Raw genomic sequence first — 88,130 nt, 5'->3', positions numbered from 1 at the left:
TGGTTGTTATCCATTATCGGCATCATATTTGGCATTTGGTTGTTATCCATTATCGGCATCATATTTGGTGGTTGGTTGTTATCCATTATTGGCATTATGTTTGGTGGTTGGTTGTTATCCATTATTGGCATTATGTTTGGTGGTTGGTTATTATCCATTATTGGCATTATGTTCGGCACTTGTATATTTGGCGGTATTACTTGCGGGATAGTAACATTTTCTTTTGATACGTTTGGCGAGACTATATTCCCTACATTTTCTTTCTTCACTTGCGGTGAGACTATATTCCCTACATTTTCTTTCTTCACTTGCGGTGAGACTATATTCCCTATATTTTCTTTTTTCACTTGCGGTGAGACTATATTCCCTACATTTTCTTTTTTCACTTGCGGTGAGACTATATTTCCTACATTTTCTTTCTTCACTTGCGGTGAGACTATATTCCCTACATTTTCTTTCTTCACTTGCGGTGAGACTATGTTCCCTACATTTTCTTTTTTCACTTGCGGTGAAATTATGTTTCCTACGTTTTCTTTTTTCACTTGTGGTGATACATTTCCTATATTGTCTTTTTTCGTTTGCGGAGAAATGACGTTGTTAGGTTTCATTTTACTAATTTGAGGAGCAATTAACTCGCTTCCCTTTTTTATTACATCTGAAATTTTATATTCTTTTTTCGCTTTAATTGGTGGTTGCGGTGGCTGCGGTAATACATTAATGGAAAATTTAGTATTATCCTTCGTAGTTGGCTTTTGCTTTTCTACTTTCTCTATAACAGGTGGTTTTTGAATAATAGACGGCTTTTCAACTGGTTTTTCTTTTTGAATCGGCTTTTCTTGTTGCACTTCTTTTTGCGGCTTCACCTGTATTTCTTTTTGCGGCTTCACCTGTATTTCTTTTTGTGGTTTCACTTGCATTTCTTTTTGCGGTTTTACCTGCATTTCTTTTTGTGGTTTTACCTGCATTTCTTTTTGCGGTTTTACCTGCATTTCTTTTTGCGTTTGTTGCATAGCTGGCTCTTGTGTAATCGGTGCTGATTGATACGTAATTTCCTCTTCATCTTCTATTCCAAGTGGAGTTGGTGTTGATACAAACTCTTTTTGTTGCACCTCTTTTACATATTGTTTTGGCGGCGTAGAACCCGCTCCAGGCTGTTGTTTCACATGAACGCCGTTTGATGGTACTTTAATTTTCATACCTGGCATGATTAAATCTGGATTACTAAGCTGTGTATTTGTTTTTTTCAGCGTGTCAAAATCCACTCCGTACTTTTTCGCAATTTTCCAAAGGGTATCCCCTTTTTGCACGATATGAATTTTCAAATTTTCCCCCTCCTGTATAACTTATCTATAAGTAACAAATCTCATGAAGTAACCCTTTCTAAATAACATTAACTTCTTTTCACTTTTATCACTTCTTCTATTTTCAATATAGTTCGAAGTGGAATAAGCATAAAAAACCACAATGATTTCTTCAAAACAATGTATGCCCATTTCGCTCTCGTTATGATTATATGTATGAAAAAAAGCAACGGAAATCCCGTTGCTTTAAACGCGTTCTAACATACGATTTAATGCAAGAACCGCTTCTTCTGTTACTTGATTTTCTACACGAATAACGTTAATTTCTTCTCCTCTTTCTATATTCTCAAGTGCCCATAGTAAGTGAGGTAAATCAATTCGGTTCATTGTTAAGCACGGACACATAAATGGATTTAGCGACATAATTTCTTTATCTGGATGTTGCTGAATGATTCGGTTCACTAAATTCATCTCTGTACCAATTGCCCACTTGCTTCCCGCTGGAGCAGCTTCAATCATATCAATAATATATTTCGTTGATCCTGCATAATCAGAAGCGGCAACAACTTCATAACAACATTCAGGGTGAACAATAATATTCATATCCGGATGATTTTTTCGCACGCTTTCAATATTTTTCACAGTAAAATTTTGATGAACAGAACAATGACCTTTCCATAAAATCACTTGAATTTCTTCTATATCTCCATCGTACTCTAATGAATCTGTATGCGGGTTCCATACTGCCATTTTATCTAACGGGATGCCTAAGTCATACGCTGTATTTCTTCCTAAATGTTGGTCTGGTAAAAAGACGAGACGTTCTTTTTGTGTAAACGCCCAAGACACCATTTGTTTTGCATTAGAAGAGGTTACTGTTGCCCCTCCATTACGACCGCAAAATGCTTTAATTGCAGCTGTTGAATTTACATACGTTAGCGGAATCATCGTATCCCCAAATAATTTTGCGAGCTCTTTCCACGCTCTTTCTGTTTGCTCAATATCTGCCATATCTGCCATTGAACACCCTGCACGCATATCTGGTAAGATGACAACTTGATCCTCTGTCGTTAACATATCTGCTGTTTCCGCCATAAAGTGTACACCACAAAACACAATATATTTCGCCTCTTTATTACTCGCTGCAACTTGCGCAAGTTGCAACGAATCCCCTGCTGCATCTGAAAATTGTACCACTTCATCTTTTTGATAATGATGCCCTGGAATAAATAGCAATTCACCCATTTTTTCTTTAATTTCGCGAACACGCTCTTCCATTTCTAATGTAGACATCGTTTGATAACGCTCTGGTAACATTACTTCGATTGGCTGAACTTTCTCTAAAATACCCATTTATGATTCTCCCCCTCTAAACCACTCTCATCACGCCTCAATATTAAAACTAATATCAAGTGCTCTCACTGAATGTGTTAACGCCCCAAGTGAAATATAATCCACTCCTGTTTTTCCGTATTTCGATAAATCTTCAATTGTAATACCACCTGAAGCCTCCGTAACGATGGCACTCGGTACAATTTTTGAAAACTCGCGAATCTCATCTGGCGTGCGATTATCGAACATAATAACATCTGCGCCGGCCTCTACCGCTTCTCTCACTTGCGCCTCCGTCTCTGTTTCGACTTCTACTTTCACCATATGTCCCAATCTTTCTTTCACCGATGTAACAGCTTTTGTAATTGATCCAGCAAACGTAATATGATTATCTTTAATCATGACACCATCATACAAACCGAATCTGTGATTAAATCCGCCTCCGCACACTACCGCGTATTTATCAAACATACGTAGTCCCGGCATCGTTTTTCTCGTATCACAAATACGCGTATGATTGCTATCTAACGTAAGTACTGCTTTACGAGTCATCGTTGCTATCCCGCTCATACGCTGAATAATATTTAATATAACGCGCTCCGCTGTTAATAAAGATGCAATAGGCCCTTTAGCTGTTGCTATAATTTCACCTTTTCCTACTAAGTCCCCATCTTTTTTATGGAGTGTAACTTCAATTTTTTCATCAATTAGTTTAAAACCCTCTTCTATTACTAAACTTCCCGCAAAGACCCCTGTATCCTTTACAAGAAAAGTTCCTTTTGCAATTGCATTATCGGGAAAGATAAGCTGCGATGTTACATCTCTTTCTCCTATATCTTCTAGAAAAAATCTATTTAGTGCTTCCTTAATTTTTAATGTGTTCATAAAACCCCTCTTCCCCTTATTAAACAAGTTGTAGTTTTCTTCTCACTCGAATAATCTCTTTCCTTACTCTATTTCTTTCTGGATAATCACTGCGATAATGACCACCAATACTTTCTTTTCTTTGCAATGCTGATACTGTTATAAGCTCACAAACTGTTAACATATTAATAAGCGTAATCTCTTCATTTGTAAGAGCATCATATTGTAATATCATATTTCTCACACCGTACCTACTAAACCATCTCGTAGCATATGATAAATTTTTCTCTGTTCGCACAATCCCAACATACTTCATCATGTATTCTTGTATTTCTTCTTTCAACGGTAAATCATTAAGAGCTATAAAACTTTTTTCTCTCTCTTCTGATATACTTTTTCTTTCTTGTGCTGGTCTAGCTAAAATGTGTTTTCCTATCCGCCTTCCGAACACAAGACCTTCCAATAATGAATTACTCGCCAATCTGTTCGCACCATGAACTCCATTACACGCCACTTCACCGACCGCATATAAGTTTGAAATGGATGTCTCTCCGTCACAATTTGTCTTCACGCCGCCCATATGAAAATGTGCACCCGGTACGACCGGAATAAGGTTCCCTTTTAAATCAACGCCATTCTTTTTACATAATGATGAAACGGTCGGAAAGCGCTGTTCAAAGTTTTGAATAGTTTCGATGTTTAAGTACACTTTTTCACCCGCAAGAAGTTGTTCATGAATAGCTCTTGCCACTACATCACGCGGTGCGAGATCTTTCCCGGGATGTATATCCATCATAAAACGCTGTCCCTTTTCATTTATAAGGACAGCTCCTTCCCCGCGAACTGCTTCAGAAACGAGACCACAACATCGCCCGCCCACGTATAACATTGTCGGATGAAATTGTACAAATTCTAGATCAACTAGTTCACCACCAGCTCGATATATCATCGCAAGTCCATCACCCGTAATTGTCTCGTCATTCGACGTAAAGGCATACAAACCACCGATTCCGCCTGATGCTAACACCGTATAATCAGCATAATAACGCTTCAGCTCTCCTTCACTATTTCGTGTTAAAGCCCCTACGCATTTATTATTTTCTATCATAAAATCGAGCACCATCTCTTGCTCTACAACAGTAACGTACGGAATTACTTCTTGAATTAAATGTTCTAATAAATTTTTACCGGTTGCATCTCCTCCCGCATGTAAAATACGACGTTTTCGATGAGCTCCTTCTTTACCAAGATGGAGCTCTTTTTCATCCCCATCAAACTTCATTCCATTTGTAATAAGCTTATTTATTTCTTTCGGCCCCTCTTCAACTAAATACCGAACTGCCTCTTCATTGTTATAATGACAACCTGCCACTAATGTATCTTCAAAATGCCCACTCGGATCGTCATATGCAGCAACAGCCGCTGCAATTCCCCCTTGGGCTAAATGCGTATTGTTATTACGTCCTGTTTTTTTTGTGATAATTATCACATTCTTTTCGTGACAAATCTCTTTTGCAACACGAAGTGCCGCAACGCCACTTCCAATAATCAAGACATCTGCACTTGGCATAATTGTTGCCTCCTACTTTACACTTTTCAACTGTCTTGACACCTATATTTACATAGTTTTAAAATAATGACAAGAGTTTTTTTACAATTCGTATTTTCACTATCATTCTCAAAACGAAAATAAACATCACTCTTACTGAAGAGAGGAATTCACATGATGATATATCTTGATTACGCAGCAACTACACCTATGAGCGAAGAAGCTTTAGAAACATATATACAAGCGACAAAAACATATTTCGGAAATGAACAAAGTTTACACGATATCGGCGGAAGTGCATCTTCTTTATTAAAAGTTTGTAGAGAAACATTTGCAGAAATGATCGGGGGGAAGGAACAAGGTGTATTCTTCACAAGCGGTGGTTCAGAGTCTAACTATCTTGCGATTCAATCACTTCTAAATGCTAGAAATGAGAAACATATTATTACGACACCTATGGAACACGCATCGATTCGAAGTTATTTTCAATCCTTACAATCGCAAGGCTATACAATTACTGAAATTCCTGTTGATAAAAACGGGCTAATTCATGTAGCGGATTTAGAAGCAGCTATTACAGAGAATACTGTTCTAGCAAGTATACAGCATGGAAATTCTGAAATCGGAACCGTTCAAAACATCGCAGAAATCGGGGCACTTTTAAAAAAATATAATGTTTTATTTCATTCGGACTGTGTTCAAACATTTGGTAAACTTCCAATAAACGTTACAGCAATGAAGATTGATAGTCTCTCAGTTTCAGCCCATAAAATATACGGGCCAAAAGGTGTCGGTGCTTGCTATATAAATCCGCAAACACGCTGGGAACAAATATTCCCTGGAACTTCTCATGAAAAAGGCTTTCGCCCTGGTACAGTAAACGTTCCTGGAATCGCTGCTTTTTTAACAGCCGCAGAGCATATATTAAAGAATCAAAAGGAAGAGAGCTTTCGTTTTAAACAATTACGATCTTATTTTTTAAAGCAATTACAAACACTTCCTCTAGAAATTGAAGTGAAAGGACATTCTACTTCTTGTTTACCACATATTATTGGGGTTACAATAAAAGGAATAGAAGGTCAATATACAATGCTAGAATGTAATCGCCATGGTATTGCTATTTCCACCGGAAGTGCTTGCCAAGTCGGTAAACAAGAACCTTCGAAAACAATGCTTGCAATTGGAAAAACGTATGAAGAGGCAAAACAATATGTCCGTTTTTCTTTCGGACAACAAACAACGAAAGAACAAATTGATACTACTATTCATGCACTACACGCAATTGGAAATCAATTTTATAGAGGTGTTAAATCATAATGAAGCAAAATGATCAAAAAAAGATTTTAGGTGAAGAAAGACGACAACTCATCCTTCAGTGGCTTCTCGCTGCAAATGAGCCGTTATCAGGGAGTGAACTATCTAAAAAGACGAATGTAAGTAGACAAGTTATCGTACAAGATATTTCCTTGCTCAAAGCACGCAATGAACCCATTATCGCGACTGCACAAGGATATTTATATTTAAAACCACAAGCGAAGCAACAAACTTTTGAACGCGTAATCGTATGCCAACATAAACCAGCCGAAGTACGTCAAGAACTTACCATGTTAGTTGACCACGGCGTTACAATTAAAGACGTAAAAGTTGAGCATCCTGTATACGGCGACTTAACAGCATCCATCATGGTAAGTAATCGCTTTGATGTAGAGCAATATTTACAAAAAATCGAAAACACAAACGCTTCCTACCTTTCGCAACTAACAGATGGTATTCACTTACATACAATCGAAGCAGATTCTAAAGAGAAATTAGATGCCGCTTGTGAGGCACTAGATAAAGCAGGATTTCTCGTTTATTAATGTAAAGCACAGAGTTTTTTATCATACTCTGTGCTTTTATTTTGTAGATGTTATAATATTGTAAACAATTATAAAGGAGATCAAATATGGGAATTGAACTCGTTCACTTTAGCACCGGTAAACCGAAACAAATGAAATATGGCGAAGATAAAGAAATGATAACAGGTATATGTAAAGATCCTACAGAAGAGGCCTTTCTCTCAAAAGACGGATTCCGTGGTGATGATGTAGCAGATTTAAAACATCACGGTGGACCTGATCGCGCAGTTTGTGTGTACCCACACGAGCATTACGCACTATGGGAAGAGGAATTTCAAACTACGCTTCCAGCTTCCACATTTGGCGAAAACATTACCGTAACAAATATGTTAGAGCGTGATGTTTGCATCGGAGATACATATCAATTAGGTGAAGCAATCATTCAAGTGACACAAGCTCGCGTCCCTTGTAGCACAATTTCAAAACGTCTTGGCATCCCTGGCATACTGCCGCGCATTGTAGCAACTGGATTTACTGGCTACTTATGCCGTGTCCTTCAAGAAGGTACTGTACGTAAAGATTCTAAAATTACATTGCTAGAACGTCCATCAAACAATGTATCTGTTTTGTTCTCTAACGAAATTTATTTTCATAATAGAAAAGATAAAGATGGCATTGAAAAAATTCTTGCTGTACCAGAACTAGCTGATATTTGGCGTGGTCAGTTAGAGGATCGTCTTGCGAAGTTGAAATAAAGAATCCCACCTATAAGAGGTGGGATTCTTTATTTCTATCACACGGTATACTAGCGACCGAAATTATATCGACTTAACTACAAAATACGACAAACACTCCCCTTACAACCAATAAGAAGAATAACTCCCTAGCACAGTAACAGAAAAACCGAGTGCTTCAAGCTCCATCGTTACACCTGGCAATAATACGTCATCGTATGCTTTGTCGACATCGATTAAGAAAAAGTAATTTCCAAGACCCGTTTTCATCGGGCGAGATTCGATTTTTGATAAGTTTAATTTTCTCCATGCGAAAGCTGATAACACTTGATATAGCGCTCCTGCATAATCTGCAGGTAACGTTATCATAAGCGTCGTTTTCTCCCCGCGATTTTCTCCGTTGCTTGGGAGTACTGCTCTCTTTTTCTTATGGAGCACTAGGAAGCGCGTATGATTATTTTTATGCGTATGAATGCTACGTCTTACGATCGTTAATCCGTATTTTTCTGCAGCTGCTTCATTTGCAATGGCAGCGATTTTTTCTTCAGGATGTTCTTTCACATATTGCGCAGCAGCGCTTGTTGATGTCATATCGCGAACGGTTACCCCTTTTAATTCCTCATTTAAAAATTTATGGCACTGTGCAATAGCATGTGGATGAGAATGTACAGCATATACTTCTTCCCACACTTCTGCATACTGCGGATGTACAAGTAAGTGTTGCTGAATCGGTACTGTAATTTCTCCTACAATAGAAAGTGGTTGCTCATGTACAAGGTAATCGACAGTTATATTTACTGAACCCTCAATCGCATTTTCTAACGGTACAACTGCGAAGTCCACATTTTCATTTGCAGCTGCATCTATACAATCTGGAATCGTTCGATACGGTACATGCTCTGCTTCCGGAAAAAAACGACTCACCGCCATATTTGTAAAAGTTGCTTCTGGTCCTAAATATCCTACTCGAATCATCGTCTTTTCCCCTCTTTTTCGTTTTCTTACTGTTATACCATACTTTTTTATATTCTTCTATGTAAATTTCGAATATTTAAAAAAGACTAGCATTCGCTAGTCTAAATGTTTCCTATATTCTCTTTGAGCGAGGAAGAAATACATAATGCATGCAGCGATATAAAACAGAATAAACAAACCTACTTTTCTTAAGGAACCGTCCATAAAGACAGTATTATGAAACGTATATAATGCAACTGCACTATGCATACTTCCTACTATAATTGGCGCAAAAAATAGCATACACAATTGCCAACGAGAAATCTTCCACACTTCTTCCTTCGTCATTCCAAGTTTAGAGAGCGCCCCGTACTGTTTACGATCCGATGCAATATTATGAAACCATTTAAAATATACGATACTACATGAAGTCAGAAAGAATAATATACTAATGAATGAGCCTACAAATAGAGTAATATTACCGAACTCTTTCATATTCACATATAACTCCATATTACTTCGAAATGCATCATTTGTATCTTGTTTCATATGTTTCCGTAAATCCGCGTTTAATTCCTTCGTATTTTCGATATTTGGTAATGTGTAACCTCTATATATCATTTTTTCAGAATCCGGAATTGTATTTGATATAATATCAAAGTCTTCATCATTCATGACGAAAAACAGACCATTAATGTATGAAGGGTGATAGTTAAATTGTACCCCTTCTTTTTGACCGTTAAATGCGAATTGATGCGTTTGATTCATTACGTGCAATTGAATCTCTTTTTGATTATATACATTCGGATAATTGCGTTTATTATAATAAACAAGTGTAACTGTTCCTTTTTTAGGATGATACGTTTTCTGTTTTTGTTTTCTCGCCTCTTGATTGTATTCACTTTCCTTTATAAGCGGCGCTATTGTTGTTTCTCCTTTATTGGACTGAAAGGATGCATACATTCCAACAAAACTCATAGTTTGAAAATCATCATATCCATATTGATGCAGTAATTTTTCAACCGTACCTTCCTCAAAGACTTCATGAGAAGAAGTACCCTTTTCTATGTACGAAAAAGAGTGTGCTCCTCCGCCACGCCACATATCTTGCATGCTAGAAAAATATAAAAATACCGTACCTGTTGCCGTAACTACAAACGTCGTTGCCATAGCCATCAGAAAGAAAAAGCGACCATTTTCCTTCATTCGATGTGACAATTGGTTTACTATAAATAAATAAGGATATGTATACATAATCTTTTTATTTCGTTTTATCATTTCTAACAATTGGCTAACACCATGTGTAAAAGAAAAATACGTTCCGAAAAAGACAAGTATAGACACAGGGAAAAAGTATAATCCTATCGTTGCCACCGTCACTTGTAGTGCTAACGCATATCCCGTTCCTAAACAAGCAAAGCCAAATAAACAAAGCCACTTTGATGTTTTCCTCTCTCGTTTATCTCTTCGAAACTCTTTTAATAACCGGATGATTTTGATATTCCATATACGTAAAGCACTGATAAAAGATAATAGAATAAAAACGACCATATATGTAATAAACGTTACCCCAATTGCTCTCACGTCAAATATGACAGGGAGTTCTTTCGGAAGCCCCAGTAACATACTAAACACCATGAAGAAGAGCTTTAAAAAGATCATGCCAAGCCCAATACCGAAAATATTAGCAAAAATCCCGATCAATATTTGCTCGGTCATAATCACTCCGATTACGTTGGACTTCGTCGCTCCCATTAACATATATAATCCCAATTCTTTCTTACGTGCTTCTATGAAAATAGAAGTAGAATACAAAATAAATACGACGAAAAAAGAAATAATTATAATGTTACATATGATAAGTCCCCAGCGTACATTTTGATACCACATCGTCTCTTGCATGTATGGATGTACAATGACAGACATATATGCAAAAGACGCAAATATTGCAAAACAACTACTTAAGAAAAACACTTTATAATTACGCCAATTCCCCTTTATATTTTGCAGCACCAGTTGCCGAATGTTCATCTATCGTCCTCCTGTACCTTACTACATAGGCAAAAAGCTAGAGGTTTCCCTAGCTTTTTACGTGTTTTAAATATCCTCTTTGCGCAATCATAAAGTAAATCGCAGAAGCTAAAATATAAGCCCCTATTACAATTGCACCTGATTTCCATAAATCGATATAAAGCATTTTCCCTAACGTATGAAGAGCAAATGCACTATGAATTGTACCGATTAAAATTGGGATAAAAAAGATAACACCCATTTGTCGAATTGCAATTTTACGAATTTCTTTATCTGTCATACCGATTCTCTTTAATGATTTAAATTGAATACGATCTTGTTCTTTATCATTAAACCATTTAAAGTATGTCATGCTACAAGCGAAGAAGAAGAACAGTACTGCTACGAAGAAACCGATGAACATTGTAATTGCTCCGGATTCTCTTATATCTTTATAAGCAAACACTGAATTTTTCAGTTCTCCTTGCCTTTCCTGCGCAATTTCCTTTTTCAAATCTAGCACAAGATTCTCGGTACTTTTCCAATCTTCAATATAATACCCATAATATTTCGTCTTTTCTTCATCTGGTACGAGCTTAGCATATTTCTCAAAATCTTGATCATTCACAATAAGATATTCGTCATCATTAAAAACAGAATATGAAGTTGGTTCATTTAACTGAACAGACTGTTTTTGCCCATTAATTGTAATTTCATATGGCTTCGTACGATCTATCTTCACTAGATCATTTGTCATATCACTCATGATCATCGTCGCACTACCTGGTGCATTATGAACTTCTCTAACTTCTTCCCTTTTTTGTTTACGTACTTCCGCATTATATTCTTTCTCTGCAATAATCGCTGTTGGCACTTCATGTTCACTGTTAAAAAACGTCATTTTCTGTGTTGCCGGTAGTTTTACGTAGGTTATTTTTCGCGCATCTTCAAATCCGTTCTTTTTTAATAATCCCTGTACTTTTTCCTCGTCAATAATGATATGCGTATTTATACCCTTTTCCTCATATGAAATAGCATGTGGCGTAAGATCTATCGTTTTCGCACTCATATTTTCAAAATATACATAAAGCGTACCGACTGCTGAAGAAACAACAGCTGTAATGATAGAAATGACAAATAGAAAACGAGCATTATCTTTCATTTTATAAATAAGATTGCTAAGTACAAACATATTTGGATACGTATAAAAAGATTGTTTTCTTTTTTGCAATGCTTTTAATACGACTGTACTACCTTGCGTAAATAGTAAATACGTTCCGCCAATCGTCAGTCCTACAATTGGTAAGAAATACATAATAAAATTCATAATTGTTACTTGGAAACAAAGTATATACGCCGCAATAATGCAGCCTATACCAACTACACCTAACCATGTAAATGCAAACGGCTCTACTTTTTGTTTTCTTGCTTCTCTTAATAAATCAATAATTTGCAAGCGCCCTACTGTCCAAACACTAAACAACGATAGAATTAAAAACAGGATAAAGTATACACCAGCTGTAATAAGAACTACTTTTCCATTCCACACAAGCGGCAATGTTTTATCAACTTTTAGTAAGACACTGAGTGCTTGGAAAAATAGTTTTGAGCAAAGCATTCCAATCCCGATACCTACTACAATTGCAATACTACCTAACATAAGTTGTTCTAATATAATCATTCGGCCGAGCTGAGATTTCGTTCCGCCTATTAATGTTAATAAACCGAATTCTTTTTTTCTTGCTCGTAAAAATGTTGAATTTGCATATAAAATAAAGAGTGCTGAGAAGATGACTACAATATAATTCATCGATTCTAGCCCTTTTGAGATCATATCCCTCATACTAATATTACCGCTTACGACATCTGGATGATAAATGAAGGAAGCATACATGAAAAATACGACAATCGATAAACAGCTACTAATAAGGAAAGCTTTATAATTACGCCAATTTCCTTTTACGTTATTAAGCGCGAGCTGGCGAAAGTTCATGATATTCTCCTCCTAGCATCGCAAGTACGTCCAGAATTTCTTGGAAAAAGGCTTGTTTCGTTCTTCCTTTATGTATTTCTGAGAAAATTTCTCCATCGCGAATGAAAAGAATACGTTCGCAATAACTAGCCGCTACTGGATCATGCGTTACCATTGCAATTGTCACTTTCTTTTGCTCATGTAAGTCTTGCAACGCACCCATTAATGATTTTGCTGACTTCGAATCTAAATTACCAGTCGGCTCATCTGCTAAAATTAGCGTAGGTTCATGAATGATTGCTCTCGCTGCTGCTGCACGTTGTTGTTGTCCGCCTGACACTTCATATACTTTTTTATTTAAAATTTCTTCGATGTTTAAAAACTTCGCAATTTCAAGTACTTTCGCATCAATTTCTTTTACAGACTTCTTCGCCATTACAAGCGGTAAAATGATATTTTCTTTAATCGATAACGTATCAAGTAAGTTAAAATCCTGGAAGATGAATCCTAAATGTGTACGACGAAACTCCGCTAATTTTGCAGCACGCATTTGATTAATTTCTTCACCATTTACAAGCACATGACCTGAAGTTTGCTTATCAATTGTTGCTAATAAATTTAAAAGCGTTGTTTTTCCGCTTCCTGAAGGACCCATAATTCCTACAAATTCGCCTTCTTCAATTTTAAAATTTATATCATGTAAAGCAGTCGTCGCTACTGAGCCTTTTGATTGGTACACCTTTGTTAATCCCTTTACTTCAAGAACACTCATTTCTAATCCCCCTATGTGTTTTCTTCTTACATTTACTATAAGAAAAATAAGAAAAAGAAACGAGTGATTTCCCTTACAAAACGTTTTGTTATCTTACAGTTTTGTCATTTTTCTCATTAATGTATGATATTCTTCATCTTTTGCAAATTGGAACGTGAATGTCGTTCCTTCCCCTTCAGCCGATTGCACATAAATACCGTGATGTAAATTATCGCAAATTTCTTTCGTAATATATAAACCCATCCCAGTTGCTTCTCTCGTTTTACGGCCATTTATTCCCGTAAAGAATGGATCAAATATACGCTTTACATCTTGCTCTGGAATACCAATTCCATTGTCCTTAATATGTAATAACACTTTTTGGTCTTTCTCTTCAATTTGAAATTGAATTTCTTTTTTCTCTGCTTCTGAAATTTTCGTATACTTAATTGCATTTACGACAATTTGTCCTATAGCAATACTCAGCCATTTTCTATCAGATGCAACCATACAAGTATCTTCATCAAACATTACTTTCGGAAATACAGACGATTGAATGAAGGATTTTCGATTTTCATTAATAATACCTCGAATGATATCTACTACATTTACTACTTCTACTTTATAATCTTTCGCAAATTGCTCTAACCTTGCCATATGTAACGCTAAATCTAAACCATTTAGTATACGATTATTTTCTTCGCGAATACTTTCAACTGTTGCTCTTGCTTCACGATGCTCCTTACCAAACTTCTGTAATAGCAATTCTATAACCGATACTGGTGTTTTCATTTGATGAATCCATTGGTTCATAAATATCATTTGCTGTTGTTCTTTCGCATGTTGTTTATGAACTTCATTCATATATTGCTGTCTCAATAGAGTAAACGATTCAACAATCATCTCTTGCTCTGACGTATAAGAAGTATCAATAAGTAGTGAGTCATGTAATGTATTTCCGCCAGTAACATACTTTTCGATCCTCTTTAAAAACACACTCCGTTTTCGGTAATCGTAAATGAGGTATACAGTAAATACAACTGTCCCTAATAAGAGTCCATATAACCACGTACTCCAGTCAATTGATTTTTTGTCCAAAAGATTTTGCAACTGCAAAACGAGCCCAAATAAACAAAGACTAACAATATAAGAAAGAATTAAAGAAAAGCGGTCCATGAGGTAATTTTTAACCTTCATGCCCTTCTCCCCACTCTGTAAGAAGCGCATAACCATATCCGCGTTTCGTTACAATTGCATTTTTAATGCCTAGCTCCTCTAGTTTCTTCCTTACGCGTTTTACATTTACGGTTAATGTATTATCATCAACAAAAGCTACCTCATCCCACAGGGCTTCTAACAGTTCTTCGCGCGTGACATATTGATTTGCTTGTTTCATTAAACACTCTAATAAGTAAAATTCATTTTTTGTCAGCTCCGTTTGTTGCCCCTGCCACTCAACAATGTGTTGGGACGGAAATAACAACAGTCCATTTACACCTAAACAATCACTCTCAGCAACAGAGGCATACTCACCATAGCCACGGCGAAGTGCACTTTTCACCTTTGCCATTACGATATCTAAATGGAACGGCTTCGTAATGTAATCATCCCCGCCATTCTCGATCGCCATTACTTGATCCATTTCCCCTGTTCTTGCAGAAACAAAAATAATTGGTGCATTCGATACACTGCGGATTTGACGACACCAATAAAAACCATCAAAATATGGCAAATTAATATCCAGTAATACGAGATGAGGATTTACTTTCACGAACTCATCTTTTATATGACGTAAATCACTTGCTCTAAATGATTGATAGCCATACCTTTCTAAATGCTCCTCTAGTATTCCCGCGATTTTTTCATCGTCTTCTACAATTAATATTTTATACATGTTCATTTTCTCCCCATAAAAAATTCTTCCAAAACCACTCCTTGTTCTATTATAAATTGAAAATTTAATTAGTGGGTATTTTTTCCTATATGAATCAGACATTTACGATGTAAAGTGAAACTTTAACCAGCCCTCTCCAATCTGGCGTTTACGGGCAGTAAGGCTCCCACCTAACTTCTTTGCTCCAGCTGAATTTTGAAATGGGAGTTTTACTGCCCACAAATAGCGGGATAAAAAAAAGACCGCCATATTTCGGCAGTCTTAATCGATAAATTCAAATTGATATTCAAGAATTTTTACAATATCTCCGTCTACTGCACCACGTGCACGAAGGGCTTCATCAATACCCATTCCACGCATTTGACGAGCAAATCGGCGTACAGATTCATCACGTGAGAAGTCTGTCATTTTGAATGTTTTCTCAATATCATAACCAGAAATAACAAATGTGCCATCACTTTCGCGTGTAATTTCAAAATTAGATTCAGATTCAAATTTGTACATTACACTTGCTTCAGATTCTTCTACATCATCGTACATTGGGAATTCTGGTGTTGTTTCTAATAAGTTCGCTACTTCAAATAGTAAGTCACGAACACCTTGTTTCGTTACAGCTGAGACTGGGAAAATTTTCACTTCGTCTCCCAATTTTTCTTTAAATGCTTGTAAGTTTTCTTCTGCACCTGGCATATCCATTTTGTTTGCAACAACAACTTGTGGACGCTCAGTTAAACGCATATTGTATTCTTTTAGTTCACTATTGATTGTTACATAATCTTCATATGGCTCACGGCCTTCTAAACCAGACATATCGATAACGTGCACGATTACACGTGTACGCTCAATATGACGTAAGAATTGGTGTCCAAGTCCGACGCCGGCATGTGCGCCTTCAATTAGTCCAGGAAGGTCAGCCATAACGAAGCTGCGGTTATCACCAGTTTCAACAACACCAAGATTTGGAACGATTGTTGTAAAGTGATACTCTGCAATTTTCGGACGCGCTGATGATACAACAGATAATAATGTAGATTTACCTACACTCGGGAATCCAACAAGTCCAACATCTGCTAGTACTTTAAGTTCTAGCGTGACATCACGTTCTTGACCTGGTTCCCCGTTCTCAGCGATTTCTGGCGCTGGGTTCGTCGGTGTTGCGAAACGTGAGTTACCACGGCCACCGCGGCCACCTTTTGCGATTACAGCTGTTTGTTCATGCGTTACTAAATCGGCAAGAATTTCACCTGTTTTTTCATCTTTTACTATTGTTCCCGGTGGAACCTTTACGATTAAATCTTCAGATTTACGACCGTGCTGACCTTTACTCATTCCGTGCTGACCACGATCAGCTTTGAAATGACGTTGGTAGCGGAAGTCCATTAATGTACGTAAGCCTTCCTCAACAACAAAAACAACATCTGCACCTTTACCACCGTCGCCACCTGCTGGGCCACCTTTAGGTACATACTTCTCACGACGATACGCAACCATTCCGTTACCACCGTCGCCGCCTTTTACATATATCTTGACCTGATCTACAAACATTATTTCACCACACTTTTTTCGATTGGTTGTAATATAACTGAGACTTCTTCGTCTCGTACTGTATAAGAAATGGAATACCATTTATTGTTTTGGTTCGCAAGCCAATTCTGTAGTTCTTCTACACTCGTTAGCTTACCACGAAAATCAAAAAAGAAACGAGCATTCTCCGCGTCACATTCAATTGTGATACAAACATAATTTTCAACATATACGTCTAAACTATGCTGAAGCATTGAGAAAAATTGATTCGTCCATGTACATACAATCTCATCTAAGTGAGATAAGTTATGTAATTTCCCTAATACTTCGTACTCCAATAAGCACGGCTGCTGTTTCCAATTATATGTTAAAATCCACTCTGAAAATAAAGGCATTGATAGCCCTATCAGATTGGATTCTTGTCTCGCTTCTTGGACAAAACGATCGATGAGACTATGAATCTCTTCCACTTTTCCAAGGGAAAGGTTTCCTTTCACCATCTGCATACGATTGAGCCAATCATGTCTTGAATGACGCAACGCATCTATAATTGTCCATTTTTCATTCATTTAGATACCCCTTAATATAGAAAAACTCTAACCTGCACTCAGGTTAGAGTTTTCCGTGAGTTCTTATGCTTCTTGAGCAACAGGATATACGCTCACTTGTTTGCGGTCACGGCCAAGACGCTCAAAGCGTACTACGCCGTCAACTTTCGCGTATAAAGTGTCATCGCCACCACGACCAACGTTAACACCTGGATAAATTTTTGTACCGCGTTGACGGTAAAGAATTGAACCACCTGAAACCGTTTGACCATCTGCGCGTTTAGCACCAAGACGTTTTGACTGAGAGTCACGACCGTTCTTTGTACTACCTACACCTTTCTTAGATGCGAAAAACTGAAGATCTAATCTTAACATACGTTACACCTCCTGCACTTTTTCTATTAAACGGATATACTTTCCGTAATCAAGTTCGATCGTCTTAAGCGAAACAACCAATCCTTCTAAAAGCGTTTGTGCTTTTTCTGCTGCATAAACGTCTAAATCATTAGGCAATTCATACGTTAAGAATCCGCCATCACTTCCGAGTTCAATAGTTGCTTGCACATTACAAAGCTCTTCCACTGCATTTATAGAACCAAACACAACCGCTGTAGTTCCAGCACAGACAAGGTCTTGTCCATGTGGCGCATAATCGGCATGTCCAGTCATTTTAAATGATTGGATACTTCCTAATTTCGTGCGACTTATCGTAATTTTAATCATGTTAACCTGAATTAAGCGTTGATAGCTTCAACAACTAGCTTAGTGTAAGGTTGACGATGACCTTGTTTCTTACGATTGTTCTTTTTCGCTTTGTATTTGAAAACGATGATTTTCTTAGCGCGACCTTGTTTTTCAACTTTAGCAGTCACTGTTGCGCCTTCTACAACTGGGCTACCAACTTTAACGTTTTCGCCACCAACGAAAAGAACTTTGTCAAAAGTAACAGTTTCACCAGCTTCAACATCTAATTTTTCAATGTAGATTGCTTGACCAGCTTCAACTTTAATTTGTTTTCCACCTGTTTCGATAATTGCGTACATACTTGCACCTCCTCTTAATTACTAAGACTCGCCAAAAACGAGGTAGACATACATGTCTTTAGGGAACCTGTTTTGTGCGGTTGTAGCATATAGCCGTTTAGGTGCTATAAACTATAACATAAAGATGTTACCATAATTCATTGACTATTGTCAATGAAAGTTCTACTAACTATTTTTTCCGTTCTACAATTTCTTTCTTACTTCCAAATCGGATAATAGCGTACTTTTCGATAATATCATCTTTGAAATAAATTTCAAATGGAAGATTTTTTTGTAATTCTTTTTGTAGGAAATGCTTTTGCAAAATTTTCGGTGCAGCGATCAATACTGCTTCATCTTCTATATTGCCATATGTAATTAGTTCTCTCTCTAACTCATACGCAATTGTTTCATAAGACATGACATATCCCGTCGCTTTACAAGGTACACATTCTTCTAATACTACGTCACGTAAAGAATGTTTCTTACGTTTACGCGTCATCTCTAAAATTCCTAATTCCGTAAATCCGAGTACTCTCGTATATGTACGATCATCTTGTAAAGCTAACATTAAACTCTCTCTTACCTTCTCTTTATCTTCTCGTCTTTTCATATTAATAAAATCAATTAATATCATACCGCCAATATCACGCAGTCTTAATTGACGAGCAATCTCTTCAGCAGCCGCTTCATTTGTGCGAAGTACAGTATCTTGTAAATTTTGTTTTCCAGTAAATTTACCTGTATTCACATCAATTACAGTCATCGTCTCCATTTGTTCTACAATTAGATACGCACCATTTGGTAGCCACACAATTTTTTGAAGTGCTTTCTCGATTTCACGCTCTATTCCAAAATGGTTAAACATCGAAGATTTTTCATTGTAAAAGGATACTCTTTCTTCCCCTACTTTTTCTTCTAATTCTTTTACTACACTTCTCGTATCTACAACTACTTTTTCAATCGTTTCAATTGGGTTCTCCTGAAATACACGATCTAAAAACGTCGCTGGTCGATGAAGTAGTAACGGCGCCTTTCCTTGCTCTTCTTTTCTTTTTAATTCTTCATATAACTGCTGCAACCCTTGCATTTCAGCTTGTATCTCATCAATTGTTCCTTTTTCAGAAGCAGAACGGAAAATGTATCCACCCGTACCTTTCACTTCAATTTCGAGTAACTGTTGTCTTCTTTTGTTATTTTTTATTTTCCGAGAAACAGCGCGCATTTCATCATACGGCATGTAAACAACATATTTTCCGGTAAATTCTATATTCGCCGTTAATTTTGGCCCTTTCGTATCAATTGCTTCTTTCACAACTTGTACAAGTATCGCCTGTCCTTCATGTATGCGATATGAAGATGGTACATCATCGTATGAAAGATATGCATGTTTTTCTAATCCGATATTTACAAAGGCTGCGTTCATTCCAGCAATTGTTCTTACGATACGCCCAACATAAATATGCCCGACAATCTCTTGCTCTTCATTCCTTTTCCATAAAAGCTCGACAATTTTTTGTTTCTCTTCTATCGCAACACGCTTTTCCGAACCAGTGTAGTTTATATATAACGTCTTCAAAATGCTTTCCTCACTTTTCATTTCTTTTCCTTACAATATAAAGTGAAACTTTAATCAGTGGGGGTTTTGTTCATCCCCCACTGATTATTAGTTGAACCAATCGGGCGTTTACGGGGTAAAAGGTTAGTGTCGTCGTCAACACTAACCAATTAATTCTTCAACAGATGAGGTTGTTCGTTTTTCAGCAAAATACGCATAGAGCAATTCATTTTCGTCCAATGTGTAATGCTCTTTATATTTTCCATGGACGATAATAGAGTGTTTATATCCTCTACGAAATTTTGTGAAAATCGTATACAAGCGATCTTCTGTTTGCACCTCAATAGGTGCGATCTTTTCAATATCTCTTTTATTCCCATAATAACGTTCTAATAAAAAACGCATAAATGCGTACCTTCTTTGTTTCCATTCTTGATACAAAGAAATCGCTAGAAAAACGAGTAATACCCACATCATAATGTTATTACTATTCCAAAGTAACTGCCATCCTAATATTACACTAAAAAAAACACATGACAATTTCATCATCTTTTCATGTGCTTGTAAATATGGAAAACGATATGATAATACATTAAATAATACTTTTCCGCCATCAAGTGGCCAAATAGGCAATAAATTAAATCCTAAGATAATGACATTATTCCATACAAAGAAATGGTACAAATCATCAGTTACCCAGCCCGCTTGATGCAAAATATAGGCGACCGCAATCATCCATATATGCTGAATCGGTCCTGCCATAACGACAATCAATTCTTCTTTTAATGATTTATTCCCATGTTCCTCCATCTCAGCTACGCCACCAAACGGCAAAAGCTGAATTTGTTTAATACGCCAATTATAATATGCAGCTGCAAAAGCATGCCCCAGTTCATGAACTAAAACGATACAAAATAGTAATAGTAACTCTTTAAAACGTGCTGTAAAAATACCAATAACGATAATAACCCAAAACAATGGATGCACTGTAATTTTCGTTAAAACATCTCTATATTTAATCAAATGAAATCACCTGAATAGGATCAATAAATTTTTCATTCTTTTTCATCGCGAAATAAAATTTACCGTTTTTATTATTTTCGTCACTATTCACCGTTCCGATTTTTTGTTCTTTCGAAACGTAATCATACAACTTCACTGACATATCGTTTAAATTTCCATACCAAGACTCCGTGCCATCAGCGTGTTGAATTTGAACTGTATTTCCAAGTTCCTCTTTCTTGCCCGCAAAAACAACTACACCTTCATTTACTGACTCAACCGTTGCATTTGTAGCCGTTTGTACAAATACACCTTGGCCATTTTTTTGAAACCCTTGCATCACTTTTCCAGAGGCAGGAATCGCATAATCCTTTTGCTGAATAGCCTTTTCTTTTTTCTCATTTGGAGAAAAGAAAACGAGAGGTTTTCCAAACTGCTTTTCATACCATTTTGATATAGTAGCAAATTGAAATTCTTCTTGCATAACTTTTTCTGTGACAGCTCTAGTACCATCAAAAGAAGAAGGTGCATTCTTAAATAAAATAGCAACTGAGAGAACTAATATTACTGATAACAAAACTTTGAAGAGAAAAACTTCTTTTCGAAATAGAGGGTGAATTTCCTTCTCTCCTTCTTCAATAAATACCGTGTCACTATCAAAGTCCCCTCCAGCAAAATACTGATCTTCCTCCATCCTTTCTTGCTCTTCTTTCCTTTTCGCAATCCGCTTTTTAATTTCTTCCACACGTCTATTCTTCATACTGTCTCCTTTCTTTAGTGAGCCTTATTCAAATAGAAACAGTTATATACAGTTTGTACATATGTATGAGTTATAGAAGAAAGATATTCATGCGAAGAAAAAAGAAAGCACTCCGCATTTATGCGAAGTGCTTTTAACGAATTCCAAAGAAATTTTTCATCTTTGTAAATACCGATACTTTTTCTTGTTCAAATGCTTGTAATGGCACATTCTCACCTAACAAACGTCTTGCAATGTTGCGATAAGCTATTGCTGCTTTTCCGCTCGGTTGCAACGCTACAGGTTCGCCTGTATTCGTAGCACGAATAACTTCATCATCATCTTCGACAACACCGAGAAGCTCGATTGACAATGTACGTACGATTTCATCAACATCTAACATATCCTGTTCATGAAGCATATGACTACGCACACGGTTAATGACAAGTTTCGGTGGTTCAATATCCTCTTTCTCTAAAAGCCCGATAATACGATCTGCATCACGCATTGAGGATACCTCTGGTGTTGTTACAACGATTGCTTTATCCGCACCTGCTACAGCATTTTTAAATCCCTGCTCAATCCCCGCAGGACAATCAATTAATATGTAATCATAATCTTGACGTAATACTTGTATTAATTCATCCATTTGTTCAGGTGTTACCGCTGATTTATCGCTCGTTTGTGCTGCAGGTAATAAATAAAGATCATCAAAACGCTTATCTTTAATAAGAGCCTGAGGTAAACGACAACGCCCTTCAACGACATCAACAAGATCAAATACAATACGATTTTCCAGCCCCATTACTACGTCTAAATTGCGTAAACCGATATCTGTATCAATTAAGCACACTTTCTTTCCAGATAACGCAAGGGCTGTACCAATGTTCGCAGACGTTGTAGTTTTACCTACGCCGCCTTTTCCAGATGTAATTACTATTGCCTCTCCCACAGCTATACAATTCCCCTTTCTAACTTTGTTAAATTAGGTCTAAGATGAGTGAGAAGTTGCAGGCGATCGACAACAATGTGATTGTTCTCATTAATATACGCACATTCGGCCGCCTCCGCTCCGTCCTCTTTCTCTTCCGGAGCCCGCATTGTCACATCACTAATTCGGAGTTGCATAGGGTTCATAATAGATGCAGCAATCACAGCTTCTGAATCTCCATCATACCCCGCATGTGCAATCCCTCTTAATGATCCCACGACAAAAATATTCCCCCCAGCGATAACCGTTCCGCCTGGATTAACATCTCCAATTAATAATAAATTTCCTTTTACATGTAACACTTGTCCAGAGCGAACAATTTTGGAAATAGGGACAATTTCTGTTTCTTCTTTCCAAGCTATTGCTTCTGCTTTTGTTATAACATCACTATCAATTGATTCCACAACAAGGTTCTTCTTATTGCGAATTAACGTACGAATCTCTTCTTGTTGTACTTCTGTTAAATAACGATTTCCTACTTTAACACGCACTTCAATCAAAGAACGTCCGTCACCATCATAGTAATGTGTAGAAAGCTTTTCATCCAATTCTTTTAATAGTTCAGAGAATGAACAGCAATCATCTAAATGAAGTGTTATTCCATCTTTTGTCCCTTTTATCGTTACATTTTGTTGCTTTTTTTCTTCCACTAAAGTTCACCCCACCGATTCAATTCGACATAAAATTAGAAAATCCTTTTTTCTTTTTCTTCCATCGCTTTTGAAAGACGCACTAAATATCGTCTCAGTGGGAAACAAACTATCAATAAGAAAATTCCATTTAGCAATAAAGTAGCAAGGAGACGATCGGTGAAAAAGACATACGCCGACATGTGAGTACGCCCTAACAAAGTTAAAAATCCATACACATAATACTCTAATGCTGCAATGCTAGCTAATACGATAGAAACAACAATAAATAAATTCAATTGCAATACCTTCATCGCACTATAAACTAAATATGTCAAAATTGGATAAGCAAATATATATATACCAACAAGTTCTGTGTATACGGTATCAAATAAGAAACCAAATAATAGTCCGTAGTAAATTCCTTGAACCAGACCATAGTACACTGTAATAAAACATAACACAATTATAAAGAAATGCGGTGCTGCTATACTGTCTTTCCAAAAGACGTCTGTTGGAACAACAGTAGAGAACATATTTTCAAATAAAAAAACAAAAAGGAGCAAAAGAGGAAGAGCTGCTCTTTTTAAAACCTTCATCATCTCTTCTTCCCCTCCTATTCTAACGGCGCCGAAGGCGTGTCACGTTTGACAACCGTAATATGCTCTACGTCATTTAAATCAGCAGCAGGTTTTACATAAGCTGTTTTTGTTAAACCGTATGGATCAGGCTGAACATCAACGATTTTTCCGATTACAAGACCTTTCGGGAAAATATCACCAAGTCCAGATGTTACAACTAATTGATCTTTTGCTACTGGCGCATCAGAGCCAATCTTTGTGAAAAGAAGTAAGTGCTTTTCTTTGTCGTAACCTTCAATCAATCCAAAGATTTTCTCATCACCTTGTACGATAGCAGAAACACGATTTGTTCGGCTCATAGAGCTTAGTAACTCTACTGATGATGTAAACTGAGATACACTTTTCACTCGTCCAACTAAACCTTGTGAAGTTATTACAGCCATATCTTTTTTAATTCCTTGCTGTGCCCCTTTATCAATTCCAACTAGATCGTACCATTTGTCGGGATTACGAGAAACAACAGTAGCTGGAATTTCAGTATAACCGCTATTTAACGCTGCTTTACCAGTTAACTCTTGTAGTTTCTTTTTATCATCTTCTAATTGTTTTACTTTTCCTGATAGTTCTGCATAATTATCTAATTTTGCTTTTAATTCTTTATTCTCTTCATACGTGCGCTTTACATCTTCCACATTTTCAAAGAATCCAGCTACGTATTTCGCTGGCTTTTGGAATACACGCTCTACAACACCGACAGTATCTTTAACAAACTGCTCTGGCCATGTCAAACTATTCCGTTCTTTCAATGAGATTCCAATCAATGCCACGAGAAGAATAATACTAACTAACAAAACAATTAATCTTTTGTTTAAGAAAAACTGTGGCACGTTCACACCCTCTTAATTTTACTGATTTTTATTTTGCAATATTATCGAGCAGCGGTTTTGAAAAGATCGATATTGTCTAATGCTTTACCCGTTCCAATTGCTACGCAATCTAATGGGTCTTCTGCAACAAGAACTGGCATATTTGTTTCTTCACTAATAACTTTATCTAAGTTACGTAGTAATGCCCCGCCACCTGTTAATACGATACCACGGTCCATGATGTCTGCCGCTAATTCAGGTGGAGTTTTCTCTAACGTATTTTTAACAGATTCTACAATTGCATCTACTGTATCTTTTAATGCATCTGCAATTTCTTCTGGTTGAATTAGTACTGTTTTTGGTAAACCACTTACTAAATCACGACCGCGAATTTCCATAGGCTCGATACCTTCTGGCTCGCCTGCAGAACCGATTTCTAATTTTAATGCTTCAGCTGTTCTTTCACCAATCATTAAGTTATAGCTTTTCTTAATGTACTGAATGATTGAATCGTCCATATCATCACCAGCAACACGAACTGATTGACTTGTTACAATACCACCTAAAGAAATGATTGCAACTTCTGTTGTACCGCCACCGATATCAACAACCATACTACCAGTTGGTTCCCAAACAGGTAAGTTCGCACCAATTGCTGCTGCAAATGGTTCTTCAATTGGATAAGCGTCACGAGCACCCGCTTGACGAGTCGCATCGATTACTGCACGTCTTTCTACAGCTGTAATACCAGACGGTACACATACCATTACGTAAGGCTTACGTGAGAAGAATCCATTTGATTTTTGAGCTTGTTGAATGTAATATTTCATCATTGTTGCTGTCGTTTCGTAATCAGCAATTACACCGTCTTTCATCGGGCGAAGTGCCACAACGTTTCCTGGTGTACGACCAATCATTTGTTTTGCATCGCTACCTACAGCAACGATTTGTTTCGTATCAGTTTGTAACGCTACTACTGAAGGTTCACGTAAAACTACACCTTTTCCTTTTACATATACAAGCGTGTTCGCAGTTCCTAAATCTATTCCAAGATCGCGAGTAAAGCCACCAAATCCAAACATATTATTTATCTTCCTTTCTTGTTTTCACGGACTCATTTTTTCTTACTTTATATGATAAAAACAGTACGTTTTTTTATATCTGTATCCTTTTTGTAGATAAATTTCTACAAAAAACTCATAAATCACATTATAAAACAAAATAAGTAAAAAGCATAGTCTTAAATATGACCTTTTTCCTTTAAACTCACGAATTTATGGTCGCCTATTATAATATGATCGAGCACTTCAATTCCGATAATCTGGCCGCATTCTACTAAACGTTTTGTTACTTCAATATCTTCTCGGCTCGGCGCCGGATCTCCTGAGGGATGGTTATGAAGACATATTATAGAGGCTGCTGCACGACGAAATGCTTCTTTAAAAACTTCCCTCGGATGCACAATCGACGTATTTAAACTTCCAATAAAAATTGTTTGCCTATGTATAACTTGATTTTTCGTATTCAAATATAAACACACAAAATGCTCCTGCTGTAAAAAACGCATCTCTTCCATCATATAACTCGCACAATCTTCCGGGCTTCGAATGCTATATCTATTTCGATATTCTAAACGAACCATTCTTCTCCCTAATTCAAAAGCAGCCATAAGTTGCGATGCTTTTGCAATCCCAACACCATGAATGCTTATCAGCTCTTCTAATGTTGCGTCTTTCAACATTCGTAAACCATCAAAATGGTGTAAAATTTTATCTGATAACGTTAAAACTGTATCTTCTTTAGAACCTGTTCTGAGTAACACTGCAAGAAGCTCTCGATTCGATAAACTTCCAGTTCCCTCCAACAATAAACGCTCCCGTGGCTGTTCCTCTTTCACAACATCACGAATCCCGTTCATTTCTTCACCTCTTTTTTATTAGCTCTCTCAAAGAAAACCCCATGCAATTTTTACGCATGGGTTACATCGCTACCAAACTGTTTTAATTCACGAACAAGACGTGCAATTGGCAAGCCTACTACACTATAATAATCCCCTTGAATGTGCTGAACAAAAATAGATCCTTTCCCTTGGATCCCATAACTTCCTGCTTTATCAAGTGGTTCCTTCGATGCAACGTATGCGTCAATTTCATCTTCTGTTAATTCCCAAAACGTCACTTCTGTACGCTCATAAAAAGTTACCGTTTTCTCTTTTGATATAATCGCAACACCAGTATATACTTCATGTGTTTTCCCTGATAATAATTGTAACATTTCTTTCGCCTCAGCCTCATTAGACGGCTTTCCAAGAATACGTGACTCATATGTAACAATTGTATCTGCACCTAACACAATATCATCACTATAATTTTCTGCTACGGCAGATGCTTTTTGTAAAGCAAGCGACATAACAATATCAGAAGGTGATGAATATGCACCAATCGTCTCATCTACTTCACTAACAACAACTTCAAATGGCACATCAGCTAATTCAAGCAGTTCCTTCCTCCGAGGTGATCCTGAAGCTAAAATAATTTTTTTCATGTTTTCTCCTTCCTTTCTCATATGAAGCAGAACAATTCCTATCAATCGTATCAAAAGAATAGTTTCCCCACAAATTAGAGAAATATCATTTTCTCTAAACAAAACAACATTTTTTTAATACGATTATACTCCGCCCACAAAGAAAGCACTTTGCTCTAGATTCAAAAGAAAAGAAAGAAGTATAAATACTTCTTTCTCCTTCATCTTATTATCATTTCACTTTTTGTGAAACTATTTTTTCATATGAAAGTAAACCGTCAATAATAACTTGATTTAATTTAGCTACAGATTCCTTATCACTCTTCCCTTCCTTAATTGTTTGCACAGCTACTGACGTGTACGTATAAAGCTTCTTCGCATCTTCACGCTTCATACTTTGCCCTTCTTTTTCAAGCGCTTTCCACTCTTTTGTGATTGCTTCTATATCTTTTGGGTTACTCTTTCCACTAGTTTGCACACCGAAAACGTATTTTTCAAAATGAGTATACAATGGCTGTACCTTCGCTAAAAACCCACCCACTTCTTTATCATTTTTGAGTAATGCCTTATCTGTAATATCCCAATTTTTTTTCAAAACTGAAACACCATCTTGCTTATACTGGCCTATTAATTGATTCACAGCTTGTTCATCACTTGCAACACCAACAACTAACGCATACTTATCACCACTCGGTTTCAAAGCAGCGACGCCCCCATTACTTTTCCACTCTTCAATAGCTGCCTGTCCCTTTTCTTCAGAGGAATATAGCCCTCCTTGAACGAAAAATAGTTTCATCGGTTCTAATGCAGCTCCTACCTGTGCTTTTTGTTTTTCCTCCTTTGGTGGTACTGTTTGTTCTACCGTTCCGTTCACCTTTTGTTCCTCATTGCCTGTCTGCTTCGAAGCCGTTACCGTACCTTCCCCTGTTGTCCCTTGTCCAGTTAATAAATGAATTATCCCCATCCCAAATACAGTACCGATAATAATTGCAGTTGCAACGATTGCGATTATTGTAGTACTCCATTTCTTTCGGTATTGTGCCATAGACGATGTCTTTTCTTTTTTAAAAGGTACAACGTTTTGCGGTCTTTCACTTTCGACTACCATCCATTCAAACTCATCTTTCTTCTTTTCTTCATACTTCGCTTCTGTTCCATTTACTTTCACCGAGATCGTTCGTGATTGCTTGTCCATACACTCACACCTCACCTCTTATCGTTGTCCGCATCATATCATATTCATTTCACAAAAAAACGAGATATTTGTCAGAGGAATTCGCCAAATTATCCTATATAATTATCTTATATGTATGCATTTGACTGCATTTGTAGAACAAAAAACTAGATAGCAAATACTATCTAGTTTTTTTCGCAAATATATTTTCGAACTTCGGAAATGAAATATAGAGAACCTGTTATGATGAAAACATCATTTTCTCCTATCATTTCAATCTTCGTATCAATTGCCTCTTTCCAATCTTCAAAAATTAATTTTGATTCTTTTTGTGAATACGATGCAAGTTTGTCAGCAGAAATAGCACGATCAAAGGCGAATGTTGTAAAAATAATTTCATCGGCAATGGCTTCTAATTGCCCTACCATGTTATGTAACTGTTTGTCACCAAGAGCAGTAAATAAAACTACTACATTTTTATCTTTGTAATGTGCCTCTACTGTTTTCACAAGACTTTCAATACCCTCTGGATTATGAGCGCCGTCTATTATAATATCTGGATTACTTTGTAACTTTTCAAATCGACCAATCCAGTATGCTTCTTGTAATCCAACTTTCATTTCCTCTTCATTAATTAAAAATGATAAATATGTTTTTAAATACATTACAGCCATAAGCGCTACTGTAGCATTGCCTACTTGATGAATACCTTTCATCGAAATCCGAACATCTTCAAATGAGGCGAATGGACAAGCAAAATCAAAATGTTCCCCATCTTCATTAGAATGTTTATGTAGTGATGTAAACTGTTTACCAAGTTCATATACGTTTGCATGATTTTCCTTCGCAACCTTTTGAATGACTTGCAATGCTTCCTCATCTTGTACACCAGTAATTACTGGAACACCTGATTTAATAATCCCTGCCTTTTCATATGCAATTTCTCCTAGTGTATTCCCTAAAATATGCATATGATCGTGACCGATATTCGTAATAATCGTGAGAACAGGATGAATAACATTTGTAGAATCAAACCTTCCCCCAAGCCCTGTTTCAAATAAAACAACATCACAGAAATTAACTTTACCGAAATAACAAATTGCCATAACAGTAATAATTTCAAACTCAGTCGCTTCTCCTAAATCCGTCTCGTCTAGTTTTTCAACGACTGGCTTTACCATCTTTACAAGTTCAATAATCTCTTCATCTGCAATTGGTGTTCCATTCACACTAATACGTTCATTAAATGTTTCAATATACGGAGAAGTAAACGTTCCTACTTTATATTTCGCGCCTTCTAACATGTTGCGCATATATGTTAAAGTTGAACCTTTTCCATTTGTACCAGCAAGATGAACACATTTTATATGGCGCTCTGGATTTCCGAGCTCTTCTAACATCCATTGCATTCTTTCTAGTCCTGGCTTTATCCCGAATTTCAATCGGCTATGAATCCATCCTATCGCTTCTTCGTATGTATGTATCACGTATGTTATTCCCCTTTCAAAAGACAACCTTCATACTTCTATTATACGCAAAGAAAAGAGACTCACCAATATAGTGAGTCTCTGAAAAAATATTTTATTTCTCAAGATCTGCTAGACGTTGACGAACTGCTTCACGTTTTTCTAGGTAGTCTTGCTCTTTCGCACGCTCTCCGTCAATAACTGCTGCAGGAGCTTTCGCTACGAAACCTTGGTTTGAAAGTTTCTTCTGTACACGTTCTACTTCTTTGTCGAACTTCTCAAATTCTTTCTCAAGACGCGCTCTCTCTTCATCAAGATTGATAAGATCAGCTAACGGTAAGAATAACTCTGCACCTGATACGATTGTAGTCATTGCTTTTTCTGGCGCTTGTAAATCCGTTTGAATTATTAATTCGCTTGGGTTACAGAAACGCTCAATGTAAGAGCTGTTTTTTGTAAGTTGAGCAAGTACAGCCTCATCTTTTGCTTTAATTTGCATTTGAACTTTTTTGCTCATTGGCGTATTAACTTCTGCACGGATGTTACGAACAGAGCGAATGATATCAACTAGAAGGTGCATTTCTGCCGCAGCTTCTGTATCTTGTAAATCTTCGCGAACTGTTGGCCATGCTGCTACTGTAATAGATTCGCCTTCATGCGGTAAATGTTGCCAAATCTTCTCTGTTACGAATGGCATGAATGGGTGTAATAGACGCATTGTTTGGTCTAATACGTAAGCTAAAATAGAACGAGTTGTTTTCTTAGCTGCTTCATCTTCACCATATAGTGGAAGTTTCGCCATTTCAATGTACCAGTCACAGAAATCGTCCCAAATGAAGTTGTATAATGAACGACCAGCTTCACCAAACTCATATTTATCCATGTTACGCGTTACGCTTTCGATTGTTTCGTTTAAGCGAGTTAAAATCCACTTATCCGCAACTGATTTTTCACCAGTTAAATCGATTTCTTCATACTTCATATCATCCATGTTCATTAATACGAAACGTGATGCGTTCCAAATTTTATTAATGAAGTTCCAAGTAGATTCTACTTTCTCCATGCTGAAGCGTAAATCTTGGCCTGGTGCACTTCCTGTTGATAAGAAATAACGCATTGCATCTGCACCGTACTTCTCGATAACATCCATAGGATCAATACCGTTGCCAAGAGATTTACTCATTTTACGTCCTTGCTCATCACGAACTAAACCGTGAATCAATACATCTTTAAATGGACGCTCTCCTGTAAACTCTAAACCTTGGAAAATCATACGAGATACCCAGAAGAAGATAATATCGTAACCAGTTACTAGTGCATCTGTTGAATAGTAACGTTTAAAGTCTGCTGAATCTTCATCCGGCCAGCCAAGTGTTGAGAACGGCCATAACGCTGAACTGAACCATGTATCAAGTACATCGTTATCTTGATTCCAGTTTTCAATATCTGCTGGTGCATCTGTACCTACGTATACTTCACCAGTTTCTTTATGATACCAAGCTGGAATACGGTGTCCCCACCATAATTGACGAGAAATACACCAGTCGTGAATGTTTTCCATCCAGCGTAAGTATGTGTTTTCAAAACGTTCTGGTACGAACGTTACTTTTTCTTCTTCTTTCTGTTGAAGCTCTACTGCTTTTTCAGCAAGTGGAGCCATTTTTACGAACCATTGTGTTGATAAGTAAGGCTCAACAACTGCACCACTACGCTCGCTATGACCTACTGAGTGCATATGAGGCTCGATTTCTACTAATACGCCAGCTTCTTGTAAGTCTTTCACTAATGCTTTACGGCATTCGAAACGATCCATGCCGTTATACTTACCAGCTTTTTCGTTCATCGATCCATCTTCGTTCATTACTAAGATACGTGGTAAGTCATGACGGTTACCTACTTCGAAGTCATTCGGGTCATGAGCTGGTGTAATTTTTACAACGCCTGTTCCGAAATCTTTTTCTACGTACTCATCAGCGATAATCGGAATCTCACGGCCTACGATTGGAAGTGTAACTGTTTTACCGATTAAGTGTTTGTAACGATCATCTTCTGGATGAACTGCTACTGCTGTATCACCAAGCATCGTTTCTGGACGAGTAGTTGCAAGACGAATATGCCCTGAACCGTCTGTTAACGGATAGTTCATATGGTAGAATGCACCTTGAACTTCTTTATGAATTACTTCAATATCAGAAAGAGCCGTGCGTGTTGCTGGATCCCAGTTGATAATATATTCACCGCGGTAAATTAAGCCTTTTTCGTATAATTGAACGAATACTTTATTAACCGCATCAGATAAACCTTCATCTAATGTGAAACGTTCACGAGAATAGTCTAGTCCTAAACCAACTTTCCCCCATTGTTGACGAATGTGAGAAGCGTACTCTTCTTTCCATTCCCAAGCTTTTTCAAGGAATTTCTCACGGCCAAGATCGTAACGTGAAATACCTTCTTCACGAAGTTTCCCTTCTACTTTCGCTTGTGTTGCGATACCAGCATGGTCCATTCCTGGAAGCCACAGTACATCGTAACCTTGCATACGCTTCGTACGAGTTAAAATATCTTGAAGAGTTGTATCCCAAGCATGACCTAAGTGTAACTTACCAGTTACGTTCGGAGGTGGAATTACAATTGTATACGGTTGTTTCTTCTCGTCTCCTGTTGCTTCGAAATATTTGCCTTCAAGCCACCATTGGTAAAGGCCTTCTTCAACGGACATATGATCATATTTAGTTGGTAAATTCTTTTCCGTGTTTGACATTATTTTCCCTCCTTAAAATAAAAAATGCCCCTCATCCAAAAAAGGACGAGGGACATCGCGGTACCACCTTTATTTACAAACAAATTCAGAATTTGCTTATACTCTTAATTTGATAACGGACAAATCCGTCTTTTCCTAATGAGAACTATTCCGTTCAGAAAAGATGCTCCAGGGCTACCTTCTAACATAACTATCTAGAGAATCTCCCAGCTAATGATTCTCCTCTCTGAAGACGTTTCATGTCATACTCTTCCCCTTCAATGCATTTATATGATTGTTAATTATTATATACAATAGTGTAAAAAACGAAACCTTATTCGTCAAGATAAATTTGAAACTACGGCTTTTATCTCTTTATGAAACTAATAAAAAAAAGATAAGCAGGGTTCTCCCTACTTATCTTCTTCATCCGTTCCCTTGCTGGGCAACTTGTAATTGCGAAAGGAAATATTCCGTATTGCTAACGAGCCAATGCGATTGCTGCAAACTTTTCACCCCGTGGAGCTCATTTTCTTCATTACGACTCTCTCTTCTTTTCGTATACGACTGAATTTGCCGAATAAAATGCGACGGATACGTCATATATGCAAACATAAGAAGCTGCTCCTCTTTCGTAAACGGGAAATTTTTTTGATACATTTGATACCATTCAAAGCGGTCACTCCGTGCAATTGGATATGTGTTTAAAGACCGAGAATAAAAACCTACTATATCTTGCACAGGCGTTGCAAACTGCGATTTTTCTAAACTAATAAAATAGCCGTTTCGCTCATAATCAAATAAAAAATGATTAAGCGATACATTCCCATGAACGAAAGTAGTACGTGTTGTTTCCTTTTCTTTCATCGCATCATGCCATTCATTTAATTGCTTTGTTGCGAACTCGCGAGCTCTCATAACATGGTGATAATACGTACAATATTGTAATTCAAACGGAGACATATACCACTTCGCTTCAGATTCTACAAGAAACTCTTCTAACATCTCACCATCATTTTCCCAACGGTCAGATATATTTGTATAATGTTTCTCTAACTCTTCTTCTGTATACGTCTCCTCTTTCACCGTTTTTTGATGTAACGTTCCGAGCGTCTGAAACATTTTGTGATATTGATCGTTATCCTCACCGTTTCCTTCCGCACGCTCTAACCAAGGCATTAAATAATAACTATATGTCCCATCACTTAAGACATAATTTCCGTCCGTCGCATGATAAATAGGTACATAATTCGAAAAACCTTTCTCTTTCAAGTATTGAATGTGATGCAAAAAATTATTCCGCTCTAATTTTCTATCTTGTATTTTCTTTAACGCATACGGACCTTGATTCGTATAAATTTTCATTACACTTCCATGCTCTTCCATATGCTGCGTATCCAATCTATATTGCCTGACAATGGGTTCATAGCGATTTCGTAATTCCATATCCATACGAATGACCCTTTCTTGTTCAAAACATAGCTTCTAGGAAAAGAAAAGAGGTGAGTGAAAAAACTCACTCACTTATTTTGCCTTTGCTTTTGAAACAGGAATATATATAATTTGCCCTGTAGTCAAATATATATCTTCTGATTGATTTACACGGTATAAGTTTTGTACAGACGTTTCATAACGATCTGCAACAGATTCAATCGTATCCCCTTCTTGCACGAAATACATTCTTAACTTTGTAAATTCTTCTTCCGGTTCTTTCGTAAATAATTTCGTTAAATAAAGCGCATTTTCATCTCGCTGTGAGTACGCTTCTTCTTCTTGCTCTTCTTGTTTTTTTGCTTTTTCTTTCTTGAAATCTTTTCGTCCGAACAATTCAAATTGTGGCGTTGTTTCTTTCTCCTCTTCACGCTCCACAAATTCATGTTCTTCTATTTCCTCTTCCTCTACTTCCTGCTCTTTTCTTTCCTCTAGTTGAAACGGTTCAAATGCGTAATCTTCCCACTCATCTGATTCCTTATAAGATGGTTCTTCTACATATGGTACGGGTCTATTTTCATCCTCTTGTTCTGAATCATCTTCTAACTCAGCATATGTCGTGTCGTCCTCTTCTTCCTCTTCCTTAATTCTTTCCTCGTCACATAAACCGGTAATAGATATATCCGCTAACAATTGTAAGCAACCATTTTCCTTTAATTCATAATCAAATTCCTCAATTGATACATATAATTCTTCAATGACTTTCACTCGATTTCTTGGAATTGATATTTCAAGCGGAAAGGAATGGACAAGCTCATTAACCCCGTCTGCCCTTGTTTCTACATAATCAATTGCCTTTGCTGGTGATAGCTCTCTTAATGAATAAGCTGAATCATCTTGCCTTGCGACATACTCTCCCGTTAAATCTAACTGCCCTCTCACGATAACTTCATGATCAAGCTCTTCTATCTCAACGTCTGGATCTAACGAAATTGACAAAAGTTCTTCGACTTCCTGTCCTTTTTGGAACCAAACAGATTCTTTTAATGAAAATCGTAATGAATGATCTGTTGCCACTTCTTTTCCCCCTCCCAAACTATATGTCATTACAGATTTATGTATGGAAAGCCTACTTTATGAATAAAAAAAATCGCTCCCCTTATGGAGAGCGATTTTCTTTCATAAATTAAGCTTTTAATTTTGACATTGCAATTTCAGCCGCTGCAATTGTCGCTTCAATATCTGCATCACTATGTGCTGTCGATAAGAATAAACCTTCGAATTGAGATGGTGGTAAGAATACACCTTGTTCTACCATTTCACGATAGTAAGCCGCAAAGAATTCTAAGTTTGAAGATTTTGCTGCATCGTAATTAATAACCTGCTCATCTGTGAAGAAAATACCAATCATAGAACCAGCACGGTTAATACAATGCGGAATGCCATGTTTTTCAGCCGCTTTACGTAAGCCAGCTTCTAACATTTCAGCTTTACGCTCAAATTCTACATATGATTCTGGCGTTAATTGTACTAACGTTTCATAACCTGCTGCCATCGCAAGCGGGTTACCTGATAAAGTACCAGCTTGGTAAATCGGTCCGCTTGGCGCAACTTGGCGCATAATTTCTGCTTTACCACCGTATGCTCCTACTGGTAAGCCACCACCGATTACTTTACCTAAACAAGTTAAATCAGGTGTTACGCCGTAATAACCTTGTCCACAATTATAAGCAACTCGGAATCCTGTCATTACTTCATCAAAAATAAGCAATGAACCGTTTTGCTCTGTTACTTCACGAAGGCCTTCTAAAAATCCAGGTTGCGGAGGAACAACACCCATATTGCCCGCTACTGGCTCTACAATTACACAAGCAATATCATCACCGAATTGTTCAAAAGCGTATTTCACACTTTCTAAATCGTTATAAGCTACTGTAATCGTATTTTTCGCTACACCTTCTGGTACACCAGGGCTATCTGGTAAACCTAGCGTCGCCACACCAGAGCCTGCTTTAATTAATAACGAATCGCCATGACCATGGTAACAACCAATGAATTTCAAAATTTTGTTACGGCCTGTATAACCACGAGCTAAACGTAGTGCACTCATTGTCGCTTCTGTTCCAGAGTTAACCATACGTACAATCTCAATTGATGGTACGCGCTCAATAACAAGTTTTGCTAATTTATTTTCAATTTCTGTTGGTGCACCGAAGCTTGTACCTCTTTCAGCAACAGCTTTTAGAGCTTCCACAACACGATCATTTGCATGACCATGAATTAAAGGACCCCACGATAATACGTAATCGATGTATTCATTTCCATCGATATCATATACTTTAGAACCTTTTCCACGCTCCATAAACAACGGATTCATACCGACAGATTTAAAGGCACGAACAGGGCTATTTACGCCACCAGGCATTAAGTCTTGTGCCTCTTCAAACGCCGCAATCGACTTATCAAACTTTTTCATTATTTAGCGCCTCCTTCTTGTAACCATCTTGCTGCATCTTTTGCATGATACGTAATAATTAAATCTGCTCCTGCACGTTTCATGCTAATTAATTTTTCAAGCACAACTTCTTTTTCATTAATCCAACCATTTTGCGCTGCCGCTTTAATCATTGAATATTCACCACTTACGTTGTAAGCAACGATTGGTAAATTAAAGTTATTTTTCACATCACGAATGATATCTAAGTAAGAAAGAGCTGGCTTTACAATTAAGAAATCTGCCCCTTCCATTACATCTGATTCTGCTTCACGGAACGCTTCCATACGGTTCGCTGGATCCATCTGATATGTTTTGCGATCACCAAATTGTGGTGCACCGTGAGCCGCATCACGGAATGGTCCGTAAAATGCTGATGAATATTTCACAGCGTACGACATAACTGGCACATGACCAAAACCATTTTCATCTAATGCATGGCGAATTGCTGTTACGAATCCGTCCATCATGTTTGATGGTGCAATAATGTCCGCCCCTGCTTTCGCTTGGCTTACAGCTGTTTTCGCAAGAACTGCAAGAGACTCGTCATTTAAAATAATACCATCTTCAATCACACCGCAATGACCATGGCTTGTGAATTGACATAAACATGTATCCGCAACTACTACTAGCTCAGGGAAATCACCTTTAATTTGCTTAATTGCACGTTGTACAATTCCATGATCACAATATGCTGATGACCCAACTTCATCCTTTTCAGCAGGTAAACCAAATACAATAACAGAACGAATACCCAAGTCAACAACCTCTTGCATTTCAGCTTGCAATAAATCTAAAGACATTTGATATACGCCTGGCATAGAAGGAACTTCATTACGAACATTTTCACCTTCTAATACAAAAATAGGGTAAATAAAATCTTCCGTATGTAAAAACGTTTCACGCACAAGCGCACGCATGCCCCCGCTTTGTCTTAAGCGACGATGACGATTAAATTGTAAAGAATTCATAGATTTCTATCCCCATTCTTTTATTTTATCCCGCTATTTGCGGGCAGTAAGACCCCACTAATTAAAGTTTCACTTTATAGATTCACAAATGCATTGCAGCAATGCTTCTACGGTGTACTCTTTTGGCACAATAACATGCGAAAAATAAAGGCTCGCCTCTTTTTCCGTAATAGGCCCTATACAGGCAATTGTACATTTTTTTGTCCATTCTCTCCAGTTTGTACCCTCAAGTAAACGAACAAAACTAGTGACAGTTGAAGGGCTCGTAAATGTAATAATGTCTACTTTCCCTAACTTCAACGCTGCTATAAGCTCTTGCTTTTTCTCTACATTTACTTTCGTACCGTATACGATTAGCTCCTCTAGAGAAACACCTCTTTCCCGAAGTGTAACTGGAATTACATCTCTTGCTAAATTCCCTTTCGGAAATAAAATACATTCGTTTCCACTTAGTTTTTTTACAAACTCTTCTGCAAATACTTCTGCAACAAATGCAGTGGGAACAAAATCTACTTGATAGCCTCGCTTTTCTAGCTCTAACTTTGTTTTCACGCCTACTGCAGCAATTTTAATCGTTCCGGGGAGCTTCTTTCTCAAACTATCTAGAAAAAAAGCTACCCCATTTTTACTCGTAAAAATAACCCAGTCATACGAATGTAGCTGCCCTGCTATATGTTGAATTTGCCGATGAGACATACCTTCCATACGCAAAAGCGGAATTTCCAATGGAATTCCGCTCCTTTCTTTCACTGCTACACTCATTTGTTTCGCTTGGTGCTGGGCACGTGTAATCAATACTGTTTTGCCAGCGAGAGCGTTCATATTTATTGTTGCTCCTTATTTGCAGCAAGGATGAGCTCTTTTGCTCCTTGTTTAATTAAACGGTCCGCAGCCTCTAATCCAACTTGCTTCGGATCAGTGCCTACTACTGTCTCTTTCAACAAAACAGAACCGTCCATAGAACCGACAAGCGCTGTTAATTCGATTGCATCGTCTTCTTTAAGAGTTGCATATCCAGCGATTGGAACTTGGCATCCACCTTCAAGTTTATGAAGAAATACTCGTTCAGCAGCCACTGTTCTTTCTGTTACTGCATCATTCATATGTGCTAACAACTGAAGTAAATCCTTATCGTCCTCACGACATTCAATCGCTAATGCACCTTGTCCTACAGCTGGTACACATAACGTTTCATCTAAATGTTCTGTAATAACTTCATCGTCCCAGCCCATTCTTTGTAATCCAGCCGTCGCTAAAATAATTGCATCGTAATCTTCATCTTTTAACTTACGTAAGCGTGTATCAATATTTCCGCGAATCCATTTCACTTGTAAATCTGGTCTCGCAGCTAATAATTGTGCACTACGTCTTAAACTACTCGTTCCTAAAATCGCACCTTCCGCTAAATCTTTAAACGATTCTCCGCTTTTAGAAATAAAAGCATCACGAGGGTCAACACGCTTTGGTGTACAACCAATCATTAATCCTTCTGGAAGTACGGCTGGCATATCTTTCATACTATGTACAGCCATATCGATTTCTTTCGTAAGTAACGCATGTTCAATTTCTTTAACGAACAAACCTTTTCCGCCTACTTTTGAAAGAGTAACATCTAAAATCACATCACCTTTAGTGACAATTTCTTTCACTTCAAATTCATATGGTAAACCAAGTGCTTTTAACTGATCAATAAACCAGTTTGTTTGTGTTAATGCTAGTTTACTCTTTCGTGAACCTACAATAATTTTGCGCATAATTCTCTCTCCTCATTATAAATACCAAAAGTGGAAATTAGATAAACTACTTAATAGAAAAATGTTAACTAGCATTACGAGAAATGCCCCTACATTCCACAGTACAATTTTCTTCCCTTGCAGCACATCTGCCGCTCGTAAATACAAGCCCGCACAATATACAAATAGAACAACAAACGAACCAATTACTTTCGTATCATACCAATGGAAATTGTCCAATTTTGTATATCCCCATATACATCCTAATAAAATTGCTAGTAAGAAGAATGGAACAGAAAATAAATTTAATCCGAAAGACGTAGATTCAAGCTTCGGCAAATTCCCTAACCTTCTTAATCTCGCATTCCACTTTTTCTTTTTTAATAGGCGATATTGCAGTAAATACATAATAGAAAAAATAAACGATACAGTAAACGTTGCATAAGAAATAATCGCCATTCCGACATGCACGTATACAAGTTCTGAAACCAATTGCTCTGCAAGTACTGGCGACATCTTTCCGAGCGGTGTAAAAATCGAAAAAGCGCTTACGCCAAATGCAACAACATTTGTAAAAAAGACTAAAAAGTCAACGCGCATAAATCGATTTATTACTAACGACATCGTAATCAATAACCAAACATAAAAATAAATCCCTGATAATAAAGTTAAAATGGGATTCGTTTCTGAATCTGTCGCCCTAAGCAACATAAAAATAGACTGCAATACCCATACAATCGAAAGTAACCAAAAAGCAAATCGGTTCGCCTTTCGGTTACTTTGGAAATAATCTATAAAATATAAACTAATGCTACAAGCATATAAAATAATTGCAATATGATAAATAATACTGTTATTTAAAAAACTCATCCGATCATCCTTCCAAATTATAAAGATGGAACGGATGGTGTCCACACTCTTTTATGTTCTACTTCTTCCGCACGACTCTCTACTTCTTCCACTTCTAAATCAAAAATCTTCGCAAATAAAGCTAGTTTTTCCGGCGCTCCCTCTTCTGCAGCTATTTCTTTTGCTACTAAAATTGGGTCTTTTAATAATTGGTTAATAATACTTTTCGTATGCTTACTAATTACCTTTTTCTCACGATCACTTAGGTTTGGTATTTTTCGCTCAAGGCTTTCCATCGTATCACTTTGAATTGCTAGCGCTTTATCACGAAGAGCCGATATTAACGGCACAACACCAAGCGTACTTAACCACGTTTTAAATAAAACCATTTCCTCTTCAATCATAAATTGAATTTTCTCTGCTTCTTTTAAACGTTCAGCACGGTTTGCTTCAACTACACCTTGCAGATCGTCGATATCATATAAGAAAGAGCCTTCTAATTCGTCAATCGCAGGATCAATATCACGTGGCACTGCAATATCAACCATAAATAACGGACGACCAGAGCGCATTCTCTCTACTTTCGTCATCATTTCTTTCGTAATGACATATTCTGATGCACCCGTTGAACTAATTAAAATATCTGCTTCTAATAATGCACATTGCAATTCACTTAAAGGCTTTGCATGTCCCATATATTTCTCAGCCATTACTTCCGCTTTCGTAAGCGTCCTATTCATAACTGTTACTTTACGAGCACCGCTTCCGTATAAGTTTTGCAGTGCAAGTTCACCCATCTTACCAGCACCAAGAATAAGTACATGGCAATCTGTTAAATCGCCAAATATTTTCTTTCCGAGCTCAACAGCAGCATAACTAACAGACATCGCACTTCCACCAATCGTTGTTTCTGAGTGCGCACGTTTTGCTAACGTAACCACTTGCTTAAACAACTCATTAAAAATTGTACCTGTCGCTTTTACTTGTTGTGCTTCTAAAAAGCTATCTTTTATTTGACCTAAAATTTGCGTCTCTCCAACAACCATAGAATCTAAACCGCACGTTACGCGGAATAAATGATCTATTGCGCCATCTTGTTCAAAAATAGACAAGTATGGTGCGACTTCTTCTATTTCAAGCTGAAACCAATCAGCTAAAAACTTCTTAATGTAATACCGTCCCGTGTGTAATTGATCGACAACAGCGTAAATTTCAGTGCGATTACAAGTTGATACAATGACATTTTCTAACACGCTCTTTTGGTTTTGTAATGTAGTCATTGCTTGCTCTAGCTCTGCTGCCTGAAATGTGAGTTTCTCACGAAATTCTACAGGGGCTGTTCGATAATTTACACTAACAACAAGAATATGCACGCAGCATGTCCCCCTTCACCCGTTTTATCACTTTATCTACTATCATAATACAACTTTCCTCTTATGAATCTGACAATCGTGTGAACAACTGATTATTTTTTATTTATTCTCCATATGTAATAAAGGAGCTTCAGTAAAATTAATAAAGAACTCTCTACTTTATAATGATTATAAAATAACAACTCTATTTGTACGTTACCAAAAAAAGTCCTCATAATCAAGTGATGGAAACTATTCCATATTAATTATAACATCATCTTTTCTATCTTCTTTCATCATGAAGGAAAATATGTATGATTGTTCCAAAATATAGTTCTCACTTTCTCAATGCAATGCATTTGACATTGTATTTCTTTTTAGTTATATTGATTTTACAAAATTAAATTGTGCACAACTTAATTAGGAGGGAGTTATGTATGACAGAAAATTCTTTACATCTAGATAACCAACTTTGTTTTTCTATTTACGCCTGTTCTAAAGAAGTTACCCGCTTTTATCGACCATATTTAGAAGAGATGGGTATTACGTATCCCCAGTACATTACTTTACTCGTACTATGGGAGCAAGATGGACTAACAGTGAAAGAAATTGGAGAACGTCTATTTTTAGATTCCGGTACGTTAACACCTATGTTAAAACGAATGGAATCATTAAAACTTGTAAAACGTGTTCGCTCAAAAGAAGACGAGCGAAAAGTTTGTATTGAATTAACAGAACAAGGTAAAGATTTAAAAGAAAAGGCTTGTTCATTACCGACAACGATGGCTACAAATTTAGGAATTACAGAGCAAGAATATCGTTCTTTATTAATCCAATTAAATAAATTAATTGAAACAATGAAAACACTAAATGATAGAAAAGGGGAATAAACATGGATAAATTATATACTGCTTCAGTAACAGCAACAGGTGGAAGAAACGGTAAGGTAGTTTCAAATGATGGCATATTAAATCTTGATGTAAAAATGCCGAAAGCACTAGGTGGCGCAGGCGGAGAGGCAACAAATCCAGAACAACTATTTGCTGCTGGTTATGCAGCTTGCTTTGATAGTGCATTACAACTTGTCATTCGTACAAAACGTGTGAAGGTGGAAAGTACAGAAGTAACTGCTCACGTTTCTATCGGAAAAGATACAGATGGTGGTTTCGGTCTATCTGCTGTACTTGATGTACATGTCGCTGGCGTTTCTCATGCAGAAGCACAAGAACTTGTAGAAGCTGCTCACGGGGTGTGTCCGTACTCTAAAGCAACACGAGGGAATATTGAAGTAACATTAAACGTACGCTAAAAATTTAGTAAATAAAAAAAACGCGCGACATTCGTCACGCGTTTTTTGTTTTTGTCATTTTATGAATTGCTTTCCATGCCTCTTCTTTTCCAAGTCCTGTTTCAGAAGAGAATAGAACGATTTCATCGCCAATTTCAACAGCAAGCGTTTCTTTTACAACTTTTAAATGCTTTTGCCATTTCCCTTTCGGAATTTTATCAGCTTTCGTTGCAATAATAATTGTTGGGATTTCATAATGCTTTAAGAAATCATACATCATCACGTCATCTTTTGTTGGTTGGTGACGTAAATCAACTACTAATACAGCTGCGTCTAATTGCTCACGTGTTGTAAAGTACGTTTCAATCATCTTGCCCCATGCCGCGCGCTCCGTTTTAGATACTTTCGCATATCCATAACCTGGAACGTCAACAAAATGCATCATTTCATTGATTAAGAAAAAGTTCAGCGTTTGCGTTTTTCCTGGTTTAGAAGAAATACGTACTAACTTTTTACGATTTAAAATTTTATTAATGAAGGAAGACTTCCCGACATTCGAACGACCTGCTAATGCAATTTCTGGTAAATCACTGTCTGGATATTGTTCTGGTTTAACCGCACTAATTACAATATCTGCTTTTGTTACTTTCATTGTTTCACTCCTACTAATGCGTGCTCCAATACTTCGTCTAAATGAGATGCAAGCACAAACGTAAGGTTTTCTTTTACGCTCTCTGGAATATCATCTAAATCTTTCTCGTTTTCTGCTGGCAAAATAATTTTTGTTAAGCCTGCGCGGTGAGCACTTAATGTTTTTTCTTTTAAACCACCAATTGGTAATACACGACCACGAAGTGTAATTTCACCTGTCATACCTACTTCTTTACTTACAGGAATACCTGTTAGTGCCGAAATAAGTGCCGTTGCCATCGTAATACCTGCTGACGGTCCATCTTTTGGAACTGCTCCTTCTGGAACATGAATATGAATATCATTTTTCTCATGGAAATTCGGATCGATCTGCAGCTCTTCTGCACGAGAACGAATATAGCTAAACGCTGCTTGTGCTGATTCTTTCATAACATCCCCAAGTTTCCCTGTTAAAATTAATTTCCCTTTACCTGGCGCTACAGACACTTCAATAGCAAGTGTATCACCACCAGCTGCTGTGTAAGCTAAACCAGTCGCCATACCAACTTGGTCTGTCTTCTCAGCTTGTCCGTAACGGAATATGTGCTTACCAAGTAAATCAACAACATTTTTCTCCGTTACAACAATGCGCTTGCGTTCTGCTGTAACAATGATTTTTGCTGCTTTACGACAAACTTTTGCAATTTGACGCTCTAGTGTACGAACACCAGCCTCACGTGTATAATAACGAATAATTTCAAGAAGCGCTTCATCACGTACTTGTAAATTACCTTTTCGTAAGCCATGCTCTTTTAATTGTTTCGGCAGTAAATGTTCACGAGCAATGTGCACCTTTTCAAGTTCTGTATAGCCAGCAATCGAAATAATTTCCATACGGTCAAGCAACGGACCTGGAATACTTGAAAGTGTATTAGCAGTTGCTACAAACATAACTTTCGATAGATCATATGGCTCTTCAATGTAATGATCACTAAAGTTATGGTTTTGTTCTGGATCTAACACTTCAAGTAATGCTGCTGATGGATCTCCACGGAAATCGTTAGACATTTTATCAATCTCATCTAATAAGAAGACTGGATTAACTGTTTTCGCCTTTTTCATACCTTGAATAATGCGTCCTGGCATTGCTCCAACATACGTACGGCGGTGACCACGAATTTCAGACTCATCACGTACACCGCCAAGGGATACACGGACAAAGTTACGATTCAATGATGTTGCGATAGAACGAGCTAACGAAGTTTTTCCGACCCCAGGAGGTCCTACTAAACAAAGAATAGGGCCTTTTAATGAGTTAGTCAATTTTTGTACAGCTAAATATTCAAGCACTCGCTCTTTTACTTTTTCAAGGCCGTAATGATCTTTATTTAAAATCTCTTCAGAATGAACAAGATCAATCATATCCTCTGTCGCTTCTGTCCACGGAAGGGCTAATAACCAGTCAATATAATTGCGAATAACACCGCTCTCCGCAGAACTTGCTGGTAACTTTTCATAACGATCTAATTCTTTCAGCGCAGCCTTCATTGTTTCTTCAGGCATTCCTGACTGTTCAATTTTCTCACGAAGTTCTTCAACTTCCCCGCCCTTACCTTCTTTATCACCAAGTTCTGTTTGAATCGCCTTCATTTGCTCACGTAAGAAATATTCTTTTTGTGTGCGCTCCATTGAACGTTTCACTTTTTGTCCAATTTTCTTTTCTAGGCTAAGCAACTCTTGTTCATCTTGAATAATTGAAATAAGTGTATGTAGTCGTTCTTTTACAGACACAATCTCTAAAATCTCTTGTTTCTGCTTCGTTTTAATCGGCAAGTGAGAAGCAATTAAATCAGCTAGTCTTCCCGGTTCTTCTACATCAGCTACCGTTGCAAATGTTTCATTTGAAACTTTTTTCGAAACTTTAATATATTGTTCGAAATGCTCCAGTAACGTACGCATAAGAGCTTTCTCTTCTAAATCATCTTCTACTTCATCAGTTACCGTTTTAATAGAAACTTGCACTACATTTTCTTCTTCGATAAACTCTACTACTTCTGCTCTATGTAAACCTTCCACAAGGACACGAAGCGTACCGTTCGGCAATTTAAGCATCTGCTTCACTTTCGCCACTGTACCTACACTATATATGTCATCTTCTTTCGGATCATCGATATTCATTTCTTTTTGCATTGCTAAAAAGATGATATTTTCATCCATTGCCGCCTGCTCTAGTGCTTGTATCGATTTATCACGTCCTACATCAAGATGCAGAACCATCGTTGGATATACGAGAACGCCTCTTAATGGTAGGAGGGGCACAATTCTTTCGTTCGTATTCATACTAGACATAGCACCTCCATAATAAATTAAACTCCTGTTCAACTATTTTATATTACAATACATCTAGATGCAATTGCAGAGATTATCCGCAATTGTTAATATCTTGTTTTTTCTCCCTTATGAAAAGAAAAAAGACTCCGCTTAAGCATACAAACTTAAACGAAGTCTGGCAAATTTTATTATCGTTTATTCTTACATTGATTGTGCATCTGTTTCGTCCAAAGCAGTCTGTACATCAATCTCACGATGCATATTTTCCTGCATAAATGTTAATTCAAATACTTCTTTTAATTTGCGGACAGGAATGATTTCAATTCCCTTTATTGTATACAAAAATGGTTGCATGTTTTCAGCCGGAATAATGACTTTCTTAGCCCCTGCTTTTTTCGCAGCTTTTATTTTTGCGTACACACCACCAATAGGCTTCACTTCTCCGTGGATACTTATTTCACCTGTCATCGCTACTTCATTATTCACATATGTACGATGCACCGCTGAATAAACACCCGTTGCCATAGCAATCCCCGCCGAAGGACCATCAATCGGGATACCGCCCGGAAAGTTAATATGTATATCATAGCCTTCTGGAAGTACATCTAGAGAACGGAGTACTGTTAATACGTTATCAACAGAACCTTTCGCCATACTTTTACGGCGGATTGATTTCGTTTGACTCCCAATACTTTCCTCTTCGACAATACCAGTTACATTTACTGATCCTTTATCTTTCGCAGGAATAGCTGTTACCTCAATTTCTAATAAAGCGCCTGTATTCGGTCCATATACAGCAAGCCCGTTCACAAGACCAATCCTTGGAATTGGATAAATGCGCTTTTCGTACCTTGGTGTAAGTTGGCTCGAATGAACAACCCACTCAATATCTTCATCTTTAATGAAAGGACGTTCTTCATTTATCGCCATACCAGCAGAAATTTGTACGAGATTAATCGCTTCCCGTCCATTTCTTGCATACATTCCAATCATTTCAATACCGTTCTTACCTATTTGCATTTCCACTTTGTCAGCTGCATTCTTCGCTACTTTTTGAATCTCTTCTGTTTCTAACTCCCGGAAGAACACTTCTAAACACCGCGACCGAATTGCAGGAGGAATTTCCTCTGGCGAACGCGTCGTTGCACCAACTAAGCGAAAATCGGCTGGTAAACCTTTTTGAAAGATATCGTGTATATACGTTGGAATCATCGAATTTTCTTCACTATAGTACGCACTTTCCAAAAATACTTTCCGATCTTCTAACACCTTTAACATTTTGTTCATTTGAATCGGATGTAATTCACCAATCTCATCAATAAACAAAATGCCTCCATGTGCATCTGTTACAGCCCCTTTTTTCGGCTGCGGGATACCCGCTTGCCCCATTGCACCCGCTCCTTGATAAATTGGATCATGGACTGAACCAATTAAAGGATCTGCAATACCACGTTCATCAAACCTAGCTGTCGTCGCATCAAGTTCGATAAATGTTGCATTCGTACGGAATGGAGATTTTGGATTTCGTTTCGCTTCTTCTAATACAAGGCGTGCTGCCGCTGTCTTTCCGACACCTGGCGGACCATATATAATTACATGTTGCGGATTAGGACCACAAAGAGCCGCTTTTAACGACTTAATCCCGTCTTCTTGCCCCACAATGTCTAAAAAGGATGTAGGACGCACCTTTTCCGCAAGTGGCTCTGTTAAAGAAACCTCACGCATTTTACGAAGCTGCTCTAATTCTTTTTTCGATTCTCGATCAATTGAAACTTTTTGTGTTCGCTGATTTCGAAGTAAATGCCAAAAGTACAACCCGACAATTACACCAAAAACAAGTTGAACAAGTAAAAATATATTTGTCCAGCTCATAATTCATTTCCTCCCGCTATGTTTTATCTTTTAGTATTTCCTGGGAGGAATAGTGCTAAACATAAAGAAAAACAGCAATTATAAAAATTGCTGTTTCTTCTTCGCATTATGCAGATGTTTTTGTATCAAGTACAGTACCGTCTTGTAACACCAATTTTGGCGGTGCATTATCAGCTACTGTTTCTTTTGTAAGAATACACTTCTCGATATCTTTGCGAGATGGAAGTTCGAACATTACATCAAGCATTAAGCCTTCAATAATAGAACGAAGTCCACGAGCACCTGTTTTACGTTCAATTGCTTTTTTCGCAATCTCAACTAGTGCACCTTCTTCAAACTCTAACTCAACATCGTCAAGCTCCAATAATTTTTGGAATTGCTTAACAAGTGCATTTTTCGGTTTAGTTAAAATATCTACAAGAGCATCTTCATCAAGCGGCTCTAGGTTCGCAATAACTGGAAGACGACCGATAAACTCCGGAATTAAACCGAATCTTAAAAGGTCCTCTGGTAAAACGTGAGATAAAACATGCTTCTCATTTACATCAGCATTTTTCTTCTCAGCACCAAATCCAATTACTTTTTCACCAAGGCGACGTTTAATAATTGGCTCGATGCCATCAAACGCTCCACCACAAATGAATAAGATGTTCGTTGTATCAATTTGAATAAACTCTTGATGCGGATGCTTACGACCACCTTGAGGTGGAACGCTTGCTACAGTACCTTCTAAAATTTTCAGAAGTGCCTGCTGTACACCTTCACCAGATACATCACGTGTAATTGATGGATTTTCGGACTTACGTGCCACTTTATCAATCTCATCAATATAAATAATTCCTTTTTCCGCTTTTTCTACATCGTAATCAGCCGCTTGGATTAATTTTAGTAAGATGTTTTCTACATCTTCCCCAACGTATCCAGCTTCAGTTAAAGATGTTGCGTCCGCGATTGCAAATGGAACATTTAAAATACGCGCTAATGTTTGTGCCAATAATGTTTTACCACTACCTGTTGGCCCAATAAGTGAAATATTACTCTTCGCTAATTCTACATCATCAATTTTGCTGTTAGAATTAATGCGTTTGTAATGGTTATATACCGCTACCGCTAGTGCTTTTTTCGCGTTATCTTGTCCGATGACATACTCATCTAAGATTTCACGAATTTCTACCGGTTTCGGTACATCTTTGAATTCTACTTCTTCGTCCTTCGCAAGCTCCTCTTGTACAATTTCAGTACAAAGCTCGATACACTCGTCACAAATGTAAACACCTGGACCTGCAACTAACTTTCGAACTTGCGTTTGTGTTTTACCACAGAAAGAACATTTTAATTGACCTTTTTCATCATTAAATTTAAACATATTTTCACACCCCTTACAAAGTGCTAACCTCTTGCCTTCGTATGTACACGATAAATGTATCGTATGTAAATACATATTATGTCACTACGTGGCGAGAAATACAAATAATATGACTAGTTATGTACAAATAAAAAATTTTAAAACTTTTGAAATATGTATATTCGACTTATGAAGAAACTTTTCCTTCTTCATCGAAAAGTTTTATAAATATATTTCTATATTTATAAAACAAGGCACGATTAAAATCGCGCCTTGTTATTTTATTATGCAGCGTTGTCTACTAAGAAGTCTACAGCTTTACGCACTTTAAGGTCTTCAGATAAAGCGTCTACGCTTCCAAGAGCTTGCTTGATAGCGTCTACTGGCATACCGTACATTTCAGCCATTTTTTCAACTTCTGCAGTTACTTCTTCTTCAGTAACTTCAATGTTTTCAGCTTCAATGATAGCTTCAAGAACAAGGTTGATTCTTACGCGTTTTTGAGCGTCTTCTTTCATTTGCTCTTTTAACTTGTCAGCATCAGTACCTGTGAATTGGTAGTAAAGCTCAAGGTTCATACCTTGTTGGCTTAAACGTTGCTCGAATTCACGAACCATACGATCTAACTCAGTGTCGATCATAGCTTCTGGAATGTCGATTTCAGCGTTAGCAGCAGCTAATTCTACTACTTCGTCACGTACTTTGTGCTCAGCTTCGTGCTTTTTGCCTTCTTCTAAGTTTGTACGAAGTTTTGTTTTTAATTCATCAAGAGTTGCAACTTCTTCGTCAGCATCTTTAGCGAACTCGTCGTTTAACTCAGGAAGTTCTTTTGTTTTGATTTCGTGAATTGTTACTTTGAATGTTGCTGGTTTGCCAGCTAATTCAGCAGCATGGTACTCTTCTGGGAATGAAACTTCAACGTCTTTAGAATCACCAGATTTAAGACCAATTACTTGCTCTTCGAAACCTGGGATGAAAGTGCCAGAACCGATTGCAAGAGAATAGTTTTCGCCTTTTCCGCCTTCAAATGCTTCGCCATCAACGAAACCTTCGAAGTCGATTACAGCTGTATCACCATTTTCAATAGTTCCTTCTTCTTTAACAACTAGTTCAGCTTGACGCTCTTGTAAAGCTTTTACTTCGTTCTCTACATCTTCGTCAGTTACAGTTGTTTCAACTTTTTCTACTGCTAAACCTTTGTACTCACCTAATTTAACTTCAGGTTTCACTGTAACTTTTGCAGTGAAGATAAGGTTAGCATTTTTTTCGAACTTCTCGATGTCGATTTCAGGATGAGCAACTGGGAAGATACCAGCTTCATCGATTGCTTCACCGTATGCTTTTGGTAAGATGATATCTAAAGCATCTTGGTATAAAGATTCGATACCAAAGCGTTGTTCGAATAACGGACGAGGCATTTTCCCTTTACGGAAACCTGGTACGTTAATTGTTTTTACTACTTTTTTGAACGCAGCGTCGATAGAGTTGTTTACTTCTTTAGCATCAACTTCGATTGTTAAAACGCCAACGTTACCTTCTAATTTTTCCCATTTTGTAGACATTTATTCTTTCCCTCCAACTATAATAATGTATGCACATACCTCTATAGATTAAAATATTCATTATCTCTTTTTTGAAATAACAAATGTACAAATAACCCTCTAGCAAAAGCTTTCAGATATAATGTTCCAATCTACTAATTGTCTAAAAGACAACTACGGTATATTTTGTTCGAGACTAATATGAAACATATTAAGTAAGAGAATTATACTCCTCTTCTCTTACAAACAGGCAGATTTCTGCCTTTTGCAACCCTTACATTATAACATAGAATATGCTCGTTTCAATAACTGAACGATTCTTTTTCATAATTATACGGGCAAATATCCTTCTCTTTCAATGCGTAGTAACCATTGATAGGCGATATGAAATTCCTCTAACTCGATATTGTATGCTGTCATAAGTTCTTCTTCATCAATAGCCAATCCGAAACGCTTTCTTCCAATTCTCTCTAAGACGGCAGCCCAAATTTCTACTTTATCCATTAATAGAGGGAATGGGAAAATGCTAATTTGTAATTCTTTCCAGTAAGTGACCATCGCACTAAATATATCCGGATAATTTTGTTCTAATTGGCTTGATAATTTATGTATGATTTTATCGGATTGCTCCTCATTATGACCTGTAAATGCTGGTATCACTTTTATCGTATTTCCAAACTTCTCTACTTCTATCTCTTCTTCTATTTGATTTTCTACCATTTTATACAAAATAGAAGTTTTTAAATAAGGGTGTTGCTTTTCCTCTATTAAAAATTTCTTTAGAGCAGGAAGTGCGAGATCCAGGTCTTTTAATGAAAGTTTCTGGATCACTCTTAGCTTTTGACCAAAGTTTTCTCCAAAAAGTTCATTAGTAAACTCGTCTAATTCAAAATTCGAATCAACTAGCGACGCGTCTTCCTCATTTAGCATACCTTCTGCAAATAAAGCGAGCTGCGCTAATTTTTCCTTTTGCTCGGGCATTATGTCTTTCGTTTGCAAAACCTTTTCGACAATTTCAATAACACCTTCATAATCATTTGTTTGAACTAAAATCGTCACATACGTTTCAAGAATGTCACCAAATAATACAGCTCCCGTTTCAAGCAACTGCTCACATTTGTCTTTCGCTTCTTCCATATGCTTTAATTCTAACAAACAAATAACTGAAGCTAATTCTGTTTGTTCCGTTTCCGCATTATACTGACGTAATATTTCAAAGCAGCGCAATGCATCTTCGAATTTCCGCTCTTTCAACGCTAAAAAACCTTCATCAATATAGCGTTCTGATAGTTGCGGAAACAATACGACCGTATTTTCTTTTTTATCCATACGTTCGCCTCTTTTTCTAGATTTTAATTATCTTCAAAGTAAATATATCAAATGCGTAATGAGAACACAACATTCCAAAACCATTCGTTTGAAATATAGGAATATTTAATTTTTATATTAAAAAATCAACAACCTTTTAAATGAAATTCATTTTCCACAAACAAAAACCCTCAGCAACAGAAGCAGAGGATTCATCATTAATGGAAAGCATTTATAATTGTGGGGTATATAACAAGGGTAATAATTTGGAGAACAATAATTGCCATAACAATCATGCTAAAGTAGAAGATTGGTTTACTTCGCTTCATTAAAAACATAATAATAAGCATCGTACAAGCAAACAAACTTAAGAAGAACAAACTCGTTGTCGAACTAAGTATACCACTCGGGACAAAGAACAATAATACTACACTACAAGTACCTATAATTCCAAATAACCATTCCATTCATTCACTCATTCCCTTTCCCTCTCATGGTAGTTTTTTCTAGGCGATTAAATGTTTTACAACATCAACTACATACGTTAATTTCTCATACGCTACAAATCCAAAAGCAACTGTTAAGCCCGTTACGATTAATCCCTTCATCATTTCTTCCTCCTTCTTTTATCGTTGTTACCTTCATTATAGAGGATTAGTAATTTGTTACCATCGAACTTCCTTACAGTTACCTTACAGAATTGTAAGATTTCAAAAATAAGTTTAAAATCATGTTAATATATTTTTGTACAATTAAGAATTTAATTTACAAGGGGGATTATATATGTTCAAAAAAATGGCAGCTGATGTTTTGGGTTTAAGCGATGTAGGTTCTGTCATCACACCGAAAGATTACGATAAGGTCGATGCTGATGATTACGTGATGCATGAAGATGGAGAGAAAATTTATTTTCTAATTAAATCAAAATCAGATGAATATTGCTTTACAAACAAAGGGTTAATCCACCTAGATGGTACAAGTGCGACAAGTAAAAAACGTACACTGCGCCGCTTTAGCTATAGTAAGTATCAAATTAAAAACGTAGCACTTGAAACTGCGGGAACGATTGATTTAGATGTAGAAATTAAGTTTCAAATGGGCGATGAGCATTACTCAATTGATGTTCATAAAAAACATATTGAAGAATTAAAAGATTTATATAAGGCTCTACTTAAAATAGAAGAAATTTCATACGACAACGACATTACACTGCAGTATGCACATAAAAGTCTAGATATGGCATCTAATGCTTTCAGCCGTATTTCAAACGCACAAGTAAATTTAGCAGAACAATTTAAAGAGATGAACGAGATCGCTTTTAATTGGCTCGTTGATACGAAGAAACAGTATAACGTGAAAGATTACGGTTTTGTCTTTGAAAAGTTTATTAATAACTAATTTAAAACAAACAAAAAACCTTGTTATCAAAAGATAACAAGGTTTTCTTAGCGTCCCAGGAGAGATTCGAACTCCCGACCCGTCAATTACCGATATATAAACGATTCTTTCATCGCTTACTGAACGTTCATTTGTGCGGTCAATTGACCATTTTTGTTAAAAAATATTATACGCTATATAGTAGTTCTACACCAATATTGAATGCCTTTTTGTTCTATCGATTCCCTATCGAAAATTCTGACGTATTTAGATGAATCCCCTTATCCACGGAATAAAAAATAATCGTCTTAAAATGCGAATCTCGGCGTACCTTTCCGCACTATTTTATATATTTTGATTGCAGTCTTAATATATCTTCCTCTTCGCGAATACCTGCCGATCCCTTCCTCACATTTTTTACGACAGTCCAATTCGGGTTAGTTTCATCACCGATGTTCTGTACTGTAAAGTTGCCGTCACCATATTTTTGTTGACCTTCTGCCAATTTCTCCGTTAAATCATTTTCTTTTGATCTCGCCATATTTGCGCCATCTCCCTTTTTTATACAACCTTCTTAAACTGTCCAATCAATCACACGTCCAGTCAATTGGAGATCCTCGCTTTCCGCTTCTATTAATTGTAACACACTGCCGGGGATAAGTTCCGATAACGGCTGCACAATCGTACTAGAAACGTTATTTTCTTTGGATTTGAATGATCTGACGCCAGTTACGCTAAATGATGCGATTCCTTGCCGCTGCATTTTGTTTGTATCGTTATAAACGATTACTAAGTATACGCTGAATTCGGATATCGCATTATAGGGGATATCCTATCCTTTGATTGATTGTGCAACGTTCGATCCGCCAAGTTCATTAATCGTACTTTCTTCTGATCGTCCGCATCGTGCGAGTCTTCGTTGCCGATAACGTATATGTCGATATGTTCACTGTTTTAACAGAATTCGATAAAATAGCTAACGAACTAGAAAGAGCTGCGGAAAAATTTCGCACGGCGGATGCATTCTACCGAAATAAAGACGCACAATTGTATTCCATTATTTATCTCATAACAACTATCGTCGGCTAAGCCGTTTAATCAACGATATGTAGTTTGCTTTTATTTTTTCTATATAATTATTATCGTATATTATATTATAATAATCTTACACCATTTACACACAAATCAATTTTTAGATAAACAAAAAACCTTGTCATCAAAAGATAACAAGGTTTTTTTAGCGTCCCAGGAGAGATTCGAACTCCCGACCGTACGCTTAGAAGGCGTATGCTCTATCCGGCTGAGCTACTGGGACATGGAGCGGGTGAAGAGAATCGAACTCTCGACCAGAGCTTGGAAGGCTCTTGTTTTACCACTAAACTACACCCGCATATATTATTTTATTTTTCTTCGTTAGCGACGTTGCCCTATCGACAATATTTATTATATTCATAACTACTTATAAAGTCAACACTTTTTTAAAAGAGGATAATTTTTATTATCCTCTTTTAAAAACTGCTTGTTCAACTAGCTGTCCGTCTAATGTTTCAAAACGGACTTCTATATGATTTTCATCCATTTCTAATAAAGCGAATGTCTTTTCCACACGAGAGCGCGGGAGCAAAATACTTCCTGGATTAATAAATAAAATCCCATCAAGTAATTCTGCCCCTAATACATGAGAATGTCCAAAGCACGCTACTTGTGCTCCCACTTCTTCTGCATGATACGCTAACGTTTGTAACGTCATTTTCACATTATGACGATGACCGTGTACAACTAAGAAACGAATTCCATCTACATCAGTTACAATTTCATCTTGAAAGTTAGCATAATCACAATTCCCTTTTACAACATGAAAACCTTGTAGCTCTTCGTGAGCAGGCGTTAGCTCTGAATCACCACAATGAATCATGATATCTACTTTCCCTTCATATTTCTCTTTTAACTGCTGTAATTCCTTCACAGAGCTATGACTATCGCTTACGATTAAAGCTTTCATCAATTTCTCTCCCTTATTCTTCTAAAAACCATTCTGGGATTTTCTCTTCTAATTTACGAAGAGCGCGTCCGCGGTGGCTAATGGCATTTTTCTCATCTGAGCTTAACTCAGCCATTGCTTTTTTATATTTTTCCACATAAAAAATCGGATCGTATCCAAAACCATTTTCCCCGCGGCGCTGTTCTAAGATTTTTCCTTCACACGTTCCGTTTACAATAACAGGTTCTTTATCTGCTTCAGGGAAAGCAACCGCTAGCGCACAGTAAAAACGAGCTGTACGTTTTTCTAAATCGATGTCAGTTAACTCTTGCAACACTTTATCGATATTCGCTTGGTCATCTTTCGGCTCTCCAGCAAAACGAGCTGAATATACACCTGGTTTCCCGTTTAAGGCATCTACAATAAGACCAGAGTCATCCGCAATTACGATGGAATTCAACTGTCTACTAAGACTGTCCGCTTTCAAAATTGCGTTTTCTTCAAATGTTTCACCAGTTTCTTCGACTTCTTCAATATGAGGAAAATCGTGTAAAGATTTCACTTCTAAGTCAAATCTCTCAAATAACTCAGCAAACTCACGTACTTTCCCAAGATTTTTCGTCGCTACAACAACTTGCTTCATATTTTCCACCTCTACTCTATATGAGATACGATGTCACCTAACGCTTCTTTTTGCTTTTCAACAAGTTGGAAGATCCCTTGTTCCGCAGCATCAAGTAGTTCATTTAATTCTGCTCTGCTAAACGTCGCTTCTTCTCCAGTTCCTTGTACTTCAACAAACTGACCTTTTCCAGTCATAATAACGTTCATATCAACGTCTGCTTTAGAATCTTCGGCATAATTTAAATCTAAAACGACACCTTGTTCTTCAACAACACCTACTGACGTTGCCGCTAAATAATCTTTTACAGGAATTTTAGATACTTTGTCTGCTTGCAATAACTTTTCAAAAGCTAATACCATTGCTACATAGGCACCTGTAATTGAAGCTGTTCTCGTTCCGCCATCCGCTTGAATTACATCACAGTCAATCCAAACCGTTCTTTCGCCAAGCGCTTCTAAATCAACAACCGCACGTAATGCTCGTCCAATTAAACGCTGGATTTCCATTGTACGCCCTGTTACTTTCCCTTTACTTGACTCCCTGATTGTACGTTGCTCTGTCGCACGTGGAATCATTGAGTATTCTGCCGTTACCCAGCCTTTTCCTTCTCCACGCATAAACGGCGGTACACGCTCTTCAATTGTCGCTGAACAAATCACCTTTGTATCCCCGACTTCAATTAGTACCGATCCCTCTGGATGTTTTAAATAATTTGTATGAATATGTATATGGCGTAGCTCTGCTTGTCCTCTACCATCTACTCGCATAAAAATAACCTCCTCATAACTACTCTCATTAGTATAGCCAAATTTAAATGTACGATATGTATAACAATAAAAGAAGGGGAACTCAAAAAGCAATTCCCCTTTCTTACATAAGTATATCAAATTATTCGCGATTAAAAACTACCTGTATTCACGTTTTGTGGACGATTAACAGGTTTTGTTAACTTTTCACCTTTCTCATCCATCAAATTCGCTTTCCCATTCACTTCAATAGAAACATTTTTCACACCTTGTTTTTCTGTTAAAGATAAGACTAACGACTTCAATACGTAATTTGAAATTACACTCTTGTCTTGGTTCGCAAATATATTTTCATTAAAGTTTAATGTAATATTTCCGTTCTCCAGTTTCGGGTTCGTAATAAGCTTAGCTCCTGGATTAAAATCATTTAATAGCGACCCTTGAATCGGACCTTTTACAAGCTCATCCACAATTGCCGCGTAATCATTTTCTTTTCCTTCTGCAACACGTCTTGTTACCGGTACGTAATATTGCTGCTTATTATTATTTTGCGCCATAAAGTAAAGTGTAACCGGTTTTGTATGCGTTACATCTGCTACTTGTTCATCATCAAAGTTAATTCCATTCGCACGACTTACACCTTCACCAAGCGGTGTACCCGCAACAGGCATCTTCGCTAGCTTTTCACCATTTATTTGGAACTGCACTTGTTTTATTTCTGTAAATTGAGTCAAAGTCCACGCTACTGATTCAACAATTTGACGCTCTTCTTCTTTTGAATAATTTTTCATTTCTTTAGAGAAATCAATTACTGCTGTCCCACCTTTTTTCAAATCCAAGGTCATCGTCGTATTCGCTGGAAGGACTGCTCGAAATCCATTTGGCAATAAATTTGTTACTGGTCCATCTTTCACAAGATACTCTAACGTTTGCTTTACAACTTCATTCGCTTTCGGAGTAGGCATTGCAATAGTTTGCGGTACGACATATCCATTTTTATCAACGAGGTATAACTCTCTATTTACTGTTTGCCCTTGTTTATCTTTTTTAGCTGTTTCTTTCTTTTCACCTTCTGTATACGTAACTTTTTTCGGTGGATCAATTTGTTCTGTTGCTTTCTCTTGATTTAATAAGCCACACCCTGATAATAAAATCGCACTCACAGTAGCACCAACAACCCATTTAAAAGTGGATTTAGGCATGCCATTCCCCCCTAAAATCTAAGTTTGTACTATTATGTATACGAGCTGTTTCATATTTTAGAACAAGCTATAGCTACTTACACAGAAAAAACCCCTGATTTCTCAGGAGTTCTCTTATATGAATCTACTATTATTCTGTTTCTAAATTAATATGCTTCACATTTTCAATCGGCTGACCGAACCACTTTGATGCAATTTCTTTAAACAGACCTATTTTACCAGTCGTTAAGAAGAGGTGATCACTTTGTTCCTCTCCCTCATTCAACATTTTACTATGGTATAAAATTGTACTTACTTCACGCGCTGTTTCATCACCCGAACTAATTAATTGCACTTGATCTCCCATTACCTTTTTTATAACAGGACCTAAAATCGGATAATGTGTACACCCTAAAATAAGTGTATCAATGTCAGTACTTTTCAACGGTTGCAATGTTTCTCTTACAACTTCATACGCCATTTCACTTTCGAAATTCCCACTCTCTACAAGCTCAACGAATGGTGGGCACGCTAAACTTTCTACCATAACACGGTTATTAATAGATTTTAGCGCCTCTTCATAGGCACCACTTTTTACTGTTCCAATCGTTCCAATAATCCCAACATGATACGTATTCGTCACTTTTAAAGCTGTACGTGATCCTGGATGAATAACTCCAACTACCGGAATTGGCAACTGTTTCTGCATTTCTTCCAACACAACCGCAGTTGCTGTATTACACGCAATCACTAACATTTTGATATTTAAATCTAATAAATGCTCCGTCATTTCCCACGTAAATTGACGCACTTCTTCACGAGAACGCGGACCATAAGGGCAACGTGCTGTATCCCCTAAATATATAATACGCTCTTTCGGCAACTGACGAATTAATTCCTTCGCTACTGTTAAACCGCCCACTCCTGAATCAATAACACCGATCGCTCTATTCAACTTAATCACCCGTTTTCTCATTCATCATCTTATTTTATCATTATATTTTACACACTTTAAGTTCGCTCACTTAAACTGCTTCTGTATGAAAATTTTCATTTGTACCTGTATAGACTAGGACCTTTTTTATTTTGCTCCTTTTTTTCATAATTTGCAAGACAGAAAAATAACCGACCTTCTATATAAAGTGCGTATCTACCCCGCTATTTACCGGACAGTAAGACCCCCACCTCAAAATTCAGCGAAAGCAAAGAAGTTAGGTGGGGGATCGGGCTGTCCATAAAAGCCCGATTGGTGTGGGCTAATAATTAGTGGGGGATGCCCCCCACTAATTAAAGTTTCACTTTATTGCTCCATCTTTTTTTGGAAAGAAGACATTCCTATTAATAAGAAGAAATGAGCAGAAATTAAAATGATGATTAAAATAAAATTCAAACGATAACTATTTGTAGATTCCATAACCTTGCTCGCTACAGCTGGTCCAAATGCCATACCGAAAAAGTTAATTAAATTATATAAACCAAGACCGACTCCAACTTTAGCTGGATGTAATGTTTTCGGTATAAATGTGTTTAATGATACTTGAATAGCTGAATAACTCATAAATGTTAAAATAACCGCCACTAAAATAATGATTAAGTTCCCGTTCGGAATAAGCCCTAAAATTAAAAAGCCAACGATCATAACTACAGACGCTACATAAATCATTCTTACATTCCCAAACGAAGGGACAATCTTTCCCGTAATAAAACTAGATACAATACCAAAGAGTGATGCAACAAACAATGCAATTCCGATAACGAATGGCGACAATCCGTGCACTCTTCCTAACAGTAATGGCAATAATAATAGACTAGCACATAACGCCACATTAATTATAAACCCGACCGCTATTAAACGAAGAAATGGTTTGTTTGAAAATAACTCAATATCAATAAATGGATGCTCCGCGTTCTTCATACGAACCGTGAATAAAAATAAGAAAGCTACCGATAACACAAATAGCCAACTATTAATATTGACACCTAATAAAACAGTTGTAATGAATGCAAATAATAAAGCCGCTCCAATGTAATCAAAATGAAACGCTTCATCCGTATGCTGCGCTTCTTCTGGCATAAATTTTATAAGCAAGAAAATCCCAACTACTGAAATAACCATAAATAAAAATAAATATGGCCACCCTAATGTATTTGTAATAGCCCCGCCAACTAAAGGACCAATACCTATTGCTAATGCAATAGAAGAACTAATCATCGCTAATGCACCAGGCTTCTTAGCAGGAGCAACTAATTTCGCCACTGCAATCATACTAAGCGCAATAAATGCAGCTCCTCCGCTCGCCTGCACTAATCTTGCGAAAATGACAATCGCATAAGATTGATTTACAAATCCAATAATGGACCCAACTACAAATATGATTATTGAGATAATTAATAGTTTTTTTACACTGTAACGATCCGCTAGTTTCCCATATACCATCGAACCAATACCGACAACTAAAGAATACCCTACTACAACCCAACTAACTTTCGATTGACTAATTGATAAATCATTAGCAATACCCTCTAACGCTACATTAAATAAAACCGCATTCATAGGTCCTAATAAAACGATAAAACATAATGTGAAAACAAACCATTTTGAATGGTCACTTATATCTTTCCCCATGTGTAACACCTCTTCTGATTGTAGTAACTGTAAATGAAAAATAAAGTGGTTTAGTTCCTCTATCACTACTAAACAACTTCATCAAATGTATAAAAGATGATAATTTATCGCGCGACAAACTGAATTCGAAACGAAACATGTATGTTGTTCGATATTCATGGAACTATCATAGTTTCAGCATTACAGTTTGTCAACGAAAAATATACAAAGTAAACTAATTTAGCTTTTTTAGTTTACTTTGTTCAAAAATTGTTATACACTAATTTCGAATCCGGTATAAGGGGGACTGACATGGTTATTCAAATTTACAATTTCTAACTTAATAAAACTAAGTAAATAAAGAACTTTTATATAGAAGAAACACTACAGGAGGATTATGATGAAGAAAAAAATGTTAGTTGTATTAACGAGCATAGAAAAATACCCAAATTTAAATAGAGCTACCGGGCTTTGGCTTGGTGAAGCTGTCCATTTCGTTAAAAAAGTAGAAGAAGCTGGTTACGAAGTAGATTATGTCAGTCCACAAGGCGGCTATACACCGATTGATCCGCATAGTTTAGCGATGGCGGAGAGCATCGATTGGGAATGGTATCAAAAGAAAGAATTTATGAATCGCCTCGGTTCTACCATGAAACCGAGTGAAGTGAATCAAGAAGACTACGCTGTTATTTATTACGCGGGTGGTCACGGAGTTATTTGGGACTTCCCAGAAAACAAAGAACTTCAAAATATTAGCCGCAACATTTATGAAAATGGCGGAATTGTTTCCTCTGTTTGTCACGGAGCTGCTGGTTTATTCCATATCACATTAAGTAACGGGGATCGTTTAATTAACGATAAAAAAGTAACAGGATTCTCAAATGAAGAAGAGAAACTAGCTGAATTAGATCAATTCGTTCCATTTTTAACAGAAGATGAACTCGTTAAATATGGGGGACTTTACGAAAAAGCTGCGCAACCTTGGGAAGCTTACGCTGTAGAAGATAATCGTGTAATTACTGGTCAAAACCCTGCTTCAGGTGGTCCAGTAGCTGAATTAGTATTAAAACAGTTGCAAAAATAATATGTACTAAAAAAGCAGATTTCCCTCTAGCAAAGGAAATCTGCTTTTTTACGAAATCATTTGTAAATTAGCTATAATTTCTTTTTCAATTTCAGAATCATCAACTGCATCTAAAAATTCCGGTTTAAACAGTTGGTATTTCTTCAAATTGTAGAAATCAAGTATCGCTTGCTTTAACGTAATATCGTACTGAATACAAAAAGTATGATCTATAATGCGTCTTAACATCACATCATCTTGCACCATAAATAGTTGCGCATTCATTTTATTAAAGTAACCTTGTTCCATACCCGACTCAAAAAACATTTGCAAATTATGATTGCGATTTTGTTGTGCAGCGACTAATTGATCCGACAAATGCGGATACGCTTCTTTCAAATCTTGTAAAAAGACATCCGAAATATACGTCACACATTTTAAAGAATGGATAAACGTCTTTTGGAAACGTTCTGTAAACGACATACTTTCATCTTGATTATCCGCATCTCCTTCAAGAAGATAATTTATAAAATCCTCTACTACCGCCTCAATAATCTCATCTTTCGAAGAAAAACGTTTATATAAAGTAGCTTTACTAATATCCATATATTTCGCAATTTCATCTATTTTTAATTGGCTAAAACTCGTCTTTCGAATAACGGGCTTTATTTTATTAATATACGTATTTGCACACGCTACTTTTCTCATTTAAAAGAGCCTCCCCTTTTGTTCATACAAAATAGTATAGCAAATTCATGAATGTTTATAAATGAAGTTATTATACTCATTACGTCTTTTTAGTTTATTACAATTTCAATCTACGCTATACATAAAAAGTACCCGCTACCTTTGTTAGTAGCGGGCACCTTTTCTATAATTTATTTACAGCTCTTTTTATAGCTTTCCCTATTTCCATACTAGACTGCGGATTTTTCCCTGTAATTAAATGTCCATCTACTACTACATGTGGCGTGAAATTAGGTGCTACATAAAATAATGCCCCTTCTTCTTTCAACTTACTTTCTAGCAAAAATGGAACTCGATTTTCTAAATGCACAGCTGTTTCTTCATCATTTGTATAACCTGTTATACGCTTACCCGCAACAAAAAACGAGCCATCTTTATTTTTCACACCGACCAAAGAACTTACTCCGTGACAAACAGCCGCTACAATCCGGTTATTGTTGTACATGTTCTCAATCAAATTCGCTACATATGGATTACCTGGAAAATCCACAATAGCCCCGTGTCCACCACCAAATAAAACTGCATCATAATCTAAAAAATGAGCCTTCGAAATCGGCTTCGTATTTTGCAATAAAGAAGCGATATACTTAAATTCACGAGGTATGCCATTCGGAATAGACACTCTATCAATAGGTACCCTTCCACCTTCTATAGATACAAGATCAACATCGAACTTAGCCTTTTTAAATAAATTATACGGAGCTGCGAGCTCTTCAAGCCATAAACCAGTCGGGTGTCCATTCATATCATGAGCGCTTGTTGAAACTAACAATATCCTTTTCAACATATCCCCTCCTTACTACCTATTTATGTATGAAACATTCTTATCATTCATATAGCACATGAAACAAACAGAAAAATAGCCGACTCTTCATATAAAAGTCGGCTTTCTTTTTATAGCTCGAGCTCTCCCATACGAAGAAGCTCAACAACTGCTTGTGAACGTCCTTTAACTCCTAGCTTTTGCATTGCATTTGAAATGTGATTGCGTACTGTTTTTTCACTTATAAAAAGTTCACCTGCAATTTCCTTCGTCGTTTTATCTTGAACGAGTAATTCAAATACTTCTCTTTCTCTCTTTGTGAGTAACGGTTTAGATTGATACGCTTTTTCCTTCAACTGGTATAACCCTCCTTGCTTAAGCCAGAGCTGTATATGTGTAAGTTGGGTGTTTATTTAGTCAAGATATTGTATGAACGAAATGTGCAGGTGGTGAATGAAAATGGGCTTTATTTCCTATGTTATTTTAGACTTTTATACAGTGCGGATACTCTTTTTATCCACTTACTTTCCAGTACGCCATATTTGTTCTAGCAATATACTTACAACTGTACCTACAAATAAACCATTCCCGAATATATATTGCATAACAGACGGCAATGATTGGAGTGCTCCAGACGGTAAAAACATAACGCCGCTGCCAAATAATACTGCAACTCCTAAAATCGTTACATTCCTTTCGCTGAGCTCCACTTGTTTTATATTATTAAATCCAATTCCAATTAACTGTACGAACGAAGCCATTAAAACTGCAGATGCGACAGCGGATGGTAAAGACGCTAAGTAACGAATAATACTTGGAAAAAGAGACATTATGACTAGTAACGCACATGCCATTAAGAACGATCGTATATATTTTTGTTTTGTTAAGCGTATAAATCCTGCCGTCGCTGGTAACGGAACGACACCTACAGTTGAAAATACAGAAGAAATGATATGTGAAATCCCTCCAACCCACGTACCATCCTTCAACTGTTTCTGTTCAATGGTCCCTTTTTGAATGGTAGCTTGATTGATCGCTATAATAGCTGCCACTGTATTAGAAACTAAAATACATACCATAACGAAACTTGATACAGCCATACCTGTATTCCATTTTGGAAGTCCCCAAGCAAATATATGTGGAAGTTGCACAAAATGAGTTACTTGAGATGGAATCGTCACTTTTCCTGCAATAAGAAAAATAATCCACCCGCTAATTAATCCTATTAAAACTGCATAACTTTTGACAAAACCTTTTCCAAAATTAGATAGTATAATAACGAACAAAAATATACTAAACGCAATTATCGCTGTAAATCCATCGATTTGAGAAATAGTAGCTGTAATTCCTAGCATTCCTTTTAAAAATACACCACTTAATTGTAAACATAATAAAAGTAAAAACGTTCCTGTCACAACTGGCGTAAATAAAAATAAAATACGTCCTATAAAACCAGTTACACCTAATCCTATTAAAATAACACCGGAGATTATCATTCCTAATTCTAAAATTTGCAATGTACTATGTAATTGATCCTGCCCTACGGTAGCATAAGCAAGTACGGTAAATACACCAACCCAAGATCCAGCTGGTCCATCCGCAATAGGCAGTTTATGTCCAAGCCATCCTTGTAAAAAAGAAGATATACCAACTACGAAAAACGTACGTTGCATTAAATAAAACACTTCTTCCGTCGTAAGATGAAATAATCCGCCAACGACAATTGGTAGTGCGATTGAGTTTGCTAATAAAAAAATAAACCATTGCAAAGTTCCCATAATATGATTTTGGTTATGTTGATTATCCAAAATTTTCATCCCTTCTAGCTTTCCTATAAAAAATATATTGTAATAACAAAAAAGAAGAGTTCTATATTCTCAATTAGAACTCTCCTCAAGGCATTTAAACAATTCTTCTACACAAGATTATTTAATTCCACCTCATTTAAGCTTCCAACAACAATATTTCCTTTATGCACGACTAAACGCTTCTCTGTTTGACGCGCTACCGCTTCAGCTGTACATGTTGCATTCGTCAAAATAAAACTCGCTTCATCTCCTACATTCGGCCATGCTCGCTTCCCTTCATTGTTTAACGTTTCTTTTCCTCCCGTAATAAAGCGAAGGGCTTTTCCTAAAGACCTTTCGTCACTCCATCCAAAACGCTCTGCTAATCGATTTGCCTTTTGAAGCATATCGCCAGTTCCAAACGGCGACCAATGATCTGTAATACTATCATTTCCTAATGAAACTTTAACACCTTTTTTATCTAATAACGGAATTGGGATTACTTGTTTACCAATTGGCACGGTTGAAGTAATATCAATCTTCAAGGCTGCTAGTCTTTCTGCCACTTCTTCAGCTTCTTTATCCGTAACACCACCAAGTCCAAGCGCATGACTAATTGTTACACGCCCTTGCCATCCAGCTTCTTCTGTTAGACTTGCCAACCTCTTCATCGTAAACGTCCCCAGATTATTCGCATCATGCAAATGAAGATCAACATCCGCATTAAATTCTACTGCGATATCCATAATTGTATGTAATGATTTTTCGATATCATTATCCACTGTAGCTGGATCCACTCCACCGACTAGATTCGCACCCATACGCATCGCATCTTTTACAAGTTGTACAGAATTACTGCGCAATAATCCATGTTGCGGAAATGCAACTATTCTACCAGACAATCGATTTTTATATGTTTCTAATGCCGCTAACGTTGCCTCTAAATTACGAAGTCCAATAACCGGATCCACATTACAATGCGTTCTAATATTCGTTGCACCATTTCGAAGCAATAACTCTAGCATATTTTCCGCCCTGTCTTGAGCAGTTGCTAATTGCTTTGGCAAAATCCTTTTTTCTTCATTAAAACGTGTGAAAATATTTTCTGCTGGCATACAAGCTTTCCAAGGCCCACTATAATATGTTTTATCAATATGAATATGCATCTCTTCGAAGGACGGTAAAATTAATAAGCGATTGGCATCAAGAGTTACCACCCCTTCCTCTTGAACAATCCCTTCTATAATTTTTTTAATTCGTCCATCTTCAATGAGTAAACTACATAATTCTGTTTCTGTTCGTGAAATTTCCCCTTCTTCATATGCATACCTTGATTCAACCATTACATTAGTCAACCAATATACTGTCATCTCTATTTCCCCACCCTTTATTAAAAATCGCCTCATACCTCTTACTATAATTTTAATATCAGCTGAAAATTAAGACAATTAATATGATCGTTTCTCTAAAAAAATGTAATACAACCTCATAGTCTTCTCATAAATTTCCATATAGAATAAAAGTATGTAGCTTCATATAAAAAAGGAGTTGATCGTTATATGTCAAAAAGATTATGTAAATCCGAAACTGATAAAATGGTATTTGGTATATGTGGTGGTTTAGGAGAATATTTTGATATTAGCTCTACTCTCATTCGCATACTTTGGGTCATTGCTGTTTTATGTTTTGGGACGGGATTTTTAGTTTATTTTATTTGTTTATTACTTATGCCACGTTCGTACTAATGGCATCACTTCATATACTTAAGAAGAGCATATAAAAAATCACCTATAGAATTCTATAGGTGATTTTTTCATGAAGAATATTTCATCGTTAAATGTAATACCGCCACTTCATCCTCTTGATTTTTATAACTATGTTTCTTATTCGCTTCAAATTGGATGGAATCAAACTCATTAAGCTCGTACACATCGTTCTTAACTTGAATCGAAACTTTCCCTTTCATTACTGTTACAAGCTCAATTGCTCCTTCATGATGAGCTTCAGGTTCATATATACTATTCGCTCTCAAACATGCTCGGTGCATTTCCATCCCCGTTTCTTTCGTGTAACGGAACATCGTTTCTAAGTGCCATGCTTGTCCTACATCTACTGCAAACCCTTCTCCGCAGCGCGCAACAGCTACTGGCTCTCCAACAACCATCAATCTCGATAAAGGAATTGATAACCCTTTTGTTATTTTCCAAATGACAGCTAACGTCGGATTCGTTTCTCCTCTTTCGATTTTTCCCAGCGTTAATTTACTCACACCCGTCTTTTGGGCTAATTCTTCTAAACTTAGTTTTTGTTCATTTCGAATTTGTCGTAATAACTGACCTACTTGCTGAATCACTTCTTTTGTTTGTATGTCCTCATTTTCTTTCATCTATAAAACCACCTTAAAATATAAAATAGTTTACTTTTATTAATTTAAAGTATATCATACTATACATAATTATTTAATTCCGAAAGGAGTGTTACACTTCATGCGTGCAATATTATTAGGCCTTTTATCATCCGCCTTCTTTTCTGCAACTTTTATTATTAATAGAGCGATGAATGTATCTGGAACAAGCTGGGCTTGGACAGCTTCCTTCCGCTTTTTATTTGCTCTCCCTATTTTATTCCTTATCGTTTTATTTCGCAAAAACTTAAGGGGGTTATGGGTAGAGTTAAAGAAACATCCATTTGCATGGATCGGATGGGGTTCCGTTGCAGGGATTGGTTTCTATTCTTTATTAAGTTTCGCCGCTGTCTTCTCTCCAGCTTGGCTCGTTGCTGGAACTTGGCAAGTTACTATATTAGCAGGTTTGCTTTTATCACCATTATTTTTCATTAAAATAGAAACGCAATCAGGTACAAAACTTGTACGTGGAAAAATTCCACTACGCAGTTTATACGTCGCTTTATTTATTTTACTTGGTGTAATTTGTATGCAAGCGACTGCAGCAGGCCACATTACAATGAATCAGTTCATTTCAGGCTTTTTACCTGTCGTTTTAGCAGCTTTCTTATATCCCTTCGGCAACCGAAAAATGATGGAACTTGTTGGTGGGCGCCTTGATACATTCCAACGTGTATTAGGAATGGCAATTGGAAGTCTTCCTATAACGCTTTTACTTGGTATATACGGATTTTCCACTACTGGTATTCCATCATCAACTCAAATGCTTCAAGGATTTTTGTTAGCACTATGTTCTGGAGTTATTGCGACGATGACATTTTTCTTTGCTACTGATTTAGCAAAAGACAATCTTGCTTTACTTGGAGCTGTTGAAGCAACACAAGCTGGAACGATGGTCTTTACCGTGCTTGGTGAGATTATTTTCTTAAATGGTTCATTCCCTAGTGGTCTGTCACTGATTGGGATGATTATTATCATGTTAGGAATGGTCGTAAATAGCGTTTTAAACCGTTCTGTTCCAGTTATTAAGCAAAAAAAATCGGCATAAAAATAGATATGGTTCTTCTTCATAGAACCATATCTATTTTTATTGTCCCCCTATTTCGCCTTATCAGAATAGTATTTCATTAGCTGTTTATACTAAAACCTATGTTATAATACGTTTCATGCGCAATATTAGGAGGTAAATTATGTTAAAAAAAGCAATCGCTGAATTTATTGGTACATTTGTACTTGTATTATTCGGAACTGGAGTAGCTGTCATTGGTGGCGGAATTGAAGGAATTGGAACATTAGGAATCGCTATGGCTTTCGGTCTATCTATTGTGGCTATGGCATATAGCATCGGAACAATTTCTGGATGTCACATTAACCCAGCGGTATCAGTAGCTATGTTCATCAACAAAAGAATGAACGCTATGGAACTTTGTTATTATGTATTAGCTCAAATTTTAGGTGGTTTATTAGGAACTGCAACGTTAGTAACAATTTTACGCTCTGCTAAAACACCTTTAGATAATTTAGGACAAAATGGTTTTGGAACTCTTGGTTTATCTGGAGCATTTCTAGTTGAATTCATTTTAACTTTCGTATTCATTTTAGTTATCGTTGCTGTAACAGGTAAAAAAGGAAGTTCTTCTCTAGCTGGATTAGTAATTGGTTTTACATTAGTTTTAGTTCACTTATTAGGTATTCCTTTAACTGGAACATCTGTTAACCCGGCTCGTAGTATCGCACCAGCTTTATTCGCTGGCGGAGAAGTACTTTCTCAACTATGGGTATTCATCGTTGCACCAATTCTTGGTGGTATCGTAGCAGCTATTGTTGGTAAATTCATTTTAAATACTGAAAAATAGAATTTTCAATATTTCTGAATAAAAAAAGGCGAGCCCTCACTATGAGGATGCTCGCTTTTTTATTCTTTAATTTTCGATTTTAAATTTGTAACTAATTGCTCTACCGTTACATTTGCAAGTACGTTTTCCATCGCTTCTTGCGCTTGCATTAAAATAATTTCTAATACTGATTGAATATTAGCTCCTACTGGACATTCAATGTTGGGATTTTCATGGAAGGAAAATAGATGTCCTTCTTCTACAACTTCCACTGCTTTATATACATCAAGTAATGTAATTTCTTCTAAATCACGAGCAAGTGTCGTACCACCTTTACCAGCTTGTACATCAACAAGTCCTGCTCTCTTCAACATTCCTGTAATGCGACGAATCACAACTGGATTTGTATTCACACTACCAGCAATCCATTCAGAGGTACAGCGAGAGTTTCGATCTATCGCAAGTAACGTTAACATATGAACACCTACTGTAAAACGACTACTAATTCCCATCTGCACACCCTCCTTTTTATTCATTCTATTAAAAGACGACTCTTATCATTATATACTATTTTTAATTTATACATAAAGAAAAAGCATGATTCCATTAGAAAACCATGCTTTTCTCTCCTTATTGACGCTTTATAAATTTCGCTAAATCTTTGAATTTCACTTTGTCTGAGTAATTCATTACTCCGTTTACATAGATACGACTTGTAACAGCATTTAATATACCAATTGTCGCCAATAATACTACTAATGTTATCGTAATCTCTAACATACCTGCTTCACCGGCTACAATCCGAGAGAAGGTGACCATCGGTGTGAAAAACGGAACATACGAACTTACAACAACAATGGTACTATTCGGATCACTTAATGATTTAATACTAATGAAGAATGCAGCCATGATCAAAATCATTACCGGGAAAGATACGGCTTGTAAATCCTCCGTCTTAGACACAACAGCTCCAGCCGCAGCGTACATCATCGCATAAAGTAAATATCCCGTAATGAAATAGACAAGAAACATGCTTATAACCTTTGCATCTAATTTTGTAAAGTCAATTGGAACACCAAATAATGAGGCACTTTCTAAATCGACCCAACCTAGCAAATAAGGAATAAGGTAACCACACGCTAATATTACAAGTTGCAATAACGCCGTTGAAACAACCGCTAAAATTTTCGCATACATCATCGTAAGTGGCTTTACTTTCGGAAGCATTACTTCCATTACACGTGACGCCTTTTCAGATGCAATATTCATTGCGATTGTATTTCCGAAAGCTACAATAAACATATACAAAGCAAATGTAAAGAAATACGCAATTCCGAAAGAAGATGTACGATCTTTTATCGCTTCTTGCTTCACTTGAATTTCTGCTTGTAATTGCTGCGCAATTTCTGGTGAAACATTATTTTTTGCAATCGTCACCATCGTATATTGTTGTTTTAAATAGCCTGCCATAATTGCAGAAGTTGCTTGGCTTGGAAATCCATTATACATATATGTAACCGCTGGAGCCCCATCCTTTTCCGTCACATGGAATAGACCATCTAAATCGCCTTCTTCTACTTGCTTATGCAGTTTATCAAAATCATCCTTTGAACCAACCGTTATTTTTGCTGATGGCAATAGCTTATTTAGCTCTTCTTTTTGTACTTTGTATGTGGAGCTCTCTACTACAACTGCAATTTTATCTTTATCCTTATTTTTATCATCACCTGAAGTAAAATGATTAAATGCAAAAATCCCAAACACCACTAAAAATAAAATCGCACTCGTAATTAATGATTTTTTAGATAAAAATGCTTCTTTAAAATAAAATGAAAATACATGAGAAAATTTACGCATCTTTATTTCGCCCTCTCTACAAAGATTTCGTTTAACGTCGGCTCTAACATTTTAAATTGTCGTAAACCAACACCTTGTTCTTGCAATTGTTGCAAAATCTTTAGAGCTTCTGCATCACCTTGTACTTTCACATAAAGAAGGCCTTGTTGTTTTTCATATGGAACATGTATAGCTTCTAATCCTTTTTCATTCTCTTTTGTATCTTCGATTGTTAAATTACGAAAACCGTATTCTTTCTTAATATCACTTAATTGTCCTTCTACGACTGCTTCACCTTTTTTTAAAATACATACATGTTGGCAAAAAGCCTCTACTTGCTCCATACGGTGACTAGATAAAATAATTGTCTTCCCGCTCTGTACTTGTTCTCCAATAATACTAGCCAACATTCCAGCATTAACTGGATCAAGTCCGCTAAATGGTTCATCCAAAATAAGAAGTTCTGGATCATGAAGAAGAGCAGCAATCAATTGAATTTTTTGCTGGTTCCCTTTCGAAAGTTCTCCTGCTGTTTTGAATTTATATTCTGGGATTGCTAAGCGCTCTAACCAGTGATCAATTGCAAGATCTACTTCTTTTTTCGTCATTCCTTCTAATCTACCAAAATATCGCAACTGATCTATTACTCTACTTTTTGCATATAGTCCTCTTTCTTCTGGTAAATATCCAATTGTTACCCCGCTATCACCAAATGATTTTCCATCCCACGTAATAGAACCTTCATTTGGCGTTAATAAACCCAGTAACATTTTAATTGTCGTTGTTTTCCCTGCACCATTTCGGCCAAGTAACCCTAACACTTCACCTTTCGGTAACGAGATTTGCAAACCATTAACTGCTTTAGATTCTCCGAATATTTTTGTTAAGTTTTGAATTTGTAAACTCAATGTATATATCCTCCCCTTCAATAGCATTCTCACTTTCATAATATGATTGTTTAAAACAACATATAGTAACCTTATTCCATCTTCTTACATACATTCCTTTTCTTCAACTACTTACTGTTTATCACATCTTTTTTATTCACCTTATCTACTATAGGACAAACTACTATATATACAAAAGACAATATGCAAATGTTCATAAAAAAATTTTTATATTTTAATATATAATATAAGATGATTTTCTAACATCAAGGAGGATACATATGAAGATGAAGAGGGGTATTACCACTTTATTATCTGTAGCGGTTCTATCTACATCGCTTGTAGCATGTTCAGGAACACCAGAGAAAACAGTGGCAAAAGAAGAAAAAGTAAAATTAACAGAACAGCAATTAATGGCTGATTTATGGTATCAAACAGCTGGTGAAACGAAAGCACTTTACTACCAAGGGTACAATATCGGTCAATTGAAGCTTGATGCAGCTCTTGCAAAAGGCACAGAAAAAAAACCTGCTATCGTACTTGATTTAGATGAAACTGTTTTAGATAACAGTCCTCATCAAGCTATGAGCGTAAAAACAGGAAAAGGCTATCCTTACAAATGGGACGATTGGATTAATAAGGCTGAAGCTGAAGCCCTTCCAGGCGCAATTGATTTCTTAAAATATACAGAGTCTAAAGGTGTAGATATTTACTACATCTCAAATCGTAAAACGAACCAACTAGATGCAACTATTAAAAACCTTGAGCGCGTAGGTGCTCCTCAAGCAACGAAAGAACATATATTACTACAAGACCCGAAAGAAAAAGGAAAAGAAAAACGCCGTGAACTCGTTTCTCAAACACATGATATTGTTTTATTCTTCGGCGATAACTTATCTGATTTCACTGGTTTTGATGGAAAATCTGTAAACGATCGTAATCAAACAGTGGAAGAATCAAAAGCACAATTTGGTGAGAAATTCATCATTTTCCCTAATCCAATGTACGGTGATTGGGAAGGCGCTTTATATGACTATAATTTCAAAAAATCAGATGCAGAAAAAGATAAAATCCGTCGCGACAACTTAAAATCATTTGATGGAAAATAAAAGAGGATGGCTTTCGCCATCCTCTTTTATTTTCCATTCTCTGTTAAAGGCAAGATAAACACTTCCACACGTCTATTCTTTGCCTTTCCTTCTTGTGTATCGTTCGGAGCAATTGAACGGTATTCTCCATAACCAATTGTACTAAATTTTTCTGGTTGTAATTCTTTATTTTGGAGTAATACCTGCATAAAATTAACTGCACGCTGCGTACTTAATTCCCAATTCGATGCAAACTGCGCATTGGCAATCGGGACATTATCCGTATGACCAGATACTGTAATTTCACGAGGTGACGCTGAAACAAGCAAGTTAGACAGCTCTTTTGCAATCCCTAAAGATTCTAATTTCACATCGGCTTTCCCCGAATCAAACAGCACATTCTCTAGTATTGTCACCATTAATCCCTTTTCAGTTAATTTGGTTTGGAAAGCAGAGGATAATTGGTTCTCATTAATATATTGATCAATCTTTTTTTGTAATGCTTTTAACTCAGCCATTTCTTTTTTTTCTTCGGCTCTAGCTTCTTCTTGTTTTTTTGCTTGTTCCACCTCAAGGCTACTTGCTGATAATTCTTTTTCATCATTTGGCTTTTGATCACTTAAAAACTCTTTATTTCCTGTTCCACCTGCTAGTTCACTATGAAAAGCTACTGCCATCTGTTTAAATTTCGCAGCATCTATACTACTCATTGCAAATAAAACTATAAACAATGCAAACAATAGCGTTAGCATATCAGCATACGGAATTAACCACGTTTCATCAATATGTTCTTCATGCTTTTTCTTTTTACTTCTTCTATTCTTCCTACTCCGCATTTTTTTCCGCTCCTTTTTCTAGCTTTTTACGCTCAGTTGCAGAAAGCGCACCTAAAATGCGGTTTTTCATAATAAATGGATATGTACCTTCTTGTAACATTAATAAACAATCAATAATTAAACGTTTCTTCTCTAATTCAGCGGCAGACTTTTGCTTTAATTTATTTGCAAATGGATGCCATAACACGTAACCTGAAAAGATACCGAAAATCGTTGCAATAAATGCACCTGAAATAGCATGTCCTAACTTTTCAATATCAGTTAAATTTCCAAGTGCAGCTACAAGACCAATAACAGCACCTAAAACCCCTAATGTCGGTGCATATGTACCAGCTTGAGAAAAAATTGCCGCTCCTTTTGCATGCCTTTCTTCAATTGCTTCTAATTCAGCTTCTAAAATTTGTTCTAAATCTTCTGCGGATACGCCATCAATCACAAATTTCATACCACGTAAAAGAAACTCGTCTTCGATTTTATCTAATTGTTGTTCTAAAGACAAAATACCGTATTTTCTACTCTCAGAAGTCCAATGAACAAATAACTCTAGTAACTGTTCATGGCTTAAATCTTTTTTATTTGAACCAAAAAGAACTTTAAATAATTTTGGAAATCTTTTTAGTTGATTCATCGGAAATGCAATACATACTGCAGCAAATGTACCGACAAAAATAATTAGTGCCGCGGCAGGATTCAGTAAGGCCATTATGTCAGCACCCTTGACGACCATTCCTACTACTACCGCCACTACTCCTAAAATGATTCCAATAATTGTTGCAAAATCCATTCCCATTCACTCCTAGTCTATACAAGAAGTCCTTTATTCTTTATAATCGTTACATCTTCTTATATGTATATATTACACAATAAATTAATTTCATGAAAGATAAGAAATGAATTATATGAAAAAATACTACAATTTCACACATTTTCTGACATTTTACGACATTTTCTTTGCATTTCTATTACGTTATGACTCTTACATTTCTTTTTCAATAAACTAGACTTATAATAAAAACGATACATATTTTATTAAGAAAGGACTGTGATTACAAGGCATTATGAAAAAGATAATAATTGTTTCTGCCGCTACTATTGTAATCGGTATCACATCTTTCGCTTACTTTGGTTCTAAATCACCACTACAAAACGAGGCGAAGGCTGTCGAAAGTCAAAAACATAGTAACCATCAAAAAGAAGAGATTCCTGCTTTTCCAAAAGCTAATAATAATGCAAAGAAACTAGACAATAATTTTTCAGTTGTAACAAATCCAAAGTCTAATCTTGTCTTAGTTAATAAACATCGAAAACTACCAGACGGATACATACCTGAAGACTTAACAAGACCAAACGTACCGTTTACTAGTCCAAAAGATAAAGAAAAAACACTACTACGCAAAGATGCTGCAGACGCGCTTGAAAATATGTTCAAATCAGCAAAGAAAGAAGGACTTGAACTTACAGCTGTATCTGGTTATCGTTCATACAAACGCCAAAAATCATTGCATGATACATACGTTAGACGCCAAGGGAAAGCTGAAGCTAATTCAGTCAGTGCAATTCCTGGAACAAGTGAACATCAAACCGGTCTAGCAATGGATATTAGCTCAAAATCTGCTAAATTTCAATTAGAACCAATCTTCGGAGAGACAGCAGAAGGAAAATGGGTCGCAAAACATGCCCATGAATTCGGATTTGTCATTCGTTATTTTGAGGATAAAACGAAGACGACAGAGTATTCATACGAACCGTGGCACTTACGCTACGTTGGTAATCCATATGCCACATACATATATAAGCATCATTTAACATTAGAAGAAGCGATGGAAGACAAAAAATAAGAGAGCGATTTGCTCTCTTATTTTTTGTCTTCTCTTCTATTATTGTAGTAATTTCTCCTTCCATTCTTCAGGCCATGGTTCGCCTCTTCCCGTTTTCTTCGATGCTTGCACCATCATACCGCGTCCAACTAAACAAACTTCCCCTTCTGTATTTTTGACCATGTAGTGTAAATCTAATGAGGAATTTCCAACCTTTCCTGCCTTTACATATACTTTCAACTGCTCATCAAAATAAAGTTGTTTAATAAAATTGCATTGTAGATCTGCGACGACTATCATCGTCTCTGATGATTCATGTGTCCATTCTTGCATAAATCCAAGTTCTTTAAACAATGCGATACGTGCTTCTTCAAAATACGTAAAAGCAACGACATTATTTACATGCCCAAACATATCTACTTCACCAAAACGAACTTTGACAGGATTATAAAATGAAAAACCACTTTCCCATTGCTCAAAGTCTTCAATATAAGAAATCCTCTTCATTGCTACCTCTCCTTTTCGCTCTTAAAATAAACAGAATAAACAGAAAAATAAAGTTATAAATATTGCCTCTTCAACATGAAGAGGCAATATTTATTAATAGTTATTGTCGCTACCAAAGAAATCTTTGAACGATTGAATTGTTGTATCACGGTTTAATGCTGCAATTGAAGTTGTTAATGGAATACCTTTCGGACATGATTGCACACAGTTTTGAGAGTTACCACAGTTTGCAAGTCCTCCATCACCCATAATTGCACGTAAGCGATCTGCTTTATGCATTTCACCAGTTGGATGCGAGTTAAATAAACGCGCTTGTGAAAGTGGTGCTGGTCCAATAAAATCAGATTTACTGTTTACGTTCGGACATGACTCTAAGCAAACACCACATGTCATACATTTTGAAAGTTCATATGCCCATTGGCGCTTTTTCTCTGGCATCCTTGGTCCTGGTCCTAGGTCATACGTACCATCGATTGGAATCCAAGCTTTAACACGTTTTAACGCGTTAAACATACGGCTACGATCAACTTGTAAGTCACGTACAACTGGGAATGTCTTCATCGGCTTTAAGCGAATTGGTTGTTCTAACTGGTCAATAAGAGCTGTACATGATTGACGTGGTTTTCCGTTAATCACCATCGAACAAGCACCACATACTTCCTCTAAACAGTTCATATCCCATGCAATCGGAGTCGTTTGGTTCCCTTTTGAATCAACAGGATTACGACGAATTTCCATCAACGCTGAAATAATATTCATATTTGGACGATACGGAATTTCAAACTCTTGGTCAAATTCTTGTGCATCTGGTCCATCTTGTCTCGTAATGATGAGGCGGATTGTTTTCTCAGACATGTTGTTTATCCCCCTTCTCTTCATCCTTAGCAGCTACATCGTGTTTTGAAGAATAGTCACGTTTACGTGGTTTAATTAATGAAACATCCACTTCTTCGTAATGGAATGCTGGTGCATTTCCTTCTCCTTCAAATTTCGCCATCGTAGTTTTTAAGAAGTTTGCATCATCACGATTTGTGAATTCTGGTTTGTAATGAGCTCCGCGGCTTTCATTACGGTTATATGCCCCAATTGTAATAACACGTGCTAACTCAAACATATTTGCAAGTTGGCGTGTAAACGAAGCACCTTGGTTGCTCCATCTTGCAGTATCGTTAATGTTAATACGTTTGTAACGAGCCATTAACTCTTCAATTTTTGCATCTGTTTCTAGTAATTTTTTATTTTCACGAACTACTGTAACGTTATCTGTCATCCATTCTCCAAGCTCTTTATGAAGAACATATGCATTTTCATTACCATCAAGCGTTAAAATATTGTTAAATTTCTCTGTTTCGATTAATTCATTTTGCTCATATACAGTAGATGAAACAGCATCAGATGATTTAGAAAGACCTTTCATATACTCAATTGCGTTTGGTCCTGCTACCATACCACCGTAAATTGCTGATAATAGTGAGTTCGCACCAAGGCGGTTACCACCGTGCATAGAATAATCACACTCACCTGCTGCAAATAAACCTGGAATACTTGTCATCTGTTTGTAATCAACCCATAGTCCGCCCATTGAATAGTGAACCGCTGGGAAGATTTTCATTGGTAGTTTACGAGGATCATCACCTGTAAACTTCTCATAGATTTCAATAATTCCACCAAGTTTAATATCTAGCTCTTTCGGATCTTTATGAGAAAGATCTAGATATACCATGTTTTCACCGTTAATACCTAGTTTTTGCTCTACGCAAACATCAAAGATTTCACGCGTTGCAATATCACGAGGTACAAGGTTTCCGTAAGCTGGATATTTTTCTTCTAAGAAGTACCATGGCTTACCATCTTTATATGTCCAAACACGCCCACCTTCACCACGTGCAGATTCACTCATAAGACGTAACTTATCGTCTCCAGGAATTGCCGTTGGATGGATTTGAATGAACTCACCGTTCGCATAATATGCACCTTGTTGATATACAGCAGATGCTGCTGTACCTGTATTGATAATAGAGTTAGTTGATTTTCCAAAGATGATACCAGGGCCCCCTGTTGCCATAATCACGGCATCAGCTTGGAAACTTTTAATCTCCATAGTTTGTAAGTCTTGTGCGACGATTCCTCGGCACACACCTTCATCATCAACAACAGCTCGTAAGAAATCCCAACCTTCGTATTTCGTTACAAGTCCTGCTACTTCATGACGACGTACTTGCTCATCTAATGCATATAGTAATTGTTGACCAGTTGTTGCGCCAGCAAATGCTGTACGGTGATGTTGTGTTCCACCAAAGCGACGAAAATCAAGAAGTCCTTCTTCCGTACGGTTGAACATAACACCCATGCGGTCCATTAAATGAATAATACCTGGTGCTGCTTCACACATCGCTTTAACTGGCGGTTGGTTCGCTAAGAAGTCCCCACCATAAATTGTATCGTCAAAGTGGATCCATGGAGAATCCCCTTCACCTTTTGTATTTACGGCACCGTTAATTCCACCTTGGGCACATACAGAATGTGAACGTTTTACTGGTACTAAAGAAAATAGTTCAACATTTACTCCTGCTTCTGCCGCTTTAATCGTTGCCATTAAGCCGGCCAAGCCACCGCCGACTACTATAAGTTTCCCTTTCATGCTCTCCCACTCCTTACTGGTTTGCTAGCTGTGGATCGATGAACGCTAATAATGCACTCACACCTACATAAGATAGACCTAAGAAAATAGCTAATGTTACATAAGTAGAGATTCTTTGTGAACGTGGAGATACTGTAATTCCCCAGCTTATGCAGAATGTCCATAGTCCATTTGCAAAGTGGAAAATTGTTGAAACAACACCAACTAAATAGAAACCAAACATAAATGGGTTGTTTAAAATATCTGCCATCATATCATAGTTTACCTCTTTACCTAACATTGCTTGAATACGAGTTTCCCAGACGTGCCAAGAAATGAAGATCAGCGTAACGATACCTGAAATTCGTTGGAAGACGAACATCCAGTTACGGAAATAACCGTAAGATACCGCATTGTTCTTAGCTGTAAATGCAATATATAAGCCATATATAGCATGGTACAGTATAGGTAAAAAGATGATGAAAATTTCTAGCGCATACCGGAATGGAAGGAGCTCCATAAAGCCTGCAGCTTTGTTAAAAGCCTCTGCTCCTCTTGTTGCAAAGTTGTTTACAATTAGATGTTGCGTCAAAAAGACACCAACCGGGATGACCCCCATTAATGAGTGCCACTTACGAAACGTATACTCGCGGCCTTTCATGTCCCCATTACCCCCTTGAATGTTTGACTGCTGTTTTCAGATTAATTTACAACAATAATGTTTTTTCACTATTGGCATAAGAAAAACTGAAAAAATTATTCGAAATATTTCAGCATAATTTGATAACAAGTTCATTTTACCCCTATTTTTGTCGAAGCGTCAAGAAAACGTATACATAATTTGCATATAATTTGCCAATTCTTTTTTTCTTCTTAGATATTCAGATTTCCCTAAAGAAAAATCTGTTTTTATAAATGAAAAATGTTATATAATAATCCCTATAGAAAGAGGGGAATATTGTGAGCAAAAATACAATCGATATAACATCTTTAGAAGATGTTTCATTGAACGCCTTCGCTTATGAATTGCTACGTGAAGAATTACTAACTGATTTAATTGGTAACGATTTAGACGGTATTTTATACTGGTCCGGCAGAAACCTTGCAAGAAAATATCCGCTAGAAACAATTGAAGAAGTCATTCAGTTTTTTGAAAAAGCTGGTTGGGGCACTTTAAGCATCGTTGAACATAAACGTCGTGAAATGCAATTCCAACTTAAGGGTACACTTATTACTGAGCGTCAAAAACAAAAGAGACATTCTTCTTATCAATTAGAAGCTGGATTTATCGCCGAGCAAATTCAAAGACAAAGAAACGTCGTTGCAGAGTCCTACGAAGAACAAAAGAAACGTTCAGACTCTATTACATTTCTTGTTAAATGGGATATTAAAGATCTCATTGAAGTGTAGCATCTACCTACAGTCAACTAGACAGATAAGTTTAGTTGACTTTTTTGTATATTCATTCAGATGAGTTTATTTTAAATCTTCAGAAATTATACCAAAAAACAGAAGACGTTGTAAACTACAACGTCTTCTTATCTGTTAAATAAGTATATATCGTCTCTGCAACATTTTTCGGCATACCTGCTTCGACAAATTCAGCTATGGAAGCTTCTTTCATCTTTTTTAACGAGCCAAAATGTTTTAACAATACCTTTTTTCGTTTATCGCCGATTCCTGGAATATCATCCAACGCTGATTGAATGATCGATTTCCCGTGCAACTGGCGATGGAATGTAATTGCAAATCTATGCACTTCATCTTGAATGCGTTGCAATAAATAAAATTCTTGGCTATTCCTCTCAAGCATCACAGGTTCAGGCGGATCTCCAATGATTAAATGTGATGTTTTATGTTTGTCATCTTTTACAAGTCCTGCCATTGGAATATATAATCCGAGTTCATTCTCCAGAACATCACTCGTAGCGGCCAGGTGGCCTTTTCCACCATCAATAATGATTAAATCTGGTAAAGGTAAATTCTCTTTAAGCGCCCTCGTATAACGGCGTCTTACAACTTCCCTCATAGATTCGTAATCATCAGGACCTTGAACAGTTTTAATTTTATATTTCCGATATTCTTTCTTTGCTGGTTTCCCATCGATAAAAGCAATCATTGCGGAAACGGGATTTGTCCCTTGAATATTCGAGTTATCAAACGCTTCAATACGATATGGGGTTTCAATGCCAAGCTGCTTCCCTAAATTATCAATGGCTTTAACCGTCCGCTCTTCATCACGTTCAATTAAGTAAAATTTCTCTTCTAGTGCAATTTTTGCGTTTTTATTTGCTAATTCTACAAGGTCTTTTTTCTTACCACGTTTCGGCTGTGTCGCTTCAACTTCTAAAAAGCGCTCTACTAATTCTGAATCTATACTTCCTGGAACGACAATTTCCTTCGGTTTAAAGTGACTACTGTTTTCATAAAATTGACCGATAAACGTTAAAAATCCCTCTTCTGGTTCATCATATATTGGAAACATAGAAACATCACGCTCAATTAACTTTCCTTTTCTAACAAAGAAAACTTGAACACACATCCATCCTTTATCAACCGCATATCCAAACACGTCACGATCCACTAAATCACTCATAATCATTTTTTGTTTTTCCATAATTGCATCAATATGAGCAATTTGATCGCGCAACTCTTTCGCCCGTTCAAATTCTAGTTTCTCTGAAGCCTCATACATCTTTGTTTCTAATTCTGATCGAACTTCTTTATGTCCACCATTTAAAAACTTAATAATTTCATCTACAATTTCTTTGTTTTGTTCTTCCGTTACTTCTTTCACACAAGGTGCTAAACATTGGCCCATATGATAATATAAGCAAACTTTATCTGGCATATTTGAGCATTTACGAAGCGGATACATACGATCTAATAATTTCTTTGTTTCATGAGCTGATTGCGCATTTGGATAAGGACCAAAATACTTTCCTTTATCCTTTTTTACATTTCGCGTAATGAGTAAGCGCGGCTGTTTTTCAGCTGTAATTTTAATGAAAGGATATGTTTTATCATCTTTTAATTGAATATTATATTTTGGATCATATTTTTTAATTAAATTTAACTCTAAAATAAGAGCCTCCAAATTTGAGGAGGTTACGATATATTCAAAGTCAACAATTTCTCCTACAAGTCGAAGGGTTTTCCCATCATGCGAACCAGTAAAGTACGAGCGCACACGATTTTTTAGTACTTTTGCCTTACCGACATATATAACCGTTCCTTGCTTATCTTTCATTAAATAACAACCAGGTTGATCTGGTAAAATAGCCAACTTCTCTTTCAAATGTTCGTGCACTCGTCACCCTCCATTTCTACATGCTTAGCATTTTTATTTTCACATGAAAACATACTATGCCAAAACACCCAACATACGTTCTTTTATTGTAACGGAAAGGTTATAAAAAAGAAAATAAAAAAAGCTACCAAATGGTAGCTTCTTTATTTTAGAAGTGTTTAGCAACTAATTCTACTAACGCTTCTTTCGGTTTATAACCTAACGCTTGATCAACTACTTTACCGTCTTTTAATACGAAAAGAGCTGGAATACTCATTACTTCGAATTGACGAGCAGTTTCTTGGTTCTCATCAACGTCTACTTTTACTACTTTTACTTTCTCGCCTAACTCTGCATCGATTTCTTCTAATACAGGAGCGATCATTTTACAAGGTCCACACCAAGGTGCCCAGAAATCTAATAATACAACACCTTCGCCAGTTTCAGCTGCGAAGCTTTGGTCATTTGCATTTACAATTGCCATTTTATTTCCTCCTTCAAGTATATTCTACCAAGAGTATAACATTAACTTATATACGTGGCGAATATTATGTATCGTTATGTATTGTAACAAAAAAATGTTCCTTTATACTATATAAAAATATGGATTAAATACTAAAAAGGTGAGAGACAGGGGATCCCTCACCTTTTTCTATATATAGGGGTACTTCACTTAGAACTCAAGGGTAATCAAATCATGAATGTACTTTTAACTTTTTAAATTCTTCTGTTAAAAGAGGTACAACTTCAAATAGGTCACCAACAATACCATAGTCAGCTACTTTGAAGATACTTGCTTCTGGATCTTTATTAATCGCAACAATTATTTTTGAGTTAGACATACCAGCTAAATGCTGAATCGCACCAGAGATACCGCACGCAATGTATAGGTCTGGCGTAACAACTTTACCAGTTTGACCGATTTGTAATGAGTAATCACAATACTCAGCGTCACAAGCACCACGAGATGCCCCAACAGCGCCGCCTAGCACGTCAGCTAACTCTTTTAATGGTTTAAATCCTTCTTCACTCTTCACACCGCGTCCACCTGCAATAATAACTTTCGCTTCAGAAAGATCAACACCTTCTGCAGTTTTACGGACGACATCTTGAATGATTGTACGTAAATCTTTTACATCAACTGTAATAGAAGATACATCACCGCTGCGAGACTCATCTTTTTCAAGAGTTGCAATGTTATTTGGACGTACTGTCGCAAATAATATACCGTCTGTTACAATCTTCTTCTCGAACGCTTTACCAGAGTAAATTGGACGAGTGAAGATAACATTTCCACCTTCAACTTCTAAAGCAGTTACGTCAGAAACTAAACCAGCTTCAAGCTTCGCTGCTAATTTTGGTGATAAATCTTTACCAAGTGCTGTATGTCCAAATACAATACCTTCTGGATTTTCTTCAGCATATACAGCTAAAAACGCTTGCGCATAACCATCAGACGTATATGATTTTAATTTATCATTTTCAACTGTCACAACGCGATCTGCACCGTAATGAATCAATTCATTTGCAAAAGAGGCAACGCTGTCTCCAACTAGAAGACCTACCACTTCACCGCCTTCTGCAATTGTTTTTGCTGCTGCTACCGCTTCAAATGAAACGTTACGTAGCGATCCATCACGAACTTCACCCATTACTAATACTTTACGAGCCATAGATTTTCCCTCCTGCATATATAATTTCGTATTTTATTAGATTACTTTCGCTTCTGTATGGAGCAACGATACAAGTTCTTTTACTTGATCTTGCAGCTCGCCTTGTAACACTTTTCCTGCATCTTTCTTCGGAGGCAAATAGATTTCAATTGTTTTTGTTTTTGCTTCCACATCAACTTCTTCTAAATCTAAATCATCTAATTCTACTTCTTCTAGTGGCTTTTTCTTCGCTTTCATAATACCTGGAAGTGATGGATAACGCGGTTCATTTAAACCTTGTTGTGCTGTTACTAAAACTGGTAATGATGTTTCAATTACTTCTGTATCTCCTTCAACATCACGTTCAATCTTCACATTTGTACCGTCAATTTCAAGCTTTGTAATTGTCGTTACGTATGGAATGTTTAACGCTTCAGCCACGCGTGGACCAACTTGTCCAGATGCACCGTCAATTGCAACGTTCCCGCCTAAAATTAAATCTACTTCTTTATCTTTTAAATATTCAGCAAGTACTTTTGCTGTCGTGAACTGATCACCATTTTCAACATCATCTTCAATATTGATTAATACCGCTTTATCGCAGCCCATCGCTAACGCCGTACGAAGTTCTTTCTCACTATCCTCGCCACCAACTGTTACAACAGTAACCTCTCCACCTTGTGCATCTCTTACTTGAATTGCTTCTTCAATCGCATATTCGTCGTAAGGGTTGATGATGAATTCCGCTTCGCCATCATAAATTGCACCGTTTTTAATTACGATTTTTTCTTCTGTATCAAATGTTCGTTTCATGAGTACGTAGATGTTCATTCCATTTACCCCCTTGTTTTTCAGAAAGATTCTATCAATTTTAAAATTCTGTTAATTTATATTAAAAAAATAATTGGACTACCTACCACTAAATGAAGGCTTACGTTTTTCTAAAAACGCTGCTACACCTTCTCTTCCATCTTCACTCGTAAACACTTCACCAAAAATCTGTGATTCACGCTGTACACCTTCATAATAATGAGAAGATTTTGTCGTTTGTAATAACTCTAGCACAGCACGAGTTGTTGCTGGACTTTTTCCAGCAATCTGTTTTGCAATTTTAAGCGTATCTTCTAAAATAGATTCCTCAGAAAATACCCCGTTAACAAGCCCCCATTGTAATGCTTCTGCACCAGTAATTGGTGTACTTGTTAACATCATTTCACAAGCTTTCGCTTTACCAACATAACGCGGTAAACGCTGTGTACCTGCAAAACCAGGAATTAATCCAAGTGTTAATTCAGGTAAACCAAGCTTTGTACTTTCAGTTACAAAGCGCATGTGGCAAGACATAGCAAACTCCAGGCCGCCGCCAAGTGCCGCTCCATGAATTGCCGCAATAACTGGTTTTGAACATTTTTCAACACGCTCAAACGTAACTTGTCCAAGCTGTGCTAATTCTGTCGCTTGCTTCGCTTCAGTAACAGATGTAAATTCTTTAATATCTGCTCCCGCTGAGAAGAAACGCCCTTCACCATGTAGAACAACAACACGAATGTTATCATCCTTTTCCACTTGATCGATTAATTCAGTAACGTCATGCATAACTTGTGAAGACATTGCATTAGCTGGCGCATGATTTAGCGTCGCCACCGCAATATGGTCTTCAACTTTTACAGATAGGAATTTCAACATGATCCCTCCCATTATTGACGATAACCACAAGCTGCACTAAGTAGCCCATGTACCGTTTTCGAAAGTGCGACCAGATCATACTTATGATCGCTCATTACCCAATTGGTCACAACTTCATCCACTGTTCCAAAGATCATTTGTCTTGCCACGCGAACATTTAAATCCGCCTGGAATTCACCTTGCTTTATACCTGTTTCTAAAATCTCATCCATAACTTGTAAGTAGCCCTTTAATACTTCATTTATTTTAAGGCGCAAGTCTTGATTGGACTGTCTTAGCTCTAATTGCGTAACAATAGCAAGAGGATCATTTTGCGACAACAGCAAGAAGTGCGTTTCTACCAACATGAATAACTTCGCTACAGCGCTTTCAATTCCTGCTGTTTTTTGACGAATTGTTTCAACAAATTCTCCCATCTTCTCTTGGAATAAGGATATTAATATATCTTCTTTATTTTTAAAATATAAATAAATCGTGCCATCAGCTACCCCAGCTTGCTTTGCAATTTTAGAAACTTGCGCTTGATGGTATCCATTCTCCGCAATCACAATGACTGCTGCATCAATAATTTGATTGTATTTCGGTCTATTTTTCTTCACTTTACTGTCCCCTTCAAGAAGATGACTGAATGAATAGTCATTCATATTCTTATAATACTGACTATTTAGAAAAGTGTCAATCCTATTTTTTCAAAAAGAAAGGGCCTTAGCCCGTTTGCTCATCCTCATTCTTTCTCTTCTCTTCATCTATTAGGACACGACGTAAAATTTTTCCGACTGTCGTCTTTGGCAACTCACTTCGAAACTCATATACTTTCGGAACTTTGTAAGCTGCTAAATATTTACGTGCAAACTGATCTAATTCTTCTTCAGTACATTCGGCGCCTTCTTTCAAAACAACAAAAGCTTTTACAGTTTCTCCTCGATACGGATCAGGAACACCGATTGTTACTACTTCTTGCACCTTTTCACATTCATATAATACCTCTTCTACTTCACGAGGGTATACGTTAAAACCACTAGCAACAATCATATCTTTCTTACGATCTTTCACATAGAAAAATCCATCCTCATCCATGTATCCTACATCACCTGTATGGAGCCAGCCATCTTGCAGTACTGCTGCCGTTTCCTCCGGTTTATTCCAATAGCCTTTCATGATTTGCGGACCCTTTACAACAATTTCACCAATTTCACCTGGAGGTAATGCCTCTCCTGTTTCAAGTGACATAATGATTGCCTCCGTATCCGGCCATGGCACACCAATACTTCCTGGCACACGTTTTTCCCACAAGAAATTCCCATGTGTAACTGGTGATGACTCCGTTAATCCATAACCTTCTACTAATTTACCACCTGTAACTCTCTCAAATTCTTCCTGTACTTCTACCGGAAGTGGTGCAGAGCCACTAATACAAGCCTGAATAGACGAAATATCGTATTCTTTTAAAAGAGGGCTATTTAAAAGAGCAATATAAATAGTTGGTGCTCCTGGAAATAGTGTAACTTTATGCTTCTTAATTGCTTCAAAAACCATTTTCATATCAAACTTTGGAATAAGAACCATTTTATATCCTTGCATAATACTCAAATTCATTACAGCTGTCATGCCGTACACATGAAAAAACGGAAGAACACCAAGAATCACTTCTTCTCCTTCTTTACAATTATATAACCAATGCGCTCCCATTAAAGTGTTCGAAACGAGATTTTTATGCGTTAACATAACCCCTTTTGGAAATCCTGTCGTTCCACCTGTATACTGCAAAAGAGCCAGATCGTTTTCAGGATCACAGGGAACTTCAACACCAGCATTACTTTCCCTTTCTACTGATTTCCATAGATGAATTGTTTCGCTTTCCGACACATTCACAACAAGATTTGTTTGCTTTTTTTGTACAAATGGATAAAGTAAATTTTTAGGGAAAGGTAAAAAATCTGCAATACGAGTTACGATAATGTGCTCAAGCCTTGTAGCCTTTTGAACGTTAGTAACTCTAGGAAACACCAAATCAAGACAAAGAATAACTTTTGCCCCTGAGTCATGAAGTTGATACTCAAGCTCTCTTTCTGTATAAAGAGGATTCGTTTGTACGACAATTCCCCCCGCAAGCAATGTACCATAATAACCTATTACAGATTGCGGACAATTTGGTAGCATAATCGCAACTCTATCACCTTTTTCAACACCAAGCCTTTGAAGGTAATTTGCAAATTTCTTCACCTTGTCATGGAAATCTGAAAATGTAACATCTTTACCTAAAAAGTGAAGCGCTTTCTTTTCTGGATAACGAGAAGCCATTTTCTCTAAATATCCATGAAGTGGCTGAATATCATATGAAATCGTCCCTGGGATTTCCTCTGGATAACTCTGCAACCAAGGTTTTTCCACTCTCATTCCCCCTTCCAATACTTGTTAAAATAAATGAATGTTCATTCATGATGATTGTTTTCATTATATTATAGTCAGAACAGCGTTACAATCATAATATTCTGACTTTCATATAACTATGCTTTACTTCATTAACTTCTTATTATATGTATAAACTCTCTTAATTTTAAAAGAATAAGAGAGTTATCGTTAATTAGCTTAATCTTATAATCGTTAAAACTGCACCAGGTGTAGTCGTTGATAATGTTGCAACAGCTAACAATCCAAACAACTGTAAACTAATTGCACTCCCCGCTGCAAGAGTCGTAATAATCGTTGCACTAAATGAAGTCGTTGCTAACGCAGGAGAGTTGATAGTCCCAGCAAGCGGTGCCCCATTAATTGTAATTCGCGAACTAACTAATAATGAAGCTGTTATATTAATTGTATATGAAATATAATAATTCCCCGCATTTGCGGCCGTAAATACTGTGTTCCCTCCCGAAACTGTAATTCCTGGACCGATATTCTGATTATTTGGAAGTGGGACATTTGTCCCACCGAGTAATACTGATATTGCCGTACCCGATGTATTATTCGCAAATGCATAAGTCGCAGTTATACTTGTACCTGTTACTCCCGTTGCTCCTGTATCTCCTGTCGCTCCTGTTGCTCCCGTTGCTCCCGTTACTCCTGTTGCTCCTGTTGCTCCTGTTGGACC

86 protein-coding genes, 2 tRNA genes, 1 pseudogene and 2 other annotated features are annotated in these 88,130 nt (G+C 36.9%); of the genes and pseudogenes, 14 read left to right on the top strand and 75 right to left on the bottom strand.

Features of this window, described 5'->3' with window-relative positions; genetic code table 11:
* The 4 genes and pseudogenes from exsA to nadB all read right to left on the bottom strand — a co-directional run.
* Positions 1–1,322, bottom strand: a pseudogene (gene exsA, locus BAU23_RS23425) (spore coat assembly protein ExsA); the annotation flags it as partial.
* 225 nt (positions 1,323–1,547) lie between these two features.
* A complete protein-coding gene (gene nadA, locus BAU23_RS23420) occupies positions 1,548–2,654 on the bottom strand; it encodes a quinolinate synthase NadA (RefSeq protein WP_000511758.1) in 1,107 nt (368 codons plus the stop codon).
* A gap of 30 nt (positions 2,655–2,684) precedes the next feature.
* Entirely contained in the window at positions 2,685–3,518 is an 834-nt protein-coding gene (nadC, locus tag BAU23_RS23415; protein ID WP_001094124.1) for a carboxylating nicotinate-nucleotide diphosphorylase, read from the bottom strand.
* Between the two features lie 19 nt (positions 3,519–3,537).
* Positions 3,538–5,067, bottom strand: coding sequence for an L-aspartate oxidase (gene nadB, locus BAU23_RS23410; protein WP_001138558.1), 1,530 nt, complete (start codon positions 5,065–5,067; stop codon positions 3,538–3,540).
* 153 nt (positions 5,068–5,220) lie between these two features.
* On the opposite strand from nadB, the gene BAU23_RS23405 reads away from it, so the two are divergent.
* The 3 genes from BAU23_RS23405 (at position 5,221) to BAU23_RS23395 (ending at position 7,639) form a co-directional block, all read left to right on the top strand.
* Positions 5,221–6,363 (top strand): IscS subfamily cysteine desulfurase, encoded by a 1,143-nt coding sequence (locus BAU23_RS23405; RefSeq protein WP_000973749.1) that lies wholly within the window; start codon positions 5,221–5,223, stop codon positions 6,361–6,363.
* The gene (locus BAU23_RS23400) at positions 6,363–6,905 is read left to right on the top strand and encodes a transcription repressor NadR (protein ID WP_000812242.1); all 543 of its coding nucleotides are present in this window, start codon (positions 6,363–6,365) and stop codon (positions 6,903–6,905) included. Before BAU23_RS23405 ends, BAU23_RS23400 begins: the two co-directional genes overlap by 1 nt.
* 86 nt (positions 6,906–6,991) lie before the next feature.
* Entirely contained in the window at positions 6,992–7,639 is a 648-nt protein-coding gene (locus tag BAU23_RS23395) for an MOSC domain-containing protein (RefSeq protein WP_000510704.1), read from the top strand.
* Between the two features lie 102 nt (positions 7,640–7,741).
* Here the strand turns inward: BAU23_RS23395 and pheA are convergent, their stop codons facing one another.
* From pheA to hemA, 32 genes are all read right to left on the bottom strand, one after another.
* Complete coding sequence (pheA, locus tag BAU23_RS23390; RefSeq protein WP_000621706.1) at positions 7,742–8,593, bottom strand: prephenate dehydratase; 852 nt, start codon at positions 8,591–8,593, stop codon at positions 7,742–7,744.
* 96 nt (positions 8,594–8,689) lie between these two features.
* Entirely contained in the window at positions 8,690–10,603 is a 1,914-nt protein-coding gene (locus tag BAU23_RS23385) for an ABC transporter permease (RefSeq protein WP_001026377.1), read from the bottom strand.
* A gap of 49 nt (positions 10,604–10,652) precedes the next feature.
* Positions 10,653–12,575, bottom strand: a complete 1,923-nt coding sequence (locus BAU23_RS23380; protein ID WP_001011394.1) for an ABC transporter permease — start codon at positions 12,573–12,575, stop codon at positions 10,653–10,655.
* Entirely contained in the window at positions 12,550–13,326 is a 777-nt protein-coding gene (locus tag BAU23_RS23375; RefSeq protein ID WP_000114521.1) for an ABC transporter ATP-binding protein, read from the bottom strand. Before BAU23_RS23375 ends, BAU23_RS23380 begins: the two co-directional genes overlap by 26 nt.
* A gap of 93 nt (positions 13,327–13,419) precedes the next feature.
* Positions 13,420–14,502, bottom strand: coding sequence for a HAMP domain-containing histidine kinase (locus tag BAU23_RS23370; RefSeq protein ID WP_000865397.1), 1,083 nt, complete (start codon positions 14,500–14,502; stop codon positions 13,420–13,422).
* On the bottom strand, positions 14,492–15,199 hold the full coding sequence (locus tag BAU23_RS23365; RefSeq protein ID WP_000276713.1) for a response regulator transcription factor: 708 nt from the start codon (positions 15,197–15,199) through the stop codon (positions 14,492–14,494). The genes BAU23_RS23370 and BAU23_RS23365 overlap by 11 nt, the downstream gene beginning before the upstream one ends.
* Before the next feature lie 261 nt (positions 15,200–15,460).
* A complete protein-coding gene (obgE, locus tag BAU23_RS23360) occupies positions 15,461–16,744 on the bottom strand; it encodes a GTPase ObgE (RefSeq protein WP_000497118.1) in 1,284 nt (427 codons plus the stop codon).
* On the bottom strand, positions 16,744–17,292 hold the full coding sequence (locus BAU23_RS23355; RefSeq protein ID WP_001003577.1) for a sporulation initiation phosphotransferase B: 549 nt from the start codon (positions 17,290–17,292) through the stop codon (positions 16,744–16,746). Before BAU23_RS23355 ends, obgE begins: the two co-directional genes overlap by 1 nt.
* 63 nt (positions 17,293–17,355) lie before the next feature.
* On the bottom strand, positions 17,356–17,646 hold the full coding sequence (gene rpmA, locus BAU23_RS23350) for a 50S ribosomal protein L27 (RefSeq protein ID WP_000944957.1): 291 nt from the start codon (positions 17,644–17,646) through the stop codon (positions 17,356–17,358).
* A 3-nt stretch (positions 17,647–17,649) separates the two neighbouring features.
* Entirely contained in the window at positions 17,650–17,994 is a 345-nt protein-coding gene (locus BAU23_RS23345; RefSeq protein ID WP_002079593.1) for a ribosomal-processing cysteine protease Prp, read from the bottom strand.
* 11 nt (positions 17,995–18,005) lie between these two features.
* On the bottom strand, positions 18,006–18,314 hold the full coding sequence (rplU, locus tag BAU23_RS23340) for a 50S ribosomal protein L21 (protein WP_000270907.1): 309 nt from the start codon (positions 18,312–18,314) through the stop codon (positions 18,006–18,008).
* Between the two features lie 14 nt (positions 18,315–18,328).
* Positions 18,329–18,406 (bottom strand) — a sequence feature (ribosomal protein L21 leader region).
* 77 nt (positions 18,407–18,483) lie between these two features.
* Positions 18,484–19,893, bottom strand: coding sequence for an Rne/Rng family ribonuclease (locus BAU23_RS23335; RefSeq protein ID WP_071735224.1), 1,410 nt, complete (start codon positions 19,891–19,893; stop codon positions 18,484–18,486).
* A 120-nt stretch (positions 19,894–20,013) separates the two neighbouring features.
* Positions 20,014–20,874 (bottom strand): M50 family metallopeptidase, encoded by an 861-nt coding sequence (locus BAU23_RS23330; protein WP_000599065.1) that lies wholly within the window; start codon positions 20,872–20,874, stop codon positions 20,014–20,016.
* Positions 20,867–21,613 carry a M23 family metallopeptidase gene (locus BAU23_RS23325; RefSeq protein WP_000797479.1) on the bottom strand — a complete coding sequence of 249 codons (747 nt, stop codon included), beginning with the start codon at positions 21,611–21,613 and terminating at the stop codon, positions 20,867–20,869. Before BAU23_RS23325 ends, BAU23_RS23330 begins: the two co-directional genes overlap by 8 nt.
* 133 nt (positions 21,614–21,746) lie before the next feature.
* Complete coding sequence (gene minD, locus BAU23_RS23320; protein ID WP_000503308.1) at positions 21,747–22,544, bottom strand: septum site-determining protein MinD; 798 nt, start codon at positions 22,542–22,544, stop codon at positions 21,747–21,749.
* A gap of 2 nt (positions 22,545–22,546) precedes the next feature.
* Positions 22,547–23,233, bottom strand: coding sequence for a septum site-determining protein MinC (gene minC / locus BAU23_RS23315; RefSeq protein WP_000391519.1), 687 nt, complete (start codon positions 23,231–23,233; stop codon positions 22,547–22,549).
* A 35-nt stretch (positions 23,234–23,268) separates the two neighbouring features.
* Complete coding sequence (mreD, locus tag BAU23_RS23310; protein ID WP_000978711.1) at positions 23,269–23,814, bottom strand: rod shape-determining protein MreD; 546 nt, start codon at positions 23,812–23,814, stop codon at positions 23,269–23,271.
* Between the two features lie 14 nt (positions 23,815–23,828).
* Positions 23,829–24,680: a rod shape-determining protein MreC gene (gene mreC, locus BAU23_RS23305; RefSeq protein ID WP_001135478.1), complete on the bottom strand. Its 852-nt coding sequence runs from the start codon at positions 24,678–24,680 to the stop codon at positions 23,829–23,831.
* A 41-nt stretch (positions 24,681–24,721) separates the two neighbouring features.
* A complete protein-coding gene (gene mreB / locus BAU23_RS23300) occupies positions 24,722–25,741 on the bottom strand; it encodes a cell shape-determining protein MreB (RefSeq protein WP_000466737.1) in 1,020 nt (339 codons plus the stop codon).
* A 158-nt stretch (positions 25,742–25,899) separates the two neighbouring features.
* Complete coding sequence (gene radC / locus BAU23_RS23295; RefSeq protein WP_001013387.1) at positions 25,900–26,577, bottom strand: DNA repair protein RadC; 678 nt, start codon at positions 26,575–26,577, stop codon at positions 25,900–25,902.
* 50 nt (positions 26,578–26,627) lie between these two features.
* A complete protein-coding gene (locus BAU23_RS23290) occupies positions 26,628–27,203 on the bottom strand; it encodes a Maf family protein (protein WP_000720484.1) in 576 nt (191 codons plus the stop codon).
* 211 nt (positions 27,204–27,414) lie between these two features.
* Entirely contained in the window at positions 27,415–28,377 is a 963-nt protein-coding gene (locus BAU23_RS23285; RefSeq protein WP_000361025.1) for a hypothetical protein, read from the bottom strand.
* A 164-nt stretch (positions 28,378–28,541) separates the two neighbouring features.
* On the bottom strand, positions 28,542–29,843 hold the full coding sequence (locus BAU23_RS23280; protein ID WP_000582042.1) for a bifunctional folylpolyglutamate synthase/dihydrofolate synthase: 1,302 nt from the start codon (positions 29,841–29,843) through the stop codon (positions 28,542–28,544).
* Between the two features lie 94 nt (positions 29,844–29,937).
* Positions 29,938–32,583 carry a valine--tRNA ligase gene (locus BAU23_RS23275; protein ID WP_071735222.1) on the bottom strand — a complete coding sequence of 882 codons (2,646 nt, stop codon included), beginning with the start codon at positions 32,581–32,583 and terminating at the stop codon, positions 29,938–29,940.
* A 38-nt stretch (positions 32,584–32,621) separates the two neighbouring features.
* Positions 32,622–32,853, bottom strand: a binding site (T-box leader).
* Positions 32,854–32,988: 135 nt separating this feature from the next.
* On the bottom strand, positions 32,989–34,014 hold the full coding sequence (gene ysxE / locus BAU23_RS23270) for a spore coat protein YsxE (RefSeq protein ID WP_000366994.1): 1,026 nt from the start codon (positions 34,012–34,014) through the stop codon (positions 32,989–32,991).
* 72 nt (positions 34,015–34,086) lie between these two features.
* Positions 34,087–35,100: a stage VI sporulation protein D gene (spoVID, locus tag BAU23_RS23265; RefSeq protein ID WP_116733316.1), complete on the bottom strand. Its 1,014-nt coding sequence runs from the start codon at positions 35,098–35,100 to the stop codon at positions 34,087–34,089.
* Positions 35,101–35,179: 79 nt separating this feature from the next.
* Positions 35,180–36,469 carry a glutamate-1-semialdehyde 2,1-aminomutase gene (gene hemL / locus BAU23_RS23260; RefSeq protein WP_000712930.1) on the bottom strand — a complete coding sequence of 430 codons (1,290 nt, stop codon included), beginning with the start codon at positions 36,467–36,469 and terminating at the stop codon, positions 35,180–35,182.
* On the bottom strand, positions 36,469–37,458 hold the full coding sequence (gene hemB / locus BAU23_RS23255) for a porphobilinogen synthase (RefSeq protein WP_001087063.1): 990 nt from the start codon (positions 37,456–37,458) through the stop codon (positions 36,469–36,471). Before hemB ends, hemL begins: the two co-directional genes overlap by 1 nt.
* A gap of 69 nt (positions 37,459–37,527) precedes the next feature.
* Positions 37,528–38,280, bottom strand: a complete 753-nt coding sequence (hemD, locus tag BAU23_RS23250; RefSeq protein ID WP_000992360.1) for a uroporphyrinogen-III synthase — start codon at positions 38,278–38,280, stop codon at positions 37,528–37,530.
* Positions 38,281–38,282: 2 nt separating this feature from the next.
* Entirely contained in the window at positions 38,283–39,212 is a 930-nt protein-coding gene (gene hemC / locus BAU23_RS23245; protein WP_001226432.1) for a hydroxymethylbilane synthase, read from the bottom strand.
* A gap of 15 nt (positions 39,213–39,227) precedes the next feature.
* The gene (locus tag BAU23_RS23240; protein WP_000009001.1) at positions 39,228–40,061 is read right to left on the bottom strand and encodes a cytochrome c biogenesis protein; all 834 of its coding nucleotides are present in this window, start codon (positions 40,059–40,061) and stop codon (positions 39,228–39,230) included.
* Positions 40,062–40,078: 17 nt separating this feature from the next.
* Positions 40,079–41,413 (bottom strand): glutamyl-tRNA reductase, encoded by a 1,335-nt coding sequence (hemA, locus tag BAU23_RS23235; protein WP_000547844.1) that lies wholly within the window; start codon positions 41,411–41,413, stop codon positions 40,079–40,081.
* 416 nt (positions 41,414–41,829) lie between these two features.
* Here hemA and BAU23_RS23230 point away from each other — a divergent pair, with 416 nt between their 5' ends.
* Positions 41,830–42,282 (top strand): MarR family winged helix-turn-helix transcriptional regulator, encoded by a 453-nt coding sequence (locus BAU23_RS23230; protein WP_000138542.1) that lies wholly within the window; start codon positions 41,830–41,832, stop codon positions 42,280–42,282.
* A gap of 2 nt (positions 42,283–42,284) precedes the next feature.
* A complete protein-coding gene (locus BAU23_RS23225) occupies positions 42,285–42,701 on the top strand; it encodes an organic hydroperoxide resistance protein (RefSeq protein ID WP_000359786.1) in 417 nt (138 codons plus the stop codon).
* Positions 42,702–42,735: 34 nt separating this feature from the next.
* Here BAU23_RS23225 and ysxC read toward each other — a convergent pair whose 3' ends face one another.
* The 7 genes from ysxC to BAU23_RS23190 form a co-directional block, all read right to left on the bottom strand.
* The gene (gene ysxC, locus BAU23_RS23220; protein WP_000869121.1) at positions 42,736–43,332 is read right to left on the bottom strand and encodes a ribosome biogenesis GTP-binding protein YsxC; all 597 of its coding nucleotides are present in this window, start codon (positions 43,330–43,332) and stop codon (positions 42,736–42,738) included.
* Positions 43,329–45,659, bottom strand: a complete 2,331-nt coding sequence (gene lon / locus BAU23_RS23215; RefSeq protein ID WP_000097300.1) for an endopeptidase La — start codon at positions 45,657–45,659, stop codon at positions 43,329–43,331. The genes ysxC and lon overlap by 4 nt, the downstream gene beginning before the upstream one ends.
* Before the next feature lie 183 nt (positions 45,660–45,842).
* Entirely contained in the window at positions 45,843–47,513 is a 1,671-nt protein-coding gene (gene lonB / locus BAU23_RS23210) for an ATP-dependent protease LonB (protein ID WP_000119169.1), read from the bottom strand.
* 106 nt (positions 47,514–47,619) lie between these two features.
* Positions 47,620–48,879: an ATP-dependent protease ATP-binding subunit ClpX gene (clpX, locus tag BAU23_RS23205; protein WP_000472284.1), complete on the bottom strand. Its 1,260-nt coding sequence runs from the start codon at positions 48,877–48,879 to the stop codon at positions 47,620–47,622.
* A 263-nt stretch (positions 48,880–49,142) separates the two neighbouring features.
* Entirely contained in the window at positions 49,143–50,420 is a 1,278-nt protein-coding gene (tig, locus tag BAU23_RS23200; protein ID WP_000105212.1) for a trigger factor, read from the bottom strand.
* A 309-nt stretch (positions 50,421–50,729) separates the two neighbouring features.
* Positions 50,730–51,728: a hypothetical protein gene (locus tag BAU23_RS23195; protein ID WP_000358260.1), complete on the bottom strand. Its 999-nt coding sequence runs from the start codon at positions 51,726–51,728 to the stop codon at positions 50,730–50,732.
* A gap of 197 nt (positions 51,729–51,925) precedes the next feature.
* A complete protein-coding gene (locus BAU23_RS23190) occupies positions 51,926–52,174 on the bottom strand; it encodes a hypothetical protein (protein WP_002094402.1) in 249 nt (82 codons plus the stop codon).
* A 316-nt stretch (positions 52,175–52,490) separates the two neighbouring features.
* Here BAU23_RS23190 and BAU23_RS23185 point away from each other — a divergent pair, with 316 nt between their 5' ends.
* On the top strand, positions 52,491–53,105 hold the full coding sequence (locus BAU23_RS23185; RefSeq protein WP_000473869.1) for a PH domain-containing protein: 615 nt from the start codon (positions 52,491–52,493) through the stop codon (positions 53,103–53,105).
* A gap of 319 nt (positions 53,106–53,424) precedes the next feature.
* On the opposite strand, the gene BAU23_RS23180 is transcribed toward BAU23_RS23185, so the two are convergent.
* Positions 53,425–53,625: a hypothetical protein gene (locus BAU23_RS23180; RefSeq protein ID WP_000124357.1), complete on the bottom strand. Its 201-nt coding sequence runs from the start codon at positions 53,623–53,625 to the stop codon at positions 53,425–53,427.
* Positions 53,626–53,990: 365 nt separating this feature from the next.
* On the opposite strand from BAU23_RS23180, the gene BAU23_RS30325 reads away from it, so the two are divergent.
* Positions 53,991–54,173 (top strand): hypothetical protein, encoded by a 183-nt coding sequence (locus tag BAU23_RS30325; RefSeq protein ID WP_071735218.1) that lies wholly within the window; start codon positions 53,991–53,993, stop codon positions 54,171–54,173.
* 152 nt (positions 54,174–54,325) lie between these two features.
* On the opposite strand, the gene BAU23_RS23165 is transcribed toward BAU23_RS30325, so the two are convergent.
* The 8 genes from BAU23_RS23165 to BAU23_RS23130 form a co-directional block, all read right to left on the bottom strand.
* Positions 54,326–54,399 (bottom strand) — tRNA-Arg (locus BAU23_RS23165).
* A gap of 1 nt (position 54,400) precedes the next feature.
* A tRNA-Gly gene (locus BAU23_RS23160) sits at positions 54,401–54,474 on the bottom strand.
* 108 nt (positions 54,475–54,582) lie between these two features.
* Positions 54,583–55,086 carry a metallophosphoesterase gene (locus BAU23_RS23155; RefSeq protein WP_000645490.1) on the bottom strand — a complete coding sequence of 168 codons (504 nt, stop codon included), beginning with the start codon at positions 55,084–55,086 and terminating at the stop codon, positions 54,583–54,585.
* 13 nt (positions 55,087–55,099) lie between these two features.
* The gene (locus tag BAU23_RS23150; protein WP_000815921.1) at positions 55,100–55,708 is read right to left on the bottom strand and encodes an XTP/dITP diphosphatase; all 609 of its coding nucleotides are present in this window, start codon (positions 55,706–55,708) and stop codon (positions 55,100–55,102) included.
* Between the two features lie 11 nt (positions 55,709–55,719).
* Positions 55,720–56,457 (bottom strand): ribonuclease PH, encoded by a 738-nt coding sequence (gene rph, locus BAU23_RS23145; protein WP_001261778.1) that lies wholly within the window; start codon positions 56,455–56,457, stop codon positions 55,720–55,722.
* Positions 56,458–56,588: 131 nt separating this feature from the next.
* Positions 56,589–57,638 (bottom strand): GerMN domain-containing protein, encoded by a 1,050-nt coding sequence (locus BAU23_RS23140; RefSeq protein ID WP_001126739.1) that lies wholly within the window; start codon positions 57,636–57,638, stop codon positions 56,589–56,591.
* Positions 57,639–57,768: 130 nt separating this feature from the next.
* Positions 57,769–58,581 (bottom strand): glutamate racemase, encoded by an 813-nt coding sequence (gene racE / locus BAU23_RS23135; RefSeq protein ID WP_002015338.1) that lies wholly within the window; start codon positions 58,579–58,581, stop codon positions 57,769–57,771.
* A gap of 336 nt (positions 58,582–58,917) precedes the next feature.
* Complete coding sequence (locus BAU23_RS23130) at positions 58,918–60,243, bottom strand: MFS transporter (protein ID WP_071735216.1); 1,326 nt, start codon at positions 60,241–60,243, stop codon at positions 58,918–58,920.
* A 379-nt stretch (positions 60,244–60,622) separates the two neighbouring features.
* Between BAU23_RS23130 and BAU23_RS23125 the strand changes: the two genes are divergently transcribed.
* Entirely contained in the window at positions 60,623–61,306 is a 684-nt protein-coding gene (locus BAU23_RS23125; RefSeq protein ID WP_000728497.1) for a type 1 glutamine amidotransferase domain-containing protein, read from the top strand.
* Positions 61,307–61,354: 48 nt separating this feature from the next.
* Here the strand turns inward: BAU23_RS23125 and BAU23_RS23120 are convergent, their stop codons facing one another.
* The 5 genes from BAU23_RS23120 to BAU23_RS23100 form a co-directional block, all read right to left on the bottom strand.
* Positions 61,355–61,993, bottom strand: coding sequence for a TetR/AcrR family transcriptional regulator (locus BAU23_RS23120; protein WP_001233015.1), 639 nt, complete (start codon positions 61,991–61,993; stop codon positions 61,355–61,357).
* A 163-nt stretch (positions 61,994–62,156) separates the two neighbouring features.
* Complete coding sequence (locus BAU23_RS23115) at positions 62,157–62,819, bottom strand: type 1 glutamine amidotransferase domain-containing protein (RefSeq protein WP_071735215.1); 663 nt, start codon at positions 62,817–62,819, stop codon at positions 62,157–62,159.
* Between the two features lie 107 nt (positions 62,820–62,926).
* Positions 62,927–63,151, bottom strand: a complete 225-nt coding sequence (gene gerE / locus BAU23_RS23110; protein ID WP_000659484.1) for a spore germination transcription factor GerE — start codon at positions 63,149–63,151, stop codon at positions 62,927–62,929.
* 165 nt (positions 63,152–63,316) lie between these two features.
* Entirely contained in the window at positions 63,317–64,612 is a 1,296-nt protein-coding gene (locus BAU23_RS23105; protein ID WP_000697132.1) for a purine/pyrimidine permease, read from the bottom strand.
* Between the two features lie 98 nt (positions 64,613–64,710).
* Positions 64,711–65,952 carry an amidohydrolase family protein gene (locus BAU23_RS23100; protein ID WP_016130297.1) on the bottom strand — a complete coding sequence of 414 codons (1,242 nt, stop codon included), beginning with the start codon at positions 65,950–65,952 and terminating at the stop codon, positions 64,711–64,713.
* A 189-nt stretch (positions 65,953–66,141) separates the two neighbouring features.
* On the opposite strand from BAU23_RS23100, the gene BAU23_RS23095 reads away from it, so the two are divergent.
* Positions 66,142–66,327, top strand: a complete 186-nt coding sequence (locus BAU23_RS23095) for a PspC domain-containing protein (RefSeq protein WP_000044338.1) — start codon at positions 66,142–66,144, stop codon at positions 66,325–66,327.
* Positions 66,328–66,395: 68 nt separating this feature from the next.
* Here the strand turns inward: BAU23_RS23095 and BAU23_RS23090 are convergent, their stop codons facing one another.
* On the bottom strand, positions 66,396–66,968 hold the full coding sequence (locus tag BAU23_RS23090) for a helix-turn-helix domain-containing protein (RefSeq protein WP_071735213.1): 573 nt from the start codon (positions 66,966–66,968) through the stop codon (positions 66,396–66,398).
* Positions 66,969–67,068: 100 nt separating this feature from the next.
* Here BAU23_RS23090 and BAU23_RS23085 point away from each other — a divergent pair, with 100 nt between their 5' ends.
* Both BAU23_RS23085 and BAU23_RS23080 read left to right on the top strand, forming a co-directional pair.
* Positions 67,069–68,034, top strand: coding sequence for a DMT family transporter (locus BAU23_RS23085; protein WP_001201661.1), 966 nt, complete (start codon positions 67,069–67,071; stop codon positions 68,032–68,034).
* A gap of 142 nt (positions 68,035–68,176) precedes the next feature.
* A complete protein-coding gene (locus BAU23_RS23080) occupies positions 68,177–68,842 on the top strand; it encodes an MIP/aquaporin family protein (RefSeq protein WP_071735211.1) in 666 nt (221 codons plus the stop codon).
* Between the two features lie 59 nt (positions 68,843–68,901).
* Here the strand turns inward: BAU23_RS23080 and BAU23_RS23075 are convergent, their stop codons facing one another.
* The 3 genes from BAU23_RS23075 to BAU23_RS23065 all read right to left on the bottom strand — a co-directional run bounded on the left by BAU23_RS23075 (position 68,902) and on the right by BAU23_RS23065 (position 71,565).
* Positions 68,902–69,333 carry an Rrf2 family transcriptional regulator gene (locus BAU23_RS23075; protein WP_000512996.1) on the bottom strand — a complete coding sequence of 144 codons (432 nt, stop codon included), beginning with the start codon at positions 69,331–69,333 and terminating at the stop codon, positions 68,902–68,904.
* Between the two features lie 118 nt (positions 69,334–69,451).
* Positions 69,452–70,678 carry an ABC transporter permease gene (locus BAU23_RS23070; protein WP_001224958.1) on the bottom strand — a complete coding sequence of 409 codons (1,227 nt, stop codon included), beginning with the start codon at positions 70,676–70,678 and terminating at the stop codon, positions 69,452–69,454.
* Between the two features lie 2 nt (positions 70,679–70,680).
* Positions 70,681–71,565 carry an ABC transporter ATP-binding protein gene (locus BAU23_RS23065; RefSeq protein WP_071735209.1) on the bottom strand — a complete coding sequence of 295 codons (885 nt, stop codon included), beginning with the start codon at positions 71,563–71,565 and terminating at the stop codon, positions 70,681–70,683.
* 260 nt (positions 71,566–71,825) lie between these two features.
* On the opposite strand from BAU23_RS23065, the gene BAU23_RS23060 reads away from it, so the two are divergent.
* Positions 71,826–72,653, top strand: a complete 828-nt coding sequence (locus tag BAU23_RS23060; protein ID WP_000782762.1) for a 5'-nucleotidase, lipoprotein e(P4) family — start codon at positions 71,826–71,828, stop codon at positions 72,651–72,653.
* 26 nt (positions 72,654–72,679) lie between these two features.
* Here the strand turns inward: BAU23_RS23060 and motB are convergent, their stop codons facing one another.
* Together motB and motA are read right to left on the bottom strand one after the other, a co-directional pair.
* Positions 72,680–73,468 (bottom strand): flagellar motor protein MotB, encoded by a 789-nt coding sequence (gene motB, locus BAU23_RS23055; protein ID WP_071735207.1) that lies wholly within the window; start codon positions 73,466–73,468, stop codon positions 72,680–72,682.
* Positions 73,458–74,252: a flagellar motor stator protein MotA gene (motA, locus tag BAU23_RS23050; RefSeq protein WP_000344849.1), complete on the bottom strand. Its 795-nt coding sequence runs from the start codon at positions 74,250–74,252 to the stop codon at positions 73,458–73,460. Before motA ends, motB begins: the two co-directional genes overlap by 11 nt.
* Before the next feature lie 274 nt (positions 74,253–74,526).
* Here motA and BAU23_RS23045 point away from each other — a divergent pair, with 274 nt between their 5' ends.
* On the top strand, positions 74,527–75,306 hold the full coding sequence (locus BAU23_RS23045) for a M15 family metallopeptidase (protein WP_071735205.1): 780 nt from the start codon (positions 74,527–74,529) through the stop codon (positions 75,304–75,306).
* A 39-nt stretch (positions 75,307–75,345) separates the two neighbouring features.
* Here BAU23_RS23045 and BAU23_RS23040 read toward each other — a convergent pair whose 3' ends face one another.
* The 4 genes from BAU23_RS23040 to sdhC form a co-directional block, all read right to left on the bottom strand.
* The gene (locus tag BAU23_RS23040; protein ID WP_071735203.1) at positions 75,346–75,792 is read right to left on the bottom strand and encodes an acyl-CoA thioesterase; all 447 of its coding nucleotides are present in this window, start codon (positions 75,790–75,792) and stop codon (positions 75,346–75,348) included.
* Positions 75,793–75,885: 93 nt separating this feature from the next.
* Entirely contained in the window at positions 75,886–76,647 is a 762-nt protein-coding gene (gene sdhB / locus BAU23_RS23035; RefSeq protein WP_001291830.1) for a succinate dehydrogenase iron-sulfur subunit, read from the bottom strand.
* Positions 76,640–78,433: a succinate dehydrogenase flavoprotein subunit gene (gene sdhA, locus BAU23_RS23030; RefSeq protein ID WP_071735202.1), complete on the bottom strand. Its 1,794-nt coding sequence runs from the start codon at positions 78,431–78,433 to the stop codon at positions 76,640–76,642. Before sdhA ends, sdhB begins: the two co-directional genes overlap by 8 nt.
* Positions 78,434–78,446: 13 nt before the next feature.
* Positions 78,447–79,073, bottom strand: coding sequence for a succinate dehydrogenase cytochrome B558 (gene sdhC / locus BAU23_RS23025; protein WP_000678357.1), 627 nt, complete (start codon positions 79,071–79,073; stop codon positions 78,447–78,449).
* Positions 79,074–79,372: 299 nt separating this feature from the next.
* On the opposite strand from sdhC, the gene BAU23_RS23020 reads away from it, so the two are divergent.
* On the top strand, positions 79,373–79,822 hold the full coding sequence (locus BAU23_RS23020; RefSeq protein ID WP_000042217.1) for a YslB family protein: 450 nt from the start codon (positions 79,373–79,375) through the stop codon (positions 79,820–79,822).
* A 115-nt stretch (positions 79,823–79,937) separates the two neighbouring features.
* Here BAU23_RS23020 and uvrC read toward each other — a convergent pair whose 3' ends face one another.
* The 8 genes from uvrC to BAU23_RS22980 form a co-directional block, all read right to left on the bottom strand.
* Positions 79,938–81,722: an excinuclease ABC subunit C gene (uvrC, locus tag BAU23_RS23015; protein ID WP_000544288.1), complete on the bottom strand. Its 1,785-nt coding sequence runs from the start codon at positions 81,720–81,722 to the stop codon at positions 79,938–79,940.
* A 148-nt stretch (positions 81,723–81,870) separates the two neighbouring features.
* Entirely contained in the window at positions 81,871–82,185 is a 315-nt protein-coding gene (gene trxA / locus BAU23_RS23010) for a thioredoxin (RefSeq protein ID WP_001018940.1), read from the bottom strand.
* A gap of 211 nt (positions 82,186–82,396) precedes the next feature.
* Positions 82,397–83,374, bottom strand: coding sequence for an electron transfer flavoprotein subunit alpha (etfA, locus tag BAU23_RS23005; RefSeq protein ID WP_000101965.1), 978 nt, complete (start codon positions 83,372–83,374; stop codon positions 82,397–82,399).
* Positions 83,375–83,410: 36 nt separating this feature from the next.
* Entirely contained in the window at positions 83,411–84,184 is a 774-nt protein-coding gene (etfB, locus tag BAU23_RS23000) for an electron transfer flavoprotein subunit beta (RefSeq protein ID WP_071735201.1), read from the bottom strand.
* A 78-nt stretch (positions 84,185–84,262) separates the two neighbouring features.
* Complete coding sequence (locus BAU23_RS22995) at positions 84,263–85,039, bottom strand: enoyl-CoA hydratase (protein ID WP_002088868.1); 777 nt, start codon at positions 85,037–85,039, stop codon at positions 84,263–84,265.
* An 11-nt stretch (positions 85,040–85,050) separates the two neighbouring features.
* Positions 85,051–85,638: a TetR/AcrR family transcriptional regulator gene (locus BAU23_RS22990; RefSeq protein WP_000742219.1), complete on the bottom strand. Its 588-nt coding sequence runs from the start codon at positions 85,636–85,638 to the stop codon at positions 85,051–85,053.
* 106 nt (positions 85,639–85,744) lie between these two features.
* Positions 85,745–87,430 carry a long-chain-fatty-acid--CoA ligase gene (locus BAU23_RS22985; RefSeq protein WP_000414750.1) on the bottom strand — a complete coding sequence of 562 codons (1,686 nt, stop codon included), beginning with the start codon at positions 87,428–87,430 and terminating at the stop codon, positions 85,745–85,747.
* A 193-nt stretch (positions 87,431–87,623) separates the two neighbouring features.
* Positions 87,624–88,130, bottom strand: a 507-nt coding sequence (locus tag BAU23_RS22980; protein ID WP_420913057.1) for a BclA C-terminal domain-containing protein, incomplete at its 5' end; no start/stop codon positions are given.

Origin of the sequence: Bacillus nitratireducens, assembly GCF_001884135.1 — a bacterium.
Lineage (GTDB): Bacteria > Bacillota > Bacilli > Bacillales > Bacillaceae_G > Bacillus_A > Bacillus_A nitratireducens.
The sequence above is the reverse complement of the archived record's forward strand: the minus strand, read 5'-3'. Positions and strand labels throughout refer to the sequence as shown.

What these genes read in the sequence shown, in the direction of transcription:
- nadA (WP_000511758.1), bottom strand. Translation starts at nt 2,654, where the DNA reads ATGGGTATTTTAGAGAAAGTTCAGCCAATCGAAGTAATGTTACCAGAG.
- nadC (WP_001094124.1), bottom strand. Translation starts at nt 3,518, where the DNA reads ATGAACACATTAAAAATTAAGGAAGCACTAAATAGATTTTTTCTAGAA.
- nadB (WP_001138558.1), bottom strand. Translation starts at nt 5,067, where the DNA reads ATGCCAAGTGCAGATGTCTTGATTATTGGAAGTGGCGTTGCGGCACTT.
- BAU23_RS23405 (WP_000973749.1), top strand. Translation starts at nt 5,221, where the DNA reads ATGATGATATATCTTGATTACGCAGCAACTACACCTATGAGCGAAGAA.
- BAU23_RS23400 (WP_000812242.1), top strand. Translation starts at nt 6,363, where the DNA reads ATGAAGCAAAATGATCAAAAAAAGATTTTAGGTGAAGAAAGACGACAA.
- BAU23_RS23395 (WP_000510704.1), top strand. Translation starts at nt 6,992, where the DNA reads ATGGGAATTGAACTCGTTCACTTTAGCACCGGTAAACCGAAACAAATG.
- pheA (WP_000621706.1), bottom strand. Translation starts at nt 8,593, where the DNA reads ATGATTCGAGTAGGATATTTAGGACCAGAAGCAACTTTTACAAATATG.
- BAU23_RS23385 (WP_001026377.1), bottom strand. Translation starts at nt 10,603, where the DNA reads ATGAACATTCGGCAACTGGTGCTGCAAAATATAAAGGGGAATTGGCGT.
- BAU23_RS23380 (WP_001011394.1), bottom strand. Translation starts at nt 12,575, where the DNA reads ATGAACTTTCGCCAGCTCGCGCTTAATAACGTAAAAGGAAATTGGCGT.
- BAU23_RS23375 (WP_000114521.1), bottom strand. Translation starts at nt 13,326, where the DNA reads ATGAGTGTTCTTGAAGTAAAGGGATTAACAAAGGTGTACCAATCAAAA.
- BAU23_RS23370 (WP_000865397.1), bottom strand. Translation starts at nt 14,502, where the DNA reads ATGAAGGTTAAAAATTACCTCATGGACCGCTTTTCTTTAATTCTTTCT.
- BAU23_RS23365 (WP_000276713.1), bottom strand. Translation starts at nt 15,199, where the DNA reads ATGTATAAAATATTAATTGTAGAAGACGATGAAAAAATCGCGGGAATA.
- obgE (WP_000497118.1), bottom strand. Translation starts at nt 16,744, where the DNA reads ATGTTTGTAGATCAGGTCAAGATATATGTAAAAGGCGGCGACGGTGGT.
- BAU23_RS23355 (WP_001003577.1), bottom strand. Translation starts at nt 17,292, where the DNA reads ATGAATGAAAAATGGACAATTATAGATGCGTTGCGTCATTCAAGACAT.
- rpmA (WP_000944957.1), bottom strand. Translation starts at nt 17,646, where the DNA reads ATGTTAAGATTAGATCTTCAGTTTTTCGCATCTAAGAAAGGTGTAGGT.
- BAU23_RS23345 (WP_002079593.1), bottom strand. Translation starts at nt 17,994, where the DNA reads ATGATTAAAATTACGATAAGTCGCACGAAATTAGGAAGTATCCAATCA.
- rplU (WP_000270907.1), bottom strand. Translation starts at nt 18,314, where the DNA reads ATGTACGCAATTATCGAAACAGGTGGAAAACAAATTAAAGTTGAAGCT.
- BAU23_RS23335 (WP_071735224.1), bottom strand. Translation starts at nt 19,893, where the DNA reads ATGAAAAGTGAGGAAAGCATTTTGAAGACGTTATATATAAACTACACT.
- BAU23_RS23325 (WP_000797479.1), bottom strand. Translation starts at nt 21,613, where the DNA reads ATGAAGAATAGACGTGTGGAAGAAATTAAAAAGCGGATTGCGAAAAGG.
- mreD (WP_000978711.1), bottom strand. Translation starts at nt 23,814, where the DNA reads ATGATGAAGGTTTTAAAAAGAGCAGCTCTTCCTCTTTTGCTCCTTTTT.
- mreB (WP_000466737.1), bottom strand. Translation starts at nt 25,741, where the DNA reads ATGTTTGGATTTGGTGGCTTTACTCGCGATCTTGGAATAGATTTAGGA.
- radC (WP_001013387.1), bottom strand. Translation starts at nt 26,577, where the DNA reads ATGAACGGGATTCGTGATGTTGTGAAAGAGGAACAGCCACGGGAGCGT.
- BAU23_RS23290 (WP_000720484.1), bottom strand. Translation starts at nt 27,203, where the DNA reads ATGAAAAAAATTATTTTAGCTTCAGGATCACCTCGGAGGAAGGAACTG.
- BAU23_RS23285 (WP_000361025.1), bottom strand. Translation starts at nt 28,377, where the DNA reads ATGGACAAGCAATCACGAACGATCTCGGTGAAAGTAAATGGAACAGAA.
- BAU23_RS23275 (WP_071735222.1), bottom strand. Translation starts at nt 32,583, where the DNA reads ATGTCAAACACGGAAAAGAATTTACCAACTAAATATGATCATATGTCC.
- ysxE (WP_000366994.1), bottom strand. Translation starts at nt 34,014, where the DNA reads ATGGATATGGAATTACGAAATCGCTATGAACCCATTGTCAGGCAATAT.
- spoVID (WP_116733316.1), bottom strand. Translation starts at nt 35,100, where the DNA reads ATGACATATAGTTTGGGAGGGGGAAAAGAAGTGGCAACAGATCATTCA.
- hemL (WP_000712930.1), bottom strand. Translation starts at nt 36,469, where the DNA reads ATGAAAAAGTTTGATAAGTCGATTGCGGCGTTTGAAGAGGCACAAGAC.
- hemB (WP_001087063.1), bottom strand. Translation starts at nt 37,458, where the DNA reads ATGAATTCTTTACAATTTAATCGTCATCGTCGCTTAAGACAAAGCGGG.
- hemD (WP_000992360.1), bottom strand. Translation starts at nt 38,280, where the DNA reads ATGAACGCTCTCGCTGGCAAAACAGTATTGATTACACGTGCCCAGCAC.
- hemC (WP_001226432.1), bottom strand. Translation starts at nt 39,212, where the DNA reads ATGCGCAAAATTATTGTAGGTTCACGAAAGAGTAAACTAGCATTAACA.
- BAU23_RS23240 (WP_000009001.1), bottom strand. Translation starts at nt 40,061, where the DNA reads ATGAGTTTTTTAAATAACAGTATTATTTATCATATTGCAATTATTTTA.
- BAU23_RS23230 (WP_000138542.1), top strand. Translation starts at nt 41,830, where the DNA reads ATGACAGAAAATTCTTTACATCTAGATAACCAACTTTGTTTTTCTATT.
- BAU23_RS23225 (WP_000359786.1), top strand. Translation starts at nt 42,285, where the DNA reads ATGGATAAATTATATACTGCTTCAGTAACAGCAACAGGTGGAAGAAAC.
- ysxC (WP_000869121.1), bottom strand. Translation starts at nt 43,332, where the DNA reads ATGAAAGTAACAAAAGCAGATATTGTAATTAGTGCGGTTAAACCAGAA.
- lon (WP_000097300.1), bottom strand. Translation starts at nt 45,659, where the DNA reads ATGTCTAGTATGAATACGAACGAAAGAATTGTGCCCCTCCTACCATTA.
- lonB (WP_000119169.1), bottom strand. Translation starts at nt 47,513, where the DNA reads ATGAGCTGGACAAATATATTTTTACTTGTTCAACTTGTTTTTGGTGTA.
- clpX (WP_000472284.1), bottom strand. Translation starts at nt 48,879, where the DNA reads ATGTTTAAATTTAATGATGAAAAAGGTCAATTAAAATGTTCTTTCTGT.
- tig (WP_000105212.1), bottom strand. Translation starts at nt 50,420, where the DNA reads ATGTCTACAAAATGGGAAAAATTAGAAGGTAACGTTGGCGTTTTAACA.
- BAU23_RS23195 (WP_000358260.1), bottom strand. Translation starts at nt 51,728, where the DNA reads ATGGATAAAAAAGAAAATACGGTCGTATTGTTTCCGCAACTATCAGAA.
- BAU23_RS23190 (WP_002094402.1), bottom strand. Translation starts at nt 52,174, where the DNA reads ATGGAATGGTTATTTGGAATTATAGGTACTTGTAGTGTAGTATTATTG.
- BAU23_RS23185 (WP_000473869.1), top strand. Translation starts at nt 52,491, where the DNA reads ATGTTCAAAAAAATGGCAGCTGATGTTTTGGGTTTAAGCGATGTAGGT.
- BAU23_RS23180 (WP_000124357.1), bottom strand. Translation starts at nt 53,625, where the DNA reads ATGGCGAGATCAAAAGAAAATGATTTAACGGAGAAATTGGCAGAAGGT.
- BAU23_RS23155 (WP_000645490.1), bottom strand. Translation starts at nt 55,086, where the DNA reads ATGAAAGCTTTAATCGTAAGCGATAGTCATAGCTCTGTGAAGGAATTA.
- BAU23_RS23150 (WP_000815921.1), bottom strand. Translation starts at nt 55,708, where the DNA reads ATGAAGCAAGTTGTTGTAGCGACGAAAAATCTTGGGAAAGTACGTGAG.
- rph (WP_001261778.1), bottom strand. Translation starts at nt 56,457, where the DNA reads ATGCGAGTAGATGGTAGAGGACAAGCAGAGCTACGCCATATACATATT.
- BAU23_RS23140 (WP_001126739.1), bottom strand. Translation starts at nt 57,638, where the DNA reads ATGCCTAAATCCACTTTTAAATGGGTTGTTGGTGCTACTGTGAGTGCG.
- BAU23_RS23130 (WP_071735216.1), bottom strand. Translation starts at nt 60,243, where the DNA reads ATGGGGAAAGATATAAGTGACCATTCAAAATGGTTTGTTTTCACATTA.
- BAU23_RS23125 (WP_000728497.1), top strand. Translation starts at nt 60,623, where the DNA reads ATGAAGAAAAAAATGTTAGTTGTATTAACGAGCATAGAAAAATACCCA.
- BAU23_RS23120 (WP_001233015.1), bottom strand. Translation starts at nt 61,993, where the DNA reads ATGAGAAAAGTAGCGTGTGCAAATACGTATATTAATAAAATAAAGCCC.
- BAU23_RS23115 (WP_071735215.1), bottom strand. Translation starts at nt 62,819, where the DNA reads ATGTTGAAAAGGATATTGTTAGTTTCAACAAGCGCTCATGATATGAAT.
- BAU23_RS23105 (WP_000697132.1), bottom strand. Translation starts at nt 64,612, where the DNA reads ATGAAAATTTTGGATAATCAACATAACCAAAATCATATTATGGGAACT.
- BAU23_RS23100 (WP_016130297.1), bottom strand. Translation starts at nt 65,952, where the DNA reads ATGACAGTATATTGGTTGACTAATGTAATGGTTGAATCAAGGTATGCA.
- BAU23_RS23095 (WP_000044338.1), top strand. Translation starts at nt 66,142, where the DNA reads ATGTCAAAAAGATTATGTAAATCCGAAACTGATAAAATGGTATTTGGT.
- BAU23_RS23090 (WP_071735213.1), bottom strand. Translation starts at nt 66,968, where the DNA reads ATGAAAGAAAATGAGGACATACAAACAAAAGAAGTGATTCAGCAAGTA.
- BAU23_RS23085 (WP_001201661.1), top strand. Translation starts at nt 67,069, where the DNA reads ATGCGTGCAATATTATTAGGCCTTTTATCATCCGCCTTCTTTTCTGCA.
- BAU23_RS23080 (WP_071735211.1), top strand. Translation starts at nt 68,177, where the DNA reads ATGTTAAAAAAAGCAATCGCTGAATTTATTGGTACATTTGTACTTGTA.
- BAU23_RS23075 (WP_000512996.1), bottom strand. Translation starts at nt 69,333, where the DNA reads ATGGGAATTAGTAGTCGTTTTACAGTAGGTGTTCATATGTTAACGTTA.
- BAU23_RS23070 (WP_001224958.1), bottom strand. Translation starts at nt 70,678, where the DNA reads ATGCGTAAATTTTCTCATGTATTTTCATTTTATTTTAAAGAAGCATTT.
- BAU23_RS23060 (WP_000782762.1), top strand. Translation starts at nt 71,826, where the DNA reads ATGAAGATGAAGAGGGGTATTACCACTTTATTATCTGTAGCGGTTCTA.
- motB (WP_071735207.1), bottom strand. Translation starts at nt 73,468, where the DNA reads ATGCGGAGTAGGAAGAATAGAAGAAGTAAAAAGAAAAAGCATGAAGAA.
- motA (WP_000344849.1), bottom strand. Translation starts at nt 74,252, where the DNA reads ATGGATTTTGCAACAATTATTGGAATCATTTTAGGAGTAGTGGCGGTA.
- BAU23_RS23045 (WP_071735205.1), top strand. Translation starts at nt 74,527, where the DNA reads ATGAAAAAGATAATAATTGTTTCTGCCGCTACTATTGTAATCGGTATC.
- BAU23_RS23040 (WP_071735203.1), bottom strand. Translation starts at nt 75,792, where the DNA reads ATGAAGAGGATTTCTTATATTGAAGACTTTGAGCAATGGGAAAGTGGT.
- sdhB (WP_001291830.1), bottom strand. Translation starts at nt 76,647, where the DNA reads ATGTCTGAGAAAACAATCCGCCTCATCATTACGAGACAAGATGGACCA.
- sdhA (WP_071735202.1), bottom strand. Translation starts at nt 78,433, where the DNA reads ATGAAAGGGAAACTTATAGTAGTCGGCGGTGGCTTGGCCGGCTTAATG.
- sdhC (WP_000678357.1), bottom strand. Translation starts at nt 79,073, where the DNA reads ATGAAAGGCCGCGAGTATACGTTTCGTAAGTGGCACTCATTAATGGGG.
- trxA (WP_001018940.1), bottom strand. Translation starts at nt 82,185, where the DNA reads ATGGCAATTGTAAATGCAAATGACCAAAGCTTCGCAGCTGAAACTGGC.
- etfA (WP_000101965.1), bottom strand. Translation starts at nt 83,374, where the DNA reads ATGGCTCGTAAAGTATTAGTAATGGGTGAAGTTCGTGATGGATCGCTA.
- etfB (WP_071735201.1), bottom strand. Translation starts at nt 84,184, where the DNA reads ATGAACATCTACGTACTCATGAAACGAACATTTGATACAGAAGAAAAA.
- BAU23_RS22995 (WP_002088868.1), bottom strand. Translation starts at nt 85,039, where the DNA reads ATGTTGAAATTCCTATCTGTAAAAGTTGAAGACCATATTGCGGTGGCG.